The 115343-nt window shown below is 36.4% G+C and carries 102 protein-coding genes and 1 other RNA gene (2 of these 103 only partly in view); 32 read left to right on the forward strand and 71 right to left on the reverse strand.

Annotation, left to right across the window (positions count from 1 at the left end; translation table 11 throughout):
* From lexA to ACVWM0_RS07340, 10 genes are all read left to right on the forward strand, one after another.
* Positions 1-342, forward strand: partial view of a transcriptional repressor LexA gene (lexA, locus tag ACVWM0_RS07295; protein WP_476471984.1) — the 3' portion only. It extends 279 nt beyond the left edge of the window; only the last 342 of its 621 coding nucleotides appear in the window; the start codon falls outside the window, past its left edge; its stop codon occupies positions 340-342.
* Positions 343-459: 117 nt separating this feature from the next.
* The gene (locus tag ACVWM0_RS07300; protein WP_476471985.1) at positions 460-669 is read left to right on the forward strand and encodes a hypothetical protein; all 210 of its coding nucleotides are present in this window, start codon (positions 460-462) and stop codon (positions 667-669) included.
* A 208-nt stretch (positions 670-877) separates the two neighbouring features.
* Positions 878-2068 carry a cation:proton antiporter gene (locus ACVWM0_RS07305; protein ID WP_476471986.1) on the forward strand — a complete coding sequence of 397 codons (1191 nt, stop codon included), beginning with the start codon at positions 878-880 and terminating at the stop codon, positions 2066-2068.
* Between the two features lie 129 nt (positions 2069-2197).
* Entirely contained in the window at positions 2198-3235 is a 1038-nt protein-coding gene (locus tag ACVWM0_RS07310) for a M42 family metallopeptidase (RefSeq protein WP_476471987.1), read from the forward strand.
* A 305-nt stretch (positions 3236-3540) separates the two neighbouring features.
* Entirely contained in the window at positions 3541-4158 is a 618-nt protein-coding gene (locus ACVWM0_RS07315; RefSeq protein WP_476471988.1) for a 50S ribosomal protein L25/general stress protein Ctc, read from the forward strand.
* Between the two features lie 143 nt (positions 4159-4301).
* Positions 4302-5471 carry a hydroxymethylglutaryl-CoA synthase gene (locus ACVWM0_RS07320; protein WP_476471989.1) on the forward strand — a complete coding sequence of 390 codons (1170 nt, stop codon included), beginning with the start codon at positions 4302-4304 and terminating at the stop codon, positions 5469-5471.
* 15 nt (positions 5472-5486) lie between these two features.
* Positions 5487-6773 (forward strand): hydroxymethylglutaryl-CoA reductase, degradative, encoded by a 1287-nt coding sequence (locus tag ACVWM0_RS07325; protein WP_476471990.1) that lies wholly within the window; start codon positions 5487-5489, stop codon positions 6771-6773.
* 100 nt (positions 6774-6873) lie between these two features.
* Positions 6874-8019: an efflux RND transporter periplasmic adaptor subunit gene (locus tag ACVWM0_RS07330; protein ID WP_476471991.1), complete on the forward strand. Its 1146-nt coding sequence runs from the start codon at positions 6874-6876 to the stop codon at positions 8017-8019.
* A gap of 1 nt (position 8020) precedes the next feature.
* Positions 8021-8740, forward strand: a complete 720-nt coding sequence (locus ACVWM0_RS07335) for an ABC transporter ATP-binding protein (protein ID WP_476471992.1) — start codon at positions 8021-8023, stop codon at positions 8738-8740.
* On the forward strand, positions 8733-9956 hold the full coding sequence (locus ACVWM0_RS07340; RefSeq protein ID WP_476471993.1) for an ABC transporter permease: 1224 nt from the start codon (positions 8733-8735) through the stop codon (positions 9954-9956). Before ACVWM0_RS07335 ends, ACVWM0_RS07340 begins: the two co-directional genes overlap by 8 nt.
* A gap of 51 nt (positions 9957-10007) precedes the next feature.
* On the opposite strand, the gene ACVWM0_RS07345 is transcribed toward ACVWM0_RS07340, so the two are convergent.
* The 10 genes from ACVWM0_RS07345 to mgtA all read right to left on the reverse strand — a co-directional run bounded on the left by ACVWM0_RS07345 (position 10008) and on the right by mgtA (position 25825).
* The gene (locus tag ACVWM0_RS07345) at positions 10008-11516 is read right to left on the reverse strand and encodes a DUF1846 domain-containing protein (protein ID WP_476473687.1); all 1509 of its coding nucleotides are present in this window, start codon (positions 11514-11516) and stop codon (positions 10008-10010) included.
* 124 nt (positions 11517-11640) lie between these two features.
* A complete protein-coding gene (locus tag ACVWM0_RS07350; protein ID WP_476473688.1) occupies positions 11641-12594 on the reverse strand; it encodes an L-threonine 3-dehydrogenase in 954 nt (317 codons plus the stop codon).
* 11 nt (positions 12595-12605) lie between these two features.
* Positions 12606-13796, reverse strand: a complete 1191-nt coding sequence (locus tag ACVWM0_RS07355; protein WP_476473689.1) for a glycine C-acetyltransferase — start codon at positions 13794-13796, stop codon at positions 12606-12608.
* 97 nt (positions 13797-13893) lie between these two features.
* A complete protein-coding gene (locus tag ACVWM0_RS07360; RefSeq protein ID WP_476471994.1) occupies positions 13894-15507 on the reverse strand; it encodes a CTP synthase in 1614 nt (537 codons plus the stop codon).
* Positions 15508-15716: 209 nt separating this feature from the next.
* On the reverse strand, positions 15717-17492 hold the full coding sequence (locus tag ACVWM0_RS07365; protein ID WP_476471995.1) for a DNA-binding protein: 1776 nt from the start codon (positions 17490-17492) through the stop codon (positions 15717-15719).
* A gap of 116 nt (positions 17493-17608) precedes the next feature.
* Complete coding sequence (gene lpdA / locus ACVWM0_RS07370; RefSeq protein ID WP_476471996.1) at positions 17609-19015, reverse strand: dihydrolipoyl dehydrogenase; 1407 nt, start codon at positions 19013-19015, stop codon at positions 17609-17611.
* Between the two features lie 12 nt (positions 19016-19027).
* On the reverse strand, positions 19028-20617 hold the full coding sequence (locus ACVWM0_RS07375) for a dihydrolipoyllysine-residue acetyltransferase (RefSeq protein ID WP_476471997.1): 1590 nt from the start codon (positions 20615-20617) through the stop codon (positions 19028-19030).
* A 37-nt stretch (positions 20618-20654) separates the two neighbouring features.
* Positions 20655-21632 carry an alpha-ketoacid dehydrogenase subunit beta gene (locus tag ACVWM0_RS07380; RefSeq protein WP_476471998.1) on the reverse strand — a complete coding sequence of 326 codons (978 nt, stop codon included), beginning with the start codon at positions 21630-21632 and terminating at the stop codon, positions 20655-20657.
* A gap of 3 nt (positions 21633-21635) precedes the next feature.
* Positions 21636-22745: a pyruvate dehydrogenase (acetyl-transferring) E1 component subunit alpha gene (pdhA, locus tag ACVWM0_RS07385; RefSeq protein WP_476471999.1), complete on the reverse strand. Its 1110-nt coding sequence runs from the start codon at positions 22743-22745 to the stop codon at positions 21636-21638.
* Positions 22746-23218: 473 nt separating this feature from the next.
* The gene (gene mgtA / locus ACVWM0_RS07390) at positions 23219-25825 is read right to left on the reverse strand and encodes a magnesium-translocating P-type ATPase (protein WP_476472000.1); all 2607 of its coding nucleotides are present in this window, start codon (positions 25823-25825) and stop codon (positions 23219-23221) included.
* Positions 25826-26146: 321 nt separating this feature from the next.
* On the opposite strand from mgtA, the gene ACVWM0_RS07395 reads away from it, so the two are divergent.
* Positions 26147-26704, forward strand: coding sequence for a bifunctional hydroxymethylpyrimidine kinase/phosphomethylpyrimidine kinase (locus tag ACVWM0_RS07395; protein WP_476472001.1), 558 nt, complete (start codon positions 26147-26149; stop codon positions 26702-26704).
* Between the two features lie 13 nt (positions 26705-26717).
* Here ACVWM0_RS07395 and ACVWM0_RS07400 read toward each other — a convergent pair whose 3' ends face one another.
* The 9 genes from ACVWM0_RS07400 to fadE form a co-directional block, all read right to left on the reverse strand.
* Complete coding sequence (locus tag ACVWM0_RS07400) at positions 26718-27380, reverse strand: MIP/aquaporin family protein (protein WP_476472002.1); 663 nt, start codon at positions 27378-27380, stop codon at positions 26718-26720.
* Positions 27381-27399: 19 nt separating this feature from the next.
* Positions 27400-28263, reverse strand: coding sequence for a YtnP family quorum-quenching lactonase (locus tag ACVWM0_RS07405; protein WP_476472003.1), 864 nt, complete (start codon positions 28261-28263; stop codon positions 27400-27402).
* A 26-nt stretch (positions 28264-28289) separates the two neighbouring features.
* Positions 28290-29576 carry an acetyl-CoA hydrolase/transferase family protein gene (locus ACVWM0_RS07410; RefSeq protein WP_476472004.1) on the reverse strand — a complete coding sequence of 429 codons (1287 nt, stop codon included), beginning with the start codon at positions 29574-29576 and terminating at the stop codon, positions 28290-28292.
* Positions 29577-29614: 38 nt separating this feature from the next.
* Positions 29615-30400: an enoyl-CoA hydratase-related protein gene (locus ACVWM0_RS07415; protein WP_476472005.1), complete on the reverse strand. Its 786-nt coding sequence runs from the start codon at positions 30398-30400 to the stop codon at positions 29615-29617.
* 27 nt (positions 30401-30427) lie between these two features.
* Positions 30428-31285, reverse strand: coding sequence for a 3-hydroxybutyryl-CoA dehydrogenase (locus ACVWM0_RS07420; RefSeq protein WP_476472006.1), 858 nt, complete (start codon positions 31283-31285; stop codon positions 30428-30430).
* Positions 31286-31304: 19 nt separating this feature from the next.
* Positions 31305-32417 (reverse strand): acyl-CoA dehydrogenase family protein, encoded by a 1113-nt coding sequence (locus tag ACVWM0_RS07425; RefSeq protein WP_476472007.1) that lies wholly within the window; start codon positions 32415-32417, stop codon positions 31305-31307.
* A gap of 25 nt (positions 32418-32442) precedes the next feature.
* Positions 32443-33624: an acetyl-CoA C-acetyltransferase gene (locus ACVWM0_RS07430; RefSeq protein WP_476472008.1), complete on the reverse strand. Its 1182-nt coding sequence runs from the start codon at positions 33622-33624 to the stop codon at positions 32443-32445.
* Positions 33625-33850: 226 nt separating this feature from the next.
* Positions 33851-34753: a LysR family transcriptional regulator gene (locus ACVWM0_RS07435; protein WP_476472009.1), complete on the reverse strand. Its 903-nt coding sequence runs from the start codon at positions 34751-34753 to the stop codon at positions 33851-33853.
* Between the two features lie 172 nt (positions 34754-34925).
* The gene (gene fadE, locus ACVWM0_RS07440) at positions 34926-36128 is read right to left on the reverse strand and encodes an acyl-CoA dehydrogenase FadE (RefSeq protein WP_476472010.1); all 1203 of its coding nucleotides are present in this window, start codon (positions 36126-36128) and stop codon (positions 34926-34928) included.
* A gap of 307 nt (positions 36129-36435) precedes the next feature.
* Between fadE and ACVWM0_RS07445 the strand changes: the two genes are divergently transcribed.
* The 4 genes from ACVWM0_RS07445 to ACVWM0_RS07460 all read left to right on the forward strand — a co-directional run bounded on the left by ACVWM0_RS07445 (position 36436) and on the right by ACVWM0_RS07460 (position 38863).
* On the forward strand, positions 36436-36996 hold the full coding sequence (locus tag ACVWM0_RS07445; protein WP_476472011.1) for a TetR/AcrR family transcriptional regulator C-terminal domain-containing protein: 561 nt from the start codon (positions 36436-36438) through the stop codon (positions 36994-36996).
* A gap of 103 nt (positions 36997-37099) precedes the next feature.
* The gene (locus ACVWM0_RS07450; RefSeq protein ID WP_476472012.1) at positions 37100-38014 is read left to right on the forward strand and encodes a DUF5692 family protein; all 915 of its coding nucleotides are present in this window, start codon (positions 37100-37102) and stop codon (positions 38012-38014) included.
* A gap of 140 nt (positions 38015-38154) precedes the next feature.
* Positions 38155-38577 carry a cupin domain-containing protein gene (locus ACVWM0_RS07455; RefSeq protein ID WP_476472013.1) on the forward strand — a complete coding sequence of 141 codons (423 nt, stop codon included), beginning with the start codon at positions 38155-38157 and terminating at the stop codon, positions 38575-38577.
* Positions 38578-38689: 112 nt separating this feature from the next.
* Positions 38690-38863, forward strand: coding sequence for a hypothetical protein (locus ACVWM0_RS07460; RefSeq protein WP_476472014.1), 174 nt, complete (start codon positions 38690-38692; stop codon positions 38861-38863).
* Positions 38864-38975: 112 nt separating this feature from the next.
* Here ACVWM0_RS07460 and ffs read toward each other — a convergent pair.
* Together ffs and tadA are read right to left on the reverse strand one after the other, a co-directional pair.
* Positions 38976-39059: signal recognition particle sRNA small type (gene ffs / locus ACVWM0_RS07465), an RNA gene on the reverse strand.
* A gap of 40 nt (positions 39060-39099) precedes the next feature.
* Positions 39100-39591, reverse strand: a complete 492-nt coding sequence (gene tadA, locus ACVWM0_RS07470) for a tRNA adenosine(34) deaminase TadA (protein WP_476472015.1) — start codon at positions 39589-39591, stop codon at positions 39100-39102.
* Between the two features lie 86 nt (positions 39592-39677).
* Here tadA and ACVWM0_RS07475 point away from each other — a divergent pair, with 86 nt between their 5' ends.
* Positions 39678-40532 carry a PucR family transcriptional regulator gene (locus ACVWM0_RS07475; RefSeq protein ID WP_476472016.1) on the forward strand — a complete coding sequence of 285 codons (855 nt, stop codon included), beginning with the start codon at positions 39678-39680 and terminating at the stop codon, positions 40530-40532.
* On the opposite strand, the gene ACVWM0_RS07480 is transcribed toward ACVWM0_RS07475, so the two are convergent.
* Positions 40529-41227, reverse strand: a complete 699-nt coding sequence (locus tag ACVWM0_RS07480) for a zinc metallopeptidase (RefSeq protein ID WP_476472017.1) — start codon at positions 41225-41227, stop codon at positions 40529-40531. The genes ACVWM0_RS07475 and ACVWM0_RS07480 overlap by 4 nt on opposite strands.
* Before the next feature lie 224 nt (positions 41228-41451).
* Between ACVWM0_RS07480 and ACVWM0_RS07485 the strand changes: the two genes are divergently transcribed.
* Both ACVWM0_RS07485 and ACVWM0_RS07490 read left to right on the forward strand, forming a co-directional pair.
* Positions 41452-42957 carry a helix-turn-helix domain-containing protein gene (locus ACVWM0_RS07485; RefSeq protein ID WP_476472018.1) on the forward strand — a complete coding sequence of 502 codons (1506 nt, stop codon included), beginning with the start codon at positions 41452-41454 and terminating at the stop codon, positions 42955-42957.
* Positions 42958-42971: 14 nt separating this feature from the next.
* On the forward strand, positions 42972-44144 hold the full coding sequence (locus ACVWM0_RS07490; RefSeq protein ID WP_476472019.1) for a GGDEF domain-containing protein: 1173 nt from the start codon (positions 42972-42974) through the stop codon (positions 44142-44144).
* A 27-nt stretch (positions 44145-44171) separates the two neighbouring features.
* On the opposite strand, the gene nifJ is transcribed toward ACVWM0_RS07490, so the two are convergent.
* The 4 genes from nifJ to ACVWM0_RS07510 all read right to left on the reverse strand — a co-directional run bounded on the left by nifJ (position 44172) and on the right by ACVWM0_RS07510 (position 49038).
* Positions 44172-47702 carry a pyruvate:ferredoxin (flavodoxin) oxidoreductase gene (nifJ, locus tag ACVWM0_RS07495; RefSeq protein ID WP_476472020.1) on the reverse strand — a complete coding sequence of 1177 codons (3531 nt, stop codon included), beginning with the start codon at positions 47700-47702 and terminating at the stop codon, positions 44172-44174.
* Positions 47703-47774: 72 nt separating this feature from the next.
* Positions 47775-48221, reverse strand: a complete 447-nt coding sequence (locus tag ACVWM0_RS07500) for a flavodoxin (protein WP_476472021.1) — start codon at positions 48219-48221, stop codon at positions 47775-47777.
* A gap of 157 nt (positions 48222-48378) precedes the next feature.
* A complete protein-coding gene (locus ACVWM0_RS07505; RefSeq protein ID WP_476472022.1) occupies positions 48379-48660 on the reverse strand; it encodes a glycine cleavage system protein H in 282 nt (93 codons plus the stop codon).
* Positions 48661-48681: 21 nt separating this feature from the next.
* Complete coding sequence (locus tag ACVWM0_RS07510) at positions 48682-49038, reverse strand: arsenate reductase family protein (protein ID WP_476472023.1); 357 nt, start codon at positions 49036-49038, stop codon at positions 48682-48684.
* Positions 49039-49190: 152 nt separating this feature from the next.
* Here ACVWM0_RS07510 and ACVWM0_RS07515 point away from each other — a divergent pair, with 152 nt between their 5' ends.
* Complete coding sequence (locus ACVWM0_RS07515) at positions 49191-49847, forward strand: metal-dependent transcriptional regulator (protein ID WP_476472024.1); 657 nt, start codon at positions 49191-49193, stop codon at positions 49845-49847.
* A 33-nt stretch (positions 49848-49880) separates the two neighbouring features.
* Here the strand turns inward: ACVWM0_RS07515 and ACVWM0_RS07520 are convergent, their stop codons facing one another.
* The 7 genes from ACVWM0_RS07520 to ACVWM0_RS07550 form a co-directional block, all read right to left on the reverse strand.
* Positions 49881-51065 (reverse strand): FtsW/RodA/SpoVE family cell cycle protein, encoded by a 1185-nt coding sequence (locus ACVWM0_RS07520; RefSeq protein WP_476473690.1) that lies wholly within the window; start codon positions 51063-51065, stop codon positions 49881-49883.
* 40 nt (positions 51066-51105) lie between these two features.
* Positions 51106-51519: a LapA family protein gene (locus ACVWM0_RS07525; RefSeq protein ID WP_476472025.1), complete on the reverse strand. Its 414-nt coding sequence runs from the start codon at positions 51517-51519 to the stop codon at positions 51106-51108.
* A 10-nt stretch (positions 51520-51529) separates the two neighbouring features.
* Positions 51530-52333 carry an SDR family NAD(P)-dependent oxidoreductase gene (locus ACVWM0_RS07530; protein WP_476472026.1) on the reverse strand — a complete coding sequence of 268 codons (804 nt, stop codon included), beginning with the start codon at positions 52331-52333 and terminating at the stop codon, positions 51530-51532.
* A gap of 15 nt (positions 52334-52348) precedes the next feature.
* Complete coding sequence (gene rnz, locus ACVWM0_RS07535) at positions 52349-53278, reverse strand: ribonuclease Z (RefSeq protein ID WP_476472027.1); 930 nt, start codon at positions 53276-53278, stop codon at positions 52349-52351.
* A gap of 22 nt (positions 53279-53300) precedes the next feature.
* Positions 53301-53822 carry a DUF1269 domain-containing protein gene (locus tag ACVWM0_RS07540; protein WP_476472028.1) on the reverse strand — a complete coding sequence of 174 codons (522 nt, stop codon included), beginning with the start codon at positions 53820-53822 and terminating at the stop codon, positions 53301-53303.
* A 152-nt stretch (positions 53823-53974) separates the two neighbouring features.
* Positions 53975-55291, reverse strand: a complete 1317-nt coding sequence (gene obgE, locus ACVWM0_RS07545; RefSeq protein ID WP_476472029.1) for a GTPase ObgE — start codon at positions 55289-55291, stop codon at positions 53975-53977.
* Between the two features lie 93 nt (positions 55292-55384).
* Positions 55385-56365, reverse strand: coding sequence for a DUF4003 family protein (locus ACVWM0_RS07550; protein WP_476472030.1), 981 nt, complete (start codon positions 56363-56365; stop codon positions 55385-55387).
* A 198-nt stretch (positions 56366-56563) separates the two neighbouring features.
* Between ACVWM0_RS07550 and ACVWM0_RS07555 the strand changes: the two genes are divergently transcribed.
* The 9 genes from ACVWM0_RS07555 (at position 56564) to ACVWM0_RS07595 (ending at position 64989) form a co-directional block, all read left to right on the forward strand.
* On the forward strand, positions 56564-57304 hold the full coding sequence (locus ACVWM0_RS07555) for a peptidylprolyl isomerase (protein ID WP_476472031.1): 741 nt from the start codon (positions 56564-56566) through the stop codon (positions 57302-57304).
* 155 nt (positions 57305-57459) lie between these two features.
* Positions 57460-57699 carry a hypothetical protein gene (locus ACVWM0_RS07560; protein ID WP_476472032.1) on the forward strand — a complete coding sequence of 80 codons (240 nt, stop codon included), beginning with the start codon at positions 57460-57462 and terminating at the stop codon, positions 57697-57699.
* Positions 57692-59044: a tripartite tricarboxylate transporter permease gene (locus tag ACVWM0_RS07565; protein WP_476472033.1), complete on the forward strand. Its 1353-nt coding sequence runs from the start codon at positions 57692-57694 to the stop codon at positions 59042-59044. The genes ACVWM0_RS07560 and ACVWM0_RS07565 overlap by 8 nt, the downstream gene beginning before the upstream one ends.
* A 19-nt stretch (positions 59045-59063) precedes the next feature.
* Complete coding sequence (gene mvk / locus ACVWM0_RS07570; RefSeq protein WP_476472034.1) at positions 59064-60011, forward strand: mevalonate kinase; 948 nt, start codon at positions 59064-59066, stop codon at positions 60009-60011.
* 1 nt (position 60012) lies between these two features.
* Positions 60013-61011 (forward strand): diphosphomevalonate decarboxylase, encoded by a 999-nt coding sequence (gene mvaD / locus ACVWM0_RS07575; RefSeq protein WP_476472035.1) that lies wholly within the window; start codon positions 60013-60015, stop codon positions 61009-61011.
* A gap of 13 nt (positions 61012-61024) precedes the next feature.
* Positions 61025-62131: a phosphomevalonate kinase gene (locus tag ACVWM0_RS07580; RefSeq protein ID WP_476472036.1), complete on the forward strand. Its 1107-nt coding sequence runs from the start codon at positions 61025-61027 to the stop codon at positions 62129-62131.
* Between the two features lies 1 nt (position 62132).
* A complete protein-coding gene (gene fni, locus ACVWM0_RS07585) occupies positions 62133-63173 on the forward strand; it encodes a type 2 isopentenyl-diphosphate Delta-isomerase (protein WP_476472037.1) in 1041 nt (346 codons plus the stop codon).
* Positions 63174-63293: 120 nt separating this feature from the next.
* Entirely contained in the window at positions 63294-63791 is a 498-nt protein-coding gene (locus ACVWM0_RS07590) for an RNA polymerase sigma factor (protein WP_476472038.1), read from the forward strand.
* Complete coding sequence (locus ACVWM0_RS07595) at positions 63781-64989, forward strand: hypothetical protein (RefSeq protein WP_476472039.1); 1209 nt, start codon at positions 63781-63783, stop codon at positions 64987-64989. Before ACVWM0_RS07590 ends, ACVWM0_RS07595 begins: the two co-directional genes overlap by 11 nt.
* 74 nt (positions 64990-65063) lie before the next feature.
* On the opposite strand, the gene ACVWM0_RS07600 is transcribed toward ACVWM0_RS07595, so the two are convergent.
* The 15 genes from ACVWM0_RS07600 to ACVWM0_RS07670 all read right to left on the reverse strand — a co-directional run bounded on the left by ACVWM0_RS07600 (position 65064) and on the right by ACVWM0_RS07670 (position 79651).
* Positions 65064-65396: a DsrE family protein gene (locus ACVWM0_RS07600; protein WP_476472040.1), complete on the reverse strand. Its 333-nt coding sequence runs from the start codon at positions 65394-65396 to the stop codon at positions 65064-65066.
* 17 nt (positions 65397-65413) lie between these two features.
* Entirely contained in the window at positions 65414-66589 is a 1176-nt protein-coding gene (locus tag ACVWM0_RS07605) for a nucleotidyltransferase (protein WP_476472041.1), read from the reverse strand.
* A gap of 47 nt (positions 66590-66636) precedes the next feature.
* The gene (locus ACVWM0_RS07610) at positions 66637-67371 is read right to left on the reverse strand and encodes a class I SAM-dependent DNA methyltransferase (RefSeq protein WP_476472042.1); all 735 of its coding nucleotides are present in this window, start codon (positions 67369-67371) and stop codon (positions 66637-66639) included.
* A 1-nt stretch (position 67372) separates the two neighbouring features.
* On the reverse strand, positions 67373-67732 hold the full coding sequence (gene rsfS / locus ACVWM0_RS07615) for a ribosome silencing factor (RefSeq protein WP_476473691.1): 360 nt from the start codon (positions 67730-67732) through the stop codon (positions 67373-67375).
* Positions 67733-67744: 12 nt separating this feature from the next.
* Entirely contained in the window at positions 67745-68332 is a 588-nt protein-coding gene (gene yqeK, locus ACVWM0_RS07620) for a bis(5'-nucleosyl)-tetraphosphatase (symmetrical) YqeK (protein WP_476472043.1), read from the reverse strand.
* Position 68333: 1 nt separating this feature from the next.
* Positions 68334-68933: a nicotinate-nucleotide adenylyltransferase gene (locus ACVWM0_RS07625; protein ID WP_476472044.1), complete on the reverse strand. Its 600-nt coding sequence runs from the start codon at positions 68931-68933 to the stop codon at positions 68334-68336.
* Between the two features lie 23 nt (positions 68934-68956).
* Entirely contained in the window at positions 68957-69271 is a 315-nt protein-coding gene (gene yhbY, locus ACVWM0_RS07630; RefSeq protein ID WP_476472045.1) for a ribosome assembly RNA-binding protein YhbY, read from the reverse strand.
* A 19-nt stretch (positions 69272-69290) separates the two neighbouring features.
* Positions 69291-70400 carry a ribosome biogenesis GTPase YqeH gene (gene yqeH, locus ACVWM0_RS07635; protein ID WP_476473692.1) on the reverse strand — a complete coding sequence of 370 codons (1110 nt, stop codon included), beginning with the start codon at positions 70398-70400 and terminating at the stop codon, positions 69291-69293.
* Between the two features lie 4 nt (positions 70401-70404).
* On the reverse strand, positions 70405-70935 hold the full coding sequence (locus ACVWM0_RS07640) for a YqeG family HAD IIIA-type phosphatase (RefSeq protein WP_476472046.1): 531 nt from the start codon (positions 70933-70935) through the stop codon (positions 70405-70407).
* 168 nt (positions 70936-71103) lie between these two features.
* The gene (locus ACVWM0_RS07645; protein ID WP_476472047.1) at positions 71104-72495 is read right to left on the reverse strand and encodes a gluconokinase; all 1392 of its coding nucleotides are present in this window, start codon (positions 72493-72495) and stop codon (positions 71104-71106) included.
* A 101-nt stretch (positions 72496-72596) separates the two neighbouring features.
* Positions 72597-72944 (reverse strand): EamA family transporter, encoded by a 348-nt coding sequence (locus ACVWM0_RS07650; RefSeq protein ID WP_476472048.1) that lies wholly within the window; start codon positions 72942-72944, stop codon positions 72597-72599.
* A complete protein-coding gene (locus tag ACVWM0_RS07655; RefSeq protein WP_476472049.1) occupies positions 72937-73302 on the reverse strand; it encodes an EamA family transporter in 366 nt (121 codons plus the stop codon). Before ACVWM0_RS07655 ends, ACVWM0_RS07650 begins: the two co-directional genes overlap by 8 nt.
* Positions 73292-74284 (reverse strand): alpha/beta hydrolase, encoded by a 993-nt coding sequence (locus ACVWM0_RS07660; protein WP_476472050.1) that lies wholly within the window; start codon positions 74282-74284, stop codon positions 73292-73294. The genes ACVWM0_RS07655 and ACVWM0_RS07660 overlap by 11 nt, the downstream gene beginning before the upstream one ends.
* Positions 74285-74384: 100 nt before the next feature.
* A complete protein-coding gene (locus ACVWM0_RS07665) occupies positions 74385-77429 on the reverse strand; it encodes an AAA family ATPase (protein WP_476472051.1) in 3045 nt (1014 codons plus the stop codon).
* A gap of 197 nt (positions 77430-77626) precedes the next feature.
* Positions 77627-79651, reverse strand: a complete 2025-nt coding sequence (locus ACVWM0_RS07670; RefSeq protein ID WP_476472052.1) for a urocanate hydratase — start codon at positions 79649-79651, stop codon at positions 77627-77629.
* Positions 79652-79907: 256 nt separating this feature from the next.
* On the opposite strand from ACVWM0_RS07670, the gene hutI reads away from it, so the two are divergent.
* A complete protein-coding gene (hutI, locus tag ACVWM0_RS07675) occupies positions 79908-81176 on the forward strand; it encodes an imidazolonepropionase (protein WP_476472053.1) in 1269 nt (422 codons plus the stop codon).
* A gap of 29 nt (positions 81177-81205) precedes the next feature.
* Here hutI and ACVWM0_RS07680 read toward each other — a convergent pair whose 3' ends face one another.
* From ACVWM0_RS07680 to ftcD, 11 genes are all read right to left on the reverse strand, one after another.
* Positions 81206-82207 carry a lipid II:glycine glycyltransferase FemX gene (locus ACVWM0_RS07680; protein ID WP_476472054.1) on the reverse strand — a complete coding sequence of 334 codons (1002 nt, stop codon included), beginning with the start codon at positions 82205-82207 and terminating at the stop codon, positions 81206-81208.
* Between the two features lie 2 nt (positions 82208-82209).
* Positions 82210-83427: a carboxylate--amine ligase gene (locus tag ACVWM0_RS07685; RefSeq protein WP_476472055.1), complete on the reverse strand. Its 1218-nt coding sequence runs from the start codon at positions 83425-83427 to the stop codon at positions 82210-82212.
* A gap of 24 nt (positions 83428-83451) precedes the next feature.
* A complete protein-coding gene (gene asnB / locus ACVWM0_RS07690; RefSeq protein ID WP_476472056.1) occupies positions 83452-85335 on the reverse strand; it encodes an asparagine synthase (glutamine-hydrolyzing) in 1884 nt (627 codons plus the stop codon).
* Between the two features lie 172 nt (positions 85336-85507).
* The gene (locus tag ACVWM0_RS07695) at positions 85508-86389 is read right to left on the reverse strand and encodes a YitT family protein (protein ID WP_476472057.1); all 882 of its coding nucleotides are present in this window, start codon (positions 86387-86389) and stop codon (positions 85508-85510) included.
* Between the two features lie 46 nt (positions 86390-86435).
* Positions 86436-87728, reverse strand: a complete 1293-nt coding sequence (hisS, locus tag ACVWM0_RS07700) for a histidine--tRNA ligase (protein WP_476472058.1) — start codon at positions 87726-87728, stop codon at positions 86436-86438.
* 123 nt (positions 87729-87851) lie between these two features.
* A complete protein-coding gene (gene hutH, locus ACVWM0_RS07705) occupies positions 87852-89405 on the reverse strand; it encodes a histidine ammonia-lyase (protein WP_476472059.1) in 1554 nt (517 codons plus the stop codon).
* An 82-nt stretch (positions 89406-89487) separates the two neighbouring features.
* Positions 89488-90807: an APC family permease gene (locus ACVWM0_RS07710; protein WP_476472060.1), complete on the reverse strand. Its 1320-nt coding sequence runs from the start codon at positions 90805-90807 to the stop codon at positions 89488-89490.
* Between the two features lie 204 nt (positions 90808-91011).
* Positions 91012-91602, reverse strand: coding sequence for a HutD/Ves family protein (locus ACVWM0_RS07715; RefSeq protein ID WP_476472061.1), 591 nt, complete (start codon positions 91600-91602; stop codon positions 91012-91014).
* A gap of 25 nt (positions 91603-91627) precedes the next feature.
* Positions 91628-93304 (reverse strand): formate--tetrahydrofolate ligase, encoded by a 1677-nt coding sequence (locus ACVWM0_RS07720; RefSeq protein WP_476472062.1) that lies wholly within the window; start codon positions 93302-93304, stop codon positions 91628-91630.
* Positions 93305-93370: 66 nt separating this feature from the next.
* Entirely contained in the window at positions 93371-93997 is a 627-nt protein-coding gene (locus ACVWM0_RS07725) for a cyclodeaminase/cyclohydrolase family protein (protein WP_476472063.1), read from the reverse strand.
* A 15-nt stretch (positions 93998-94012) separates the two neighbouring features.
* A complete protein-coding gene (gene ftcD, locus ACVWM0_RS07730) occupies positions 94013-94912 on the reverse strand; it encodes a glutamate formimidoyltransferase (protein WP_476472064.1) in 900 nt (299 codons plus the stop codon).
* Between the two features lie 646 nt (positions 94913-95558).
* On the opposite strand from ftcD, the gene glmL reads away from it, so the two are divergent.
* Positions 95559-96956 carry a methylaspartate mutase accessory protein GlmL gene (gene glmL / locus ACVWM0_RS07735; protein ID WP_476472065.1) on the forward strand — a complete coding sequence of 466 codons (1398 nt, stop codon included), beginning with the start codon at positions 95559-95561 and terminating at the stop codon, positions 96954-96956.
* Positions 96957-96976: 20 nt separating this feature from the next.
* On the opposite strand, the gene treR is transcribed toward glmL, so the two are convergent.
* Both treR and ACVWM0_RS07745 read right to left on the reverse strand, forming a co-directional pair.
* Positions 96977-97690: a trehalose operon repressor gene (treR, locus tag ACVWM0_RS07740; RefSeq protein ID WP_476472066.1), complete on the reverse strand. Its 714-nt coding sequence runs from the start codon at positions 97688-97690 to the stop codon at positions 96977-96979.
* 136 nt (positions 97691-97826) lie between these two features.
* Entirely contained in the window at positions 97827-100427 is a 2601-nt protein-coding gene (locus ACVWM0_RS07745) for a glycoside hydrolase family 65 protein (RefSeq protein WP_476472067.1), read from the reverse strand.
* 216 nt (positions 100428-100643) lie between these two features.
* Between ACVWM0_RS07745 and treP the strand changes: the two genes are divergently transcribed.
* Positions 100644-102596, forward strand: a complete 1953-nt coding sequence (treP, locus tag ACVWM0_RS07750; RefSeq protein WP_476472068.1) for a PTS system trehalose-specific EIIBC component — start codon at positions 100644-100646, stop codon at positions 102594-102596.
* A 66-nt stretch (positions 102597-102662) separates the two neighbouring features.
* On the opposite strand, the gene ACVWM0_RS07755 is transcribed toward treP, so the two are convergent.
* On the reverse strand, positions 102663-103472 hold the full coding sequence (locus ACVWM0_RS07755) for an aminoglycoside 6-adenylyltransferase (protein WP_476472069.1): 810 nt from the start codon (positions 103470-103472) through the stop codon (positions 102663-102665).
* 540 nt (positions 103473-104012) lie between these two features.
* Between ACVWM0_RS07755 and apf the strand changes: the two genes are divergently transcribed.
* Positions 104013-104609: an aggregation-promoting factor gene (gene apf / locus ACVWM0_RS07760; RefSeq protein ID WP_476472070.1), complete on the forward strand. Its 597-nt coding sequence runs from the start codon at positions 104013-104015 to the stop codon at positions 104607-104609.
* A 100-nt stretch (positions 104610-104709) separates the two neighbouring features.
* On the opposite strand, the gene ACVWM0_RS07765 is transcribed toward apf, so the two are convergent.
* From ACVWM0_RS07765 to ACVWM0_RS07805, 9 genes are all read right to left on the reverse strand, one after another.
* On the reverse strand, positions 104710-105231 hold the full coding sequence (locus ACVWM0_RS07765; protein WP_476472071.1) for an NADPH-dependent FMN reductase: 522 nt from the start codon (positions 105229-105231) through the stop codon (positions 104710-104712).
* A gap of 131 nt (positions 105232-105362) precedes the next feature.
* Entirely contained in the window at positions 105363-107828 is a 2466-nt protein-coding gene (locus ACVWM0_RS07770) for a heavy metal translocating P-type ATPase (protein ID WP_476472072.1), read from the reverse strand.
* 1 nt (position 107829) lies between these two features.
* The gene (locus tag ACVWM0_RS07775) at positions 107830-108270 is read right to left on the reverse strand and encodes a CopY/TcrY family copper transport repressor (RefSeq protein WP_476472073.1); all 441 of its coding nucleotides are present in this window, start codon (positions 108268-108270) and stop codon (positions 107830-107832) included.
* Positions 108271-108385: 115 nt separating this feature from the next.
* Positions 108386-109183 (reverse strand): formate/nitrite transporter family protein, encoded by a 798-nt coding sequence (locus ACVWM0_RS07780; RefSeq protein ID WP_476472074.1) that lies wholly within the window; start codon positions 109181-109183, stop codon positions 108386-108388.
* Between the two features lie 115 nt (positions 109184-109298).
* The gene (locus ACVWM0_RS07785; protein ID WP_476472075.1) at positions 109299-111104 is read right to left on the reverse strand and encodes a glycerophosphoryl diester phosphodiesterase membrane domain-containing protein; all 1806 of its coding nucleotides are present in this window, start codon (positions 111102-111104) and stop codon (positions 109299-109301) included.
* 25 nt (positions 111105-111129) lie between these two features.
* Positions 111130-111669, reverse strand: a complete 540-nt coding sequence (locus ACVWM0_RS07790) for a DUF924 family protein (protein WP_476472076.1) — start codon at positions 111667-111669, stop codon at positions 111130-111132.
* A gap of 63 nt (positions 111670-111732) precedes the next feature.
* Entirely contained in the window at positions 111733-112620 is an 888-nt protein-coding gene (gene pepI, locus ACVWM0_RS07795) for a proline iminopeptidase (protein ID WP_476472077.1), read from the reverse strand.
* Between the two features lie 30 nt (positions 112621-112650).
* Entirely contained in the window at positions 112651-113562 is a 912-nt protein-coding gene (locus ACVWM0_RS07800; RefSeq protein ID WP_476472078.1) for a hypothetical protein, read from the reverse strand.
* A 96-nt stretch (positions 113563-113658) separates the two neighbouring features.
* Positions 113659-115343 carry the 3' portion of a SpaA isopeptide-forming pilin-related protein gene (locus tag ACVWM0_RS07805; protein ID WP_476472079.1) on the reverse strand. It continues 6943 nt past the right edge of the window, so only the last 1685 of its 8628 coding nucleotides appear in the window; its start codon lies off the right edge, out of view — the gene reads right to left on this strand; its stop codon occupies positions 113659-113661.

Consider the following 115343-nt stretch of genomic DNA (forward strand, 5'->3'; position numbering starts at 1 on the left):
GAACCCATCTTAGCTGTGGAAGACGCAACAGATTACTTCCCTCTTCCACCTGATTTAAAATATGAAGAAAACAGTTTATTCATGTTAACTATCAGAGGAGAAAGTATGATCAATGCAGGAATTTTTGATGGTGACTACGTCATTGTCAGAAGACAATCCTCTGCAATTAATGGCGATATTATTATTGCTATGAACGAAGATGATGAAGCAACTTGCAAACGATTCTTTAAAGAATCAGACCATATACGTTTACAACCTGAAAACGATACAATGGATCCTATTATTTTGTCTGATGTGTCTATTTTAGGTAAAGTTGTCGGTTTATATAGAAATAAAATATAAAGCAATGATATGCTTTATATTTTTTAAGCAAAAAAAGAACAAACGTTCGCATCTCTGTTATTTGTGAGATCCAGAGCTAAATAATCAAATTTATGAAAAATTTAAGGAGTGGGTAAAATGGCATCGATCAGACGCTATGCATTATTATTAATTGTGTTATTAATTGGAATTTTCTTAGGTACTTTTGGTTGGCGTTCTGCTCTTGTGTTTGTTATCCCTCTCCTCATGTTATGGATCATGATGTGGGACGAAAAAGCCTATGAACAGAAGCAATCTGAGCGTCATCCTGAACGACAACAGCACTATACTTATAAAAATACACCTTAACAAGTTTTCTTATTTTGAACACCCCTACAATTCTTATACACTTATCATTTATTTTTTTAAAATAACTTAAGATATATTAATTTTCTTAGTGTTTTCCTTATTTATTTTACAATTAAAGAACGTTTCATTTGATTTTATCCTACATTTAAAATAAAATATATATAAGGTTCATTATTAAGGTTTAAAATTGATAGGAGAAGTGATGTGTATGACGCTAGAATTGTTAAAGATGTTAATATTTATTTTGTTAGGAACGAAAATTGCTGGGCATTTATGTAATAAATTTAACTTGCCTGTTGTTTTCGGAGAATTGATGATGGGGATTTTCCTAGGCCCTGCTATTTTCAATATCGTTCAAGAAACAGATAGTATCGCTTTATTTGCAGAAATCGGGATTGTTCTTTTAATGTTCTTAGTCGGTTTAGAAAGTGATTTAACTTTATTAAAACGCTATTTAAAACCAGCTATATTAGTTGCTTCATTCGGAGTATTCGTCCCTTTCATATTTATTTCTATATTGGGACAATTTTTAGGGATGGGATTAGCAGAAGCAGTTTTCTTAGGCATCATTTTCAGTGCCACATCCTTAAGTATCACTGTTCAAGTTCTTAAAGAGTATGACTACCTAGATAATGAAGCTGGATCGATTACCTTAGGTGCAGCGATACTAGATGATACTCTCGTTGTTTTATTAATTAGTGTCTTTACAGCAGTTGTTACTTTTGATGCCTCTGTTGGTTTTACAGGCCCTATGGCTTGGGATTTGATTGGTAAAAAAGTACTATTCTTTGCCATTATGTATTTAGTCGCTAAATATTTGATTCAACCAACCATGGATGCTTCTGGTAAGTTAGTTGCTGTCAAAGGTGCCACCTCTATGGCCCTTGTCTTATGTTTTGCGTTTACCATTTTTGCTGAAGAAATGGGATTAAGTGATATTATTGGTGCTTTCTTTATCGGACTAATGTTATCAGGTCATGAAAGTAGTCATGAAATTGAAGAAGACGTTGGCACGATTGGCAATAGTTTGTTTATTCCTGTATTCTTCGTATCCATCGGGTTAGGGATTAATCTTCAAGCCTTTGTTTCACAACTTGGATTGATTATTATTTTATCATTAGCTGCAGTAGCTACTAAATTAGCAGGCGGGTACTTCGCCTCTAGATTAATGAAAGTAGAAAGAAAGCCTGCCTTTGTCGTTGGTTCTGGTATGGTCTCTAGAGGAGAGATGGCTTTAATTGTCGCTAAAATTGGACTAGAAGCCGGTTACGTTAATAACGATTTCTATACCGTTATTATCGCTTCAATTATCATTACCACTATCTTGTCTCCTCTACTGTTGAAATTCAGTATTAGATTAGAGCAAGAAGCAGCTGAAGAAGCAACTAGTTCTAATTAACAAAAAAGCATGTATGATAAAACCTTTATTCGGTATTTCAAACCGGTAAAGGTTTTTTTTACTTGAAAATCGGATTTTCTTAGATTATGGTTGAGTAGTATAAAATTTATAAAAAAGGATGACTAACTTATGACACAATCAACCATTGACTTGGTTCAAACCCTAACCAATATCCCCTCTCCTACAGGGGACACTCAAACAATTATCAATTATATTGATACATTATTAACATCAAAAGGCTACACACCAACCATTAATCGTAAAGGCTCTTTAATCGTAACCATACCTGGTACAGACCAAACCAATCAACGTTTTATTACAGCTCACGTTGATACTCTTGGTGCGATGGTTCGTGATATCAAACCAGATGGACGATTAAAACTAGACTTAATCGGTGGGTTTAGATATAACGCTATTGAAGGGGAATACTGTACCATTCATACTCAGAAAAACGGGACCCTTACAGGTACGATTCTCATGCATCAAACCAGTGTTCATGTGTACAAAGATGCTGGCACAGCAGAACGAAATCAAGACAACATGGAAGTCAGAATTGATGCTAAAGTCACAAATAAAGAAGAAACTAAGGCCCTAGGAATTCAAGTAGGTGACTTCATCAGCTTTGATCCAAGAACAGAAGTAACCCCTACTGGTTTTATAAAGTCACGTCATTTAGATGACAAAGTAAGCGCAGCTATTTTAATTAACTTCCTACTATCTCTAAAAGAGAACAATCAAACATTACCACATACCACACACTTCTTCTTTTCAAATAACGAAGAAATCGGCTATGGTGGTAACTCTAATATTCATCCTGATGTAGTCGAATATCTTGCCGTTGATATGGGAGCTATGGGAGATGGTCAACAAACAGATGAATACTCTGTTTCTATTTGTGTCAAAGATAGCAGTGGCCCTTATCATTTAAATTTTAGAAATCATTTAGTCGCTCTTTGTGAAACTAAAAATATCCCTTATCAATTAGATATTTATCCGTTTTATGGAAGTGATGCATCTGCAGCTATGCGTGCAGGCGCTGATGTTAAGCACGCTCTATTTGGAGCTGGTATTGAGTCCAGTCATGCGTATGAAAGAACCCATATCGAGTCTATTAACGCAACGGAACAGTTAGTTTCACAGTATTTATTTAGTGCATTAGTAAAATAAAAAGGTGTTCACTTGACGTTTTTTGAAAATACCTGTATGGTTAGTACATAAGCTTATATTATAGTGTGGTTTTTTGAAACCATGATGAGCAGGCAACAGACAGAGGCTTAAGTTATTGCTGTCGTTTTAACTTGATGTACTTCAGTTAAAGTCGCCGATCATTACTATAAAGTTTATCGTTCGTTCCAACTAACGCTGACATCGTTCAGTTGGAGGCAATTAATCGAATCTCGATTCTCGATTAACACTGCAGAAGTAAATAAACGAACTAAATTAGATTTTATTCTGAAGGAGGAAGATTATTTATGTCAGTAGTATTAAAAGTAGAAGAAAGAGCGACTAGACCTAGATCTATTCGTAACAAATTAAGATTAGCAGGTGAAGTTCCAGGAGCATTCCACGGCAACGGTATTGAAAACACACCGATGTCAGTTAACGCTTGGGAACTAGACAAAGCTATCCGCGAAAACGGCGTTAACGCTGTTTACACATTAGATTTAGATGGTAAAAAAGTAAGTACTTTATTACATGACTACCAATTAGACACATTTTCAAAAAGTTGGGTACACGTTGAATTCTTAGTTGTTGACATGACTGTTGAAACAGAAGTTGAAGCTGAATTAGTTCTAACAGGTACACCTAAAGGGGTTAAAGCCGGTGGTGTTCTTGAGCAAAACTTATACACTGTTATGGTATCTGCAACACCTGACAAATTACCAGAGCGCGTTGAGGTTGATATTACAGACTTAGTGATTGGTGATGCTTTAGTTATTAAAGATATCCCAGCTCATAAAGATTTCACTATTGTAACAGAAGCCGAAGAACAAATCTGTGCTGTAACTGAAATGTCTACAGCTGAAGAAGTTCTAGAACCTGCTGAAGGTGCTGAACCAGAAGTAATCAACGAAAAATCAGCTGAATAATAGATATCTCCCCTATCGGTTTATCCGGTAGGGTTTTTTTATTTGCTTTAAATTATTATTAAATTATAGGATTATCAAAAGCCTATATATTTTTTATGTTAAAATAACAAAGTAGATAACTAATAGAAAGTAGGATTTAATCAATGATAGGAATAGATAAAATAAACTTCTATACACCAAATATATATATGGATTTAGTTGACTTAGCAAACCACCGTAACATCGAACCAACTAAATTTACTATTGGCATAGGACAATCAAAAATGGCGGTACCTCCTATTACACAGGATACGGTCTCTATGGGAGCCAACGCAGCTTACCCTATCATTTCTGACGAAGACAAACAATTAATCGATCTAATTGTTGTAGGAACGGAGTCTGGGATTGATGAATCGAAATCAACAGCAAGTTTCATTCACCAGTTATTAGGGATTCATCCTTTCGCCAAGTCAATCGAAGTCAAACAAGCCTGTTATGGCGCTACAGCAGGATTAATGACAGCTCTTGATTTTGTTACCCTTAATCCTGAAAAAAAAGCCCTTGTCATTGGTTCTGATATCTCACGTTATGGATTAAAAACCTCTGGAGAAGTAACTCAAGGAGCAGGTGCTGTGGCGATGATTATTAGTAGCTCTCCTCGTATCTTAGTAATTAATAGAGACTCTGTCGCTATGACTGAAAATATTTTTGATTTTTGGCGTCCTAATTATTATGACACAGCTATTGTTGATGGAAAATTCTCAAATGAAGCTTATATGTCTTTCTTCAAAAAATTATGGGAGGAATACAGCGATCGTCATCACTCTCATTTTGCTGATTTTGAAGCCTTTTGCTTCCACCTACCTTACTCAAAAATGGGTAAAAAAGCGCTCTTACCTTTACTAGAAAATGAAGAAGACACGACGAAAGAACGATTATTAGCAAATTATGAGTTGAGTACCCATTACACTAAAATGATTGGCAATATTTATACAGGCTCTCTATACCTAAGTCTCATCTCATTATTAGATCAAGGGACACAGTTAACAGCTGGACAAAAAATTGGGTTCTTTAGTTATGGTTCTGGGGCAGTAGGTGAAATGTTCTCTGGAACCCTTGTCGAAGGCTTCCGTCAGCATCTCTTAACTGATGACTTAACAACCCTAGTAAACAACAGAACTGCACTAACGATAAATGAATACGAGACGATTTTCAATGAGCGTCTGCCTAAAACAGATGGGGTACATCCTATCCATTCAGATTACGACCAACAAAGTCGCTTTATCTTATCAGAAATCAACGAGCATCAACGCCGTTACACACAGCAATTTTAATAGGAGGATTTTTCCATGACACATTCATTCTCTAAATTTTATCAAAAATCGCGAGTAGAACGTCTTCAATTACTGCATGAAGCCGGCTACCTAACAGATGAGTCTCACGCTTTATTTGAACGCCAACCCGGTCTAACAAATGACGTAGCAGATTCTCTTATCGAAAATCAGCTCACCCAGTTTAGTTTACCCACTGGTGTTGCTTTAAATTTTGTCATTGATGGCAATGAATTGGTTATCCCAATGGTGGTAGAAGAACCTTCTGTCATAGCCGCTTGCAGTAACGCAGCTAAAATCATGAAGCCTCTAGGATTTACAACCACCATCAAACAACGCCTTATGATAGGACAGATTATCTTAACAGATATTGATGACTTCTCTTCCACCCTATCTAACCTAGCGTCACATAAAGAAGACATCCTAACGATTGCACACCATAGTCATCCTTCCATTGTCACACGCGGTGGTGGTGTTAAAGACATTGATATACGAGTCATATCAAACGAAGAACATAACGAAGAATTTATTACCCTTCATCTTCACGTGGATGTTAGAGATGCTATGGGAGCAAACATTATCAATACTATCTTAGAAGGCGTCACACCTTATATAGAAGATATTACAGGTGCTTCTGTGTTAATGTCTATTCTGAGCAACTACAACACTGAAGCCCTTGTAACAGCGACGTGCCGAGTTCCTATGAACACCTTGGATACGTCTTCCTTATCTGGAGAAGATATTAGTAAAAAAATCGTTGCGGCCACGCGTTATGCTAACTTAGATCCTTATCGTGCTGCTACCCATAATAAAGGTGTCATGAATGGCATTGATTCTGTGGTTATTGCCACAGGAAATGATCCTCGCGCTGTCTCTTCTGGTGCTCATGCTTACGCTAGTCGTTCAGGTCAATATAAGAGTATGACACGTTGGACTATTGACGGGGAAAATCTCGTTGGAGAATTAACCCTACCTATGGCAGTTGGTTCTGTTGGTGGCGCTATTTCTGTTTTACCTATGGCTCAAGCTAATTTAAAAATCATGGGTGTCACTCATTCAGAACAGTTGGCTCGTATCATCGTCAGCGTTGGTCTCGCCCAAAATTTTGCTGCACTAAAAGCCTTAGTAAGTGACGGTATCCAAAAAGGACACATGAAACTACATGCTAGTTCATTAGCCATCCAAGTAGGAGCCGTTGGAGAAGAAATTGAGGCAGTTGCTAATCATTTACGTGAAGCACCTTTGATGAATACACAAGTGGCCTCCGCTTTTTTAACCACTGTTAGATCGAAAGACCTTAGCTAAATGCTAAAGTCTTTTTTTATTCTATCAGACTTATGACTGATTTTTTTTTAGTCAATTTAAGTTACACTGTTATTATTACGATCAAAAAGGAGTTTATACTATGTCTAAAAAGAAAAAAATAATTATTGGGTCTATTATTGGTGTTGTAGTTGTCGGTCTTATCAGCGCCAAACTACTATTAAAGAAAGCCCCTGAACAGGCCAGTTTGCCTGAAGATAACATTGAGTACTTTACCATTGATAATGGGGAACAAGTTTTCATTAATGGTATTGTAACACCCGTTAAATCAAAAGAATTTGTAAAAGATGCTTCTCTAGGTAAACTAGGCGACTTACAAGTTAAGAACGGAGACAATGTGGATGAAGGGACAATCCTTTATCAATACGTCGATGAAACAACAGGAAATCAAATTACTGAACTGAATTTCCAAATTGAGTCAACACAAGCTGAAAAAGAAAAAGCAGCACGTCAAATGCAACTAGAGATTAACGAGTTGGGTTCAGCAAGCAGTGAGGAAGGTGCTCCCTCAACAGATACACAAGAATCCATACAACTAAAATATGATTTAAATAGCTTTGATATTAAAATCAATCAATTACAAACACAAATTAACGAATTATATGAAAAACAAGTGCATCAAGAAGTAGCTCCTTTCAGTGGGCAAGTCATTATCCCACAAGAACAAAACAGAGACAGTGCGATTATGACGCTCACATCTAATGATTTTTACGTTGAAGGAGAAGTAAACGAAAAGGATTTAGATAAAATCAAAGAAAAACAACCCGCTGAAGTGAGAGCCATTGCTAACAACGAGCTCTATAAAGGCGAAATTATTTATGTTTCTAACACACCTACTACTAGTGCAACAACAGAAGGTGCTGGCGGTGGTAATAATGGCGCTTTGTCAACTTACACCGTTAAACTATCTCTAAAAGACGCAAAAAAAATCAAAAAAGGTTTCCATGTACAGGCATCCATTAAATTAGATGATACTAAAGTTCAAATCCCTAAAGAAGCTGTAAAAACGGAAGATAAAAAATCATATGTGTTAGTTGATGATTTTGGGACTGTCTTACGTAAAGATATTGAAATAACAGATAAAGATGCCGATGATGGCCACGTTGTTGTAACAAGCGGCTTAGAAAGCATGGATAAAATTATCGTGAAGTCTGATCGGGAATTGAAAAATGGGGAAATCCTAGGTGAACCTGCTATAGATGATAGTGGAGAAAAGGAGTCGAAGTAATATGTTAGATAAAAATACGACCTCTTCTACCCCACTCATTGAAATAAAAAACATGAATAAGTATTATCCTGTAGGAAAAGAACAATTACACGTTCTTAAGAATCTTGATTTAACCATTGAGCGAGGGGAATTTCTCATGATTATGGGGAAATCAGGTAGCGGGAAAACAACCCTAATGAATATTATAGGTTTCCTTGATCAGTCAACAGATGGTACCTATATTTTCGATGACGAAGATGTTTCCACTTTGACCGAAAACCAAAAATCAGATTTAAGAAATCAATACATTGGTTTCATTTTTCAACAATTTTTCTTAATTCAATCTTTGAATATTCGTCAAAATGTGGAACTTCCGATGATTTATGAAGGAAAGAAAAAAGAACCTGCCAGACGTAAAATCGCTGATCATTACCTTGATTTAGTTGGTTTAAAAGGAAAAGAAGTGTCGAAATCAACCGAATTATCTGGTGGACAACAACAACGTGTTGCTATCGCTAGAGCTTTAGTTAACGAGCCCCTACTTATCATGGCTGATGAGCCAACGGGAGCTTTAGATAGTGAAACCAGTTCAGATATTATGGGCATCCTTTCTGATCTTAATAAAGAAGGCAAGACAATTGTCATGGTTACCCATGATGCGGACATGCGTAAATATGCTTCCCGCGTTGTCTATATGAAAGATGGCGTATTTCTAAATGAGGAGGAGTATTTAAATGGTTAAAAATCTTTTATTAAGTACCTTCTTGAGCTTAAGAGCGCACAAATTAAGAGTGTTCCTAACTATGGTAGGTATTATCATTGGAATTACTGCTGTTGTTACCGTATCTGCGATTGGTGAAGGAATGAAACAAAGTAGTTTAGAAGTATTAGATTCTACAGATTCTAATACCATCCGTCTGGTTTATAGGTTGGATTTAGAAGATGATGAAGCGGCTGCAGGTAGTAGCTTTGACTCTTTTGCCTTTAACAGAACAGATTTAAAAACGTTACGTAAATTAGATAATATTGATAATATCGCCGCTGACTACGGCTATGGATTCGGTTCAACAGAAACTATCGATGCCAGCTTGGCTTATTTTGAAACCAGCAGTTCTGGTCAAATGATGGCTTTTAAGAAAGCAGCAGATAATATCGCCTTTGGTCATGATTTAACAGAACAAGACATGAACGATAATAAAATTGTCTTAACTTATGAATCCATGCAACAATCACTAAACGTAAGAAATCCAAAGGACATTATCGGAAGAGCCATTGATGTGGATGGTTTGAAATTCCAAGTTGTTGGTGTTAAACAGAAATTAGATATGGATCAAATGATCATGGATGATTCTGTTTTCTATAATGTTATCCCCAAAAAAGCTTACAATGAATTGGCTAAAAATAAACCAATTAATGCGATTAAAATGAAACTATCTGAGGGGGCTGACCGTGGGCAAGTTGTTGATGAAGCCAACACACTTCTGAAAGAACGCCATCCTGATTTATTAGGTAACTTTGAAGAAGACCGTTCTAACGAACAAATGCGACAACAAATTGAAAGTATGTTGCAAGCTGTGATTACTGGACTCCTATTTATTACTGCTATCTCATTACTTGTTGGTGGTATCGGTGTTATGAATATTATGTACGTTTCCGTATCCGAACGTAAACGTGAAATTGGTATTCGCCGTGCTATTGGTGCCAAACCTTCTAATATTCTGATTCAGTTTTTATTAGAAGCTGCCTTTATTACTCTAATTGGTGGAATTATTGGTGTCCTACTCGGATCAGGTATTGCGTCACTTATTTCATCTATCAGCCCAGATATTAAAGCAATTGTTAGTCCTAAAATGGCCTTCATGTCTGCTAGTATTTCTGCTGGTATTGGTTTAATATTTGGTGTTATTCCAGCTGTCAACGCGTCTAAAATGGATCCTATTAAAGCGATCTATCAATAATTATCGTGATACAAAATACAAAAAAACTCGCCAGTTCGGCGAGTTTTTTGTTTAGATATAAAATAAATTTTCTGATGAGAAGATAGCATCACTCGTCACATTGATACCTAATTTTTTAAGGATTTGTTCATCGTCCTTATTTAAAATAACTGTTGAATGAGCCTCTACCCCATCTAACTTAGCCAGTTGTTCATAAGCCAGTTGTGCTGTCGGATTCGTTACCGCACTGATTGATAAAGCAATCAATACTTCGTTCGCATTTAAAGCTGTAATTTTATTATGTAATTCTTGATCTTTCATTTTTCTGATTGTTTCTAAGATAACAGGTGATAATAATAAGATATCATCACTAATATTACCTAAGTATTTAACGGAATTCAAAATCGCAGCTGCTGAAGAATCCATTAAACCAGATGAACGACCCGTAATCACTTTACCATCTTCTAATTCAAAGGCCATCACTGATACAGGAGGTAATAGATTTTCTGATTCTTTCAACGTTTGAGCATAGGCTCTCGCAGGTAAAACAGGGCCTCTATCTTCTTTTTTCAGCTCCATCTCTTCCATAATAAGTTGGATGCGATTAACAACTTCGTCATCTACCATGCCACGTTTATGATAACATTCTGTATCAAAACAACGACGAATAATTTCTTCTTTAGAAGCTTGTTGAACTGCCTCATCATCAATAATACCAAAACCTACTCGGTTAACCCCCATGTCTGTTGGAGATTGAAACACTGATTCTTGTTTCGTGATACGCTCAATGATACGTTTAATCACAGGAAACGTCTCAATGTCACGGTTATAATTAACTGCCACTTCACCGTAAGCATCATAATGGAAAGAATCAATCATATTAACATCTTTTAAGTCCACTGTCGCTGCTTCATAGGCAATGTTTAACGGATGTTTCAATGGCACATTCCACACTGGGAAAGTTTCAAATTTAGAATAGCCTGCAATATTTCCTTGACGACTTTCATGATAAATTTGGCTTAAGCTTGTGGCAAGTTTCCCGCTACCTGCCCCTGGTGCTGTCACGACAACAATAGGTTTTGTTGTTGGGATGTAAGGATTTTTTCCAAAACCTTCATCGCTCACAATTTTATCAATGTTTGATGGGTAACCATCAATGGCTTCGTGAGTATACACCTTTATGTTGCGTTTTTTTAGCTTATTAATAAATATTTTTGTAGAAGGCTGACCACTATATCGTGTAATAACAACGCTGTTTACCTTCAAACCATACTCATTAAACTCATCAATGGATTTCAAAATATCCATGTCATACGTAATGCCGTAATCTCCACGAATTTTATTGCGCTCAATATCTCCCGCATAGGCACAAATAATAATTTCAGCTTGATCTTTTAATTTTTGCAAAATTTTGATTTTAGAATCTTCATCAAACCCTGGTAACACACGTTTAGCATGCTTATCTCCTATTAATTTCCCACCGAATTCTAAATACAATTTATCATAGTTATTCACACGTTCTAAAATATATTTTGATTGCTCTTCAATATATTTATCTGAATCAAAACCAATTTTTTTAATCATCAAGCGTTGCCTCCATTTTTTTCCTGATTTCTTATCTTAACTTCTCATTATAAAATAACTCTCGCTTAAAAGCGAAAGAAAACATCTCTTTCATCAAAAAAACCGTATAGTCTATACGGTTTTATTTAGTCATTTTTTCTGATAATTTAGCTAGCATATCCTCTGTCATATTATCTAAATGAAAAGCAGGATCAAATCCCCATTCCTCTTTAGCGCACTGACTATCAATACTATTTGGCCATGAGTTAGCAATTCCTTGTAATTTAGGATTAACATCATAACTCATTGTAAACTCTGGCATTATCTTTTGGATGCTTCTTTTAATTTCTTCTGGATCAAAAGACATAGCTGTGATATTAAAAGCATTACGATGGGTTAGCTTATCTTTAGGTGCCTCCATTAACTTGATAATCGCATCAATGGCATCTGGCATGTACATCATATCCATATAAGTCCCTTGCTCTAGCGGACAAACATAATGCCCCTTCTTAATGGCTTCATAGTAAATCTCAACAGCATAGTCTGTTGTTCCTCCTCCTGGCAATGTATCATAAGAAATTAGCCCTGGGAAGCGAACGCCTCTTGTATCTACACCTAATTTGTCATGGTAATAGTCACACAGTAACTCACCCGCTACTTTTGTCACACCATACATTGTTTTAGGGCGTTGTAACGTATCTTGAGGGGTGTTGTCTTTAGGTGTTTCTGGACCAAATGCGCCAATAGAACTTGGTGTGAAAAAGGATAGATTTAACTTTCTTGCTACTTCTAAAGCATTCGTTAAGCCTGTCATGTTAATAAACCAAGCGTCTTGTGGTCTGTCCTCAGCCACAGAAGATAATAAGGATGCTAGATGAATCATTGTGTCTGCTTTAAATGTTTCTGCTAATTCATACATTTTATCAGCATCTAACACATTTAATTCTTCAAATAATCCTCCATCAACTGTTTTATTGTTATCAGGTCGACGAATGTCTGTTGCTAAGACATTCTCTACCCCTTTTTCACGACGTAATCTTGCTACTAATTCCGATCCAATTTGGCCTAAACAGCCTGTTACAATAATCCGCTCCATCATTCGTTCTCCTATTCAATAATTCCCATTTCTTTTCCAACTTTTTCATAAACACTAATCGCTTGATCCAGCATTTCTTTCGTATGTGCCGCTGTTGGCATGTTACGAACACGACCTGTACCAAGAGGAACTGTTGGGAAAACAATTGGTTTAACATAAACGCCATTTGCAATTAACTGACGTGAAAATTCTTGTGCTAACTTTTCGTCACCTAAGATAACTGGTGTAATTGGTGTTTCTGATGCACCAATATCGTAACCGATCCCTTGTAATTTTTCTTTAAAATAATTAGCATTATTCCATAATTTTTCCACGTGAGTTGGGTCTTTTTCCATTAAATCAATGGCTTTAATGACCGCACCTGCTGCACCTGGTGTTAAGGATGTTGAAAATAAAAACGGACGTGATTGAGATTTTAACCAGTCTATCAATTTTTGAGAACCCGCAACGTAACCACCAACAACACCAATGGCTTTAGATAATGTCCCCATTTGGAAATCCACCTTGTCTGATAAACCAAAATGTTTAACTGTTCCCGCACCACCACCAAGAACACCTGATCCATGGGCGTCATCCACATACACCATTAAATTATATGTTTCAGCAATCGTCATGATTTCCGGTAATTTAGCGACATCTCCATCCATAGAGAAAACGCCATCTGTGATATACATAATTTTATTATATAATCCACTTTCTACCGCTTCTTTCGCTTTAGCTTCTAAATCAACCATATCAGAATGCTCAGCACGAATGATTTTAGCTCCTGATAAACGACAACCATCTATAATCGAGGCATGATTCAACGCATCAGAAATAATGGCATCCCCTTTTTTCATCACGGCAGAAATCGCCCCCATGTTACAGTTAAATCCTGATTGGTAAGCAATGGCTGCTTCTGTTCCTTTAAATGAGGCAATACGCTCTTCTAACTCACGGTGAATATCTAAAGTACCGTTAATTGTTCTAACTGCTCCAGCCCCTACTCCGTAGTTATTTGTTGCTTCATTTGCTGCTTGAAGTAATTCAGGATGAGTAGCAAATCCTAAATAGTTATTAGATGCTAAATTAATTTTTTCTTCTCCATTGATATGTATCGTGGGACCATTTGCACCATCCAATACATCAATTGTCGAATACAATCCTTTTTCTTTTAAATCTGCTAAACCAGCGTCTAAAAATTTCTCTAAATCTGGACTCATTTGGCTCATTATGCATACCTCCAATTTTTACTCGTAGTTTCATTATAGCCTTTTTACAGAGAACTTGCTTCTATTTCACTTAGTTTCTAGTTAAATTTTAACGCGCTTTTTCTTGTTCTTCAATGGCCGTATGAATAAATTCAGTAATCAATCCTTGAGGTCGATTTGGACGTGAGATGAGTTCAGGGTGGAACTGACAACCAACAAAGAAAGGATGTTCTGGTAGTTCTACAATTTCAACTAATCGGTTATCTGGTGAGACGCCTGAAAAAATCATCCCATGTGCTTCGAATAACTCTCGGTACTCGTTATTAAATTCAAATCGGTGACGATGACGCTCTTTCACCTCTTTGACTCCCTTATAGGCTTCAAACGTCCGAGTGTTCTCTTTGATTTTACATGGATACAATCCTAATCTAAGCGTTCCTCCTAGTTCCTCTACTTCCACTTGGTCAGACATCAAATCAATAATCTTATAAGGCGTATCTGGGTGTGTTTCTGCTGAGTGAGCGTCTTTTAAACCAACCACATTACGGCCAAACTCCACACAAGCCATTTGCATTCCTAAGCAAATACCTAAGAAAGGACGTTTTTTCTCTCTAGCATACTGCGTGGCTAATATTTTTCCTTCTAGTCCTCTATCGCCAAATCCACCAGGAACAATAATACCATCTGCTTCATCTAATGCCATTTCAAGTGTTTCTCTCGTTAATGTTTCTGCATTTACCCACTTAATATCCACATGAGTATTGTAGACAAAGCCTGAGTGTTTCAGTGCTTCTACTACTGAAAGATAGGCATCAGGTAACTCAACATATTTACCAACAAGAGCAATCTGTACTTTCCCCTCTAAGTTGAGCACTCGTTGTTCTAAACCTTCCCATTCTGTCATATCCGCTTCTGGTGTGTCTAATTTTAAATGCTCACACACAATGCGGTCTAATCCTTGCTTTTGCAAATTCAATGGAATCGAGTACAATGTGTCCACATCTCTTGATTCAATGACCGCTTCTTCTGCCACATCACAAAATTGAGCCAATTTTTGTTTAATACCAGGCTCCACCTCTTCTTCAGAACGAACAACTAAAATATTAGGTTGGATTCCAAGAGATCTTAACTCTTTCACACTGTGCTGTGTCGGTTTGGTTTTCATTTCACCCGCTGCCTTTAAGTACGGCAATAAGGTGGTATGAATGTACAATACATTATCTGCTCCAACATCTGCTTTCATTTGCCTTAATGCCTCTAAAAATGGTAACGATTCGATATCTCCTACTGTCCCACCGACCTCGGTAATCACCACATCGGAATCACTGATGGTCGCAGCTTTCATCATTTTTTCTTTGATTTCATTCGTGATGTGTGGGATAACTTGAACGGTAGCGCCTAAATAATCACCACGACGTTCTTTTTTTAGTACTTCTGAATAAATCTTCCCTGTTGTTACGTTTGAATACTGATTCAAATTGATATCAATAAAACGTTCATAATGACCTAAATCTAAATCCGTTTCTGCTCCGTCATCCGTTACAAAAACTTCACCATGTTGATAGGGACTCATTGTCCCTGGATCAATATTAATATATGGATCAAATTTTTGGATGGTCACATTGAGTCCTCTGTTTTTTAATAATCGTCCTAATGAAGCGGCAATAATTCCCTTACCAATAGATGACACTACGCCACCTGTTACAAAGATATATTTTGTCATATTCATTCCCCTTATCTCACTTGTTTTAGGAAGACCATTAAAAAATAAAAAGAGCCCCTCATCCTGAATTAACAAGATAAGGAGCTTTGTTTATTTCATCATGCATTCCCTAGATTCCTCTAGGGTGCCCAAAAAATATAATACAGGTTCTGGTACTACCCTGTCAATGACTTTTAAAAAAATCACGTTTTATTCATAATTCCTTCAAATTATTTTTTAGGTGTTACTTGTTGAATCTCAATATCATCAATGGTTGAAATAAGAGAATCTTCATTAATGTTTGCTTTAAAAGACACTTGATCCCCTTCTTTTAAGAACATGCTATACACATTATTTGTTGTACTAATTGTGTAAACACGTGGATCATTCACTAATAAAAAGGAGATAGTTTCTGTTCCATCTATCACGACATGATTCACACGGTTCACACGACCTGTTATCTCCGTTAACTCCGTTGCTTCAGTGTTTTTATTGTTACTTCCCTTAAGACTAAGTTTCATTTTATAGGCTTGAAGTGTTTTCTCTGCGTCCGTTCCATCTACTAATACATCACTGTCAGTAGCTGATATGTACACATAGCCTTTAAAGATACCGTTTGTATCTAGTAAGGAAATAATCCAAGTTGGTACGCCTTCAATATTATAAAGAATAGGCATTTTAGCGTCCCATTTTTTCTCAGGATAGATTTTCTCGGCAATCGCAATAGCGCCGTCGCTGTCCATCATCCCTTTTTTATCTCGGTAAAATTCCATCACACCTGTTCTAGCATTGATTAAACTGTAGCCTAACGCACTGTCTTGCTTAGCATCATCACTTGTAAAATCGGTGAAATACAACAATGAACCTTCTTTAGACATCAAGGGTGTTACTGCACCAGAAGCATAGATACCATTAGTTGTTGGTTGCTTCACATCGTCTTTAGAAAACAAGCTATTTAACCACCCCTTGCCGTATTTACCATAATAACGGTTCATACTGCTGGCAACAGAACTTGTTAAAGGAGCGTCAATTTCTTGTGGGACATCTTTTAGATCATAGATTTTAGATTCTCCGCTAATACTATTAAGAACAGCCACTTTGAATGTGTCGTAGCGTTTTTTACCACTTAAACCATACTCTTTATACAATGTTTGAACATAATAAGGTGTGCCGTCTTCTCCTATTTCTAAGTTAACAGCTCCTGTTCTAGCTAAAGAGAAGGATTTACTATAAATGTTACGTTCGGCATCTTGCCAGAAGTAACCACTAGGCACATATTTCATTGGCTGTTCGACAAATTCAGGCTGAGCATTAATATCTGTGGCACTAATCTTAAAATAACCAGGAACCTCTTTAAATCGGTTCCATTTCCATAAACTTCGGTATTCAAGCGCTGATACATAAACATACTCTCCATCAATTACCTGTGCTGTAGTCGTTCCTAATCTATAGGCACTATAATTTGGGACACTGCTCATCATTTTTTGCATCTTATTTTTGGCACTTTTTGTTGACATCGCTATTGATGTTTCTTTCGTCGACTTTAATTCCTCAGTCTGTTCAACCTTCTCAACTGGAATGGTTTTATAAATATCATCAATGCTAAAAATTCGAATAACAGGCGTTACAATGAAATAACACATCAATAACAAAACACTTAACCCTAATCCTTTTTTCATGATCGGTAATGCTTTGTAATGATCCCCTATTTGTCGCTCATTCTTATCTTTGATTACTCTCTTTTGGTGTTGCATAGTTAATACAAGCATCAATAACATACCAATCAATAGGGACACCAGATTATATTTAATCAAACCACTCGTTGATTGTGTAGGTAAAAAGAAATACGTCATACAAAATGCCACAACAGCGTAGATAATGGCTACTATCAATGAATGAACGCCTAATTTTTTCTTCCCTTTACCAAAATACAAGCCCATCATAAGCGCTGCAATAAAACCAACACTAAATTTTAATGTTACTAACCAAAAATTCAATCCTAACATTTAATCCCCCCAATTCTTTTCTCTCTTATATTATAACAGTTGTCATCTTGTTTTATATCCGTCTTAAGCATGAAAAAACCCCTTATTCTTAGATAAGAATAAGGGGTTTAATAAGATTACATATGAATTGGCATACCTAATGCTAATTCAGCAGCATCCATTGTTACTTCTGCTAATGATGGATGAGAATGAATCGTTAAAGCGATGTCTTCTGCATTCATACCAGCTTCGATAGCTAAGCCTAGTTCAGCGATAATATCACTTGCACTCACACCAGCTACTTGAGCTCCAACTAAAACATTACCTTCTTTAGTTGTTACTAAACGGACAAAACCATCCATTTTATCTAATGAGATTGCACGACCATTACCAGCTAAACTAAATTTAGATGCTTTAACATCTAATCCAGCTTCTTTAGCTTCTTTTTCAGTCATACCAACTGTTGCTAATTCTGGATCTGTGAAGGCTACTGCTGGCATACCAACATAGTCAACTTCTACAGCTTTACCTGAAATAGCTTCAGCAGCGATTTTAGCTTCGTAACTTGCTTTATGAGCTAATGCAGCACCAGGAACGATGTCTCCAATTGCCCAGATAGATGAAACGTTTGTGCGGCCTTGTTTGTCAACTTTAACTAAACCACGGTCAGTCATTTCGATTCCAGCAATTTCTAAACCTAAATCATCAGTGTTTGGACGACGGCCAACTGTTACCATTACGTAATCAGCTTCAACTGTCTCTTCTTTACCATTCACTTCGTATTTAACGGTTACGCTATCACCATTGTCAACGGCTTCTTTAGCCATTGCTTTAGTGACAACTGTAATGCCTTTGTTTTTGAAGTCTTTCTCTACAAGTTTAACCATGTCTTTTTCAAACGTTGGTAAAATTTGAGGAGATCCTTCTAAGATTGTTACTTCAGCGCCTAAGTTAGCGTAAGCTCCACCTAATTCAGCACCAATAACTCCACCACCAACGATGACAAGTTTTTTAGGTACTTCTGTTAAGTTAAGTCCACCAGTTGAGTCAATGACTCTTCCGCCAAATTTAAATCCTTTGATTTCAATTGGACGAGAACCAGTTGCTAAAATAGCATTGTTAAATGAGTAAGTTTGAGCACTTTCATCATTAATAACACGTAAAGTATGTTCGTCAACGAAGAATGCTTCTCCGCGAATGATTTCTACTTTATTTTTTTTCAATAACATTTCAACACCTGAAGTAAGTTTGTTAACTACTCCATTGTTTTTCCACTCTTGTGTTTTAGAGAAGTCTAATGTTACGTTATCCACAGAAACACCAAATTTATCAGCAGTTTTTGCTTCATGGTATCTATGACCTGCGTTAATCAAGGCTTTAGATGGGATACAACCTACGTTAAGACATACCCCACCGATAAATTCACGCTCGATAATCGCAACTTTTTGACCCATTTGAGCAGCTCTAATAGCTGCTACATAACCGCCAGGTCCTGCTCCGATAACTACTGTATCTAATTCTACTGCGAAATCTCCTACTACCATGCGTGATTCACCTTATCCTTCCATTAATAATAATTCTGGATTTGCTAATAAGCGTTTAATGTTGTTCATTGCTTTTTGAGCAGTTGCTCCATCAACAATACGGTGGTCAAAGCTTAATGATAATTTCATTACGCGACCTACAACTAATTCGCCTTCTTCGTTAACTACTGGTTGTTGAGTAATAGTACCCACACCTAAGATAGCAACTTCTGGGTAATTAATGACTGGAGTGAACCAGCCACCACCAACAGAACCAATGTTACTGATTGTTACAGTACCACCACGCATGTCAGCTGCAGTTAATTTACCTTCGATAGCAAGAGCTGCTTTTTCGTTGATTTCATCAGCGATATCAAACATGCTCTTAGTATTAGCATTTTTAACATTTGGTACATATAAGCCGTGATCTGTATCAGTAGCAATACCAATGTTGTAGTAATTTTTGTAAACAACTTCATCCGTTGAATCATCAATTGATGCGTTTAAGATTGGGAATTTTTTCATAGTCGCTGTTAGAGCTTTAACAGTGTATGGTAAGAATGTTAATTTAGTGTTGCGATCTGCAGCCACTGATTTAAATTTCTTACGGTGATCCCACATTGCTGACACTTCAACTTCGTCATGTAAAGTAACATGAGGAGCTGTATGTTTACTGTTAACCATTGCTTTAGCAATTGCTTTACGAGTAGGTGTCATTTTTTCTCTTACTTCTTCAGCTGGCGTGCCAACAAATGCTGCTGGAGCTGCTTTTGCTGCTGCTTTTGGAGCGTCTGCTTTTACTTCCACAGCTACTGCTGTTTCAGTTGCTACAGGTGCTGCTGAGCCATTGAAGTTATCAATATCAGATTTAACCACACGTCCACCTTTACCAGTTGGTGTTACTGCAGTAATATCAACACCTTTTTCACGAGCGTATTGACGTACTGATGGCATAGCTAAAACGCGTTTGCTTGGGTTACCAGTTGCTGCCGCTGCTGTTGCTTGTGCAGGTGCTGCTACTTCTTGTGCTGCCGCTGCTGGAGCTGATGCAGGTGCAGAGTTATGACCAGGAGCGTCGATTTCGATTAATACGTCACCAACGTTTGCTACTGTTCCTTCTGCTACAACTACTTTAACCACTTTACCAGTTACTGGAGATGGAATCTCTTCAACTGATTTGTCGTTTTGTACTTCTAATAATGTATCGTCTTCGTTGATTGTATCGCCTTCAGCTACAAACCATTTTACGATTTCGCCTTCTGCAATACCTTCACCGATATCTGGTAATTTAAATTGGAAAACGCCGCCAGCTGCTGCTACAGGTGCTTCAGCTACAGGAGCTTCAACTGCTGCTTCAACAACAACTTCTTCTTCGTCTTCATGACCAGGAGCGTCGATTTCGATTAATACGTCACCAACGTTTGCTACTGTTCCTTCTGCTACAAGAACTTTAAGAACTTTACCAGTTACTGGAGATGGGATCTCTTCAACTGATTTGTCATTTTGTACTTCTAATAATGTATCATCTTCATTAATTGTATCGCCTTCAGCTACAAACCATTTTACGATTTCGCCTTCTGCAATACCTTCACCAATATCTGGTAATTTAAATTTAAAAGCCATATTTGATTACTCTCCTTTATATCTGTTCAGCATTTAATTAAAATTCGTAAACTTCTTTAACTTTCGCTTCAATATCAGATGCGTTTGGTAACCAAGCAGTTTCGGCTTGACCAAAAGGATAAATTGTATCAGGTGCAGATACACGTCCAACTGGAGCTTCTAATGAAAGAACAGCTCTTTCTGAAATTTCAGATACAACTTGAGCAGCAACACCTGCTTGTCTTTGTGCTTCTTGAACAACAACAACGCGACCTGTTTTTTCAACAGAAGCGATGATTGTTTCAACATCTAATGGTGCTACTGTTCTTAAATCGATGATTTCTACTGAAATGCCTTCTTTTTCTAAGTTTTCAGCAGCTTTGATTGATTCACGAACCATAGCTCCGTAAGTAATGATAGAAACGTCTTTACCTTCACGTGTTACAGCAGCTTTATCTAAAGGAACTGTATAAGATTCTTCTGGAACCTCTTCACGGAATGAACGGTATAATTTCATGTGCTCTAAGAATACAACTGGGTCATTGTCTCTGATTGCAGAGATTAATAAACCTTTAGCGTCGTAAGGGTTACTTGGGATTACCACACGGATACCAGGTGATTGAGCAATCAATCCTTCTAAGTTATCAGCATGTAATTCTGGTGTATGAACACCACCACCAAATGGGGCACGGATAACAACTGGCATAGTACGAGTTCCACTCATACGGTAGCGAGTACGAGCCATTTGAGCAACGATTTCATCCATAACTTCAAATACGAAACCAAAGAATTGGATTTCTGCTACTGGACGGAAATCTTCTAAAGCAAGACCGAATGCTAATCCACCGATAGCTGATTCAGCTAATGGTGTATCAAAAACGCGATCAACGCCAAATTTTTCTTGTAACCCTTCAGTTGCACGGAATACTCCTCCGTTTTTACCAGCATCTTCACCGAATACGAGAACGTCTGGATTTGCTTCTAATTCTAAAGCAAGAGCATCAGTAATTGCTTGGATCATTGTTTTTTGTGCCATGATTTATTTCGACTCCTTTGCTTCGTAAGTTTCAATTTGTTCTTTTACAGATTGTGGTGATACTTCAAACATATTTTTTAAGAAATCTGATACTTTTTGTTTTGGTTCTGCGTCAGCTTCTTTGATTGCTTGTTTGATTTCTTCTTTAGCTGCTTCAATAACAGCTTCTTCTTTTTCTTCAGTCCATAACCCTTTTTCAGTTAAGTAAATACGGAAACGAGTTAATGGGTCTTTACCATGCCATTCATCTTCTGTTTCTTTTGAACGGTATCTTGTTGGATCATCACCAGATAATGTATGTGGTCCGTAACGGAATGTTAATGTTTCAATTAAAACAGGTCCATTTCCATTTGCTGCCCATTCACGAGCTGCTTGTGTTACTTTATATACTGCTAATGCATCCATTCCATCAACTTGGATACTTGGTAATCCAGCTGCAATCCCTTTTTGAGCTAATGTTTTAGCTGCAGATTGTAATTCACGTGGTGTTGAAATAGCATAGCCATTGTTTTGGATGAAGAATACTGCGTTTGCTTTGTAAGCTCCTGCAAAGTTAATTCCTTCATAGAAGTCCCCTTGTGAAGAACCGCCATCACCAGTGTATGTAAATGCTACATTTGGTTTGTTACGTTTTTTAAGTCCTAAAGCAACGCCTGCTGCTTGAACGTATTGTGCACCGATAATAATTTGAGGTGGTAATGCTTTTAATTCTGTTGGGAATTCACTACCTGCTGCATGTCCTCTTGACCATAAGAAAGCTTCTTTTAATGGTAATCCGTGTTGGATTAATTGAGGTACATCACGATAACCTGGTAATAAAACATCTTCTTTAGTCATTGCAAAGTGACTTGCTAATTGACTTGCTTCTTGACCTGCTGTAGGAGCGTAAAATCCTAGACGTCCTTGACGGTTAAGTGCAGTTGAACGTTGATCTAATACACGTGACCATACCATTCTAGACATTAATTCTACCAATTCATCATCAGATAAATCAGGTACCATCTCTTCATTTACTATTTTTCCGCTCTCATCCAGTACTTGAACTGTTGGAAAATCAGCATTGATATCATTTAACAAAGCTTCAAAGTCAAGTGGGTTTACTTTTTTCGCCATATTGTCACACAATCCTCTCTTTAACAATTAATCATATTGTTCTCAAACAGAAAGAAAAACTGTATTACTTTTCTCTCGTTTCGACATCTATAAGTTACCACGCTTAAGGAGCTATTGCAAGTAATTGACTCGCATTTTTTTTAATTTTAAAGCCGTATAACCACTGTCTTATCACATAGTGAAATACATCACTACACAGACTCACTTTTCTCTATATTTTTTTTAATTCACGTTAAAGAGATACAAATCTGTTATAACACATTTAGACCTCTGTTATATATCAATTTTCAGAAATGCGCTAAAAAGCGTTTGACTCAATGATTTTATCCCTTGTTTTAGTTAATTAAACTGTATTATTATAAAAAAGGGGTAAAAAAAACACATAAAAGTCTCCGAAAAAGACAATCATGTGTTTTTGTTTTTTTTCTTTGTCAAAAAAATGAACAAAAGATAGTGAATTAAATCACTTTATTTTAAATCCAATCGTTGAATTTTTTGATGTACATCTTCTTAACAAATTGAATCAGCACCATATATAAGACAATGATACCAACTAACCATCCCCAATAATTTGCAGGGAGCGGTGCAAAGTCAATAGCTGTTCTTAACGGCTCGACGAAGATAATCAGTAATCCCGTTAAGACAGAAAGCAAACTCATAACCATCATAGAATTACTAGCTCGACTTTGAATGAATGGTATTTTTTCTGTTCTAATCATGTGCACAACTAAGGTTTGACTAATTAATCCTACTAAAAACCACCCTGACTGGAACACCGCTTGATCTGCTACTGTGTTAGCCCCAATCACAAACCACATCACGCCAAAGGTCACAATATCAAAAATACTACTAATCGGTCCGATAAACAGAGTAAACTTCAATAGATTCTTTGTAGTAAATTTGACTGGTTTTAAAATTTGTTCCTCATCTACATTGTCCCAAGGCATAGCCAATTGAGAAATATCATAAATCAAATTTTGAACCAAGAGCTGAATAGAAATCATTGGCAAGAAGGGTAAGAACGCACTGGCAACTAATACAGAAAAGACATTACCAAAGTTAGAACTAATGGTAATCATGATATATTTCATCATATTCTTAAAGACTTTACGCCCTTCTATTACCCCATCTTCTAATACTGTTAAACTTTTTTCTAATAAAATAATGGAACTTGCCTCTTTTGTAATATCTGCAGCCGTATCTACCGAAATTCCCACATCAGCGGTTCTTAGTGCGGGAGCGTCATTGATGCCGTCTCCCATAAACCCTACGGAATGTCCTGCTTCTTGTAATGTCTTAATGATACGGGATTTTTGCATTGGGTTTAATTTAGCGAATAGATTGGTTTCATGGACAGCTCGTTTAAATTCTTCTTCCGTCATGGCATCTAATTCTGAACCTATGTATGCTTTATCCACAGCAATACCTACATCTCCACACACTTTACGAGAGACAATTTCATTGTCCCCTGTTAAAACTTTGACTGTCACACCATGTTGTTGTAAAGATGAAATAGCCGTGATAGCTGATTGCTTCGCTGGATCTAAAAAGCCAACAAATCCTGCAAGAATCATATCTTGTTCATCTGAAACAGAATATATAGGAGAATCGTGTACGTCTCTTTTGTAGGCCACCGTAATCACACGCATGCCATTTTCATTCATGCGACGATTGACATCGTTCATTTGAGCTAATAGTTCTTCAGTTAATGGTAGGACCTCTCCATCAATTTCTACATGAGAACACACCTCAGCCATTTCTTCAACGGCCCCTTTGGTAATCATAATTTGATGCCCGTCTCGCTTCAACGCAACGGTTAAACGTCGTCTTGAAAAATCAAACGGTATTTCATCAATTTTTTCTAAGGATTCTAAACTAATCTTATTTTCTGTTGTTTCATAGTGATTAATAATCGCATGATCCATTAGATTTTTCCAACCAGTTTGATAATTAGAATTTAAAAAGGCTAGATCTAGTACATTATCATCGTCATCTCCCATTGGACTCACGTGCTCAACTAAAACAACTCGGTCTTCTGTTATCGTACCTGTTTTATCTGTACACAAAATATCCATTGACCCTAAATTTTGAATAGCATTCAATTCTTTTACAATCACTTTTTTCTTAGCTAATGTTTGGGAGCCCTTAGCTAAATTACTTGTCACAATCATTGGTAACATTTCAGGTGTTAATCCTACTGCTACAGCAATAGCAAAGAAGAACGCCTGTGTCCAATCTCCCTTAGATATGCCATTGATAAGGAAGACCACCGGGAAAAGGATTGATACCATTCTAAGTAACAGTTTACTAATCCGGTTCAAATCTTGGTCAAAGCTAGTTAAGGCCCTTGTTGTACTGGCGTGTTTAGCAATATCACCAAAAAATGTCTGCTGACCAGTTTTCAAGATGATTGCTTCACCTTGACCACTTAATACGTCAGTTCCCATAAATATCAAATTATTTAAATCAATCGCAGATAAGTCATCCGTTAAATCTTGTTTGATTTTGTCCGCCTCTAATTTCTCGACAGGCATGGATTCACCCGTTAATGAAGACTGATTAACAAACAAATCTTTCGTCCATATCAAAATGCTATCTGCTGGTATCATGTCTCCTGCGGATAAATAAACAATATCTCCTGGAACAACGTCTTCCATCGGTCTCTCTTTGGTTACGTTGTCTCGTTTTACTGCACAGGTATGTTTTACCAAGTTTTGTAATGCCAATGACGCTTTTTGTGCTTTGAAATCTTGAACAAATCGGATAGTCGCACTCACAAGAATCATTATTCCCATCACAAACACGGCTTCATAATCTCTCGTTAAAGCCGAAACAACTAATAACGCAATCAAAACATAAATAAATGGATCCATGAACGATTCAATAAATACTCTGTACCAAGCCTTTGGTTTTTGTATATCTACCTTATTCTCTCCAAATTCTTCTAACCGTTTTTCTGCGTCTTCCTGCGTCAAACCATTAGGTGATGTTCTAAATTCCATCATCAATTCTCGATCGGATAATCTAGCAAGTTTTTTCAAGTCTCCGCTCTTGCCACTCGCTTGCTCTTCTTTAGCCATACACAAAACCCCCATTTATTTGATATCTAAATAAAAAACACTCTCACCAAGGAAAGTGCTAAAACATCTATACTGTGTCATAACCTCTCTCTTGATGTGGAAGAATACACATAACTAGTTATAAAATAAAACTTAATTATTAAATGACGGAAATAATTATTATTTTATCCTTTAATTACGCCTTTTATCACACAGAGATTTCTTATTTGTCTCTCTTTTACCTTACCTTTTTTACCTCATAGTGTCAAACTTAGCTCATAACTTCTAGAGGTTATTTCTTTTTATTTGAGCTATAATATAAGTATTAAGGAGGAACACGTTATGACACCAACATCACTTACAATATCAGACTCATCCAACATCGGATGCCAGTTAGACATACAATGCTTCCAAAGGCATACTAGTTTTGGGTTTACCTGTTTTACAGCAGTCCAACAGCACTCTTCTAAAGGGGCTTATTTACTTACTCCGGTTAGTATAGAAGAACAAATTAAAACGGTCTTGATTGGTGGACCTGTAAAAAGTACTAAAATAGGAAGAATCTATACGCCAGATCAACTCAACCTCGTGACTGACTATCTTTTAACTGGGGAGTTAGGCACTATCGTAGTAGATTTGCCTTTATTATCTGAACACATCTCTTCCGCTGAACGTAAGAAATTTTTGAGCAACATTGACTCATTACCCGTTATTCTGTGCGGAGGAGCCCTTAATGAATCCGGTTCTGATTTCCCTAAAATAACAGCCCATTATTTTAAAGAAGTGACCCAGCCAGAAAAGTCTAGCCCTCTCTCTGCAGCTATAACAGCTCTTTCTTCTAAGGGGATTAAAGATACTTTGCTAATTGAGACAATAAAAAAAGCATCGCCATTTAACTAGGCGATGCTTTTTACTAATTTTCTTCTGTGTTAAGTAACGCTTTAGCAACCACTGCTGCTAAAATACCACCAACAAGAGGTGCTGCAATGTATAACCATAATTGAGACATAGCGTCGCCACCAACAAATAATGCTGGAGCAATACTTCTCACTGGGTTAACAGACATACCTGTTAAAGGCACTCCGATAAAGTGTAACATTGTTAATGTTAAACCAATAGCTAAACCATTGTAAGTTGTTCCTTTGTCTTTGCTTGTTACTGTCATAATAACAAACACTAAGATAAATGTTAGAACCATCTCTACAATGAAAGCTCCCATTGTTGAAATATCACCATATGTTGTTTGAGCTAAGTTATCTGTTCCTAAGCTTGTCATGCTTAAAATTAAGCGTAATAAGCTTGTTCCTAGAAGTGCTCCGATTAATTGACCAACAAAGTATACGCCAAACTCTTTAGCTGACATGCGTTTGTTAACCAAGAAACCTAATGTTACAGCAGGGTTTAAATGAGCCCCTGAAATATTTCCAATTGTGTTGGCTGCTACCATGATAGCTAAACCAAATCCTAAACCAATACCAAGTGTTCCAACTACTTCTCCACTTAATACTGCGGTACCTGTCCCGATGAATACTAGGAAAAATGTACCAATTACTTCTGCTAAACCTTTTCTTAACATCTAAATCCTCCTAAAAATTTTAATCAATAAATCTTTCACGACTACGCTCAAGACTATCAATCATGTCTTTACCATTTTGACTCCATTGTATCATACGATAAAATGCGTCATGATAAAAGATAAATCTGTATTTGTTGGTATAAGCCTCTTTTAATAAACGCTCTTTATTGGCAATTGATGTCATTGGATAATCATCATAAGCTAGTACCCATAAAGGATTTTGGTGGGCATGTGTTGGCATTAAATCCGCCATATGAATAATTGTTTCACCCTCTTGTTCTAACGTGATAACAGCCATCCCATTACTATGACCACCCGTATGCGTCATCTTAATACCTGGTGCAACCTCAATAGACGCACCATAGGTTTGGACTTGTTCTGCAATCGGCTCCCAGTTGTATGCCCAGTAAGTCGCTTGAGAACGAATGTTTGGATGCATCATTTCATCCCATTCAATTTCTTGAACGTAAATAGTGGCATTCGGAAAAACAGATACGTACTCACCTTGTTCATTTGGAGTTGTTAAACCTGTTGCATGATCAAAATGCATGTGGGTCATTAATACGCCATCGATATCACCTGTGGTTAAACCTAATTCAGCCAAACTTTCATTGATCTCGGATTCACGGTAAACACCAAAGATTTTCTTTTGTTTCTCAGATAATTTATTGTTTCCCATTCCAGCATCAATAATATAGTTTTTACCTAAATATTGAATTAAAATTGGATCTGTTGGTAATTCAATTTGGTTTCTTTCGTTAAAAGGGTATTTCTTTGTCCACACTGGTTTTGGGACAACGCCAAACATCGCGCCACCATCCAAAGCCGTTGTACCTCCTTCTAACCACGTCAATGTCATATCATGAAAAGATAATGTATCCATTTTTCTGCCTCCTATTAGTTGAGTGTTTACATGTAATGCATTTCTTTCGCTTTCGCTATTAACTCATCTCTAAATTTAGGGTGAGCAATATTAATCAAACGTTCTGTACGTTCAAATACAGTCGAACCTTTCAGTACCGCACTACCATATTCTGTTACTACTGTATCAATATCATTTTTAGACGTTGATACAGGAGATCCTTCAAATAAAGTCGGAACAATCGTTGAAATTTCACCTTTTTTAGCTGTTGAATAAAGACAAATGATACCTGTGCCATTTTCAGTTAAACGGACACCCTTCATAAAATCAGCTTGTCCACCTGTTGAAGAATAATAGAAGCCTTTTACTCGTTCTGAGTTACATTGACCTAAAAAGTCTACTTCAACCGTTGAGTTAATCGCCACTAGGTTCTTTAATTGACTCACTACATCAAAGTTATTAGTGTAATCACATGGTAGCATTAAGATGTCTGGATTGTTATCCATAAAATCATATAAGCGTTTACTTCCAATCGCAAATGTTGCAACTGATTTACCATTATCTACTTCTTTTTGTGAGTTGTCAATCACGCCTTTTTCAGCTAAATCAACTAATTTTTCTGGTAGCATTTCTGTATGTAGGCCTAAGTGTTTTTTATCGACTAAGTACTCCATAACTGCATTAGGCATAGCTCCAAAACCAATTTGTAGTGTGTCGCCATCTTTCACTTTGGCAGCAATTTCTTTACCAATGGCTAAATCATTATCGTTCAATGTTGGGCTACCTAATTCAGGCAAGTCCACATCATTCTCAATCAAAGCAGCAACTTGGCTAATATGAATCGTGTTTTTGTCACCAAACGTTCTTGGCATGTTTTTATTTACTTCAAGAACAATTGTTTTGGCTTCAGCAATCATTGAAGCAACGTAAGACGGGCTGGTTCCTAATGAAAAGTTCCCATCCTCATCCATTGGAGAAACAGTGGCCATAATCACTGCATGATCTCCTTCACGCTGTTTTAAAATTGATGGAATATCTGAGAAGTGATTAGGTAGTAAGTCAACCATTCCAGCATTCATCGCTTTACGATCCATTCCTGATAAGAAAATAGAGATTTGTTGTAATTTTGCTTTCTCTACATCCACAATCGGGAAACTTGGTAACATACGGTATAATCTATTATTTTCAAGAGTATCTAACTCTCTCATTGCGTCCAATAACGCTGGTGGTTCACCAGGCATGATTGGAAAAATGATACCATCTCCTGGTTGGATAACAGATACTGCCTCTTTGGCACTTACTAATTTGTCTTGATACATTGTTTGATAGTTCATGTCAAACTCTCCTTATATAGTCAGAATATTCAAAATTTTCAGTTTTTTGTAAAAGTAGGTTTACGTTTATTAACAAAAGCATCCATGCCTTCTTTTTGATCCTCTGTTGAGAAAAGAGAGCCGAAGACTTCCGCTTCAAGTCTTAATCCATTATCTAGGCTCATTTCTAACCCACGATCAATGACTTCTTTACTTAAAGATACCGCTAATGCTGCATTTTTTTGCATCATGCCTGCCATTTTAGTTGCTGCCGCTTCTAACTCATCAAGAGCAACTACTTGGTTAACAAGTCCAATACGTAATCCTTCTTCAGCATTAATCACTTTACCTGTAAAGATAAGTTCTTTAGCGATACCAGAACCAACTAAACGAGCCAGTCTTTGTGTGCCACCAAAACCAGGAATAATACCTAATCCGACTTCTGGTTGACCAAATTTAGCATTTTCTGCTGCAATACGAATGTCACATGATAAAGCCAATTCACAACCGCCACCTAAAGCGAAGCCGTTCACACAGGCAATGGTTGGGACAGATAGTGTTGCTAATTTGGCAAACACATGATTACCATAATTTGAAAACTCACGGCCTTCAAAAACATTCTTATCTTTCATTTCAGAGATATCAGCTCCAGCTACAAAGGCTTTTTCACCTGAACCTGTTACTAACAATACATCAATAGATGCATCGCTTTTCACATCATCTAAAGCACTATCCAACTCTTTTAATACGTCTGTACTTAATGCATTTAGCATTTTTGGACGTTCGATGGTTAATGTTCCTAAACCATCTTTAACAGTCAAACTTAAATATTGGTATTTTCCCACGATGATCTGCTCCTTTATTCTATTGTCTTATTTTTTGTTGTGTGCGTAAAAACCTTTACCTGTTTTGTTTCCTAACCAACCTGCTTCAACATATTTTTTAAGTAACGGTGCTGGACGGTATTTAGGATCATTGAATCCTTCATATAATACGTTCATAATTGCTAAACATGTATCTAATCCAATGTAATCCGCTAAGGCTAATGGTCCCATTGGGTGATTTGCACCTAACATCATCGCTTCATCGATTTCTTCAGCTGTGGCTACGCCTTCACCTAATACAAAAATAGCTTCGTTAATCATTGGGATTAAAATACGGTTCACCGCAAAACCTGGTGAATCTTTAATATCAATCGATACTTTTCTAATTTTATCTGATACTTCTACAATTGTTTTAGCTGTTTCTTCACTTGTTGCTAAACCATGATTAATTTCAACTAATTTCATCAATGGTACTGGATTAAAGAAATGCATCCCTACTACTTTTTCAGGGCGATTCGTTGCTGCTGCAATTTCAGTAATTGATAATGATGATGTATTACTTGCTAAGATAGTATGTTCTGGTACAATTTCATCTAATTGTTTAAAGATAGATAATTTAATTTGTTTGTTTTCAGTGGCTGCTTCAATCACTAAATCAACGTCTTTAGCATCGTCATATGTTGTTGAAGGAATAATGCGTTCTAAAATAGCTGTTACTTCTTCTTGTGTTTTTGATTGACGTGACACTGATTTGTCTAAGAATCCTTTAATTTTAGCTAAACCATTGTTAACAAATTCTTCTTTAATATCGTTCATGTACACAGTGTAACCAGCTGTTGCTAATACTTGTACAATCCCGCTGCCCATTTGACCTGATCCAATGACCATTACTTTATTAATTTCCATTTTTTATCACCTATTGTTTTTATTTTTTGTCGACCCAAGGTTTGGCAATTAAGCGTCTTAATCTTGCAGACGAACTCCCATAGATAGCGGTAATTTTGGCATCTCTTACGTATCGTTCAATATCATTGCTACGCATATAACCGTAGCCTCCTGTCATATTGATGATACTCTCAGCTGTTTCAATTGCTAAGTTTGAAGAGGTTAGTTTCGTCATCGCTACATATCTTCTGTTTTGGTCGTCTGTTCGAATCACTTGTGTCAATAATGCTTTGGTTGCGAAGATACGTGTTTGAATATCTGCCAATTGAAATTGCGTATTTTGAAGATCGATTAAGCGCTTTCCTAGGTTGCGTTCATAACTAACATACTCAAGACCTCTTGAAAAAGCCCCTTCTGCAATCCCTAATGACTGTGCTGCTACAGATAATCGGTTACGATTAAGAATAGATCTTACCTGGTTCAAGCCGTTAATTTCCTCACCTAATAGCATACTAGCATCAACTAAGACGTCTGAGAGTGTCACTCCTGCAACAGGTAGTGCTTTAATCCCCATTTTCTTCTCAGTTTCACCAACAGTTACTCCCTCTTGATTACGTTCAACAATAAACACTCCGAAGGATTCGTCACCACTTAATCGTTTTGTTTTTGCTGCAATCAAGAAAACACTTGCTATAGGAGAATTTGAAATATACTCTTTTCTTCCAGATAATAACCAACCTTCATCTGTCTCTACTGCAACAGTACTCATTTCATCCATTTCACTGCCTGTTACAGGTTCGTTTAAGGCAAAACTTCCGTACATCGCCCCTGTTAATAAATCTTCTAAATACTTATTCTTTTGTCTCTCTGTACCAAAAGTTATCAAAGGCCAGATGCAGTGGCTTTCCTGTGTTAAAAAGATACTCCCTAACGCAGGAAAATTTTGACTAACCAATCGAATCATCGTTAAATAATCCTCATAACTCACATAACTTTTTGGATCATGTAATTGAGTTAAAATATTAAAACTGAACAACGTCTCCACATGTTTAGTAGGAAAAGATTCCATTTGGTCGTAGTACCTTGCCGCCTGTTTCAATTCATTTTTGGAAAATTCATCAATTGCTTCGATTAAAGTTGTCTTACTTTCCACTTACATCTCTCCTCTAATAATTTAATTAATTACGTTTGATAATTAATGAGATACCTTGTCCGCCACCGATACATAGTGTTGCTAGACCGTTTTTAGCGTCACGTTTTTTCATTTCATGGATAAGTGATACTAAGACACGTGCCCCACTTGCTCCGATTGGATGACCTAAAGCAATAGCTCCTCCATTAACGTTCGTAATGCTTTCATCTAATTCTAAGTCTTTCATAACGCTCATTGCTTGAGCTGCGAAAGCTTCGTTTGCTTCGATTAAGTCTAAATCAGCAACAGTCATGCCTGCTTTTGCTAATGCTTTTTGGGTGGCAGGAATTGGACCTGTCCCCATAATTTTAGGATCCACACCAGCTGTTGCATAAGCTGAAATACTTCCTAGAATGTCTAAATTCATTTCTTCTGCTTTTTCACGACTCATCATTACTAAAATAGCTGCACCATCGTTAACACCAGATGCGTTACCAGCTGTTACTGTTCCGTCTTTTTTGAAAGCAGGTCTTAATTTCCCTAATGAATCACTTGTTGTTCCAAATCTTGGGAACTCATCTGTATCAAAGATAACAGGTTCACCTTTTCTCACTGGAATTTCAATTTCTACGATTTCATCTGCAAAACGGCCACCTTTAACGGCTGCTTCTGCTTTGTTTTGGCTTTTAGCTGAGAAAGCATCTTGTTCTTCACGGGTGAAGTTATATTTTTCAGCAATATTTTCTGCTGTGATTCCCATGTGGATATCGAAGAAAGCATCTGATAAACCATCTTTGATTAAGGTATCAACGATGGTTCCGTTGCCCATTCTTTGTCCATAACGGTGATTAGGTAATACGTAAGCTGCTTGACTCATGCTTTCAGTACCACCAGCCACAACAATCTCATTATCACCTAACATAATTGATTGTGCTGCTAAAATAACTGTTTTAAGACCTGAACCACAGACTTTATTAATAGTAAATGCTGATGATTCTTGAGGAATACCAGCTTTAATAGCGACTTGTCTAGAAACGTTTTGTCCTAAACCGGCTGATAATACGTTACCTAAGATAACTTCATCAACTAACGCTGGATCTAAGTTAATTGATTTTAGTGATTCCTCTACTACTTTAGCTCCTAAATCAACTGCTGATATATTTTTTAAACTTCCGCCGAAGCTTCCTAGTGGACTTCTTCTTGCAGAAACGATGACTACTTCTTTCATTGTTATTGCCTCCTATTTTTTCAAAGCGCTTTATTTCTTTACACCCTTATTCTATCCTCTATAGACAGAAAAATCTAACAAGTAAATATTATTTTACCTATTAGTAAAACTAATAGGTTTCCAGGTTTAATTAATTGCTATTCCATCCTATTAATTTAACTAAGATGGCAAGTTATAGGTACTTTTTATGAAAAATAACGCAAAAAAACAACTGATTAAGGTTGTTTTATATAATAGGTTGATAGAAGTAGCTTAAGATTGACTCGTAAACCAAACTTTCTACATCACTGTAATCCGCCTTCAACGGGCGACATAACAACACATTGAAAGGAATGGGGTCTTTAAATGGAATTTCTCTAAACAAGGACTTGTCTACTGTCCGCTCAATAGGCGATGGTAGAATCGTTACTATTTTAGATTCCTGGGTTGCTTCCACTAAGTAATCCCATGAGGATGATTCAAACTTAATTTCTGCTTTGCTTTTTACTTCTGCTAATTTATTTTTAACTAATTCATTGGTCGTATAACTTTCGTTAAATGTTCCTAGAGGGTAGGGTTCTAATTCTTCCCAGTATAGTTGCTTATTGTTTGCCAATGGATGATCATGGTATACAAAGGCTGTCATTTCATCAATTTGAATCACATGTTCTTCAAAGCTCTTTGGATCTAGGCTTGTTGGCTCAATTAAAATAGCATAATCTAAATCATTTTGGAACAACATTTTACGAAGAAAATTACTTCCACCTTCAACAATTTCAATTTGAATATTTGGATTATCTAACGTAAATTTAGGGAAAAAGGAAGAGAAAAAGATACGTAGAATCAGAGAAGGCAAGCCAATTCGGATGGTCCCCTTCTGTTTAGCCGCTTCTTTTCTTACCATTTCATTCATTTGTTCATGCATCTTTGTAATTTGTTGGGCATAAGCATATAACTTTTCGCCACTAGGGGTTAAGGCATCTAAACGCCCATTTTTTCGATAAAATAAAACCAGCTCTTCATTGGTCTCAAAATTGATAATTAACTGACTTAAAGCTGATTGGGTAATATGTATTTTTTTTGCTGCAAGTGATAGATTACAACCACATTCAACGATGTTCATAAAATAGTATAATTGCTGTATATCCAATTTTATCATCCTTACTGTTTTTAGTATGGTACTGTATCAATCCTTCATAACATATCATAGCAAAAAAATAACCTACTTAACAGTAGGTTATTCCTTGTATTTTTATATTTTAGAACTTCACATTGATTATTATTATTATTTTAGAGAGTTTTTACAATAATTTGGTCGTTGCTTAAACGAATGCTCCAACACCTGTTAAGTGTCTTCCCACGATAAGAGCATTAATTTCATGTGTTCCTTCATAAGAGTAAATTGCTTCGCCATCAGCGAAGAAACGGCCTACATCAGAACCTAAAGTGATACCATTACCACCACAAACCTCACGGCCTAGTGATACTGTTTCACGCATTCTTAAAGCGTTATGCATTTTAGCTAATGCTGAGTTTTCTTCTAAGAAGTAACCTTCTTCTTGTAATTTAGCTAATTGGACAGAGTATGCCATTGATGCGACAACGTTAGCTTCCATACGAGATAATTTTTCTTGAACTAATTGGAATGATGCTACTTTTTTACCAAATTGTTCACGTTCAGTCACATATTTAACCGCTGCTTCTAAAGAACCAATACTCATACCAGTTGCTAAATGAGCAATATCCGCTCTTGTAGAACGTAAAATACGAGAAACATCTTTGAATCCGTTGATGTTAGCTAGACGAGCGCTTTCTTCAACTTCAACATTTGTTAAGTAGATGTGTCCATTTTGAACACCTCTTAATGACATTTTTTCTTTAATGTTTTCAACTTTAAGACCTTCAGATCCACCACGAACGATGAAACATTTAATCTTGTTATCAGCAGTATCACGGGCAAAAATTGGTAATACATCAGCAGTTGATGCGCCACCGATCCAACGTTTTTCTCCGTTTAAGACCCATTTATCGCCAACTTTTTCTGCTGTAGTAGCAAGTCCACCGGCAATATCAGAACCATGATCAGGTTCAGTTAACCCGAAACATCCTTGCCATTCAAATGAGGCAATTTTTGGTGCGTAATATTCGATTTGTTCTTCGCTACCACCTTGTAAAATAGTGTTATAACATAACCCACCATGTACAGTGTAGAATGTTGCGATTGAAGCATCTAATTTCGCTAATTCAAAGTATAAAAACGCATTATATAATTCGCTTGGCTTACGTTCGCCTTCACGACCTTCAAATAACAATGGACTATTCATAATACCAACTTTAGCAACTTCGCCAAATGCTTCAAAAGGAAATTCTCCTTTTTCCCAATACTCATTGACAACAGGCTTTACGCTTTCTTCTAATACTTTACGTAAATTTTTAAGTACTGTGAACTCACCTTCCGTTAAGTCCTTTGCAAAGGCATATAAATCTAATGGGTAAAATTCTCTTACTTCTTCTAAAGTAGCCATTTTTATCTCTCCTTAAGTAATATTGGTGACACCTAAATACTAAGGCGATTTGCCAACTTTTACTACTTAACAAAAATTATGTTTTCTATTAGTAAAATTAATACCTTGAGAAAACCCTTACATACCAAAGGGTTAAACACGAACATTCCCTTATTTTATTTAGGTATTTTTTATTTAAATACCTATTTTTGTTGATACACCAAGACTCTTTAAGCGATTGTCTCTTTTATATTATCCTTCTAAGCATTCATTATTTAATCTAAATAGACTATAATAAAGACACACTAATTTATAGGGATGGTGACAAATGAATCGAACGAAACTGGCCTTATCAGAAAGCTTAAAAATCCTTATGGATACAATGGTACTAGATAAAATAACTATTCAAGACGTAACAAAACACGCCGGTCTTTCACGCAACACATTTTATTATCATTTTGCTGACATTAATGAGTTATTAGAATGGACCTACGATAACGACATCGTTAATCAGCTAGAATCTTTCGAGGACATTAAATCCTGGAAACAAGGGTTATTAAATGTTCTCAATTATACTGAAAACAATCGAAAATTTTGTTTGAATACCTTTCATTCACTAAAACGAGACCAATTGGAAACCTTTCTTTACCAGATAACATATAATATGCTTATCCAAATCATGACTGACTCTTATGATAGTTGCGTCTTAGATGATGACCTAAAACATGAAATTGCTGATTTTTATGGCCGTGGCATTGTTGCTCAAGTAATACATTGGTTATTAACACGCTTAGAAGAACCTAAAGATCAGGTCATACAACGTATTGAAAGAGTCACAACTGGTAGCATTGACCTTATCGTTAAAAATCAATTAAACAAACTGGAGTAAATGCCCAATTTTTGGGCATTTAGCCTGTATTGTCAATAGTCAAACCTTCTATTTCCACGTATGATAATAATGTAACAAACATTATTTTTAGGAGGAATTTATTATGTTCTTTTTCGAATCAATCCCTTGGTATTCGCTTTTAATGTGGGTTGTTGTCGTCGCAGGTCTCATGCTCATGAACGAACTAGCGCGAATGAACAAATGGTTAGCAATTATTTTATTCACTGCATTACCCCTTATTTTAACACTCTTTGTTTGGCCAACGACGGCTGGTCCTGGTAGTAGTACAGGGACTTGGTTTCATTGGGTCAAAGTCTATTCAGCTTTAGCTGGCTGTCTCGGTTTCCTAGCATTACGCTTCATCAAAGGGGCTCAAAATAACAAATTTATGATGGCCTTCCCTGCTTTAATTTTAGCGATTAACATTATTGAAGCTGTTATACGCGACTTCCAAGTTTATTCTATGCATGGAATGGTGGACGGCGTATTCATGAACGGTGGTATTTGGAATATTATGAATGGGGTCGCTGGTATCCTTAATATTCTAACGATTTCCGGTTGGATGGGTATTCAAATTAGTAAGAACAAACAAAAAGATATGGTCTGGGCAGATCAAATGTGGTTCTGGATTATTGCTTATGATTTATGGAACTTTGCTTATGTTTATAATTGTGTCTCAGATCATTCCTTTTATGCTGGTGCGGCTCTTCTTATTTCTTGTACTATTCCTGCCTTCTTTATTAAAAAAGGCGCTTGGTTACAACACAGAGCACAAACACTTGCTTTTTGGATGATGTTTACAATGACCTTCCCTGCTTTTGTTGGGGAATCCCAATTTGCAGTAGCAAGCACTCACAGTAATGCTTCTCTCTTCACAGCAAGTTTCATTGCATTAATTGCTAACGTTGCTGTCTTTGTTTACCACATTTACCGTATTAAAACACAGAAAAAAAATGTTTTAACCGACGAGGTCTATGCTGGTTTACCTGCCTTTGAAGAGGTTAAAAATAATAACTAACTAAAAAGAACCTAATCTTAGATTAGGTTCTTTTATTTATAATAATTATTAAATAAGAATAATTACTATCAAATAGTTATTATTAGTGTTATGATGATATCAGAAGGTTTTAAAAATACTATTATTTGGAGGAATTAATTATGACTTTTGATTTTACAGATCGTGGGCAACAGCCTGTAGTAGAAAACGTAGAAGATTGGACATTAGCAAACGATAACTACCGTACAACAGTGTGGACTGGTACTAAAATGCAAATGACTTTAATGAGTATTCAACCTGGCGATGATATCGGCTTAGAGGTTCATCATGGGATTGATCAATTTCTACGTATTGAAGAAGGAAAAGGTTTATGCAAAATGGGCGATGCTGAAGACAACTTAACTTTCCAAAAAGAAGTCACTGATGACGACGCCATTTTCGTTCCTGCTGATATGTGGCATAATGTGGAAAATATCGGAGATACTCCTTTGAAATTATATACTTTATATGCAGGACCTGATCATTTACCAGGAACTGTACACCCTACGCACCAAGATGCGATAGATGATCCTAATGAAGATTAATGAAAGAGCTAAGACGCCTCGGTGTCTTAGTTTTTTTTTAGGCCTTTTTATTTCCTAAATTAACGTATATGAACTACAATAGATATAGACATAATTTAAGGGAGGCTCTACCATGTTAGTAAAAGAAGAGATTGTAACATTGATAAATGATGCTAAAAAAGAAGTTGATCGCATCGAAGATAACCGCTCTAAAGAACTAGGTAACTCTATCAATTTCATTGAAAATGAACTTAAATTACAGCGATTACTTGCTCAAATTGAAGCCTACGAAAAAGTACTAGGCTAAACGAAACAAACAAGAGATCAGATATCCTATTATGGCTATCTGATCTCTTTTGTTTTAATATTTTAATTATAAGCAAAAAAAATAAGGCTTACGCCTTTATCGTTTCCTCTATTTATTATAGACACATGGCGGCACTCGCTTAGTGCTGCTTCCTTCCAGATCTGACACGCTTCACAAGCCCACCATTGTCCTAGCCTTACGGCAAATACTATTATAACGCACAATGATAAATAAATCTACTTCTTTTTTTTATTTTGTCGTAATTTCCTAAAAAACTGGGTAAGGATGTTTCCACATTCTTCTTCTAATATCCCTGTTTCTACATAACAGGAATGATTAAACCTTGAATCTTGTAACAAGTTAAGAATACTTCCAACTGTTCCACCTTTAGGATCCTTCGCTCCAAAATATACATGATCAATTCTTGATAATAAAATCGCTCCACTACACATAGGACACGGCTCTAACGTCACAAATAGAGAAGCTTGTTCTAATCGCCAACTACCTACGGCACGATTAGCCTCTCTTATGGCAATCATCTCAGCATGCGTTGTAGCATCTTGAGAAAATTCTCTCACGTTATGACCACGGCCAATAATCTCTCCGTCTAATACTACGACAGCTCCTATAGGTACCTCTCCCATTATTTCTGCTTTTTTTGCTTCTAATAAGGCTTCTTTCATGAAACCTTCTTTCTCTTCAGAGGATAACGCTTGTCTTAATAACATTTTTTCACTTCTTTCTATTAATACTTCTATCATAAATTAAAAATATGTTACTATCAATATATAAACTAATTCGGAGGGAACGAGATATGATGAACATAAGAGAATTAACGACCATTTATCCGGAAGGAACCCTGTCTAATCATCCCATAAAAGACACAACGATCTTATCCCTACCCGTTGATACTACTGCCTGGTTTTCCATCAAAAAAGAGAGACTAACACCTACTGAGATACAAGTGTTACAGAACCTTTTTCCAAACACATCAGTAGACGATGACTTAAAAAAACACTCCTGGTATCAGTATCTTTACTGCAACGTTCCTATAATAGATGACCACCGCTCTTATCGTATCATTCATTTCAAATTAAAAAATGAGTCTCCCCACAAACGTGATTGGTTGACTCATTTCTCTCAATTATTTCATGGGATGGAAGATGCTTTTTTCATTAATGAGACGTCTGGCATCCTCATTGAATCTCATTCCTCATTGACTTATGATACTCATTATATCGAAGACATGTTACTCACTTTAGAAGAAGATTTTCAAATACGTGCCCACGTTTATTTAGGTAATTTTAATCCGTTGTCACCAAAATTTATCGCTCAATTCAAAGAAGAACAACGTATCGTCTCGCATTATACGAAACAACAATACCGTGTGTTTTCTTTTTTAGATATTTCTTTGGATTACTTGACTCATCAAGCAATCTCCCAAAGTCCTATCATGCAAGACCTAAAACATCTCTTACAAGGAGATGAAGAATTTGGCGACATTATTAAAACCCTTTGGCAAGAACAAGGTAACTTAACGTCCACATCCAAAAAACTATTCATTCACAGAAATACGCTACAATATAAGTTAGACAAATTTTCAGAGCGTACTGGGTACGCTTTAAAAAACATGAACGATCTCGCTCTTTGCTATCTAGCAACCCTTTAATTTCTCCGTTTTCCAAAAATTAATATTAATCTAACAAGTTGAAGTAACGACGTAATAGCTGCTGCCACATAAGTTAGTGCTGCAGCTATTAACACTTTACGGGCCATACTTAATTCATCCGGATCAAGCATGTTACCTTCGGATAAAACAGCTAAAGCGCGTCTAGAAGCATTGAATTCAACTGGTAATGTCACCACTTGAAAAATAAACGTTAAAGCAAAACACCAAATGCCTAGGTTGATTAATAAACTGCTACTTCCAAAAAATAAGCCTCCTACTAAAATTAACGGAATCGATAACGTCGCTCCGAAATTTACCACGGGTACTAAAGCCCCTCTTAATCTTAACGGCCCATAATTTTCCTTATCTTGAATAGCATGGCCGCACTCATGGGCTGCTACACCAATAGCGGCTACAGAGCGTGACTCAGATACTCGATCGGATAAACTTAATACTTTAGTATGCGAGTTATAATTATCCGTTAAATCTCCAGAAATCCTCGTCACTCCAACGTTATCAATATCCGATTGTTGTAATATCATTCGAGCCACATCCGATGCCTGGTATCCTTTTCTGTTAGAAACCTTTTCATATTTTCGATATGTAGATTTAATATAATTAGATGCCAACATTGAAATTACCATACCGATGATGACAAGTATAAATGTTGGATCATAATAGAATGGCATATACATAATTTACATTCCTCCTTATCTAGTATCTCTAGTCTACCAAATTTCTGGGCTAAACGTTACTGTTTTAACGTTTTTTTAATATATGTTATTTAAAATAATCTGGCATGTTGTTTTATTCAGTAGATTTTTTACAAAAAATGTTGTATCTTTATATATATGTCTAAATTTCGAACATTTAATAACATAAAATAAATCTATTTTTCACAGTAAGGGGGACACAGGGGATGCGTGAATTACTAGATGCCCCAACTCAAAGACGCCTTCATATTTTAGAACAGCTCAATGAAGTTTCTGATTGGATTAGTTCAAATGACCTAGCCAAAGAAAACAATGCGTCTTTACGTACTATTAACAACGATATCAGTTATTTAAAAGACAACTGGCACCCACGTCTATTAATAGAAACATCTAAAAAAAATGGGGTTAGATTACGAACACAGCCAAGCAGTCATATTGAACTTATTTATAGCTATGTACTAAAAAATTCAGATGCCTTCCGCTTACTGGAATCCGTTTTTTTTGATACTACCTTAAGTATTGAAAAATGGGGAGAGCGCCTTTTTATTAGTGAGTCTTCACTCTATAGAATAACTAATTCTATTTCATCATCATTAGAAAAATATGGTTTATACTTAGAAAAAAAACCATGTCGGATTATCGGTGTTAATGAATTTTCTGTACGTTATTTTTATACAAGTTTTTTTAGAGAAGCCTATTCAGTTACTGAATGGCCTTTTAAATCAAACAAAAAAAATGCTATCAAATTGGTGCAAAATATGATTGATCAATTGAAACTCGATCTTAGCTTCGATGAAAACGAGATACTTCATGTCAGTCATATTCTTAATGTAAGTCTTATCAGACAAAGTCAAGGATTTTTTATTACTCATTTATCTACCCAACATATTTCCCAACAATACAAAGATGCGTTTCAATCCAATGAAGAGTTGTTGGCAGATTTAGCACAAGAATATGGTCTAACACTGACTCAAGAGGTTTTAGATGATTTAATTATCACTTTCTTCTATCATCTCGATGCTTGGAATGATCAAAATGAAAAATTACTTATTATCACAGAAATTGATCAGTTTGTCAGAAGCATATTAGATGCGTTCCGGTTAAAACTAACCAACAAAGAACTACTAAAACTAGAAGTATCAATGAGACATCTTTACCTATTCCACAAAGTCTATCCTTTTAGAAATTTTATTATCTTTGATAAATATTACTATAATGGTATTGCTATTAAACAGAACTTTCCTATGCTTAATAATGTTGTTGAAAATTCATTAAAATCAATGGAGAAAAAAACAGGGTTTCCTTGGAATTCTAGTTTTCATTATGTGATTCTTTACTGGATTATGATTAAATGGAAAAACTTACCTCAACTTTTAGAGGATAAAAAAGAAAAAGCAACCATTTTGGTTATGAGTGAACTGGGAAATGACCATGTTGCCTTTTTAACTAAAATGATTGATACTAACTTCGGTAGTAAAGCTATTATAACACCTTATACTGGCTCTATTTTATTCTTAGATGAGGTAAGCCATAAAGATTTTTCTGACTACGATATCATTATTACAAACTTTAATACAGAACTATTGCCACATGATAAACTGATTGTTATAGATGATATCCCCTCTAATCTAGACTGGGGAACATTGCGTCGCGGGATTAACAATATTAATAAAATGAGTCCTAATTTTCTGACGTCATTCAAAAACGAATAGAGGGTTCCTATATTATGCTAACTTTTATTAATGCTTACGTGGTCAATGTGTTTATTATTATCGGATTAACACTCTCCTTATATGCCATATCAGTCAAACGTTTAATCAGTCCAGAGTTTATTAATAAACCATCTTTTGTTCGTGATGGACGACCTCATCTTAGCCTAACCTATAAAATAAGCATTGGTCTGTTCATAGGAATTGTTAGTTTCTTCATTTCATTAAATAGTATACCCGTCATCGGTATCAGGCCTATCGATGTGAGATACCTTCCTATCTATTTCGCTGTATATTATGGCGCTAAAACTTTGGGTTCTATTGCTACTGGCTCATTGATTTTATTGAAAACTATTCAGTATTTAATTCTAGGTGCCTCTCCTATTGATTTTATTAATAACTTGTTACTGACTGTGGCTATTTTACTATTTAGCATTTATTTAAACAATACAGAAAAAAGACCTAAGGCTGCAGCCTTCAAATTTTTGATTTTTGTTATTATTATCAGAAGTTTTCTATTTTCAATTTTGTATTATCCAATTAATTCTCCTGAAAAATTATTGAATATTATAGTCCATTTCACTATTTTTTCTAGCGTCTTTCTTATTACATCTTGGGTAGTTAATTTGGCTGTTTCTAACAATCGTTCCATTAATGATTATAGAACTGCGGCTATTTATGATAATTTAACAGGTCTCTATAATAAAGAATCCTTTGAATTTTATCTTAATCATGCCTATAACGATGCCTTTCTTAATCATCATTCTTTCTCATTAGCTATCATTGATATTGATAACTTTAAACGCATTAATGATGAGTATGGTCATCTTGTGGGGGATCAAACGCTACAAGCTATCTCACAGCTTCTAAAAAATAATCAAGTGAATGATATCATGCCCCGGATATGTCGCATTGGTGGTGATGAATTAGCTATTGTCTTTAAACATCAATATGATTCTCCTGACACTTTCTTGGAAACTATTATCAGCTTCCTTCAAACCCCAGTTATCATATCTGAAGACATCGAATTACCAGTTACCCTCTCTATTGGTCTTGCAACATTTATCCATGAGACAGATGAACCAATCATTATGACAACAAAACAATTGTTTATGTTGGCTGATACCGCGCTCTATACAGCCAAACAGCATGGTAAAAATCAATTGGTGCATGTTACTCACTCTATATAAAAAAAAGCCAACATAAGTTGGCTTTTTTTATTTTCCTGATAGTTCTTTGTAAGCTTGTGCTTTTTCAATGATTCTATCCGCTGATTTTTCTAGTAAAGAATCCATCTCTTCTTCATCTAACACTTGATCCAGTGCAGAAAAACGTGTCTGTTCATTGAAGAAATCTGGCAATTTATCAAAATCAGATTTTTTATAATCGATTTTTAACGGTTCTTTTCCTTTTAACGCAAGCTCTGGATTAAAGCGATACAATGGCCAGTATCCTGATTCTACCGCTGCTTTTGTTGAATCAATGGCTTTACTCATCCCACCTTTAATCCCGTGATTAATACATGGCACATAACCAATAATAAGTGACGGACCTGGGTATTTTTCAGCCTCTTCGATGGCTTTAATCGTTTGAGTTGGGTTAGCATTGAGAGCAATTTGAGCAACATAAACATTGCCATACGTCATGGCAATCATTCCTAAATCCTTTTTAGCTGTTCGTTTACCCGCAGATGAGAATTTCGCAATCGCAGCCGTTGGCGTGGCTTTAGAGGTTTGTCCTCCTGTATTAGAGTACACCTCATTATCCATAACAAAAATATTTACATCTTCCCCACTTGCCAAGACATGATCGATTCCACCAAAACCAATATCATAAGCCCAACCATCTCCACCAATGATCCACTGACTCGGTTTAACAAACAAATCTTTCTGTTCATAGAGTCGTTCTAATTCTGCTTGTCCTTCTTTTTCTTCTAACAAAGCAGCTTCTAATTTTGTCGAACGTTGCCTTGATCCTTCCCCATCATTAATATGAGTCATCCAATCAGACATCAACTCTCTTAAACTCTCTGAACCTATGCCTTGTTCTATCGTGGTCTTCATGTGTTCTTTTATTGCTTCTCTTTTGGTTTTATTGGCTAAATACATCCCGTAGCCAAATTCCGCATTGTCCTCAAACAACGAGTTGCTCCAAGCAGGCCCATGACCTTCACTATTCGCTGTATAAGGGGTCGCTGGTGATGATCCTCCCCAAATAGATGCACAACCTGTAGCGTTCGCAATTAACATGCGGTCACCATATAGTTGGGTTAATAACTTAACATAAGGCGTCTCACCACATCCCGCACAGGCACCGGAAAACTCAATTAAAGGCGTTTCAAATTGTGAGCCTTTAATGCTTGCCTTTTTCTTCACTGGGTTAACTTTTTGTTTCAAGGTCATGGCAAATGCCCAATTGACCGCTTCTTGTCGCTGCTCTTCGTAAGGTTTCATAATGAGAGCTTTATCTTTAGCTGGGCAAGCTGCCACACATAAGCCGCATCCTGTACAATCTTCAAGAGACACTTGGATTCGGTATTTCAACCCGTCTGCCCCTTTCATCTCACGTACTAAGAAACCTTCTGGAGCGTCTTCTACTTCTTGATCGTCGGCTAGGAAGGGACGAATCGCCGCATGAGGACAAACAAAAGCACACTCATTACACATGGTACAGGCATCCATTTGCCACTCTGGAACTTCTAGTGCAATGCCCCTCTTTTCAAAGGCTGCTGTACCTATTGGCATAGAACCATCTGTCATCTGGTTGTCTATTAGCGTCTTCACACTTAAAGAATTACCTTCTTGTCTGTTGATAGGTTCTAGTACTTCTTTAATATATCTAGGTCGTTTAGTGTCCTTCTCTTGACGAGATAAATCAAGGGCACTCCATTCATCTAACACAGGGACTTCTTCAAGCATGCTTAATGACAAATCAATGGCTTCGTGATTACGACGCACAATTTCTTGTGATTTTTTTCCGTAACTCTTCACCACTTCCTCTTTTAAATAAGGAACAAAGTCCGCTTCTGGTAAGATATTGGTTAATTTGAAAAAGGCTGTCGACATCGCTGTATTGATTCTTCTTCCTAGACCCGTTTGCTGTCCAATCGCTAAACCGTTAAGGATATAAAAATGACACTTATTATCAGCTAAGTATTTTTTTAAATGCTTCGGTAGTAGGCGTTGAACCCTCTCGACATCCCATGTTGTGTTTAATAAGAAGGTACCACCAGGCTTCAAGCCTTTTAATAAATCATACTGGTGAATGTAAGCTGAATTATGGCACCCTATAAAATCAGCTTGTTCAATTAAGTAAGGCGCATTAATAGACTCTTTACCAAACCTTAAATGAGACGTGGTTAATCCCCCAGATTTTTTAGAGTCATAAGAAAAATAGCCTTGCGTATATAAATCCGTATGGTCCCCAATAATCTTAATGGCTTGTTTATTCGCACCAACTGTTCCATCAGAACCAAATCCCCAGAATTTACCTTGGAAGGTTGATTTTGGCATCAAATCTAAACTCTCACCTACGGGTAGTGATAGGTGTGTGACATCATCTTCTATTCCAACAGTAAAACGATACATCAGCGTATCTACGGGTAACAACAAATGGTCAAACACAGCCTTTATTTGGTTGGGTTGAACGTCTTTAGATCCTAAGCCGTATCGACCTCCGATAACAACGGGACGATTAGGATGGCGATACAAAGCGCTTTGAACATCTAATAATAATGGCTCTCCATCAGAACCAGGCTCTTTTGTTTTATCTAACACAGCTACTCGCTCAACTGTCTCTGGTAATTTGTCTAACAGATTGTCTACAGGAAACGGACGGTAAAGATGAACATTGATATGGCCAACTTTCCGACCTTGCTGATTAAGATACGTCACGGTTTCTTGAATGGTTGGAGAGACTGATCCCATTGATATAATAACCTCAGTCGCATCTGGAGCACCATAATAATTCGTTAAATCATAGTTAGTGCCACGCTCTTTGTTGATTTCTTCCATGTAATGTTGGACAATTCCTGGTACTTTGTCATAGTACTGATTAATAGTCTCCCGTTGTTGAAAATGAATGTCCGGATTTTGTGCTGTTCCTGATACACTCGGATGATTTGGGTTCATTCCTCTTTTTCTGAATGAATCTAAAGCCTCTTTATTTACAAGCCCTCCTAATACATCATAAGGAATCACATCGATTTTTTGAATTTCATGGCTTGTTCTAAAGCCATCAAAGAAATTTAAGAAAGGAAGACTCGACTCAATGCTAGCAAGATGTGCTATTGCAGATAAATCCATGACTTCTTGTACCGAACTTTCTGCTAGCATACAAAAACCTGTTTGTCTTGTAGCCATCACATCACCATGGTCTCCAAAAATACTTAAGGCATTTGTCGTCACTGCTCGGCTCGCCACATGAAAGACAGTCGGCAATAACTCACCTGCTATTTTATACATCGTAGGTATCATTAATAATAACCCCTGAGATGCCGTATAGGTCGTAGTCAAAACCCCTGCTTTCAACGAACCATGAACTGCCCCAGCAGCGCCTGCTTCTGATTGCATGTTAACAATCTTCATCGGTTGCCCAAAACTATTTTTACGATTCTTTACTGACCACTCTTCCACTACTTCAGCCATAGTAGAACTTGGTGTTATTGGAAACACAGCGGCTAACTCACTGAATGCATAAGATATGTATGCTGCTGCTGTATTACCATCCATTGTCACACGATATGCCATAAGTCTCTCTTCCTTTTCCTATTAGTCTCACAATCAAAAGAAAACTAGGAAACCTCCCTAGTTTTCCCTTCTTTATTCAGCCTTTTCTATTAAGTCTTCTACAAATTTTTGTAATAATTCAATGTCATCGCTGTCTGCATCATTTTCAATACAAACCAGTTCAGCCCCTTGTTTTGCCCCTGTTTTTCCAAACTGTTCAACAAAATCTTTCGCTGATTTACAATAAAAATCACCGTAATCAGTATCACCAGAACCCACGACACCAAATATTTTATCTGTTAACTCTTCAGAAGCAAGATCTGAAAAGAAATCTTCAAATTCAAAAGGTAAATCCCCATCACCATAAGTATAAGTGGCAACGATACAAATATCTGCGTCTTCAAAGAAATCTGAATCCACATCTGAACACTCTTCACGTTCAACTTCTATTCCTGCCTCTTCTAATTTTTCTTCAATAATTTCAGAAATTTCCTCTGTGTTTCCTGTCATACTTGCGTATACTATCTTAGCTAATGTCATGGTTACATCCTTTCAAGCTTTTATTGCTATTTTTATTATTTATTATTTTTTTCACAAAGCTTTTCAACCAAATTTTAACATATTTAACCTCAAATAGGTATCCTTTATTAAAAAAATGTGAAATAACTCATTAAAAAAAAAGCCCTCAAAAGGACTTTTATTTAACAATATATAACCAAGCATCTGGTTGATCTAAAATACTCGGTGTTTTTGCCGCTTCTTCATTGATAGCCACAATTGTTCCTGCAACAGGAGATTCGTATTCCACGACTGCTTTTTCAGCTTCTATTTCTACAACTTCTTCTCCTTTTTCAATCACACGACCAACTTTAGGTAATAAAACAAAACTAACGCCACCTAAATCATCTTGTGCAAAAGGCGTTAACCCTACTTTTGTTCCTTCTTCTACTTCTTTAACCCATAATGTTTCTTCTGCCATATTAAGCACCTACCTTACAATTTATGAAAGAAATAATTCTTCGTATGCTGCCTCTTTAAATCCTAATAATACCTTACCATCAACCACCATAATTGGTCGCTTAATAAGCATACCATCAGCACTTAATCTCTCGGCTGCTTCTTCAAAAGAAAAATCATTAACGATTTCTTTTAGATTTTGTTCTCTATAACGAATCCCACTTGTATTAAAAAAGCGGCGGACTGGATAGTCATTGTCTTGCATCCACACCACAAGTTGTTCTTTCGTTGGTGGGGTTTCAATCATGTCAATAACGTCATATTTTACGTCGTGTTCCTCTAACCATACTGTCGCTTTTTTACAAGTGGAGCATTTTGGGTACCAGTAAAATGTTGCCAAAATATTCATCCTTTCCTTTTTAATAAGCTTAGTATAGCATAACAAAATTTAAAAAAATATGAGAGTCCTTATTTTATTTTTTATTAAAAGTCAAAAATGTGATAAGATAGATAGGTTAAAGAAATAAAACGTTGTGTGGGAGGAAAACTTTAATGAAAAAATCATCTAGCAACAAAGAGGATTATTTAAAAGCAATATATGAAAACAATGGTGTTGATATCTTTGTTTCCAACAAGACTCTGTCAAATCACTTATCTGTTTCTCCTGCATCTGTCACTGAAATGGTTGAAAAACTACAAAAGGATGGCTTAATCGAATACAAACCTTATACAGGGGTTAAGCTAACTAAAGCTGGGATTGATCAAACGGTACTCATTATTCGAAATCATCGAATCATTGAAACCTTCCTATATAAGAAATTAGGCTATTCACTTCATGAACTACATCATTTATCAGAAGAACTAGAACACATCAAAGATGCTATGTTCTTTTCACGGCTTTATACCTTTTTAGATGAGCCGACAAACTGTCCCCATGGTGGGATTATCCCAACAACGGATAACTACCGAGAACCAGCCTCAAAACCCTTGTCAGAATTTTCTATTGGTGATACTGCTGAAATCTGTCGTGTCATGGATGATACCTCTGTTTTAAATTATCTTCACTCAATTAATTTAAATCTTGGAGATACCATTCATATTACTGATATTGATGAATTTAACGAACTTCTATTGTTCACTATTAATGATAACGCTAAAACAGAGCACATTAATTTAAAACAAGCAGAAATGATTTTTTCATATGAATAAAAAAGAAGCAGATGCCTGAGCATCTGCTTCTTTTTATATCATCATTTCTTGATACGTTTCTTTATACTGATACCTCATTGCCATCACAAGTCCTACGCCAATCATATTACTAATTAAGGAAGAACCTCCCTGACTAATGAATGGTAACGGGATACCTGTTAGTGGTAATAACCCAACGTTTGCTCCAATGTTTTCAAACACATGGAACAAAATCATCATAATAACACCAGTTGCGACATATGTAAAAAACTCATTGTTAGTATCCACGCACACTCTTATCATTTGATAGATAAGTACAAAGTAGACTAAGATAACAAAACTACTACCAACAAAGCCGAAATTTTCTGCTATAATCGAAAAAATCATATCGGATTCTCTAACAGGAACATAAATATCTGTGACATTAAATCCTTTTCCTGTCAGTCCTCCTGTAGCTATAGCTTTTAGGGCCTGCGCCTGCTGAAAGGATTGTCCCGTGGCATCATGAAACGGGTTCAGCCACGAATCGATTCTTGCAAATTGATAACTTTTAAAACCGATTTTGTACAATAACTCTCGGCCAACATCATTGGATACGAGAAACAACGTTGTCAAACTAACAACCATCACTGCTAAAACACCTGGTAAAATAATTTTCCAGGAAATACCAGACATCAAAAAGATACCACCTAATATGGCCATAAATACAAGTAATGTCCCAAAATCATTTTGAAATTTCAACAACACTCCAATAGGTAACGTGACCAGACACAATTTAACAATTAACTGACTGTCTGTCTGTAAATTTCTTTTTTTAACATTTAGATTATGTCGCGTTACTACATAAGCTAACATTAAAATATAAGCAATTTTCATTAGCTCCGCTGGCTGGACTGTAATAGAACCAAATCTAAACCAGTTTTTAGACCCTGTTCTTGATGCTAATACTGGATCATAAAAAAATAATAGCAATACCATTGCTATTAACCCTATCACATAGCTAACAGGCGTCAACCGCCACATTGTCCTTGGGCTAAAGTGAATCACAATAAAAATACATACGCCTCCTAGTACATACCAAATGCCTTGTTGTACCATTTGTGACACAATATTAACTTTCCCTATATCATTTGATAACGCCACATATAAAGAGACCATTCCTATAATGGATAGCACAAAAACAGGTAACAGTATCCCGTAATCAATTTGTTTTTCTATGTCTTGTTTTCTTCTAACTATATTCCCCACTTCTCCACTCCTACAACTTTCCTATCTTACTCTAATAAACGTTATCAATAACGTCTGTTTCTTCTGTATTCTCTGTCATCATTTGATTCACCATTTGATGTTTTAAATCAGATAACTCCAGCTCTTTTTCTTTTAATCGTTCTTCTAAATCACCGATTTGTTCACTGACTTCACGCTCTACTCGCTCTGCCATGTTTTGTTCATAACCTGATACTTTTTGTTGCAATTCTTTAATTTTACGATTTTTCTGCCACATACCACTGGTCATCACAAGCGCCACAATCAATGCACCCACAAATACAGCACCGATAATAACAATCACAAGTGGTAAGTTAAGTTGTGTTACTAAAAAATCAACTTCGATTTGTTGCGAATTGATAATAGAAAATAAAACCACAACAAATAATAAAATTAATACTGCAAATAATCGACTTGTTTTTCTCATTATTTTCCCCCTATTTTTTATTAAATAATGTTCCTGCTAAGTAATCACCAATCACGGGAAACATAGTATAGGCTTTACTTCCCATTTCCATAATAAAAGGAGCATTCACTTCACGCTTTTTAGTGGTCATGATGCCTACAATTTTTTTTGCTAAAGCATTAGGTTCTAATGCAATGCGTTCTACAGAGGATAAATAAGTCCCAGTCGGATCCGCTTTGTCAAAAAAAGAGGTTTTAATCGGACCTGGATTAACCGTTGTAACACCTATATTAAACGGCTTCATCTCTAATCTCAAACTATTAGAAAAACCAATAACAGCAAACTTAGTAGCTGAATAGATGGATGATTTAGGTGTCGCCATTTTGCCTCCTTGAGAAGCGATATTAATCACGTGACCTTTTTGTGCGTCCATCATAGGTAGTAATAGGACTTGTGTGACATGCATCAGCCCTAATACGTTGACCTCAAACATTCTTCTAGCCTCTGATAAAGACGCATCAGCAAAAGCATCAAAGGAACCAAAACCAGCACAATTCACTAAAACATCAACCACCGGGTGTTCCTTTTTTATTTTAGATAACGCGTCATCTACTGACTCATAATGCATTAAGTCCATCTCATAATACGCCACTGACACATCATAGTCAGTCTCGCACTCTTTTTTTACCTGTTCTAATTGTGCTATATTTCTACCACAAAGAATAAGATATGCTCCTTGTTTCGCTGCTTCAAAAGCAATCTCTTTGCCAAGTCCGCTAGAAGCCCCAGTAATCAGAACAACCTCATTCTTCAAGGTCTGCTTCTTCCTACTCATTCCATTCTCCCTCATTTACTTTTTCATCGGTATATCAATAATATCAAAATCTCGAACAACTTTACTGTTTCTAAAAATTGCTTGTGCTTCTACTTGTAAATCATGCGCTGCTTTACCTAGGTACCGAGCGCTAATGTGCGTCAATAACAGTTGCTTAACTCCTGCCTTTTTAGCAATGGTTGCTGCTTGAGCCGTTGTCGAATGATAGTAACTTCTAGCCATACGTCCTTCTTCAGCGTTAAACGTACTTTCATGGACCAAAACGTCTGCCTGTTCTGCTAATTTTTCGCTATTAGGATGCACTCTGGTATCCCCTAAAATAGTAATGATTCGACCTGGTTTGGCTTCTCCAATAAAATCACGGCCATCAATGACTCTACCATCATCAAGTGTGACGATTTCACCATCTTTAATCTTCTTATAAATAGGACCTGAAGGGATGTTCATCTCTTTTAATTTATCCACTTGTAACTCACCTTGAAACTCTTTTTCTACCACTCGGTAACCATAACACTTAATTCTGTGATCCAGCTCCTCACAGTAAACAGTAAATTTAGGTTCTTCAAATAATACCCCTGTTTCAGTAATTTCCACAAATTTCAGCGGGTATTTCAAGTGTGATTCAGATAGTCTCAGGCTTGTTTTAACATATTCCTCAATCCCTTTAGGACCGTAAATAGTTAAGGTGCTTTCCCCACCTTGGAATGACCGACTACTTAATAAGCCTGGTAGTCCAAAAATATGATCCCCATGTAAATGAGTAATAAATATTTTTTCTATTTTTCGAGGACGAACGGTTGTTTCTAAAATTTGTTGTTGGGTTCCTTCCCCGCAATCAAACAACCAAACCGCATTAATTTCATCTAACATTTTTAAGGCAATGCTCGTCACGTTTCTTTGCTTGGACGGAACCCCTGCCCCTGTTCCTAAAAATTCTAATTCCATTGTCTTCCTACTTTTCTATGATTTATTCTAACGCCTTTTTTTCTGATAAGGCTTGGGCTTCTTTCACTTCTTCCACAACTGTTGATAATTCAAGACGTGTGATGTTTCCTTTTAATTGATAAAAAACCAAATCATTCAACAAACGGTTGTCTTCTTCGGTCACGCTTAATATAACACCTGTTGCACCCTCACCTATTTTTTCAACCAAATGATCAAAAATAGTCGTTGCTTGTTTTATTTCTTTAACATCTCTGGCGCTACCTACCATGCTTCCAGTAAACCAACCAAGCATCACACCTAATGGTCCGCCTAGAATACCTACCATCATGCCAATCAGACCATCTTTATTGATATGATTTCGACCTGTAAAATCAATAAAATCCTTTATTTCAAATTGATGTTCTCCATCATCAGAATGTTTCACTACAGCCATTTGTTCTACGTTAAGTTGTCCCTTTGCATGCATAGCTTTAATTTCAGAGAAAGCTTGGTACGAAACGCTCTCAATATCAAAATTTAATATGATGACTCTTTCTTTTTCCATTATCTCTCATCCCCATTCTTTTCTTCATTGTATCAAGTTTTGGGCAAGATAAAAATCAAATAAACAAAAAAGTTGAGAATATTAGTTTAATTCTCAACTTTTCCCTTATTAAATGGTTCCTATGACTTATTCAAACATGTATTAATTAGTCGTTAATCTACAAATTCAAACACAAATTCTTGAATACGTACTAAATCACCATCTTTTGCTCCCATGGCACGTAGGGTCTCATCCACACCCATACCTCGTAATTGACGAGCAAATTTCATTGTACTCTCTTCGCGGTCGAAGTTCGTCATAACAAATAGTCGTTCTAGTGTTTCACCAGATAATACCCATGTAGCATCATCATCACGGTGTACTGTGAATTCTGGTTCATCAGCATTGAAACCATAATGAATCACTTCATCTTCATCTGTTTCTTCAATATGTAACAAGAATTCTGGTGTCACTTCTAACAAGTCAGCAGTCGCACTTAATAATGGTTCCACTCCTTGATGACTGATACCTGAAATAGCAAATACTGGGATATCATCGTCGTATTCGTCTTCTTTAAGTTCAGCCAGTTTCGCTTTGAATTCTTTTAAGTTTTCTTCAGCATCTGGCATATCCATTTTATTAGCAACAATAATTTGTGGTCTTTCTAATAAGCGTAAATCGTAAGATTCTAACTCATTATTAATTAGTTGATAGTCCTCATAAGGGTCTCTACCTTCCATACCACTCATATCAATCACGTGTAAGATAACTCTCGTACGCTCAATATGACGTAAGAATTGTGTTCCTAAACCAACTCCTTGTGATGCACCTTCGATTAATCCTGGTAAATCAGCCATAACAAAACTACGACCTTCTTGTGTTGATACCATTCCTAAGTTAGGTACTAAGGTTGTAAAATGATACGCACCAATTTTTGGTTTTGCTTTAGAGACAATTGATAATAACGTTGATTTACCCACTGATGGGAAACCAACTAGACCAACATCAGCTAATACCTTTAATTCTAATTCCAATTTAACATCTTGACCTGGCTCACCGTTCTCAGAAATCTCTGGCGCTGGGTTTCTAGGTGTAGCAAAACGAATGTTACCACGACCACCGCGGCCACCTTTAGCAACGACTAACTCTTGACCATGTGTTAATAAGTCACCTAAGACTTTCCCTGTTTCTTTGTTTGTTACTGTTGTTCCGGCTGGCACTTTAACATAAGTATCTTCAGCACCACGGCCATGCATGCCTTTACTCATACCATTCTCGCCTGGTTCTGATTTAAAATAACGATTATATCTAAAATCCATTAACGTACGTAAACCTTCGTCAACAACTAAAATTACACTACCACCACGGCCGCCATCTCCACCAGCTGGTCCTCCGTCTGGCACGTATTTCTCTCTTCTAAATGCGACCATTCCGTCGCCGCCCTTACCGGCTTTAATATCTATTGTTACCTGATCTAAAAACATGGACATATTATGTGTCCTCCTCATTCTCTCAAAATTCTTTATTATTGTATCTTTTGTCTGAGCCTTTGTCCAACCTATTCAACAAAATATTAATAACTCTTAATGATTCGAAAGAGTATCAATCGTTGATGCAGCAAGTAATGTTTGCTCTTGAACGACCATTTGGCTAAAGGTCACAGGTAAGACGGTTGCTTGTTTTTGACTGTACTCTAACCCTTTCATTTCCGCATACAAACTCAAGGCTAACGCATGTTTGTACTCTTTTTCAAAGAGAAGATTGATGTGATTACTTGTATCTTCTATAAAAAAGAGTAACTCTTCTAAATCTAATATAACCTGATCTGGGGAAAAATATAGAAGGGATAACAATGAGCCAAAAGAGATCCCTTTAATTTTTAATCCTTCTTCTTGTAAAACCGTTTGATAATAATCTATTTTTTGAAGAAGAGTTTGATTTTTTTTCCCACATAAACTTGTCGCAAGTGCTGCTACTTGCAAACATCGGTCTCTATTTTTCACGCCCATCTCATTTAATTCAACGAAATAATCATCCACAATGCAAACAATTTCTTCTACAGTCATCTCACTTAGATTATTACTTTGTGCGAGTGATACCACCATACTATAAGCTGTAGAATTAATTAATACTGGGTGTCCTTGCTTCATTTCTCTATATAGATGTCTTGCTTTTTGACAAACTTCCTCACGACTCGATACTTCTGTGAAAAATAGTTGATAGGCTGAGAAATATAACGCACTAGATGATTTAAACCCTTGTTCCTGTAACAGTTGTTTATTAAAAAACAATTCTTCTATTCCATCTATTGGATCAATATCATTAGATAGCATCAATCCAGCCAGTGTTAATCGAGATGTTTTAGTCAAACTAGTGAACATTCCTGCTTTATGTGCTAAAGCCTTCTCTAACCAATTAAATGTTTTTATATCTAATGTTTTCCCTTTTCCTGTAAAAATTCGGGCAAGTAAATACTTGACCTGCTTATCTAACCATTTGGCACGAGAATTCTCTAACAAGCGATAGTTCTCTTCCAATAAATCTACTAAAGATATGGCATTCATTCATACCAACCTTCCTTCATATCACATTCCTTTTCATTCTATCACAAAGACCTAAAGAAAGAAAAAATCAAGAACATATTTTTATGATTTCTAACTTATTTAATTTTTTTAAATATCATTTTTTCTCGTTGGCATTCTTTTTCTTATTTGTTACTATTGAATAGACGATAGCATTTCGTTCAGAAAGGAAGAACTTAAATGAAAATGAACAAATGGTTTTTAGGAGCAAGCACTCTGGTTTTATCTACTATGTTATTCGCCGCTTGTGGGAATGATAATAAGGAAGAGGCTGTTCCTTTCAACTCAGATTCTGCACAATCATCAGAAAAAGAAAAAGTGGACTTAAACAGTTTGGACTTGCCTCAATTAAATAAAGAAGTCGCGGACAATGAGGATGTAATTGAAATGGTTACAACTGAAGGTAGCATTAAAATCAAATTGTTCCCTGAAGAAGCACCAAAAACAGTGGAAAACTTTATGACCCATGCAAAAGATGGCTACTATGATGGGCTTATTTTTCACCGTGTGATTGATAATTTTATGATCCAAGGTGGCGATCCTGACGGCATGGGAACAGGCGGCGAAAGTATCTGGGGTGAGTCATTTGAAGACGAATTCTCTAATAAATTATACAATCTGCGTGGGGCTTTATCTATGGCAAATAGTGGGCCAAACACAAACGGAAGTCAGTTCTTCATTGTCCAAAACAGCAATGATATGGCGGATGGTTTATTAACAGAAGATTATCCTGAAAAAATAATTGATGCCTATAAAGATGGCGGAACGCCTCACCTTGATGGTATGCATACTGTCTTTGGTCAAGTCATTGAGGGCATGGATGTTGTGGATAGTATTGCAGGAGCTAAAACCGCTGAAGGCGATAAACCTGCAAAAGACATCAAAATTGAAAAAATCAACATTATCCAAGAAGCAAAATAAGATAACAACAACCCTTCTATTTTAGAGTGGGTTGTTTTTTTTAGTTCGTTTATGAAAACTCTCTAAAGAATTGTTAAAAATATAGGTATCCTCTACCTATTTCTAGGTATTTAGCTTATGATTTAAGAGTGTCTTTTTAATAAGGAGGAGTTATTATGAAAAAACAACATTTGTTGGATATTTGGGGAGATACGGTGAGTCTATCTGATTTGACAAGATCCATTGGTTTATCTCTTATTTTTACTTTTATTGGTTATTTTTTAGCTAATTCAACTAACCCAACACAACAACTATTTTTAGGGCTTTTAGGAGCAGTTATTGGGTTCACTCTCAACTCTCTCTTATTCCAACCTAAACGTATTATTATCATTAAAGAGGAGGACCATAATGGATAGTGCTTTATTGTTCCAAATGATTATAGCAAGTCTTTTAAGTGTTTCTCTTTACTCTCTCATTGGGTTTATTCCAGGAACCGATGAAACAAGCGTCTTAATGCCTATTTCCCTTGCTCTTATACTAGGAGGTATCCACCCTGTGGTAGTCCTCACCTTTTTCGTTGCAGGTTTTGTAACATTAGGCCTAATGAACGCCATGCCTTCCATGATCGCCGGTTTACCTGGAGGGGTACTCAGTACTCCTATGGTGGAGCATGCCAAGGTAATTAAGGAAAAAGGGGATACTCCCTTAGCGATTAAAAAAGTCGCAACTGGAAGTTTTATTGGTGTTATTATTGCCCTATTAACAAGTATTATGATTGCTAAATTAATAGGACCCTTTAGTTCGACTATTAGTAGCTATGCTAGCTGGTTTTTTATCGGTGGGGCTATTTTTCTTTCTTTAATCAGCCAAGCTAAGCTTCTGTCTATGATTAGTATCGTCCCTCTCGCCCTTTTATTCCAAGGCTTGAGATATAGTTACTGGGAGCTAGGCGTTGTTCCCTTAGATAAAAATATCACGACTTCTTTTTTTCTAGGTATTACAGTCGCTCCTTTACTGCTATCTTTAATGAGTCTTTTAAACAAAAAAGAAAAAGATGCTTTAAGCGTGACTAATATGAAGACAATGACAGTCAATCCATTAACGCGAAAGAAAAAAACATCAGAAAAACGATTTTCTTTAACAAAAAAAGAAACGAAAAGTGCCGTTATCTCTACCTTTTTAGCAAATTTTTTATTTGTATTAAGTCCTGTGGGATTAATTATTTTATTCGGAGAACTAGTTGGTAAGCAAGAAAAAGACCCTTTAAAAAAGGCAGAACTGACTGTTACCACGATGAGCGCCTTGGCTCAAGGGACCTATTTGTCCGGATTAATGATTTCCATTGTGGCTTTAGGAATTCCCTTAGCCCCTTCTGCCATTGGACCTGGTGCAGCTTTCTTTGAATCTCCTCCCATCTTTACTATTGGTAATACCATTACTGATCAGTATAGCCAAGGACTTCTTTTTAGTGCTTTTGCTATTGGGAGTTTAATCGCCATAACTATCGTCTACTTTATTGCCACTCGCTTTGGAGAAAAAATAACTTATTTTGTTTTAACTAAAATTCCTCATGAAGCCATGATTGGTTTATTTATTGCTTTAGTCTTCTTATTAGCTTACATTGATGCTGGTTTTATCAACATTTTTGGCGTGTTATTAATTAGTATCATTTGTGGTACACTTAATCGGTTAGGAGTGAGTTACGGGGTGCAATTTATGTCCCTTTACGCTGCTCCATTTATCTTAAATCTACTATCTTAATTATTAAAGGAGTTACCTTATGACAACGACATCTTTTGGACATGGTAAAGCTCATGGAAAAATCATCCTTCTTGGAGAACATTCTGTGGTATACCATGAACCTTCTATTGCAATTCCCTTTAAAGCAGCGACCATTGAAGCTTTTGTCACACAAAATGATCAACCGTCTACACACATTGATTGTGATTTTTATCATGGCTTATTAGAAGATATGCCTGAATTGTTAGAAAGTTTAAAAGAAACCATTAAAGTTTGTTTAAAGCAATTGAATCAAGAAGACCAACACCTTAAAATCAGTATTAACAGCCATATTCCAGCTGAACGTGGCATGGGATCAAGTGCTGCGGTTTCCGTTGCAACAACGAGAGCTCTTTTTGATTACTTTCATGAAGAGCTAACACAAGAAACCTTGCTAGCAATTGTTGATATAGCGGAACACATCGCCCATGGTAATCCTAGTGGTCTTGATGCTTTGATGACAAGTAGCGATACGCCCTATTTTTATACAAAGGGACAACCTCTTAAGGCATTGTCTTTAAACCTAAATGCCGTCTTAATTGTTGGAGACACTGGTATCACTGGACAAACAAAAGAAGCAGTAAACCATATCGCACAACAATTAACTTCTGATAACACAAAGACCATTCAGCAACACATAACACAACTAGGCCTTCTAGCTAAAGATGGGCAATACGACTTAGAAAATAATCAACCTGTGGAACTTGGAAGCAAAATGAACCAAGTTCATCATCATTTACAGGCCTTAGGCGTTTCAAGTCCAGAGCTAGATTCTTTAGTCCATGCGGCTCGCCAAAAAGGGGCTCTTGGTGCCAAATTAACTGGTGGCGGGATGGGTGGATGTATGATAGCATTAGCTAGTGATAAAAATTCAGCCCATGTTATTTCCAAAGCTCTGCTAGACTCAGGCGCAGCAAATACATGGTTATACGAAATGAGTGAAACATAATATGACACAACTTGGCTTATGCCGTGCCCATACAAACATTGCCTTAATTAAATATTGGGGCAAACGAGACGATGTTCTTTTCTTACCTATGAATAGTAGCTTATCATTAACTTTAGATGCTTTTTATACGGACACAAAAGTAACGATTAGTTCTCATTTTAAGCAAGATAACTTTTACCTAAATGGAGTAAAACAATCAGAAGAAGAAACAATAAAAATCCGTCGATTTCTTGATTTATTCAGAGATCGAGCCAACCTCTCAAATTTTATGACAATCGAGAGCTACAACCATGTTCCTACTGCTGCAGGCCTTGCATCATCAGCTTCAGCTTATGCCGCTTTAGCTGGAGCTCTTAATCAAGCAACAGGTCTAAATCTTGATACTCAAACCCTATCAACTCTTGCCAGACAAGGAAGTGGTAGTGCTACCCGTAGCCTTTACGGCGGATTTGTCGAATGGAACAAAGGTATCGCTTCAGATTCTAATTCCAGTCATGCCATTCCTATTGATGCCGCAGATTGGGACATTGCTATGATTGTCATTGCGATTAATAAAGAAAAGAAAAAATTATCCAGTCGTGTTGGAATGAAACAGACCGTTGAGACGTCTCCTTTCTACCCTGCTTGGGTTGAAAGTGCTGAGAAAGATATCCATGACATAAAAGATGCCATTCAAAGAAAAGATTTTATCTCTTTAGGTGAAATTACGGAAGCTAACGGGATGAAAATGCATGGAACCATGTTAGGTGCAACACCTCCCATTTCTTACTGGGAACCAGACAGCGTCAAAGCAATCCAACTGGTCCAAACCATAAGAGAAGAAGGGCTCCCTTGTTATGTGACAATGGATGCTGGACCGAACGTTAAAGTTCTTTGTAAAGAATCACAAATGAACCACATCCTAGCTAAATTACGACCCCACTTTAGAGAAGATCAATTAATTTCTTCCACAGTGGGCAAAGGCATCACTTTATTACAAGAATCAGAATGGCATTATTAAAGGAGAGATTTAATTGATAGAAGCAAGTGCTCCAGGAAAGCTCTATATTGCAGGTGAATATGCAGTACTAGAACCAGGACATCCTGCCCTGATAGTTGCGTTGGATCAGTTTATCACTGTCAAATTAAAACAAGCAACAGAACAAGGAACCATCAGTTCACGCTATTCCAACGGTATCTCTATTCCATGGACGAGAAAAAATGGTCAACTATATATAGATGAGCGAGACAATCCTTTTTCTTATATAACCAAGGCTGTTAATATTGTTGAACAATATGTGTTAGAACGTGATTACGAATTAAAATACTTTGATTTAACGATTGAAAGCGAATTAGATAATAAAGACGGACGTAAATACGGTCTAGGCTCTAGTGGGGCAGTAACGATTGCAACCATTAAAGCGTTACTGCAGTTTTATCACATTGATTACAACGCTGAGCTACTTTATAAACTAGCAGCGATTGCTCATTTGAAGTTAAATAGCAACGGATCATTTGGTGATTTAGCCGCCAGTTCTTACGAAGGATGGGTTGCCTATTCTTGTTTTGAACGGGAATGGGTATTACAACAATTAGATGAGGGCGTACAATTAAATAACTTAGTCTTACAGCAATGGCCTAAGTTAATGATTCAATCTTTAGAAGCTCCTGACAATTTGCGTTTATTGATTGGTTGGACCGGCTCACCTGCCTCCACCACTTTACTCGTCGATCAAATCAAAGATGAAACAAACGATATGAATAGCTTCTACAACGCTTTTTTATCGGACAGTAAAAGATGTGTCTCAGAGCTAATTGAAGCCTTTAAACAGCAGAATATCCCTCTTATACAACAAGGGATTCGTTATAACCGTGCTTTATTACAATCTCTTAGTAAAAAAAGCGGTGTAGACATTGAAACCCATGCACTGAACCAACTGTGTACCATTGCTGAATCTGCCAACGGAGCAGCAAAATCATCTGGTGCTGGAGGTGGGGATTGTGGGATTGTCATTTCTGATAAAAAAGAACCGATTTTACCGATGATTAGTCAATGGGAAGCAGAAGGGATTATCAACCTTCCCCTACAAGTCTATAAAGATATATTAACAACAAAACCAGCCATCATATGGGAGGACTAATATGGACACCTCTTGGAACCGAAAAAATCAACACATTCATTATGCTGAAATGCAGTATCAATCTCGTGCCAGTAATGGCTTAGACGAGGTTCGTTTTGTTCATCATTCCTTATCACCTATGACAACTCAAGACGTAACCTTAGCCACTGAATTAGGTAGCCTTTCACTCGATTATCCTTTCTTCATTAATGCCATGACTGGCGGGAGTGATAAAGCTTATCATATCAATAAGAATCTAGCCGAGGTGGCAAATACCACAGGCCTTGCTATGGCTGTTGGTTCTGTCAGCGCTGCTATGAAAGATTCTTCTGTTGAAGATAGTTTTAAAATTGTTAGAGAAATGAATCCAAAAGGGTTAATTTTCTCTAACCTCGGGGCCCATCATTCACTAGAAAATGCTAAGCGAAGCGTTGATTTATTAGAAGCTAATGCTTTACAGCTTCACTTAAATACGCCTCAAGAGTTAGTTATGCCTGAAGGGGACCGTGATTTCACCAGCTGGCTACATAATATCGAGACAATTGTGAGTCAACTATCTGTTCCTGTTATCGTTAAAGAAGTTGGTTTTGGTATGTCTAAAGAAACCATCCAGCAACTAATTAACGTTGGAGTGACAATCATTGATATCAGTGGTCGAGGAGGAACTAACTTCATTCATATCGAGAATGAACGCAGGGACTATAAAGAATATGACTACCTTCTAGATTGGGGACAAACCACAGCTGAATCTTTATTAGAAGCCTATTCTTTTTCAAAAGAGGTTTCTATTATCTCTTCTGGTGGGATTCGTCATCCCCTAGATATGTTAAAATCTTATGGTTTAGGTGCCTCTGCAGTCGGCATATCTGGTGAATTTTTACATATGATATTGACTAAAGGCAATGAGGAAACCATTCGAATGATTAACTCTTGGAAACAAGAATTACAACACCTCTTAACCATGGTACAAGCGACATCCATAAAAGAGGTCTCAAGAGCAGATATGGTACTAAGCTCTGAATTATCTAATTGGTGTACACAACGACAACTTATTTTCAAGTAAAACCGCAGACTAACCTGTCTGTGGTTTTTTTATGCTATATTAACAATATCAAAACTTTTTTATTTATTTTGTTACCTTTTGGCTTTTCCTTCGTTTTAATAGTAAAGGAGGTGCAAACCATTGAAGGAGGATGTGTTAGATACACTCTTCAATGAGCATTATCAATCACTGCTATGGTACGGTATATCATTGTCTGGTTCTAAAGAAACTGCGGAAGATCTTATTCAAACAGCCTTTTACCGGCTACTTCTAGCCTTTGACACTCTAACAAATGACAACTATAAAGCCTGGTTAATGTCTGTGATGAAACATTACTACATTGATACTTATCGGCGGAAAAACAAAGAAAAACAACTCATTCAGCATCATTCGTTTCCTATAAACAATGAGCAAACGCCCCTATCAGATTTATTAGTGGATGAGAATAAACACCATCTACTTCAGAGTATCCAACAATTAAAACCCGTGTATCAACATGTACTCATCCTTTATTATTTTGCAGAACTATCCTTGGCCTCCATTAGTGATGTATTAGAGCTTAACTATGGTCAAACAAAAATGATTCTATCACGAGGAAGACAATTATTAAAAAAGGAGATGAGCCATCATGACAGATAGACTAGAAAAACTAAAAAATAATACCCTCTCTCAAGAAGAAAAGAAACAATTAGAACAAGAGCTATTAGAATTCAAAGCCATGTATGATTATATAACGGAAGAAGAACTCAGCGCATTTGAATCTCTAGAACAAGAGAATGAAACCAGCTCTACTCACACAACTCATAACACTGTAAAAAAAGCCATTAACAAACGACTAACGAAATTAATCATTCTCATGTCATTCGTAACCCTTTTTCTCTTTACCTTAGTTTATGTTGCTGTTCCAAAAATGATCGATAGCTTTTACTTCAATCCTTTGGTTGGCAAAACAGATAAAGGTTACAGTGACTTTGAAACCTATGCCTATATCGAAAACAGCTTATTCCCTGATGGGCCACAATTAATTGGCATTGATACTGAACGAACAGGGATAGCAACCTATCATATCAAAACCTACTATTTTGATGAGTTTTCAAGACAATTGAAAGACAGACAGATGACCCTTTCTAAAAACAAACTAACTTCTTTAGACTCTAGTACCAGTCATATTATGTTATCTTCAAGTTTAGGAATAGAACAGTCCAGTGGTTATACCACCGATACTGATTATCCTCAAACTCAAAATATCATGAAACGAGTAGAGCAGTTACCCGATTCCACCATGCTAAAAGTTAAATTTTATTTTGATGAGCCTAAGTCCTTGGAGCAGTTAAAAAAAATAGCCTCAACGACTAAAGACGCCAGACTTTTAGCAACGAGCATCAATCCAGATATAAATGATGATTTTTCACCAAATGGCGGCTTGGGGATTAAAAGCACTAACCCTTATATGACACAGAGTCAACTATATCAGATGGTGTTTATCAATGACGACATTGACAAAGACTACCCCAATATCAATAGGGCCATTGATTTAACTACTATAACGGAAGAAGAGTTAAAAGACGTCTTTATTGCTAAATTGTCTTATTTAAAAGACCACCCCAAAGGAGACCTTCACTCTCACTTAAAAGTAGAAGACCCACAAGCTGAAGGTATTTTAAAAGTCGACCGTGAGAAGCAAATTAAGTTACTTCAAGAAGAAGCATTGGTCTTTGACACCATGACGATGAGTATCCCTAAGAAAGATTTCAACGCATTTATTGAACACCCTGAAACGCATTTTTTCACGATTCAAGATGTCAATTATTTTTCTTTGGTTGACGTCAGCCAATAATAAAAATAGCGACCCCCAAAAGTTAGATTTTTGGTCTAACTTTTGGGGGTCGCTACAATATTATCTGTGTTTTTTTATGGTTTAATATAAGAAAAACCTAAAGCCTGTTGGTTGATAATTTCAATGACTCCTGCTGGGACTACTTGAATTCTGTCGACCAAATCTTCCTTAGCTATTCCTTGACCATTCAACGCATTTTGACATGCTTTAAACGTAACAACATCCTTTGGTAAGTCCTCTATCCCAGAGAGAACCTCTTCAGAAACATAACCTTGTACACCACGACCATTCGCCACGATAATCACTTCAAGCTCTGTTGCCTCAGAGATGCCTGTTAACAAATTACGAACATTGCCTAGTAATTCTGGCCATTTTTCTGGCTCATTAATATGAAACAATCCCTTCACCTCTAACACGCCCTTTCTTATTCTTTTAAATAAATAGGAGAACGGTAATAATCCTGCTCCTCAATAGCTCTATCGCTCAATCGATAAATACGACCAGCTCTTATATCCAATTGTAGCATGTTTTCATTTTTCTTATTAACATTCGTTATGATTGGGCTTGAGATGTTTTTTTTATGGTGACCGAGATACTGACGACCTTGATCGTTAAAACCTAGCACCCTAATATAAGCGTTCTTAGTAGCATCTTCCATTTCTTCTTTACTAACTTGAAGCAACACATAGCACAGTAAGCGTTGGATACGTGTCCAAGTGTATCGTTTGGTTTTGATTGCTTGTACTAAAGCCTCAAAACTATCCCCTTGTCGCATCATTTCAAGGATACGATATTCTAGTCCTTCTACCATTTGATAAGTCTCAGCTAATCGTTCAGGGGTTTGACTCGTCAATTGATAGTTAAGATAAGGCCACAGCTTTTCCCAATAAACAAGAGCCTCCTCTTGAAGCCCTTTATGTGTTAGCTCAGGAACTTTTGATGCAATGCTGTCACTATCTCCATCTAACATAGCCTTTCTAATCGATGTAGCACTTGCAAATTGTGCTTTGTTTATATCCGATTCGTGATACCCACTACCCTCTCGTTGAATACCATAAATCCTCATAGGCGTATTGTATTGAGCATTCTCTTTAGCATAACTCATTCCCAATATGTGATTAGGAGAAGAAAAATCCAAAGGCCATTCTGGAAACACCTCTCGGTATACATGAGTCATTTGTTGTGGATAACTCATTCCTTTGTTCTTAGTTTGTTGAAATAAGGCATCTATTTTGGCTTTTTTTAGTTGATGTTGCTCACCAAAGGCTTCATAATCTAATGCTTCAGATCCGTCTGTTCCAAAGCAAATGCTCTCACAGTGAAGGCTTTGAAGCAATGACACGCCCCCTTTTGCAAAATAATCAGCGGATTGAACGGCTGAAGAAAAGGGAAGTTCAATAACTAAATCAACGCCATTTCTTAGCGCAATCTCGGTTCGGGTCCATTTATCAAGAATCGCAGGTTCCCCGCGCTGCAAAAAATTACCACTCATTACCGCAATCAGTGTATCAGCGCCTGATAGTTTTTTTGCTTGTTGAATATGATACAAATGACCATTATGCATTGGGTTATATTCAACGATAATACCACATGCTTTCATGCAATCCCTCCTAATAAAAAAAGGGCTGTTTCATAAGAAACAATCCCTTATTTTTCACATACAAAGAACCAACGTTTGGATTCCTCTGTTGGTTGTTCATCTTCAAAGTCAGCGTATACTTTTATCTGACTAAAGCCTGTTGACTCTAATAGAGACAAATAGGTTTCTAATGGGTACGTCCGTTCCTCATGAAGTTCATCGTATCGTTTGAAGACCTCTTCTCCTTCTTTAATAAAGAAAGTTAAAAAGTGTTCTATACTATACTCTTCATCCCCAGGATAACTTTCCCAAAGAAAAGCAAAGTCGTCGCTTTGATAATGGTAGCTGTACTCTTTGAATCCTTCCTCTATTTGGAAGATGGAATGAACATCAAAGATAAAGACACCCTTCTCTTTTAAACTTTGAAACACCCCTTTGAATACTTGTTGTACATCAGATTCGTCTTTCATATAACAAATAGAATCTGAATAACATGTCACGGCATCAAATTGTTCCTGATACGTCAAATCAAGCATGTCTCCTGTAACAAAGGATAATGAGTCATCTTCAGGCGTTGTACGCTCAGAAGCCAACGCTACCATTTCTTTTGACAAATCAAGACCAACCACATTGTAATTAGCATTGGCTAATTCAACGGATAAAATACCTGTGCCACAAGCTAATTCCAAAACGTCTGCTTTCTTGATAGGCAAGTGACGTTCTGTAAACGCCAACCAATCAAGATATAGCTCCTCATCCATGACTTCATCATAAATTTTAGCAAAAGTTTCGTAGGTTGCCATCTTATTCCTCTTCAATCATTGATGATAGGTTAACCATAGGTGCGTCTACCCATAATTTTTCAAGGTTATAAAACTCACGTTCTTCATTATAAAAGACATGAATAATAACATCGCCTAAATCAATTAAAATCCATTTTGCTGATTCACGACCTTCTACTCGTTTCACTTCGATGCCATTTTTGTGTGCTTCGTCAATAATTTCAGTTGCAATAGCTAATACTTGTTTATCACTGTTACCGTGACAAATCACAAAATAATCTGCTAATAAAGACACGTTTGCTACATCTAACGCAACGATATCTTGCCCTCTTTTTGAATCTGCTGCTTTCACTACTAATTCTAATACTTGTTCGCTATTAATAGAAATCCCCTCCTAGTGGGTTACTACCCATTCATTATACGTTTCTAACGTTTTTGGGTAGATTTTAGTTTTATTTTTTATTAAATATTCTAATGTATGTAAGGTTTCAAATGCGACTGCTTCGTCTAAATCTTTTTCCGCAATCCGCCTTGCTTCAGCAACTAGTGGAAACACACGACCATCTTCTATGTAATCTGCAACATAAATAATTTTATCGAGCAGCGACATTTCTTTAGCACCCGTTGTATGAAGTCTGATAGCTGTCAGGATCTCTTCGTCTGTAATGCCCAACTCCTGCTTCACAAGATAAGATCCAATAACACCATGCCATATAGGATTACCATATATTAATAATTCCTCTTTGAAAAGGCCTTGATGAATGAGTGCAATCATCTCACTATCTGGTCGTTCTTTGGCATAATCATGAGTCAGTGCCGCAATGCTTGCTTTTTCCTGATTGCCTCCGTAGCGTTTGGCCAGTTCAATGGCTTTTGCTTCAACCCTTAATACATGAGCAAAACGTTTCTCTGACATGCTGTTGGACACACACGTTACAAGTTGCTCTCTTGTCATTGGTACCAGTTTTTCTGTATATATCATTTTACTCACCTTTATACAATTCATACTCTTTTATATAGTTTATCACATTATCTGGTAAAAGGTATTTGACTGAGTCATTCCGTTGAATCTTTTCTCTAATAAAGGTAGAGCTCACGTCAATTAAGGGAGAATCTACCCATGTTACCGGATAATCACTCACCTCAGGATAGCCTGATCTCTTAATACCAACAAAGGTTACCATCTTAACTAATTCATCAATCCGGTGCCATTTAGGTAAATACTCTACCATATCTCCACCAATAATAAAATAATAATCCGTGGTTGGATTACTTTCAATTAAGGCCTTCATGGTATCGTACGTAAGACTTGTCCCTTGCCGCTTTATTTCTGCTAATTCAATAGCTAAACTCTTTGAGCCCTCAATAGCAAGAGACAACATCTCGACACGATGATCTGATTCGATGACTGTCTTATGATCCACATGAGGTGGCTCATACGTTGGCATTAAATAGCATTCATCTAAATGTAATTGGTCTTTTACTTGATCAGCCATGACTAAGTGACCGATATGAACAGGATTAAATCCTCCGCCAAGTATCCCAACTGATTTTCGTTTTGATTGTTCCTCTTTTGCTATCATCTAAAGGGTCTCCTTTGTCGTAACTAGATACTTCTTACTTCTTTCGAAATATGTTGATATTTCTCTTTATCTGATGGGCGATAAACAATTAAAATACGACCAATTTTTTGTACCACATGGCACTGTAATTCTTTCTCTAATAATTCTGCCACATCTTCTGCTACTTCGTCTGTATTTTGTAATAATGTAATTTTAATTAATTCACGACGTTCTAATAGCTCATCAATTTGGCCTAAAACAGTTTCTGTGATGCCATTTTTACCAATTTGTACCAATGGGTCTAAATGGTGTGCTTTGCTACGTAAATAACGTTTTTGTTTTCCTCTTAATACTGTCATAATATCCTCTTTTCAATTCTTAAATTAATGCTTTGCGTCGAATAACATCTACGCCTTTTGGTGCCCAACCTGCGACAACACAGGGTTCTGATATAGTTACCCATCCTAAACCAGCAAAAACTAAATCTGTTTTTTCTTTAATTGAAAATTCAAACCTTGCTAATTCTGGGAATTCTCCTAATTCATCTGGACGAGGTGGTTGCAATAAGCCACCCGCATGTTTCTCATAAAATTCATCGGCTTTTTCTAATTTTGTGCGGTGAATGTCTAAATCATTTGATACATAGGTAATAAATGATTGACGCTCTCCTTGAATGAAGTCAAAGCGAGCTAATCCGCCTAAAAATAGTGTTTGTCCTGCGTTTAATTGATACACTTTTGGCTTCACTTCTTTAGTAGGTGACACTAATCTCAAGTCTTTTTTACCTAAGTAATGGGCCATCTGATGACGATGAATAATTCCTGGTGTGTCCACTAGGAAGTGTCCGTCATCTAAAGGAATCTCGATTTTATCTAGCGTTGTTCCTGGGAATTGAGACGTTGTAATTAAATCCTCTACTCCTGCAGTGGCACTGATGATACCATTAATCAGCGTTGATTTACCTACGTTAGTCACACCCACAACATAGACATCTCTGCCTTTACGATGTGTTTCGATTAGCTCAAGCAAGCTTTCCATTTCGCTTTTCTTCTTAGCACTCGTCAATGTCACATCAATTGGTCTTAACCCAACTTCATGAGCTCTTTCTCTCATCCACTGAATCATTTTGCCTTTTTTTAATGATTTTGGTAAGATATCCACTTTATTACCTACAAGTAATACTGGGTTGTTACCAATAAAGCGGTGCAATCCAGGGATTAAACTACCATTGAAATCAAATATATCAACCACATTAACAATCAATGCATCTGATTGTCCAATACTATTTAATAAAGTTAAAAACTCTTTATCCGTCATAGCCACGTCTTGAATGTCATTGTAATGTCTCAGTCTAAAACAACGTTGACAATAAACATCCCCAGACTCTAAACCTTTTTCTAGAGCTGAATTAGGTGTATAGCCCATGCCTTCTTTGTCTTCTGTTTGAATGATTGACCCACAACCAATACAACGAATTTCTTCAGTCATTTCTTCAGTCATTTAGTGATTTCCTCCATTTCATATCTGAGTGATGTTTCTTCAAATATGTCATTATTCTTTTTTCCATCATACGATTAAATTTAGTATTCCAGGCATCTGTTTCAACAATTGGCTTCACTAACACTGTTCTAATACCTGCACGATTAGCACCTTTGATGTCTGTCATTAGCTGATCGCCAACCATAATCATCTTATCCTTTGGAATACGATAGGTAGTTTGGACCTCTTTGAACCCTTTTGCCAAAGGTTTCATAGCTCTAGCAACAAAATCTAATTCTAAATGATGAATCGCTCGACTCACTCGTTCTGCCTTATTATTAGATACTACAATAACAGGAATTCCTGCTTGTTTCATCGTTTCTATCCAGTGTAACAATTCAGGTGTTCCATCTGGGTTATTCCAAGCAATTAACGTATTATCTAAATCCGTTAAAACAGCTTCTATCCCTTGTTGCTTCAACTGTTCGGGCGTAATGTCGTAAATGGCCTCAATCATCCATGTTGGTTTGTATTGTAAAAACATAGTGGCTCCCTTTCATAAAAAAATAGGAGTCCTGTCGTCCTCCATAATCCTTTCACCATTATACGCTAAATAAAAGAAAAATTCACCTAAAACACAAAATAAAGCCTCTCTTATCCTTGTATCTTAATAAAAAGAGAGAGTCTTTCTCCTCTCTCTTTCCTTATCTGATTATCTATTAATTTTTTTGCAAAAATCTTGAAAGGCTATGTTATAGAAATGATGATTGTCCTCATTGAAAAAAAGACGTTCTACATCTGATACACCTAAACTAGGTTGCCCCTGGTTAATGAGACACAAAGCACCAAATCCTGGTTCTAAACAAAGTGACTGCAAACAATGTCGACCAAATACATCCGCTGCCATGGTTGCCAGTAATGGGTCTTTAAAGAAGCCTCCACTAATAGACAAATCTTTGGTATCCATGTCTATTTTTTTTGCAATGATTAACAAGTTAAACAGAATGCCCTCTAAGGCTGCTCTCACAAGATCTTCTTTTCCTTGACTCATCATTAATCCTTCGAAGCTACCTTTACAATGAGAATCCCAAATAGGAGCACGTTCCCCTGTTAAATAAGGATAAAATCTCACGCCTCGGCTACCTATCGGGCTTTTTTGTAATACCCCATCCAAAGCTTGATAGATCTGTTGTTCACCATAAAAAATGGTATCCAACCATTCTAGCACCTGACCGCCATTGTTTGAAGCTGCTCCAATTACCCACATGTCTTTTTGTAAGTAATAACAAAACGTCTCACCTTCTGAATCTAGTTGGATGGTTTTGCTAATTTTTCTAACGGATCCACTGGTACCTACGGTTAAGGTATTAGTTGTCCCGTTAGTCATATAACCTGCCAAACTCGCTAAACACCCATCACTTGCTCCAACATACACCTGTACTTCTTCAGTCAAGCCTAACGCCAAAGCCTGTTCTGGTAGTAACGTTGTATGATAATCCGTATCCACTAGACGTCCCAATTGGTGTGCTTCTATGCCTAAATAATCCAAAATATCTTCATCCCATGATAGAGTCGTCAGATTAAAGAGACCTGTAGCAGAAGCCATAGAATAATCGAGCACACATTCTCCTGTTAAACGTTCCATAATATATTCTTTCATACCAATCCAACGTGTGACATCTTTAAACCACGCTCTCTTCTTGTAGGCACCTATTTTTGCAAAAGGTGACATTTCATGAATAGGTGTGCCTGTTTTTTGATAGAAGGTATGCGCTTCTTCCCTTTCTTTAAAACCTGTAATAAACTCTTGTCCTTGAGTATCTAACCAGATAAACATCTCTTCATCCCGTTTTTCTTTAAATACAGGCATAATACTGTGCATAGCCGTGCTAAAGACAATCGCGTTAATCGAAGGGTAAAGCGTCGTTATTCTCTGAATACTGCGTTTTATTTGTAACATCATCTCTTCAGGGTTTTGATAGACTTTTCCAAACTCCCCTCGGTATGTCGTCACTCTATCCATCCTAGACGTGACAATGGTTAATTCCTCGTACAATTGGTATTTAATATGCGTTGTTCCCACATCAATGATTAATCTTAGCATCAGCAGTTCATCCTTTTTCTCTCTTTAATAAGCCTATTCTATCATGTTATTAAGTTCAGGTTAATAAAAAAACCGCAAAGCCTTAGACTTTACGGTTCTCTTTATTGTGCCATAATAATGACTCCAATAATAATTAGGGCAATGGCAAGGACTTTTTTTATGGTTATTTTTTCTTTAAAAATAAAATAAGAAATAATGACTGTCCAAGCATAAGTTAATGATGTCATAGGAAATGCTATAGAGTAATCAAGATACTTAAATAGGACAATATTCATCACGGCTGACACAATATAAAGGACGGTTCCTAAAACGACCCAAATATTCTTAGCCACAGCCTTCGCCGATAAGGTATCGATTTTGTTCATGCCATGCTTCAAAGATAGGGCCCCTAAACTCCCTGATACAGTGGTCACTAAGAGGATGCTTATAATAATAGGCCAATCATTCATTGTCTTTACTCCCCTCTACGCCAAGTATACTGGAACCCAACACAATAAATAAGGTGCCAATGATTTTATTAGCCGTAATCGGTTCATTCAAAAAAAGAGCCCCTAAAAAGATGGACAGAGCAAACCCTAAACTCATCATAGGTTGCAGAATAGATACCTCGCCATATCTAAAAGCAAGCATCATCACAACCATGCCAATCCCAGCAGATAAGAATCCTAAAAAATATAAAAAATAAGCAAACTTCAAAGAAGTAGCATCAGCCCCTATCTTCCAAGCTAATTGGCCAAAACTACTTAAGGTGGCGGCTCCAATAATTAATAAGATAGCAACTGTCATGTTATTATTTTTAGTTTCCACGGCTGTTCTCCTTTTCAAATGTGTGCTTTAGAAAGTCATCGAGTGTCTTTAAATATAAGGTTTCATCATAGATCCAAGAAGATAAATGAGGCGCATTGGGAATTGTCAATGTTTCAACATATCCTTGTGTGGCATTCGCATTTTCAGCCATCATGGCATAAGGGACGAATTTATCCGCCGTCCCATGAATAAACAGAGCTGGCAATGAGTTCTTTCCTAACTGTTTGACAGAAGATGCTTCATTAAGGCTATATCCCACCTTGACCTTAGCAAAAAGATTTGCAAAATTCATCACAGGAAATGCTGGTAACTTCATCGCTCCTGTTAGCATCTCTTTGAACTGTGTCCCAACAGACGTGTACCCACAGTCTGATACAATCCCTTTAACGTTTGAAGGTAGGTTATCCCCACTTGCCATCATGACGGTTGCCCCTCCCATAGATCCGCCAAATAACACAATGGCACAATCTGGGCGCTTCTCAATTAATCTTTCCATCCATAAGGCCAAATCTAAACGGTCCAACCAACCCATTCCAATAATATTCCCCTCACTTTTACCATGGGAGCGCAAGTCAGGAATAAGGAGGTTATAACCTAATTCATTGAGCTTTTTGACCATATAAGACATGTCTCTTTCCCCATTCGAGCGGTACCCATGAACAGCGATAATCCACTGATTTGACTCAGGATTAGTTTCAAAAACCCTGGCTACTAACGTTTCTCCTTTAGACGTGAGGGTTATTTCTTCTGTCATTTTAGTTTGCCAGTATTGTTTTCCCTCATTGATTTGGCGTTCTTCAATCCTATCGTATTCCGTTTTTGTTTGAGTAAAGTTATCTGGGTTCATCATTTGATGGCCCTTCTTTTTAAACCACGTTGAATCTCTAAATAAAGCAGCATTAATAAAGAAATTGCTTACATATATACCTGCTGCGAGCACAACAACACCGACTAATATTACTAGCCCAATAAATAGTTTCATTTCCTTTCCTCTCCTTTTTTGTTCAGTTATCTTAGTTTATCATTAAATAGAAAAAAAAGGAGAACATCTTTCGATATTCTCCTCTTTATACCTTATCTATTTAATGACCAAATGTCTCCATTAATAAACGTCGCTCTAAACTGTCTTGATACCTATTCAGTTTATCCATGGCTTCTTCATAATAATCATGACTCGGTTTTTCCAGAGCTCGATTTAAAGCATCATGCTTAATCTCCTCTGTTTCGAGTTTTCTCTTAATAATTGCTTTAGCAAAAAAGACAACTCCTGCGTCCCTGTTGTTACCCATTCGATCCGCATAACGTTTCGCATTCATCAAGGCTTGATACGCTTCATCTAAATGATGACGTTCCACATGAATCAACGCATAATAAGCATCCAATCTTGTTTTTTTCCAGTAAGTAAATAATTCTTCATACAATACTTGCGCCTTTAAAAATTGGACTTCTGCTTCTTCATAATGATTCAACGCAAAATGAGCAATCCCAGCATTCATATAAAAAACAGATAAACTCGCTAGAACTTCTTTATCTTCACATAACTTAATCGCCTTATTAAACATCTCTAAAGACCCTTCAATTTCTCCTTGATTCAGTTTAATTTCACCTAAATAGTTATATGAAGCCGCAATATTGATGGCATACTTTTTAGCGATTTTTTCAGTAATCATAAACGTGTTGATGGATTCATTCAATAACTGCTCAGCTACCATATAATTACCACACATGATGTTATATAACCCTTTGAGTCTCAGTAAAATACCAATGGACTGATGATTATTCCCCTTGATAGATAAATCTAGGGCTAATTCAATAAATCGGACCATCTTATCAGGTTCATCAATTTGAATATAGTAATAAATCATTTGTTTATATCCAGCTAATAAGTATTTTTCATCTTCCAACTCTTTCGCTTGAGTAATCATTTCTTGGATATTGGCTACGCCTTGATTGTACTCCCCGTACTTAATTAAATAACGACCTTCTAAATACCAAAAATTCAATTGCAGTTGTTTGAATAAATCATCTTCCTCAAACTTATCTTCTCCACTTTCTAATTGATGCCTGATTTTATCAAATTCATCAAATATCCACGACTTACTTAATACGGAACTATCATCCACAATATTGTTACGATAAGCATCCACTGGAAATAATTCATGGAAATAACCTAAAGAACTTTCTAAGTATTTCAATTTATATTCCAAACTTTTCAGTAGGTTATTACCCTTTTTATAATGATAAGAAACATTATCAAACAGCAAACTATCATTTGAATTTTCTGGAACAGCTGCTTCCAGATACTTCGCAATGGCTTCGTGCATCATTCTTTTTTTAGCGGATCCTTGATTCATATAAACAAACTCACGTAATTTAATGTGTGTAAAAGCCACAGCTAATTCATCTTTTATCATGACTTCTTTTAAAATATTCTTTTTCACTAAGCTTTCAACTAAATCAACAATGACCAAAGGTTCTTTACCTAACAAATCATTGATTAAACTTAAAGGGGCATAGTCATAAAAATAAGAAGCAATACTCACTAAGTCTTGTTCTTCCTGTGTTAAATATAAAAAACGGTTCCTCAAAGCATCTTTCATTTTGATGGTCATTGTATTGAGGTTACTGTTACTTTTAAGTAGGGAAATATACTCGATTAAAAAGAATAAATTTCCTTGTGTATGGTCGTAAACATTGTTCACCATATTTTCTGTTACAGTTGCTTCCGTTAGTTTTTTATGAATAAATTCTTTCGACTCAGAGTATGTAAACGGAAACAATTCGACACACATTAATTTTTGATATTTATGCATGCTACATAAAAATCGGTCCATGTTTTCTTTCTCTACAGAGCGAGCCGTATAAACAAAAATGATACTGTCTTCTACATGTAACATAACACTGGTTAATAAAGACAGACTCGTAGCATCCATCCACTGAATGTCCTCAAATACTAAGACCATCTTTTGTTTATCACTTAATTTATTCAAGACTTCCGTTAACAATTCAGACAGCAATGTTAACTTCACAGGCGTTTGACTAACTAATTCTCTTGCGTCTGGTAAGTATTCATCAAAGTTTGGAAAGACTTGTGTAATAATCTCATTCCATAATTCTGGTTCAACGTCATCTTGTTCATTGATCATGAGCGATAGTTGATCCACGATTTGTTTCCAAGGTCGTAAGGTGTGCTTCTCTTCTGCTTGATAACACTGTGTCTCTAAAACTTTCAAATCCTCATCCACATTATCTAACACTCTGTTTTTCAGAGCACTTTTCCCAACCCCTGCTTCGCCTCTAATAGCAATGGATTTAAAAGGCATTCCACTTTTGAACTTTTGAAAATTCATTTCTAATTGTTGGAGTTCTAGGTAACGGCCGTAAAACAAATCATTAAACCGGTTAGACTCTTTTAAATTTTGTTGATTTAATGTTTCTAACGACGTTTCATATAACTCTTTGGATTTTGAATTTGGCTTAATATTTAGTTCACTTTTCAATAAATTGGATAAGTCATAGTAAGTCTCAATGACTTTGCCATCTTTTCCAGTTAATTGATAGAACCACATCAACAGCTGATAATTTGATTCGTCGTATTCATCAATGTAAATTAAACGGTGAATGTTTTTTTCAACAGACTCAAATCGCTCATTCTCTATGTCCTCTTTGATCTTATGGCTACACTCTTGTAAGAAACGTTTCTCAAAGAAGCTCCGCATCTTAACGGTCCAAAAATCAAAACTATCACAATCTTTTAGAAAAAAACCTTTCAAAAATTCATGTGTGTATAAGTGTAAATGTGTTTGTGCATCTTCTAAAAATAAGTCTGTATCAATTTCAATATCCAATGCTTCATTCAATGTTAAGATTGATTTGTTTGGTGAACTGATGACTTCTACATCAAAGGCTTTGTTCGCTTGGTAAATAGCATTTCTCAAGTTCTTCTTAGCATTCTGCTCGTTTTTATCTGGCCACAACAACCCTGCTAATTCATCTCTACTTACGTTTTTATTAATGAATAAATAATACAATAAGGCATTTATCTTAGAAAAAGAAAAAAAGATAACTTCTCCATTCATGGTTATCTCCGGACTCCCAAAAAGTGTACATCGTAGTTTATTCGTCAATGCTCTTCCCCCTCTAGTAAGCGTTACTTCCCCTTGTAGTGTTCTTTTTACACTATAGTTTGTTAATTCTATAACACAATCATTATACGGTATTAATTAAATAATTGGAATAGAACACTTGTTATAATATTAAGTAAAAAAAGACTCCAAAAGACAAAGCTTTTGGAGTCAACTCTCTGGATAGGAAATATCACTTTTTAGTTAAATAATTGGCTTACTGCACTTGATACTTTTTCATCATCTGCTAGGTAAGGAATTGTAATATGATCTAATCCTTCACGCATTTCGTTATACTCCATTGATGTTTCAATCGCATTGTTATTTCTAGCCCAACTACGTCTTGCTACACCACCCATAGTATCCCAAGATATAGCTGATTTGATAATAGAATCTGTTAATTCGCTACCATCTAATACTAATCCAAAGCCACCGTTGATTGATTTACCAATACCAACACCACCACCGTTATGTAAAGCAACTAAACTCATACCACGAGCAGCGTTACCAGCGTAACATTGTGTTGCCATATCAGCTGTAATATTTGAACCATCTTTGATATTTGATGTTTCACGGAATGGAGAATCTGTTCCTGATACGTCATGGTGGTCACGACCGATCATAACTGGTCCAATTTTTCCTTCACGTACCATTTCATTAAATTTAAGTGCCACATTCACACGACCTAATGCATCTTGGTAAAGAATACGTGCTTCAGTACCCACAACTAATTTATTGTTTTCAGCATCTTTGATCCAGTTGTAGTTATCACGGTCTTGATAGCGACGTGTTGGATCAATGACTTCCATTGCTGCTTTATCTGTAGCAACTAAGTCTTCGTGTTTACGACTTAGACATACCCAACGGAATGGTCCATAACCATAATCGAATAACATAGGTCCCATGATGTCTTCAACGTATGATGGCCAAATGAAACCATCTTTATCGTCAGTACCATTTTTAGAGATTTCTTTAATACCTGAGTCATAAATAGCTTTCATAAATGAGTTACCATAGTCAAAGAAATAAGTGCCTTTGCTTGTTAATGATTTGATCACATTGAAGTGACGTTCTAATGTTTCGTCAATTAACTTTCTAAAGGTTGCTTGGTCTTCACCTAATAAACGTGTTCTTTCTTCAAATGAAATTCCTACTGGACAATAGCCACCCTCATGCACGTTATGACATGATGTTTGATCTGATAATAAATCAACATGGATATCATTTTGATCAATGTATTCTAACAGATCAACGATATTACCATGGAAGGCAATAGATGTTGATGCTTTTCTATCTAAGTAATCTTTAGCCAAAGCCATTGTTTCTTCTGGTGTTTCAGCCACATGACTAATCCAACCTTGTTCTAAACGAGTATCAATACGAGAACGGTCAACTTCTGCCACGATCGTTACTGACTTAGCAATTTCTCCAGCTTTACCTTGAGCCCCACTCATACCACCTAAACCAGACGTGATGAATAGTTTACCTGTTAAATCGCCATCATCTGGAACACCTAATTTTAAACGGCCTGCGTTTAATAATGTATTGAATGTACCATGTACAATTCCTTGAGGTCCAATATACATCCAACCACCTGCAGTCATTTGACCGTAGTTAGTCACACCCATTTGTTCCCCGATTTCCCAGTCTTCAATGTTATCGTATTCACCAATAAGTAACCCATTAGTGATAATAACGCGAGGTGCATCTTTTTTAGAAGCAAACAATCCTAAAGGATGTCCTGATTCTAAAACTAATGTTTGTTCATCTGTCATTTCTTCTAAGTAGCGCATAATTAATTGGTATTGCATCCAGTTAGAACATACTTGACCTGTTTCACCATAAGTCACTAACTCATATGGGTATAAGGCAATGTCAAAGTCTAAGTTGTTATCAATCATTACTTGCATCGCTTTAGCTGCTGTACATTTTCCTTTATACTCATCTATTGGTTTACCGTATACACGGCCCTTTGGATACCAGCGATACCCATAAATACGGCCACGTGTTTTTAGTTCTTCTAAAAATTCTGGAATGACTTGATCATGGAACTCTTCTGGTACATATCTTAAAGCATTTTTAAGTGCTAATTTTGTTTGAGCTTCTGTTAGACGGAAACCACGGTCTGGAGCACGTCTAATTCCTTCTTGAAATTCTGGCATGTCTGGTAAAACGTTTGGCAATTTAATTGTCATCGCTTTACTAATATCTGTATTACTAATCATTGTTGTTTCCTCCTCAATATCATTGAAAATCTTGATTTAGTTTTTTATAGGTAGTTCATATATTAGGTTATGTCTACATCTTAAAGTATGATGGTCTATTTAAAGTCTATTGTGGGCTTTTTTTAAAAAAATTTGTTATTTTTTTACGTCAAAAAAACGGTTTCATCTTTTTGACTATAATTAGATGGACCAGGCATACATTTAGATGGAATAACTTGTTATAATAGAAGTGTACTATAAGGAGGAAGAAAATAATATGATAGCTGATAAAATACTTAACAACTTCAGTCAAATTTTTTGTCCAGTGGATAAGGGACGTGCTTTAAGAGGCGCTGAAATGAGTGAAGCGAACATCATCGAAAATGGCTATATTGCTATTAAAGATGGAAAAATCTTAAAAGTAGCAAGTGGGCAACCTGATGCTTCTTTAATAGGTGACTCAACAGAAATGATTGATTACTCAGGTAAATTAGCTTCTCCTGGTTTGATTGATTGTCATACTCACTTAGTGTACGGTGGCAGTCGAGAGAACGAATTTGCTAAAAAATTAAATGGTGTGAGTTACTTAGATATCTTAAAAGAAGGCGGCGGTATTTTAAGTACGGTTCGTTCAACAAAAGCAGCTTCTTTTGACACCTTATATAATAAGTCAGAACATCTACTTGATCAAATGCTAGTACATGGTGTGACAACCGTTGAAGCAAAAAGCGGTTACGGTCTAGACTGGGAAACAGAAAAGCGTCAATTAGACGTGGTTCATGCTTTAGATGACAAACACCCTATTAGCTTAGTTTCTACCTTTATGGCAGCTCATGCTATTCCAGAAGAATTCAATGGGGATGGAGATGCCTTTATTGAATTGATTATTGAAGAGATGTTACCTAAAGTAAAAGAAGATAATTTAGCTGAATTCTGCGATATTTTCTGCGAAACAGGTGTCTTCACGGCAGAACAATCTCGTCGATTATTGACAGCAGCTAAGGATTTAGGCTTCAAACTACGTATTCATGCTGATGAAATTGATTCTATTGGTGGTGTTGATTTAGCCGCTGAACTTCACACGACAAGTGCTGAACATTTAATGGCTATAACAGATGACGGCATCAAAAAAATGAGCGAAAGTGGCGTTATTGGTAATGTTTTACCAGGAACAACGTTCAGTTTAATGGCCGACACCTATGCCCCTGTTAAAAAAATGTTAGAGGCTGATATGGCGATTACTCTCTCAACTGATAGTAATCCTGGTAGCTGTCCAACAGCCAACATTCAATTTATCATGCAACTCGGCTGTTTCAAAATGCATTTAACTCCGATTCAAGTCTTTAATGCTGTAACAATCAATGCCGCTTACTCAGTGGTTCGTGGGAATACGATTGGCAGTTTAGATGAAGGAAAATTAGCTGATATTGCTATCTTTGATGCACCTAATATTGATTATCCACTATATTTCTTTGGTACTAACTTAGTATTAGACGTTTACAAAGAAGGAGAACTCGTTTCTAAAGAGCGTCAAGTCATCAGATAAAAAAAAAGAAGCCCGAGGGGCTTCTTTTTTTATTTACTTAAGAAAGTTTGATAAGCCTCTTCATCATAGACTCTATCAATTTCTCCAATAAATTCTGTCACATTGTCGTTACCAACAAAGCCACGTTTAAAGCGGTACAATCCGTCGGTTTCTTCAATTTCAAAGATACCTCCGAAATCATAATATCTTTTCCCTTGGCTAACACCCCAACGAATCATTTCCCACTGCATTAAATAATTAGGCATTTTGTTTCGGTGTAAGTTATTAGAACCACCGTACATATACCAGGTTGTATTACCATAGCTCAGACATAAGGCTCCTGCTAATACTTCCCCTTCAAAACTCGCAATAAATACTCGTGCATGCTCGCCATAAGCTTCTAATACTCGTTCGAAATACTCATAAGGACGGTAAGTAATACCTTGTCTCTCACTCATAATAACATGAGTTTCATAGAAAGCTTTTAAGTCATCTAACTCTCTAGAAGAATGAACCTCAATCCCTTTTCTAGCTGCTAAACGAATGTTATAACGTGTTTTAGAATGGAATTCTGCAAGTAACTCTTCTTCCGTTTTCCCCTCCATGTTCAAACGCATGTTCAAACGAGGTTGAATCGTACTATGTGGGTCAATCTCTGTATTTCTTACTTTAAAACCTGCTGCTTCATACGACGCACTTAATTCGGCATCATAATAAACTTCAGGATCTGTTCTTAATAAGAAGATATTTTCTGATGCTAATTGTTTCTCGGCTTCATCGTACAATGCTTTGACCAACTCAATATCATAAATATCGCATACTGGTCCTCTTGTAGAATAAGCTAATTTTTTACCTTCCACAGCTGATACCGTCAAAATAGACATAGCTGCGATGATCTTACCCTCTTCTTCTAAATAAACATAAAAAGGTGACCAATTATCTTTTACTTTACTCCAAGCCATATCCTGTGTTGTTGATGTGAATGGGCTATTATAAACAAAGGCTTCGTACTTCTCTACTTCTTCAACATTCGTTAAATCTACTAACGGCATGTTTAAGATCCCTTCCTCTCAAACCATTTTTCATAACGTTCTGTGTATGATTGGTAGTATTTCTTCATGTTACGATTTCTAATAAATGACTGGTCTTTGTCATAGAATAACGTGTAACCATAGTCATCTTTAGCTATCATGTCTCTTGCTACTTGTTTCAATGCATCGTCTTCTGTATATGTCGTAACGACTTCTCTTGGTACACCTAGCCAAAGTTTTTCTTCTTTATTTAGTATTACTTCGTCTGGTTGTTCATCAAAAATTAAATCTTTGATTGCTTGACTTATCAAGTTACAGCCTGCCAAGGTTGTATAAAAACTGCTACGTCCTGGTCTTAAGTTAATTTCAAAAATCTTGAACTCATTGTCTCTTGGATCAAACTTCATATCGAAGTTAGCGAATCCAGTGTAATCAATTTCTTCTAAAAACTTAGCATAAGTATCGTAAATAGCTTTATTATATGTGCTCTTAATTGCCACATAATTACCTACTAAAGTAGGTGTAACATCTTCCAAGAACGGATGCCCTAAACACATAGAGTGAACCTTTTTGTCACGGCCAACGTAGGCATTCAAGACACGCATATTACTATCTGCTCCAGGGATAAAATCTTGCATCAACATTGTATCTGAATAACCTGAATCAAAAATATTGTGTAGCGCAATTCTTACCTCTTCTTCGTTCTGTAAAATATAAGCTTTTTTCTTATCTTTGATATCAGCAACAGTGTAAGTCACACTATTACTTGGTTTTACTACAACAGGGTAATCAAAAGGTATCTCAATGCCTTTGTAATTATCTGGTGTTATTTTTAAGGTTTTTGGATAAGGTAGGCCTACCTTATCACATAGTTCATAAAAATCTTCTTTTAAAATGAGTTTGTTTTTAAGGTCTTGCTTAACAAAAGGTAATTCACAAAACGCCGATAGCTCTTCTTGATGATCTATCACAAGTTCTGCGTAACCATCACTTGCAGCAAATAAAATCAGTTTATCGTGTTGTTGTAACTTTTCTTTGAACACTCCCTGTAATGCGTTAACAAAGATATCTGGATTCATCAAATCATTGACCACTTCAATGTCAATAATTTTAGAATGATTGGTCATTGGTAGTTTCCCTTGACCTACACACAAACTTTTAATCCCATACTCCATATGAATAGAACGAGCAATACCATACGCATTAACATCTGTTCCTAAAATAATAGGTAAAAAATTCATCTATCTTCCTCCTACTTGACTGTTTTAAGCTGTTAAATCTACTAATTCAGGTTTTGTTCCATCGTTAATAAAGTAAACATTATACCAAGTTAAAAACGTGAAGATTGTCCAAATTTTTCGACGTTCATCGACTTTCTCTTCAAAGTTATCATCTAATAATTGGATAATTTTATCTTGATCAAAAAATTCTGATACCCATTCTTCTGAAAAAATGGTCCTAACATACTTGTAGTAACGTTCTTCTCTTAACCAATCTTTAATTGGTACTGGGAACCCTAATTTTTCACGATTTGACCATTCTTCAGGTAAATGTCTACCTGCAGCTTGACGGAAGGCAAACTTCGTATTTTCATTGTTAATCATGAATTTTTCTGGTACTTGTTCTGCCACTCTCATCATTTCAATATCTAATAAAGGCGTACGAACTTCTAGGGAATGGGCCATAGATAGTTTGTCTGCTTTAAGTAAGATATCTTTTGGCATCCATTGATGGACATCTAAATATTTTTTCTTTTTAAGGTCAGAAAAATGTCTGACTTTTTTGTATTGTTTACCAACAATCTCTTTAACTGATGGAGACGTTTGATAGTCTTTAGCTAAGTAAGACAATGCTTCTTTCTCTTCAAATACTTTGGCATTCCCAATAAAACACTCTTCAGCAGGTGCTAAATTTGAGTACATATGTAAGCTACCTGGAAATTGTTTGTCTTTAATAAAATTAGCTAAACCATGTCTTGGTTTTTCTGGTAATTTCTTCAACACATTGGTCATGTTTCTGATGAATTTAGAACGTGTATAGAACCCGTAAGTTTGGTAGCCTCCAAATAACTCATCTGCTCCCTCACCACTCATCACAACACGCAAATCACGACTTGCTAATTCTGATAAGAAGAACAATGGCACACATGATGGATTTGAATCTGGTTCATCTAAATGATATTGAATCAATGGGAAATTGGCAAATGACTCTTCCCCTTCAATTATACGAGATTCATTTTCCAAACCAATGATATCTGTTAACGCTTTAGCTTCTACAGATTCATTGAATGTTTTGTCACCAAAACCAATAGAATAAGTTTTGTTAGGGCGTAAGACCGTTGCAACGTAGCTAGAATCTACACCTGAAGATAAGAATGATCCGACTTCAACATCGGCTTCTTTATGAAGGGCGATAGATTCTTTTACACTCTTATCAATTAATTCAACTGTTTCTTCTAACGACATATTTTTTTCATTGTCTTTAACATCCCAGTATTGTCGCATCTCTAATAGACCATCTTTATATGTAAAGAAATGTCCCTCTTTGATCCGATAAACGTTCTTGAAGAATGTTTCGTCCAAAGCAGAATATTGGAAGGTCATAAATGGGCGTAAAGCCTCTTTATTCAATTCCTTTTTAAAATCTGGGTGTCTTAAAAAGCTTTTAATTTCAGAACCATACATGAATGTTCCGTTCATTTCTGTATAGTATAAAGGTTTAATTCCAAAATGGTCACGTGCACCAAATAATTCATTGGTTTCTGTGTTCCAAATAACAAAAGCGAACATACCTCTTACTTTTTGCAACAATTCCACACCGTATTCTTCATAACCGTGAAGTAATACTTCTGTGTCTGCATGAGTTGAGAAAATATGACCTTTCGCCACTAAATCTTCACGTAATTCATGGTGATTATAAATCTCACCATTGAACGTAATCACCATTGTGCCATCTTCATTATAGATAGGTTGTGAGCCGCCTTCTAAATCCACAATACTTAATCGGCGAAACCCTAGCGCAGCTTTATCATCAATATGATGTCCTGAACTATTTGGCCCTCTATGAGCGATAGCATCCATCATGTTTTCTATATTTTTTTCTTTTGAGTCTATGTTGTCGTTATTAATAAAACCAACAATTCCACACACATTAATTCCCTCTTTCGTCAATCAAGTTATCTATTTAATGTAATAGACCATTATCTCATATTTTAACACGTTCATACATCATAATATACGATGTTAATGATTTGTTAACTATTTATACAAAGGAGAACCCCAAAAGTCACCTCACTTTTGGGGTTACCAAAACTATTTAAAATTATAGACCATTATCGTCAAAGCGTCCAATGGTATGGACATTTTCTGAAATACTCACAAAAGCATTATCATCAGCTTCATTAATGGCTTCTTCTAATTGGTGCATCTCATACCTTGTGATAACTGTCAGGAGAACAGCACGTCTTCTGTGATCATAAGCACCTTCTGCTTCATCGTTCAATACAGTAATACCACGCATTAATCTTACTTTCAAAGCAGCAATCACCTCTTCAGGTTGATTCGTCACAATAATGACTTGCATTTTTTGTTGTTTAGTATAAACGAAATCCATGACTTTCCCACTTACAACAATAGATAAGATACTATAAAAGGCATAAGGAAAGCCAAACAGATAGCCTGCAGCTAAGACAATAATCCCATTAATAATCATCGAAATATTACCAATGCTTCTACCTGTCTTTTTACGTATAGCGATGATTCCTATATCAAGGCCTCCCGTTGCAATGCCATTTTTCAAAGCAAAACCTAAGGAAAACCCCCCAATCGCACCACCAAACAAGGCGCCAATAATCGGATCATCTGTCAAAGTGACTGTTGGGACTAACTCAATAGCTAGAGAAGCAAACGTCACGCTAACTAAAGCATAAATAACTATTTTTTTATTCATTTTCGTCCAACCATAAATTAAAAAAGGAAGGTTTAGCACATAATAAATCAAAGACACTGAGGGTTGATACCCTGTTATCTTTTCAAATACTGTTGTGGATATCTGGGTAAAACCAGTGATTCCTCCCGTATAAATGTTAGCTGGTCGCCAGAAAAAATTTAAAGCCACGGCATATAATAAAGCATATAAAAACATTACCGTTACTTTTCGGGTCATTATCGTTAGCGGACTTTGTTCATCCTCTATTGAGTACATGTTATAAAACTCCTTTAATATCACTACGCTGTTAACGTTTCTTTATTTAGATAAAGTCACTAATTGCTACTTTAAAGTTGTCATAAATAGCTTCTAATGACACTTCTTCTTGTACACCAGAGGCCATATTCTTAACACGAACAACGCCCTGTTCCATCTCTTCCACACCTAGAGTCAATACAATCTTAGCATTCAACTTATCTGCTGATTTAAATTGAGCTTTGGCTTTACGGTTTAAAAAGTCTCTTTCTGCTACAAACCCTGCACCACGAGCCGCTTGTACTAATTTCAAGCTCTCCATATTCGTTTCTGCACCAAGTCCTACAACATACACATCGACACCATCTTGTTTTGGAATCTCAATGCCTTCTGCTTCCATTGTAATGATGGCACGTTCTAATCCTAAACCAAAACCAAATCCTGTATCATGTGAATCTGGACCATTAAATTCTTTGACTAAGCCATCATAACGACCACCAGCACAAATAGTAGTAATTGACCCATTAAACCCTGGGGCATTACTCATGATTTCAAAGACAGTGTGGTTATAGTAATCCAACCCACGAACCATACGGTGATCAATCACGTACTCAACACCTAAAGCGTCTAATAATGCTTTGACTTCCTCAAAGAAAGCACCTGATTCTTCATCTAAGAAATCTAAAATAGACGGAGCATTTTCAACAATGACTTTGTCTTTTTCGTCTTTACTGTCTAGCACACGTAATGGGTTAACGTGTAGACGACGTTGTGAATCTGCACTTAACTCGTCAAATTTTGGTTCTAAATAATCGATTAACGCTTGACGGTAAGCAATTCTGTTTTCTCTCGTTCCTAGCGAGTTAATTACAAGTTGTGTGTGCTCCACACCTAATTTTTTATAAAAATCTAATGCTAAAAGGATACCCTCCACATCTGTGGCCGGATTGCTACTACCAATAATTTCCATCCCAATTTGGTGGAATTGGCGTAAACGGCCTGCTTGAGGACGTTCGTAGCGGAACATTGGTCCAATATAAAAGGCTTTAAATGGGTTTTGGTGTTCTGGCCCAAATAACTTGTTCTCTACATAAGATCTAACAAGTGGTGCTGTTCCTTCTGGACGAAGAGTGATGTGACGATCCCCTTTATCTCTAAAATCATACATCTCTTTTGTTACAATATCTGTTGACTCTCCCACACCACGCATAATGACTTCAATGTGCTCAAACATAGGTGTTCTCACTTCATGAAAATCGTAAGCTTTAAACACTTCTTTGGCTGTATTCTCAACAAATTGCCACTTAGCTGATTCTCCAGGTAAAATATCATTGGTTCCTTTTGGTTTTTGATACTTCATATATAACACTTCCTCTAATTTAATCTTAACCTTATAGTATATAAAAAACACTGATTTATCAAGGCTTTCGACTGTATTTACAAAGAAAGCTCTGAATATTTTCATATCCAGAGCTTTTTTAAACTATTTACTGAAATCAAATTGGATGTCTAAGTCGACAACTTTTTCAACTTCTCTTAAGAAGTCACCTTTGATTAATACATCTGTTGCTTTTTCTAACTCATCGTAGATTTCGATGTCTTTATCTAACTCGATAAAGTTAACATGTTGTCTGAAGAAGTCATAAGCAACTTGTGTTCCTTTACCTAATACACCACGATCAGAAACAAAGTCTAAAGCTTGACATGCAGCCATTAATTCAGTTGCTACGATACGACGAGAGTTACCTACGATATCTCTAGCAGTACGTGCCGCTGTTGTTCCCATACTTACAAAGTCTTCTTGGTTTTCACAAGATGTGATTGAATCCACACTTGCTGGATGAGCCAAGATTTTATTTTCTGATGCTAATGATGCAGCAGCATATTGTGTAATCATGAAGCCTGAGTTAACACCAGGATGTTTCACTAAGAATGAAGGTAAGCCACTTAAGTTAGTATTAACTAAGCGTTCCACACGACGTTCTGACACGTTACCAATTTCAGCAGCACCAATTCCTAAGTAGTCAAATGGTTGTGCTAAAGGTTCACCATGGAAGTTACCACCAGAAATAACGTCGCCACTACGAGTAACAATTGGGTTATCTGTTACTGAGTTAAGTTCGATTTCAACTTTTGATTTAACAAAAGCCACTGTGTCTTTACTTGCTCCATGAATTTGAGGCATACAACGTAATGTATACGCATCTTGCACACGTTCAGCATTAGCTTGAGTTGTTAATGTGCTACCTTCAAGTAAGTGACGAATATTTTTAGCTGTTGCTAATTGGCCACTTTGAGGGCGAATAATATGTAATTCTTCGTCAAACGCGTTAACAATACCGTTATGTACTTCCAATGATAATGCACCAACAATATCTGATACTTTTAATAATTCAATGGCATCATATGTTGCTAAAGCACCGATACCTGTTAATACAGTTGTACCGTTAATTAAAGCTAATCCTTCTTTTGCTTCTAAGTGAATCACTGGAACACCAGCTTTTTCCATTGCTTCTTTACCAGTCATTAATTCACCGTTAAAGTACGCACGGCCTAAACCTAACATTGGTAATACCATGTGAGATAATGGTGCTAAATCTCCTGAAGCTCCTAATGATCCTTTTTCAGGAATATGAGGAACCACGCCATTATTAAGCATAGCCATTAATGTTTCGATTGTTGATAAACGAATACCTGAGTAACCTTTTAGTAAAGAGTTAATACGAATTAACATAATAGAACGTACTTCGTCTTCTTTTAATGGATCACCGTAACCACTTGAGTGAGTACGAATTAAGTTTTCTTGTAATTGACGTGTTTCTTCTTGAGGAATACTTACTTTAACTAATGAACCAAATCCTGTGTTCACTCCGTAAGTTACTTTTTTGCTTTCTACAATATCGTCAATGATTTTACGAGAAGCGTTAACAGCTTTCACTGCACCTTCTGACAATTCAACAGTTGCTCCTTGTCTTGAAACTTCAATCACTTGCTCTAATGTTAAATCATTACCTGTTAATACAATATTTTTTGACATGTCCATTTCCTCCAATACATTTTTGACTATCCTTAATTTTATTACAAAACTCCTTCATTATAACATTAGTTACTCAGAGTCATTAAGCTTTTTTAGATTTCCCATTAATCGCAAAGTAAACGATGGCTGCAATAACAATACCTACACCACCTGAAATTAAACTTCTAGCATCCGCACCCATTGCTAACATCCATATACTGACAAGGATAGCTAGAATAGGAATAAGTGATCCGAATGGTAATCTGAACGCTGTTGTAGTGTCCGGATTTTTTCTTCTTAAGAAAATAACGGCTAATGCTGTTGGGATATATTGAATAAATCTAAAGACTACACTAAGTTCAGCTAATTGCTCGAAGCTTCCGCTTAGTAATAATAAACAAGTTAAGATACAAGAAATAATAATAGCCACGTATGGCGCTTCTTTACTATTTTTCTTAGAAACAACTTTTGGTAGTAAACCTTCATCTGCAATGGATGCTCCGTATCTTGGAATCATCATAGAGTCCCCGACATTAAGTCCTAAGATAGAGATTAAAGCCCCTACAGAAATAATCCATTTACCCCAAGGTCCAACCATTTGACCGAATGCATCTTGTACAGGTGCACCACTTTCTAAAATACCAGCACCTAACATAGCAATCGTTCCAGCAATAATCATAAAGTATAAAATCGATACAATACTAATAGATCCAATAATAGCTTTTGGTACGTTTTTCTTAGCGTCTCTCATTTCACCAGCAACAACTGGTAATGCTTCGAATCCAATGAATGCGTAGAAAATAGTCATGGACGTTGAAGCTAAGGCTTTAGATAACGAAACACCTGGTTTTAATTGTAAGAAAGGTGTGAAGTTACCATTAGAGAAACCACCTTTTATAAAGAAGATACTCATAAATACAAAGGCAATGATTGGGATTAATTTAGCAATCGTAATAGTGATTGTAAACATCTTAGATGTCTTCAAACCAGTACTATTAATAATAGATAATGTGATAACTAAAGCCACACTGATCATTGTGTTCATACCTTCTAAATTAGGAAATGCCATAATTAGTAATTTAGCAAACCCTGCGGCCATCGCTGACCAAGCAATAATTGTTACAAACCAACCCAATAAACCAACAATAAATCCAACAAAGTCACCAAAGGCTGATTTCGAATATTGGAACGCGCCACCATTTTTATCAAAGTAACAGGCAACCTCCGCAAAACAAACAGCTAATAATAAAACTAATACTGCATCAAATACCATCGCAAGTAACGATGCAGGGCCTAAATCTGTATAAATCGTACGTGGTAATAAGAATATTCCCGAGCCAACCACCGCATTAATACCATATAACGTGGCACCACCCAGGCTAAATTTCGACTTTTCTGCTTCTGTGCTTATTTCTGTACTCATAAGAGTCCCCTTTCTGATCGACAGATCATTCAAACTTTGGTCATTTTATAATCAAGGCATTTCTTTTGGTGCAAAGATTAAAACAAAAAATGATTTCCTATCCAAATTGAGTTTCTGACGAAACGGTCGGTTCTCTCACGATTTATTTCAAGTTTAGTCATGATTTTATTATTTAGTTGTTCGGCTTACGTTTCACACATCTAATTATTGAATACTAACAGCAATGATAACTGGAGTTAACGTGTGATTATCTCCTACTATCTGTAATTCAAGATCTAAATTGGGGTCTTCAACAATTAAACATTCTCTTTGTGTCAAAGATACTGTCTCATAAGATTCATTACTCATTAACTTCAGAGAAACGTCTGCTAAGGCATAAAAAAAGCAACTCATTTTAGATTGAATCTTGTGCGTTTGTTTTTCAAATAACGCTTGCATATTACCTGCTAATTCTGGCCGATAGATTAAATTAAAATCTTGGCATGTACCAACACTCGTTGTTTCATCCTCTCCTTTAAAAAAGTTTGTCTCAAAGGCTTTTAAATGAACCTGTCTCTTTTCTTCTCCAATATGAGTAAGTGTCAGGTCATTATCTAGGGACATGATGATTCTATTATATCCCGGTAAAGCACTAAAAGTTGACTCATCAAGTTGGACGTCTGCTGTAGAAATACGGAAATCAAATTCCCCTATTCTATAAGCCCCATCAGAAGGTGAGAGGAAGACTTCTGTTGTCTTCCCTCCACTCCATTCTGATACCTTATAATCAGTTGGTGAGATAATGTGATACGTCATGTTGTTCACTCTCACTTCTTAGATTTTAGAATAATCCTGAAATATTTCCATCTGCATCAATATCAATACGTTCTGATGCTGGTGATTTTGGTAAACCAGGCATTGTCATTACAGCACCTGTAAGAGCGACAATAAATCCTGCCCCTGCTGACACTTTTAAGTTACGAATTGTAATAGTAAATCCTTCTGGTGCACCAACTAATGTTGCATCTTCAGAGAATGAATATTGCGTTTTAGCCATACAAATTGGTAATTTATCATAACCTAGTTCTTCTAATTTTTTCAATTGTTTACGAGCAGCTGGTGTAATTTCTACGCCTTTACCACCATAAACTTTTTGAACGATTTTAGTTAATTTTTCTTCAATGGTATCTTCTAATTCGTAAACAAATTGGAAGTTATTTGGTTTGTCAGCAAGCTCGATCACTTTCTCAGCAAGCTCAACACCACCGTCTCCACCTTTAGCCCATACATCTGAAAGAACCACATCAACACCACGTTCTTTACATGCTTTTTCAACTGCTTCTAATTCAGCATCTGTGTCTAATGGGAATTTATTAATTGCCACGACTACTGGCATACCATAAACATCTTGAATGTTAGCGATGTGTTTATCTAAGTTAGTTAACCCTTTAACTACTGCGTCAACGTTTTCAGGTTCTAATTCTTTTTTAGGAACGCCACCATGCATTTTTAGTGCTCTAATAGTTGCTACTAACACAACAGCATCGGGTTTCAAGTTACCCAATCGACATTTAATGTCGATAAATTTCTCAGCACCTAAATCTGCACCAAATCCTGCTTCTGTGATAGCATAATCAGCATATTTCAATGCCATTTTAGTAGCGATGATACTGTTACAACCGTGAGCAATATTTGCAAATGGTCCACCATGGATAATGGCTGGTGTGTTTTCTAATGTTTGAACTAGGTTAGGATGGATAGCTTCCTTAAGTAAGGCTGCCATCGCACCTTCTGCTTTTAAATCTCCTGCAGTAACAGCTTTTCCATCAAAGGTATAAGCCACTACCATGTTTTTAAGTTTTTCTTTTAAGTCTTCAATATTATTTGCTAAACAAAGGACTGCCATAATTTCTGAAGCCACTGTAATATCATAACCATCTTCACGAGGCACACCATTTACTCGGCCTTGTAATCCGTTAACAATATGACGCAATTGACGATCGTTCATATCTACAACACGTTTCCATGTAATGTTACGGCTATCGATTCCTAAAGCATTACCATGATGAATGTGGTTATCTATTAAAGCTGCAAGTAAATTGTTCGCAGCACCAATCGCATGGAAATCTCCTGTAAAGTGTAAGTTAATGTCTTCCATTGGTACAACTTGTGCATGTCCTCCACCAGCTGCTCCACCTTTAACACCAAATACTGGTCCTAATGATGGTTCTCTTAATGCGATCATTGCTTTTTTACCCATTTTGGTAAAAGCATCAGCTAGACCAACAGAGGTTGTTGTTTTACCTTCACCTGCTGGTGTTGGTGTAATGGCTGTTACTAAGATTAGCTTGCCATCTTTTTCATCTTTCAAACGATCTAATTCACGTGCATCTAACTTAGCTTTATAATTACCATATAATGTTAAATCTTCATCTTTAAGACCTATTGTTGCAGCTACTTCAGTGATAGGTTTCATCTCTACTGAGTTAGCAATTTCGATATCTGATAAATGTGACATAATTTAATTTCCGCCTTTCTTAACACTCAACTTCTGGTTTAACTTTACTACTATTATATTTAATGTTTAAACGACTTTTAGAATCTCTTGGTAAATACTATCTGCTAGGGCACAACCTTCTGTAAGCATTGCTTCCCCTTCAGAACGATGTTTTTCAACAAATGCTTCGTCTTTAATACTTGATAGGTTAATCAATACATTCAACCAAGCTCCTTGAATCCCTGCTTTAAGATTTAGAGCGGCAACACCTAAATCACTTGCTGCATTGGTATTTGATTTTCCAATAGCACGTTGCGTTACTTTTAACGCCTCTAACATAATAGACATCATGTTAAATGGTGACTCAGCTGCTCCTTCTAAGGCTTTTTGCATAGCAGCACGTCTTGCTGCTTTTTCATCTTCTGTTTCTTTTGGCATTGAAAAGACAGCTGATACAGCATTGAATGCTTCAGTATCTTCATCAATGGCTCTTAATAAACTTGTTTGAAGTGTTTTTGTTTCTTCGAAGACTTCTTTCATCTCCTCTTCAAATTCAGCATACTTTTTTTTACCTATGGTTAATTCACAAACCATTTTCGTTAATGAAATACCCATAGTAGCTGCTAATGCTGCTGCAGATCCCCCACCTGGTGCAGGAGCATCTGAACCTAATGTTTCAACAAATTCACTGACAGTTAAATCGACTAATTTCATTTTTTATAACTCCCTTTAGTTTAGTAAATGATTTTCTAATACTTGTTTACCATAATCAAAGTCTTCTACTTGTAAGTAGTATTCCGCACAATCAATCAAAGCTTTAGCAGGTGTTAATCCAATGATCTCACTACCAATGATGTTAACGCCATAACGTTTCGCTTCCATACGGATTGTTTCGAACGTACGGTATAATGGTGTTCCTTCAAAATTAACCATGTTCATTGATACTTGAGCGATGTTACGATCTTCTAACATAACCCCAATACCTTTAGCATATTTGAATCCACCACCTGAAGCGCGGATGATTTTAGCAATTTTATTAGCAATGGTAATGTCATCAGTATCTAAGTTCACGTTAAATGCTACAAGAGGCATTCTTGCTCCCACGGCTGTGATTCCTGCTGTTGGATGGATTTCACGTTTACCAAAATCTGGTGCCCATTCTTCTTCTTTTAATTTTTCTGGCATACCTTCAAATTGTCCTTTACGAACTTTTGCTAAGTTTTTACGAGAAGGTGTTGCCGCTGAATCTTCATATAAGAAGATTGGAATATCTAATTCATCATTGATTCGTTTTGCTAATTTTTTAGAAATTTCAACACATTCTTCTAAACTTGTGTCTTTAATAGGAATAAATGGTACAACGTCTGTTGCTCCCATACGAGGATGTTCCCCTGTATGTTTTGTCATATCTATATTTTCACTTGCATATTTTACTAATTGGAAAGCTGCTTCTTGGATACCTTCTTCATCCCCAACAAGAGTGAACACGCTACGGTTATGACTTGCATCTGAAGAGTGATCTAATAACGTCACGCCTCCAACACTTTTAGCCACTGAAACTAATCCATTGATTACTGCTTCATTTTGACCTTCACTAAAGTTAGGTACACATTCGATAATTTTTGCCATTTTGACAACATCCTTTCCTTTTGCTTACTTTTTCATGTATTAATAGTACATACACTATACAAACTACTATAACCTATTTTCATTTAAACTAAACCTAATATCGTTATAAAATAAAAGTGTTTCGTTATTAAGAACGCTTTCATTTACACCGTGAATATAACACCTATATTTTCATGTGTCAACACACACAAACTCTTTAATTACAGACTTTGACGTTGTATTTCCCCTTATATCAAAATGGTTTTGGCACTTCTGATAAACCGCTTTCTTATCTCTCTTTTTTTTCAGTAAAAACTAACTTTCCTTTTTTGACTCTATTTTGACTCTAGTGTATTTTAATGAAGTATGGCCCTTATGTTTTACATTAATTGGTTAATTATAAGACAAGAGGCTACACAATAAGAGATGAAAAGAATCAGACACAGGATAAAAAAAGAAGGTGTCATTCCTCTTTTCCTCCATTTATATTTCTTTATACTTATTACTTTTATATTACGTAATAGATACTATATTGTCTTTTGACGAATAATAGATTCTAATTTTTTAAGTTAAAATAACAAAAAAAATTTTTTATATTTTTAAAAATTTTCTCTTATTTTTAAGTTCGTCTGTTATTTATCTAAACATAGAAAGAGGATGGATTACTATGAATTACTCTCTACTCATTGATTTTGGTAGCACCTATACTAAATTAACTGCCGTTGATTTAGATAGAGCATCGATTATTGGTACTAGTAAATCTTATACTACTATCAACAGCACAATTAAAGATGGTTTTGAGCATGCAAAAAAAGATCTCCTTCTATCAATAGGAGAGCCTTCTATTACTTTTAATCACTATGCATCTTGTTCCTCCGCTAAAGGTGGATTTAAAATGATAGCTATCGGTTTGTCTCCCACTTTAACAGCAGAAGCTGCAAAGCGTGCGGCCTTAGGTGCTGGTACTCGTATTTTGAAGATTTATAGCTATGGCCTGTCTCATGCAGACTTAAATGAAATAAACGACCTGGAACCTGACGTGATTTTATTAAGTGGGGGAACAAACGGGGGGAATGTCCAAGGGATTATTTCTGATGCAGAGACATTAACTGGCTTAACAGACGATATTCCGATTGTGGTGGCTGGTAATCAAGACGCTTATCCAGAAATAGCTACTCTATTCGAACAATCTGGCCATACTTTTTATTTAACAGAGAATGTCATGCCACAGGTGAACATACTAAACCCACTGCCAGTACGAGAAATATTAAGAGACATTTTTATGACCCATATAATAGAAGCAAAAGGAATGAATGATCTAGAATCAGAGATTGGAAATATCTCCATGCCTACCCCCAGTGCTGTATTATCTGCTGCTGCTCTCTTAGCAAATGGGACAGAGAATCAGAGCGGATTAGGAGATTTACTGGTTATTGATATCGGTGGAGCAACAACGGACATCCACTCCATCGGTACCGGACGGCCTACCCATCCGGATATTCGACTAGAAGGGCTTCAAGAGCCTAATGAAAAACGGACGGTGGAAGGTGATCTAGGTATGAGGTATTCAGCTGAAAGTTTGTTACATTCAGTTGGAAACCAAGCATTTCAAGAGTATTTAACACTCCCTATTGATGAGATTACTGAAAAATGCCAATTTAGAGCGCAACATCCCAGTTATATTTCTAATACAAAAGAAGACATAGCTTTTGATAACACCTTAGCTAAAATCGCCATCGAAACTGCCTTAAACAGGCACGCTGGAACTTACCGACGAGAACCTACGCCAAATCGCGTCTTACTCTTTCAAACAGGTAAAGACTTACAACCATTTAAAACAGTCATCGGTACAGGTGGGATTTTAGTACATAACAATGCCCCTCTAGATGTACTAAGTGCTTGTCTCAAAAAAGAACAGGATCCCTATTTAAAACCAGTAGATCCTTGTTTATACTTAGATGCCTCTTATCTTTTATCCTCTATGGGACTATTAGCCCAAACGTATCCAGATATCGCTCTTACCATTTTGAAACGTAACCTAAAAAAAATCAACGCCACTTCATAAAACAAGTGGCGTTGCTTTTTTTAATTGGGCCGTCTTCTAGCAAAGTCAACAAATCTAAATTTATCTAACCTATGAATCGATTGAGTGTATTCAAAACATCGGGTATCTTCTAAATGAACCAGACTTCTGACAACAACCACGTGTTTGTCCTCATTCAAATCCATTAAGCATCGTGTTTCTCTTGTCACAGGTTCCACTGTAATTTCTTTGTTTGCATATGCTATTTCAAGGCCTAATTCCTTCTCGAAATAATCATAAATAGAATCCTCTGCTCGCTCTCTGGGTAGCGTCGGAACAACGTCTGACAGAAGATAATCTTTATCTAAAATAACCACTTCTCCATCCACTTTTCTTTGTCTGACGAGTCGCCAAACCTCAGCTGCCACAGGCCAATCAGTGATTTTATTTAAAGCAGGTGAAACAGCTATTTTTTTTAGTTCAACAACAGTCGTTTCCCCTGTCATTTGCTGTGTTTTTTGTAATTCTTTATAACTTGTTAATCCAGAAATTGGAAAATCAAAACGTCGATTATCTAAGACAATGGAGCCCTTACCTTGTTGTTTATGAATATATCCAGCGTTTGTTAATAGATTTAGAGCTTTCCTAATGGTTTCTCTCGACACATTGTACTGTTTCATTAATTGACTTTCACTAGGCAAGTAACTATTAGGAGCATACTCACTATTAATGATCTTTTCTTCTAAATCTAAAAATATTTCTTTGAACTTATTCATACCTCCACTCCTTTCCTATCAACTTCTATTATAAAGATTATTAATCACTTCTGCAATCTAAATAAAAATCATTTTTTTATTTTATGTCACATATATCGCAAAAATATACAAGATTCATTTATTTTATCTTATTATTTTAATAATCAATCCTAACAACTTCATTTGACGGGATATTAATCATTTTTCCATCTACTTTCACTTGTATATCCTTGTTTGATTTAATACTAATAGTAGTTTTGTCTATTACAATATGACAATTGGCCCCTTTAAACGCTAAGTGAAAATTAATTTTACTCCATTGCTCTGGAAGGTTAGGTCTGAGTTCAAGATATTCTTCTCGTGTGTCTATGCCTGCAAAAGCACTCAGTGTGACTTGTAGAGTACTTGCCATAACCCCCGTATGAATCCCCTCAGCTGTAGTTCCACCTTGTATGTCATGGTAATCAGAAAACAACGCTTCTTGGTATAATCGCCACCCTAACGCTTTATCTCCTAACTTTACGGCCAGATATCCGTGAACAATACGAGACAAGGTTGAACCATGGCTTGTCCTATCCAAATAATAAGCTAAATTCCGATGTACATAATGTGTATCTACTTGATAGCCCAATTGTTGCAATAGGCCCGTCACCTCACTAGGTACTAGATTATAAAAAAGCATCAATACATCAGCTTGCTTAGCCACCTGATAGTCATCAGCGGACTTCCCCTCTGCATGTAATATTCTATCCATTCTTTGGATGCTTTCATATTTATTTTGATAATACGTCCAATCAAGTTCCTTTAATTCAAAATACCCTTCAAATTGTTGAATAATTCCCTCTTTGTTTATATTAATCGTTAGATTCTGTCGCATTTGATCCATTTTTTCCCATTCTTCTTTTTCCAGTATTGACTGAATGATACCTCCGAATGCATCGTCTAAACGCCATTCCGTCATTTTATTAAATAGCCAAACAACCATTAAATTAGTGTAAGCATTGTTCTTTAGACCTGCTTTATCCCTATTAGAATACCCTTCGTGAAACTCATCGGGTCCCATTACTCCACTAATATTAAACCTCTCACTCTGATTGTCGTATTCTCCTTTATCAATCCAAAACCTAGCAATCTCCAGTATCATAGACATTCCGTAAGCTTCCATAAACGCCTTGTCTTCTGTCATATGATAGTAAAACCAAATATTGTAAGCTATGGCTAGGGAGACATGACGCTGTAATCGACTGCTATCTTTTTTCCATTCCCCACTTAACGGATTCAAATGGAGACTTTGAGACTGTTCACTGCCATCTCTTCCAGATTGCCATGGATACATAGCTCCTTTAAAGCCCTCATCTTCAGCCATTTTTTTAGCCATATCTAACCTATTATATCGATACAACAATAATTCTTTCGCTGTCTCTGGAAAATGATAGATATAAAAAGGGAGTATAAATAACTCGTCCCAAAAAATATGGCCACGGTATGCCTCACCATGTAACCCTCTAGCAGTAATCGACACATCTTGATTTTTTAGACCTTCTGGAGAACCGGAAACCAACAGATGATAGGTGTGTAAATGGAGCATTTTTTGCGACATGATGTCTCCATCAATCCAAATGCCAGCTGTTTCCCAAAGCTCTTTCCAAGCAATGATCGACTGAGTTTTCATAAATTCATAACGTGGAAGTGTGGCAGGACTGTTTTCCCCCTCATCCTTTGACACATATACCATTTTTTCAAACCAATAACATTTATGAGCCTCACCTTTAAACGTTAGACTCTGTTTAATAACATTCTCTGATACCTCTGTGACAAGTTGCTCTTTTGATAGTAACGGAGAATGAAGGATGCTTTTAAAGTAAACAACTTGCGTTCGATCCTTGGTTCTAACCAACATTTCAGCTATCCTATCATGCCCATCCATGCTTACAACATCAAAATGATGTGAGTTTAAATTACGGTATCTTTCCACATTATAATTATAAACGCTACCATCCCCCTCACTTACAAAAGTAATCTTATCGCAAGGTTTTGATAGATGTATGCCATATTGAATCCCGTACACATTCCGTTGCGCCATACTCACTATTTTTTTGGTTTTAACGGTTGCTATCGTGTCATATGCTAACATGACTGTCATTTCTGCTGTAAATTCTCCCGTTCGCATGTCTACCTGTCGACTATAAGAGAGTAACTGCTTATGATTAACATTAATCCGTTCACCGTCTACAATAAAATACATTTTTTGAAAATTAGGTAAATTAACAAAATCTTCATTAGTTACTACTCTGTCACCTACAACAGATGTTGCTTCATTGTAAATACCAGACACATAGGTTCCAGGATAATCAGCGTCACTAATAGACATTTCAGGAGTGGTTCCTCGCAATGAGACAAACCCATTTCCAGTAGTTAACAAGGATTCTATAGCGTATTCTTCTTTACCTTTCGGATGATCATAATACTCTAGATTCCAACACATTTGATTTTCAAATTTTTGGATGCCTTCTGAAAAATCATCTTCCGCAAAATAAACAGGTAGATTAAGCCTTTCGGCTAGCTCCTTTCTAAGATTATTTTGTCCAAAAGCTCCTACCAAACATAGACCATCTAAGTACAATCCCTGGTGAATCAACCAGTCATCCAAGTGTTTTATTCTGTCTTTTAAAAGTGTTTCAGATATCACCTCTGTTTGTCCACCTAATATTAATGTCCATTGAGAATCTGTCACTTGCAACCTTCCAATTTTAGTCATATCGTCACCCTTCCTACTTGTACATACATCAATTTACTTCATCATAACAAAATAGACCAAATACATCAATAATATTAATTATTTTATTTAAAAGCTTTTTTATGAACAATTATCATTAAATGTTATAATTAAAACGCTTGCATTATTATTATTTTCTGAGTATGATTAACTTATAAAAGATAACTTGTGTAGACAAGTTTTAAAGGAGTGTTTCGAATGGGAAACTATCAACATGATGCCGAACAGCTGCTAAAATCCATTGGAGGCGTCAGTAATATTGCTGCCGTTAGTCACTGTGCCACACGTATGCGCTTTGTTTTAAATGATGATAAGCTTGCTAATAAAGAGGAGATCGAAGCCATCCCCGTTGTTAAAGGAATGTTTACCAATGCTGGGCAATTTCAAGTCATCATCGGTAACGATGTTGCTAGTTTTTTTAATGATTTTTCTGCTGTTTCTGGCCTATCTGGCGTATCAAAAACAGAAGGAAAAGAGGTGGCAAAACAAAATCTTTCTTGGGTCCAAAGAGCCGTCAGTATTTTAGCGGAAGTCTTTGCTCCCCTAATACCTGCCATTGTTGTGGGTGGACTGATCCTCGGGTTTAGAAATATATTAGAAGGCGTTCCTTTCTCTGGCTTGAATGGTATGACCATTACAGAATACAGTGTTTTCTGGCATGGGGTGAACCATTTTCTATGGCTTATTGGAGAAGCTGTGTTTCACTTCTTACCTGTTGGTATCACATGGAGTATTGCTAAACGCATGGGCACCACAGAAATTCTTGGTATTGTGCTAGGAATTACCTTGGTTTCTCCTCAACTTCTCAATGCTTACGGCGTTGCTTCAACAGCTACCTCTGATATTCCTGTGTGGGATTTTGGGTTCACTCAAGTTCAAATGATTGGTTACCAAGCTCAAGTCATTCCTGCTATGTTAGCCGGCTTTATGTTAGCCTACTTAGAAATATTTTTTAGGAAAATCATTCCTCAAGCTGTATCCATGATTCTCGTGCCTTTTTTCGCCTTAGTACCTACCGTTCTTGCTGCTCATGTGATATTAGGCCCCATCGGCTGGGCAATAGGTAGTAAAATCTCCTTAGTTGTGTCTACAGCTATCGCCTCAAGTTTCGCTTGGTTATTTGGTTTAATATTCGGCACATTTTATGCCCCTCTTGTTATTACTGGATTACACCATTTAATGCTCACCATTGATTTACAAATGATTGCTGATTTAGAATTCACAACTCTTTGGCCAATGATTGCTTTATCCAATATCGCTCAAGGTTCAGCTGTACTAGCAATCATTTACTTGCATAGAGGAAATGAAAAGGAAGAACAAGTCTCCATTCCTTCAACCATTTCTGCTTATCTTGGTGTCACAGAACCTGCTATGTTTGGGATTAACCTAAAATATTTATACCCCTTCGTTGCAGCGATGATTGGTTCTGGTATTGCAGGTTGTTATGTAACCATTATGAATGTTAAAGCCACAGCTGTTGGTATCGGGGGATTACCTGGTATTATTTCCATTGCAAACGGGGATAAAATCAATTTTCTAATCGGGATGGTTATTGTCATTGTTGTGCCTTTCTTCTTAACTGTTGTGTTTAGAAGAGTCCCCCTTCTTAATAAATTAGATCCTATTTCACCTAACAATACCAATCCTTATCAATTAGAAGAAAAAATGACGACAACGAACCGATCCTCAGTAACGAAAGAAGTATTCTTCGCTCCTAGTAAAGGGCGTATGGTTCCTATTACTAGTATTTCAGATCCTGTTTTTTCTCAAAAAATGATGGGAGATGGCTATGCTATCCTCCCAACGGATAACCACGTTTATGCGCCTGTTTGTGGCACAATTAGTCATATTTTTGAAACGAAACATGCTATTGGTATCCTATCTAATAATGGAGTAGAAGTGCTGGTACACATGGGAATCGATACAGTTGCCCTTAAAGGGAAACCATTTCAAGTTGCTGTAACGGAAGGACAACATGTGACGCAAGACACCCTTATAGCCACTATGGATTTAGATTATATCCGTCATTCTGAAAAACAAACAGATATCATTGTCGCTTTAACTAACATTGACATGGCTCCAAATATTGATTTAGACATGGTTGGAGAAGTTAAACCAGGACAAAAAATTGGTTCTGCTATCTTACTTTAAACAACTTCCTTCTATATAATAGGCAAATAAAATAAGCAGAGAGCCTTGAGCTCCCTGCTTATTTTTTTATTCCTCTTCTAACGAAATACGCTGATGTACTTTTTTGAAGGTCTCTCTAGAAAAAGATAAATTATGATAAGTCGCAACTTTTTCAGAAGCTTCCAATAATAATAATTCAATTTTTTTCATAAAGACAATTAAATCTTCCACAGCACACGGGGTATACGTAGATAAAAATTCCGTTTCTAAATGAGACAAAGCAGAACGCTCTCCCTCATATTTACTCCACTCTAAGTAACCATTAGGTGGGTATCCTTTTTCCATGTACCACATTGATACAAGGGCTTGTTTTAGAGCCAATGTTAAAAATTCTAAATGGTTTGGCTCATCTCGTCTCACTGTCCGGTAAATTTCGAAGTAATTACCATAATATTTATTTAAGACACGATCAAATTCTTCTTGACTGGCTAGATAGAACATCGGTTGAGACTCTTCCATTAATAATTGCACATACCCATTGTCTTTGACAATTTCGATTTCTTTTAACCAGATACTTGGAGACAACATGTCTTCTGTATAAATAAACAAATCTAATTTAATAAACGTAGCGTAGTGGCTAACAGAGTGCGTCAGTTCAAAGGTGTCGATAAACAGACACTCACCAACCGCTTTAATAATATCTTGTTGCTTTCTTTTAAAATCGACGCCTTCAGTTACAACCACTCGAGCATCAATATCTGAATACAAATCTTCCGTTCGACTTCCTATTGAACCACCGAAAAAACAACTGGTTATTTCTTCGTCCTCCTGAACCAAACGAATCAGTCTATTTTTCAAACGATCTCGGTCCACAGGTAAATTTGAATCTACTACCATTCTATTATCCCCTCCTATATTCTTTCTTTCATTATACATCAGGATGCTTCTCTCTGCTCTTTTTTTCTAATTCTTTCCCTAATTCTTTTAGATTCTCCTTTTCTTTACCTTTCCTTAATCAAAAACAAGCATTATTTTACTTATTTTTTATTTATTCCATGATAATTAACACTACAATAAGATGTCAGAAGCGACATAGTAGTAATACCTGTAACAATCCAACTATTCACAAAGGTTCAATTATAGATAGGAAATGAAAAAAATGCCATTTTATAGGCGAAAATACTCTCTATTAGCTCGTTACTATATCATTTTTTAAGACAGAGTATCTATTTAAAGGGATTTATCTATGAATCGTGCCTTCACGAACACTATTGAAAATGAAAAAATGAGATTATTTCTAATTTTCATGAATGTTACAAAACTCTGTTTTCTGTAATACAATTCATCCTTTTTCTTTACCTACGAAATATTTATCAATGGTAAAGTTAGTCTTGTCCTTGAGACACACAAAATTTTTTAAACAAGAAAGGGATTTTTATGAAATCACTAAAAACATTTTTATTAGGAACAACATTGACAGCAGCCTTCGGTATTCTATTTGGAACTAGCGCATTAGCGGACACTTTATATACAGTACAACCAGGAGATACACTTTCTAAAATCTCAGTTGACTTAGTTGGTAACCAATCATTAGTTAACTCAATCGTAAAAGATAACAAAATTAAAAATGCTAATTTAATCCACGTTGGTCAACAACTTACAATCAACTCGGATAAAGTAGAAAATACCTCTACTGAAGTAACTTATACAGAACCAGTTTATACTGAATCAACTTACACTGAACCAACTTATCAAGAAGAAACAGTCGTTTATGAAGCGCCAGCAGCTCAAGAAACAGCAACTTACTCAGGTAACGGTTCAAGTGCTAAAGAATGGATTGCTCAAAAAGAATCTAGTGGTAGCTATAATGCAACAAATGGTCAATACATTGGTCGTTACCAATTAAGCTCAAGCTATTTAAATGGTGACTACTCACCAGAAAACCAAGAACGTGTAGCAGATCAATATGTAGCGGATCGTTACGGTTCATGGGAAAATGCTCAATCATTTTGGATGAGTAACGGTTGGTACTAAGCCAACACCACCAAATAAATTTCCCCTGTCATTTTTTAGTGACGGGGAAATTTTATATATAAAATAAGCGAACAAGACTAATCTTGTTCGCTTATTTTTATTATCTAATTGTTTTAAAAGCTGTTGACCACTCTATTAACTCATCCAACATATCATTAACACCTGCACTCATGTGCTCTCCTGGTTTAAATGTTGTAAAGTTTTCAAAATCTGTGAATAGGTTAAAAGCAGGATTCGTTCTAACACTCGCCACTTTTTGTTCAGCTAAAATATTTCTAACTTGTTCAGCGGCTCTAATCCCACCACCAGAACCATAACTTACAATTCCTGCGGCTTTATTGAACCACTCATCTCTTGCGCTATCAATCGCATTTTTTAGAGCGCCAGATAAGCCGTGATTATATTCTTGAACAATAAATACATACCCATCTAATTCATTTATTTTTTCATTCCAAGCAGGATTACCTTCTCCTGTACCTAAGAATGGTAAGTGATAGTCAGCAATATCTACAATTTCAAAGTCTTGTCCTTCTCTTGATGCTGCTATTTCTTTAACATATTCTCCAACCTGTGGACTCACTCGTCCATCTCTTGTACTTCCTAAAATAATACCAAATGTCATTATTGTTTCCTCCTAATAGTTGTTTTCTCTTGTTTGTATCTTTACTATATCAACTTACTTTTTATAAGTCAAAACAAATGCTTACTTTTTGTAATTAAAAAAAGCAAAGGATGATTATCCTTTGCCTCTCTTTAATGACTCGGTTTAAATCTTTTTAATCTAAGCGCATTTAGGACAACAGATACTGAGCTAAAACTCATAGCAGCACCTGCTATCATCGGATTAAGCAGTGGTCCTCCAAACAAATGTAAGACGCCCATAGCAACAGGAATACCAAGCGTATTATAAGCAAATGCCCAAAAAAGGTTCTCTTTAATGTTTTTAATTGTGGCGTGACTTAACTCGATAGCTGTTGGTACATCCATTAAATGACTTCTCATCAACACAATGTCTGCTGATTCTATGGCCACATCCGTTCCAGAACCAATGGCCATTCCGATATCAGCCTGAGCAAGAGCCGGGGCATCATTAATACCATCACCCACCATGCCTACTTTTTTACCCATGTCTTGTAACTCTTTGACTTTTTTAGCCTTGTCTTCAGGTAAGACCTCACTTAATACATGAGTAATACCAACTTCTTTAGCAATGGCTTGAGCAGTGCGTTCATTATCACCTGTCATCATAACTACCTCTAATCCCATATCTTGAAGCTTCTTGATAGCTAACTGACTAGTAGGTTTAATGGTATCTGCTACAGCAATAATACCAAGTAAGCCTTCTTCTTTATCAGCCACATACATGGGTGTTTTCCCTTCACTAGATAATGCAGTGATTACTTTATCACTATCCATCAAAGAAATACCGCTATCGACCATCAATTTTTTATTACCTAATAAAAGAGACTGATTGTTGACTGATACTGTAATACCATGACCTGGTAAGGCTTTAAAATCAGTGATTGGTTTTAATGTTATCTCTCTATTTTCAGATTCCTCCACAATAGATTGTCCTAAAGGATGCTCAGATCCTTTTTCGGCAGAAGCTGCTAATAAAAGTAAATCTGTTTCAGATAGCTCTCCAAAGGTGATTATATCTGTTACTTTGGGTTTTCCTTCAGTTAAGGTTCCCGTTTTATCAAAAACAAGGGTCTCTAGTTGATGGGTGATTTCTAAAGCATCCCCACTTTTAATCAAGACGCCATGCTCAGCGCCCTTACCCGTTCCAACCATAATGGCCGTTGGCGTTGCGAGACCCAAAGCACAAGGACAAGCAATAACTAAAACAGAAATAGTGATCGTTAAAGCAAAAACCCAAGATTCCTGTCCAAATATCAACCAACCTAAACCAGATAAAAGAGCTAGAACCATAACCACTGGTACAAACACACCTGATACTTTATCTGCTAGTTGAGCGATAGGTGCTTTAGAACCTTGTGCATCCTCAACTAAGGTGATAATTTGTGATAACGTCGTCTCTTTCCCTACCTTTGTTGCTCTAAATTGAAAGCTTCCCGTTTTATTCAGGCTTGCTCCCACAACGTTATCTCCCAATCCTTTTTCTACAGGTAAACTTTCACCTGTTAGCATGGATTCATCCACAGCTGTACTACCTGAAATAATGATGCCGTCCACAGGAATTCGCTCGCCTGGTCGAACAAAAATCACATCTTCCACTAAAACCTCTTCCACCGGCACCTCTACTTCTTGACCTTCTCTTAATACCATCGCTGTTTTGGGTGCTAAATTCATTAGTTTTTTGATTGCTTCAGATGTTTTTCCTTTGGAGACTGCTTCAAAGTACTTTCCTAAAGTAATTAGTGTCAAAATAACCGCAGCTGACTCAAAATACAACGCCATAGCATACGTATCATCTCCCCTAGCAATTAACCATGTGGCATATAAACTATAGGCAAACGCAGCACTCGTTCCTAAGGCCACAAGCGAGTCCATATTAGGACGACCTTTAACAAGAGACTTGAAGCCAACGATGAAAAAAGGTCTTCCTAGCCATAAAACAGGTAGGGTTAATACTAACTGTAATAAAGCAAAATTTAAAGCGTGACTTTCTGGATTAACTATTTCTGGTATAGGTAGCCCTACCATGTGTCCCATAGATACATAAAGTAAAGGAACTGCAAAAAGAGCGGATTGCCAAAATCTCTGCCAGATTTTTTTCATTTTCATGACTTTTTTCTGTTCTTTTTCTTCTAACTCTCCCTTCTCCCCCTTTTTTTCCATTGCTTTAAATCCTGCATCACTCACCGTTTTTTTTATCGTTGTATCTGAGACTAACTGTTCATTATAAGATACCATCATTTCTTCCGTTGCTAAGTTAACAGCAACAGAAGAAATCCCCTCTAATTTCCCAACACTTTTTTCAACTGCTTGGACACAAGAGGCACATGTCATACCTTCGATACGGTAACTTTCTTGTCTATTTTGACGGGATGTTGCTTTGAATCCTATGTTAGAGATACTCTCAGTAATGTCTTTTGAGGTCGTTGCCTCATCGTAAGTTACTCGTAACGTTTCTGTCGCTAAATTGACACTACTCTCGCTTACGCCAGGTAGACCTTTTACGGTTTTTTCCACACTTTGCGCACAGGACGCACAGCTCATCCCCTCAATATCAAATAATTCTTCTTTTTTACTCATCTTAGCATCCCCCTTCTTGTTTACAGCGACATTGCCCTTTCATACATTGACAAGGGACACTTTCAGGAGCTGTTTTTTTCTTTTCTTGAAGCATGTCTTCCAACCATGTAATATCTGACTGACTTAACGCATAATCTTGTATCACGTCCCCTATGAATCCTCCCACTTTTCGGTGACATAATTTCCCTAGAAAGTGATTTCCTTCTCTTTTCATGGCCTCTTTTTCAGATACTGCTGCTGTATATATAAATTGTTTCCCTTCTTTTTCTGTTTTAAGATAACTTTTATCCACTAAACGGGTCAGTAATGTTTTGACTGTTGACGGTTTCCAATCATTTTTTTCCGACATAATAGGAATAATTTCACCACTTGTCGTGTGATGTTGCGTCCATACAACACGCATAATTTCCCATTCTGAATCTGTAATAACATCTATAGACATCGAGCATCTTCTCCTTTCTTTTCCTTTACAATGCCACTATACTCCTTTTCGTTTACAATCGTCAACGATAAAGTTTAAAAATAAAAAGAGTAAGGAATTTCCTTACTCTTCGTAACTAATCCAGATATTTAACATTAACTTTATTTAACCACGCATAGGTTAAACCAATAATTAATCCTCCGCCAATATAGTTCCCTATAAAAGCAAAGAAAATATTATGCAAAACAGACCCTGTTGTCATACCAACAATCGTTCCACCTGAGGCAAAGTAAGCTAAAGAGAACGCCGGGAAGTTAGCAATCACATGCTCAAATCCTAAGAATGCAAAGATAAAAATAACAAAAATAACAGTTGGTACACGTCCGCCATCGTCTTTCATACGTAATGTAATCAAGACCGCCGTATTAACAACGATATTAGCAAAAGCACCCTCTACAATAATTTGAATCGTTGATTTATCAAGTTTGCGAGCTATTCCCTCAAACAAGTAATTTCCTGCTTCTAATCCTTGATAAGGCCCTGTTAACGATATAAAATAAGCAACAACAATACCACTAATCATATTAAACAAAATACACGTAAATAAAATTTTAAGTGCTTTTGAGACATTGACTTTATTACGATACACTCCCACCGTCATATAAAGCATGTTAGACGTTCCAAGTTCTGCATTCATGTAAAGAATCATAATTAATGACCAACTAAACATAAAAGCAAATAAGAATCGACCTAATCCTTCTACCATTTTATCCCCTTGCATAGCAACTGCAAAAGCAATAGCGGTTCCTAAAGTTAAAAATAAACAAGCGAGCATTGCTCGTACAGCATAACGCATAAAATAATTATCAATCAGTTCTACTTTTTTCTCAATCGAACGATCAATTTTTTCGAACATTGGTGAGTAATTTTCCATTACATACTTCCTTTTCTATTTTTAGTGAAACCTTATTGTAATCGTATTCAAGGCATTTGTAAAGCTATTTTAGCTTGTGAAAAAAATAAAAAAGAACCCTCTAAAAAGAGGATTCTTAACCAATACCAATAACGAAATTGAGTAACTTATCTGAGTAAGTAATCGTATCATCGTCTTTGATTGTGTCATTTAATAACTCCATTTGATCCGTAATGATGCCATCAATACCATAAAACATCATTCTCTTCATGGTTTCTTCATCATTCGGTGTCCATGCGTACACTTTTTTACCTTCTGAGTTAGCAGAATTGATAAAACCACTACGCAATGTCGTATACTCTAATGTGAAGAAATCCACATTAGCTTTTGGTGGACCAACCACACTAAAAGGCATAATATAACCCACATAGTAACGTTCATCTATTTCCTTCAAATCCACCACAGTATCAAAGGTTAAAGACTGAATAATATGCCCTTTATCAAAGATACGTTCCCCGTATTTTTCATGGAACCTATCTAACATTTCTGGACTGTCTTGCTTCGTTGTTTTAATTTCAATCAGTAATTTTTGATTTAAAGCATCAGCGGCATCCATGTAATCATCAAAAGAAGCCACTTTTTCTGTCCGTCCATTTTCTTTTACTTCCATTTTCGTTAACTCTTCTAACGTTAACTCATTCGGTTTCTTAGAAACACCTGTTAAATTTTTCATATTAAAATCATGAAATACAACAAATTCATGATCTTTTGTTTCTTGAATATCCATTTCAACATAATCTGGATGTGTTGACTCACTGGTCAATCTTAAGGCCTCGATAGAATTTTGAACGGCATTGTTGTTATCTACACCACGATGAGATAGTGTGAGTGGTTTCACATCAGCGGGATGATTCAAAAATTCTGCATTAAAACTCCCCACAAACACAATAACCCCTATCCCAATAATTCCTGTAGCGATCCCTTTTAAACCTTTAGCTAAACTAGATTGCTGTTTTATTTTGGCCGGCTTAAACCATGGCAAGCTATCTGGTAGATAGTCCTTACTCCCCATATAATCAATCGTCACAAAGAAAATACCCACAGTTGAGAACACCACGTTTAATAACCAAACGGCTTGAAGTAGCGTCATTAAGGTAATAGCCGATGCTAAGGCGTAACTTGGTAACCACAGTTCAATGACATATTGTATCAAGATAATAAGAGTATAAGATACCCCTGACAGCACGGTCAAGGTTGCTGTTACGATGAAAAATTGTAAGAAGATGGCAAAGAAATTACCTTTTGTCTCTTCCCAACTTAATTTAATGGCTTCTTTGAATCCCTTGTTCTTTAAAATCATTTCAGGTAACGCAAAAATCAACCGAATCGCCACATAAATCAGTAAAAGATATAATAAAATAAACCCTGTAACAACAATAATTCTATTAGCAAAAATAACATCTAATATGAAAGCTGGAATTTTTAACTTTGAAAACAACTCAGAGTTAAATTTAATCCCACTAAAAGGTAACACCAAAAAGAAATAAAACAAGAAGAATAACAACGTACTTCCTTTAATCTTTCTGAGCTGTAAAAAAGTACCTTTAAGTAGCTGCTTCAAGGAAATAGGTTCTTGTTTTTTAATGAAATAAATACTCAATAACAGAAAAGCAAATTCAAAAAAAACAGACACAACCATTAATAACAACATGCCAATTAAACCAACAAATATAATCGGATGCTGAGATAATATAGCTCCTATATTATCATAAGAAATATAAGCAATATCACCTTGTTTTAACAAAAAACGAGTGCTGCTTGCTAATAAAGGGTTCCAAAAAAACATTAATAACCCATGCATTAATAATACATCTCTAAAGTAGGATTTTGCTCCACTTAAAAAGAGAAAAGACTTTTTCAAATTCATTTTTAAATAAGACATAATGTAACTCCTTTTTATTTACTTGCTAAAATGATGACCCTGGTTGTGTCAGAAATAGCGCTTCTTCTGGAGTCGTTTGTCGTCCTAATAAGTCATTACGGTGTGGGTATCTTCCGTACTTTTTAATGATGTCAAAGTGCTGTTTTTCAAAATCAAAAAAAGTTTCCATTCCCGGTTTTGAAAATAGCGTCATTGCGACTTCATGAATCACAACTGATTCTGAATGCATCAACGGCATATAAAGAAAGGCTTGTTCTAAGATACTAAGTTGTTCCACTTGCCCTGTGTTAATGGCTTCTTGGGATAACACTAGAGCTTGACCGTCATAACTGAAGGTTTCTGGTGTCCCTCTGAACATGTTTCTAGAAAATTGGTCTAAAACAATAATTTCTGCTAGACGCCCTTGAATCGTTTCACGCCATTGATAGGTTTCTCCACGAGCCACCTGTCCATGTGTTTCTAAAAAACGAGCCCTTATCGTCTCATCTAACTGCTCATCTTTCTTAAATCGGTCCCCGTCCTCTAATTCTTTAAACCAAAAATCTAAAACCTCTTGTGCGTTCATAAGCATTCTCCTCTTTTCTTTCATTATATAATAAAGTCTCATAAGCCACTAATAAAATGAGGGTTACTTGGATGTTACCAACCAATTATGCAGGACACGACAATATGTGTCATGTTCATCTACAAAAGGCATGTGACGACTTTTTTCAAACAACTCCCATGTTGCATTGGGTATCTCATCAACCATTTTTTTAGCAATGATTGGTGTACATAAATCATTAATACCACTTATAACTAAAGTTGGATAAGGAATTTCTTTTAACTGTTCCTGGCAATCAAAGTCTTTTAATGTTCCTAATGGGGTAAATTCATTAGGACCCCATGCGGTTTCATAAGCTTGACGCCCTACTTTTTTGTCACGTCTTAAAGGTTCTGGGCTGTCAGATGTTGGAACATCCCCTGCATGACGTAGCATAAACCTATCATTAGCTTGCTGATACTCCGGTGTCGTGTAATCTCCTGTTTGCTCCGCTAGCTTGATTGCGTGTTGATCTTCTTCCGACATAAAACGAATTAGGCGGTGTTGCTCTTGTCCCCACAACGCAGATGACGGTAATGTACTAGACAGCACCATGCTTTTAAGAGCTTTTGGCTTATCGTCACACACATACTGTAACAACAGCATCCCTCCCCATGACTGACCAAGTAAGTGATATTCTTCTAAATCAAAGTACGCAATAACGCTTCTCAGTTCCTCTAACCAAGTCTCCATGTTCCATAGCTCTGGTTTATCAGGCATGCTAGATTTGCCACAACCTAATTGATCGTACATAATAATCGGATGACCTGAACGCCTAACAACATCATCTAACACTTCAAAATAATTATGCGTAGATCCTGGGCCCCCGTGAAGCACAATAAGCGGCGCTTTGATACTATTTTCTAATCCGACCGTACGGTAATACGTTTCATACTCGCCAAATGGTATGTATCCTTCTTTTACCTCTAACATTTTCATCCTCCTTGTTTCATTTATCCTTTATTATAACAAGTCTTTCGCTTTTTGTGTGTATGATTTGGATTCTATACCTGTTGACATGAGAAGTGTATCAAAATAAGAATCAAACATAGGTAATAATACCTCTTCCCTTCTATACCACAATTTTTCATCTTGTATGATTTCTTTTTCCCAACCAACTCCAACAAAATCAATCACATAAAAATCATCTAGTTGATATTTAGTTATAGATTCCTTCAACCTATCTCGCGCGTCATATATCTGTTTCTGATTCTCCTCAAGGATAAAAAGAATGCCCACACGTCGGTTCTCATGTCTCGTAACAATATGTGGACATGAGAGAGAGGTAATAGTCTCTAGGCAATTATTTCCCTTCAAGACTTCTTTCATTACCAAAAGTCGATTATCTAACGTTAATGTAGCCATAGTTTCTAGGTGCTTTTCACTTAAATACCTCAAATAATCTGGGTAATGATTAGTAGCTAATAGCCCTTTTTTTAATCGTTTTTGAAACTGTTTTTGTACTTTTATCCGACTAATGAGATGTTCCAATTGTTCCTGTTGCACCTTGTATTGTAATACTTGGTCATCAAAGTTTTGCTGATACGTCCCAATGCTATTGATGAGTGAGGCTCTATCATCTTTCAATCCAACGATATCAACTTCTAATCGTTTTTTTTCATACTGTAGCTGAGACATTTCTTCATCCACTTCGTCCAATCGGCTGTGATATTTCTCAAGTATCACGTCGCCATATTCCTTTTTAATCACTTCTTTAGAAACTAGGGTCAATTGATTTTGATAACTTAAATAAATAAAGATTATGGACACAACAAACACACCAATCAACACTTTATCTCGCTTAAGAACGTACAGTGTTACTGTTATAACTAAGAGTAACAAGAGATAACTACACCAACGTTTTTTTTGATTCATCTATTAAGCCCTCCTCTCTTTTCCTACCTTTAGTTTATCACCTTTTCAATCAAAATAAAAAAGTAAGAATGGTTTCCCATCCTTACTTTAAAATAATTAACTCATTTTACTTTTTTTGAACCATACCATACTGATAATCAACACACTAATCAGAGCAAACCCAAGCAGTGTTAATGCTCGTTGACTTGAGCTTTCACCGGTTTTAGGTAACCCTTTATTGTTTGTTTTCTTCCCATTCTTCACGTTTTCTTTACCATGAGTCTCTGGACTTACTTTATCTGTTGGTTTCGTTGGTTTTTTCGGTTTTTCTTTCGTATTGTCTAACACTTTTTCTGATTCTTTTTTATTAACAAAGTCGCCTGCTTTAACCGTCGCTGGCTCCCCTTTATTTGTCTTAACAATCACGATGTGACGTTTCTCTTTACTTAATTCATACCCTTTTGGTGCTTTGGTTTCTTTGAAGTAATACGTGCCTGGTGATAAGTCTTCCACAGATACTTTTCCGTCTTTATCTGACACTAAGCCTGTTTGAACTTCTTTCCCGTCTTTTGTAAAGACTGAGAATTCAGCTCCTTCTAATCCTTCACCTTTGGCAGATACTTTTTGTAATTCAGCTGTTCCTTGGTAGTTGATCAACTTACCTGAGTCAACGACTGTTGGTTCACCTGTTGTTGTGTCTTCTATGATGAAGTCTACGACTTCTTCATTTAAGATAAATCCTGCTGGTGCTTTGGTTTCTTTAAAGTAATACGTGCCTGGTGATAAGTCTTCCACAGATACTTTTCCGTCTTTATCTGACACTAAGCCTGTTTGAACTTCTTTCCCGTCTTTTGTAAAGACTGAGAATTCAGCTCCTTCTAATCCTTCACCTTTGGCAGATACTTTTTGTAATTCAGCTGTTCCTTGGTAGTTGATCAACTTACCTGAGTCAACGACTGTTGGTTCACCTGTTGTTGTGTCTTCTATGATGAAGTCTACGACTTCTTCATTTAAGATAAATCCTGCTGGTGCTTTGGTTTCTTTAAAGTAATACGCACCTGGTGATAAGTCTTCCACAGATACTTTTCCGTCTTTATCTGACACTAAGCCTGTTTGAACTTCTTTCCCGTCTTTTGTAAAGACTGAGAATTCAGCTCCTTCTAATCCTTCACCTTTGGCAGATACTTTTTGTAATTCAGCTGTTCCTTGGTAGTTGATCAACTTACCTGAGTCAACGACTGTTGGTTCACCTGTTGTTGTGTCTTCTATGATGAAGTCTACGACTTCTTCATTTAAGATAAATCCTGTTGGTGCTTTGGTTTCTTTAAAGTAATACGCGCCTGGTGATAAGTCTTCCACAGATACTTTTCCGTCTTTATCTGACACTAAGCCTGTTTGAACTTCTTTCCCGTCTTTTGTAAAGACTGAGAATTCAGCTCCTTCTAATCCTTCACCTTTGGCAGATACTTTTTGTATTTTAGCTGTTCCTTGGTAGTTGATCAACTCACCTGAGTCAACGACTGTTGGTACGTCATTTTCAGAAACAACAATAGCAAAATTGATAGGTTCATTATTTAAAATGTATCCCTCAGGTGCTTTGGTTTCTTCAAAGTAATACTCACCTGGTGCTAAGTCTTCTACAGATAACTTCCCATCTTTATCTGACACTAAGCCTGTTTGAACTTCTTTCCCATCTTTTGTAAAGACTGAGAATTCAGCTCCTTCTAACCCTTCACCGGACTCGGATAATTTACTTAATTCGGCTGTTCCTTTGTAATTCACAAGCATGCCAGCTTCTACGA

The sequence above is a fragment of the Vagococcus sp. 211 genome (genome assembly GCF_056322705.1).

Bases quoted from the DNA above. Each gene is read 5' to 3' on its own strand.
- ACVWM0_RS07300 (WP_476471985.1), top strand. From the start codon at position 460: ATGGCATCGATCAGACGCTATGCATTATTATTAATTGTGTTATTAATT.
- ACVWM0_RS07305 (WP_476471986.1), top strand. From the start codon at position 878: ATGACGCTAGAATTGTTAAAGATGTTAATATTTATTTTGTTAGGAACG.
- ACVWM0_RS07310 (WP_476471987.1), top strand. From the start codon at position 2,198: ATGACACAATCAACCATTGACTTGGTTCAAACCCTAACCAATATCCCC.
- ACVWM0_RS07315 (WP_476471988.1), top strand. From the start codon at position 3,541: ATGTCAGTAGTATTAAAAGTAGAAGAAAGAGCGACTAGACCTAGATCT.
- ACVWM0_RS07320 (WP_476471989.1), top strand. From the start codon at position 4,302: ATGATAGGAATAGATAAAATAAACTTCTATACACCAAATATATATATG.
- ACVWM0_RS07325 (WP_476471990.1), top strand. From the start codon at position 5,487: ATGACACATTCATTCTCTAAATTTTATCAAAAATCGCGAGTAGAACGT.
- ACVWM0_RS07330 (WP_476471991.1), top strand. From the start codon at position 6,874: ATGTCTAAAAAGAAAAAAATAATTATTGGGTCTATTATTGGTGTTGTA.
- ACVWM0_RS07335 (WP_476471992.1), top strand. From the start codon at position 8,021: ATGTTAGATAAAAATACGACCTCTTCTACCCCACTCATTGAAATAAAA.
- ACVWM0_RS07340 (WP_476471993.1), top strand. From the start codon at position 8,733: ATGGTTAAAAATCTTTTATTAAGTACCTTCTTGAGCTTAAGAGCGCAC.
- ACVWM0_RS07350 (WP_476473688.1), bottom strand. From the start codon at position 12,594: ATGGAGCGGATTATTGTAACAGGCTGTTTAGGCCAAATTGGATCGGAA.
- ACVWM0_RS07355 (WP_476473689.1), bottom strand. From the start codon at position 13,796: ATGAGTCCAGATTTAGAGAAATTTTTAGACGCTGGTTTAGCAGATTTA.
- ACVWM0_RS07360 (WP_476471994.1), bottom strand. From the start codon at position 15,507: ATGACAAAATATATCTTTGTAACAGGTGGCGTAGTGTCATCTATTGGT.
- ACVWM0_RS07365 (WP_476471995.1), bottom strand. From the start codon at position 17,492: ATGTTAGGATTGAATTTTTGGTTAGTAACATTAAAATTTAGTGTTGGT.
- lpdA (WP_476471996.1), bottom strand. From the start codon at position 19,015: ATGGTAGTAGGAGATTTCGCAGTAGAATTAGATACAGTAGTTATCGGA.
- ACVWM0_RS07375 (WP_476471997.1), bottom strand. From the start codon at position 20,617: ATGGCTTTTAAATTTAAATTACCAGATATTGGTGAAGGTATTGCAGAA.
- ACVWM0_RS07380 (WP_476471998.1), bottom strand. From the start codon at position 21,632: ATGGCACAAAAAACAATGATCCAAGCAATTACTGATGCTCTTGCTTTA.
- pdhA (WP_476471999.1), bottom strand. From the start codon at position 22,745: ATGGCGAAAAAAGTAAACCCACTTGACTTTGAAGCTTTGTTAAATGAT.
- mgtA (WP_476472000.1), bottom strand. From the start codon at position 25,825: ATGGCTAAAGAAGAGCAAGCGAGTGGCAAGAGCGGAGACTTGAAAAAA.
- ACVWM0_RS07395 (WP_476472001.1), top strand. From the start codon at position 26,147: ATGACACCAACATCACTTACAATATCAGACTCATCCAACATCGGATGC.
- ACVWM0_RS07400 (WP_476472002.1), bottom strand. From the start codon at position 27,380: ATGTTAAGAAAAGGTTTAGCAGAAGTAATTGGTACATTTTTCCTAGTA.
- ACVWM0_RS07405 (WP_476472003.1), bottom strand. From the start codon at position 28,263: ATGGATACATTATCTTTTCATGATATGACATTGACGTGGTTAGAAGGA.
- ACVWM0_RS07410 (WP_476472004.1), bottom strand. From the start codon at position 29,576: ATGAACTATCAAACAATGTATCAAGACAAATTAGTAAGTGCCAAAGAG.
- ACVWM0_RS07420 (WP_476472006.1), bottom strand. From the start codon at position 31,285: ATGGAAATTAATAAAGTAATGGTCATTGGATCAGGTCAAATGGGCAGC.
- ACVWM0_RS07430 (WP_476472008.1), bottom strand. From the start codon at position 33,624: ATGAAAGAAGTAGTCATCGTTTCTGCAAGAAGAAGTCCACTAGGAAGC.
- fadE (WP_476472010.1), bottom strand. From the start codon at position 36,128: ATGGCTACTTTAGAAGAAGTAAGAGAATTTTACCCATTAGATTTATAT.
- ACVWM0_RS07445 (WP_476472011.1), top strand. From the start codon at position 36,436: ATGAATCGAACGAAACTGGCCTTATCAGAAAGCTTAAAAATCCTTATG.
- ACVWM0_RS07450 (WP_476472012.1), top strand. From the start codon at position 37,100: ATGTTCTTTTTCGAATCAATCCCTTGGTATTCGCTTTTAATGTGGGTT.
- ACVWM0_RS07455 (WP_476472013.1), top strand. From the start codon at position 38,155: ATGACTTTTGATTTTACAGATCGTGGGCAACAGCCTGTAGTAGAAAAC.
- ACVWM0_RS07460 (WP_476472014.1), top strand. From the start codon at position 38,690: ATGTTAGTAAAAGAAGAGATTGTAACATTGATAAATGATGCTAAAAAA.
- tadA (WP_476472015.1), bottom strand. From the start codon at position 39,591: ATGTTATTAAGACAAGCGTTATCCTCTGAAGAGAAAGAAGGTTTCATG.
- ACVWM0_RS07475 (WP_476472016.1), top strand. From the start codon at position 39,678: ATGATGAACATAAGAGAATTAACGACCATTTATCCGGAAGGAACCCTG.
- ACVWM0_RS07480 (WP_476472017.1), bottom strand. From the start codon at position 41,227: ATGTATATGCCATTCTATTATGATCCAACATTTATACTTGTCATCATC.
- ACVWM0_RS07485 (WP_476472018.1), top strand. From the start codon at position 41,452: ATGCGTGAATTACTAGATGCCCCAACTCAAAGACGCCTTCATATTTTA.
- ACVWM0_RS07490 (WP_476472019.1), top strand. From the start codon at position 42,972: ATGCTAACTTTTATTAATGCTTACGTGGTCAATGTGTTTATTATTATC.
- nifJ (WP_476472020.1), bottom strand. From the start codon at position 47,702: ATGGCATATCGTGTGACAATGGATGGTAATACAGCAGCAGCATACATA.
- ACVWM0_RS07500 (WP_476472021.1), bottom strand. From the start codon at position 48,221: ATGACATTAGCTAAGATAGTATACGCAAGTATGACAGGAAACACAGAG.
- ACVWM0_RS07505 (WP_476472022.1), bottom strand. From the start codon at position 48,660: ATGGCAGAAGAAACATTATGGGTTAAAGAAGTAGAAGAAGGAACAAAA.
- ACVWM0_RS07515 (WP_476472024.1), top strand. From the start codon at position 49,191: ATGAAAAAATCATCTAGCAACAAAGAGGATTATTTAAAAGCAATATAT.
- ACVWM0_RS07525 (WP_476472025.1), bottom strand. From the start codon at position 51,519: ATGAGAAAAACAAGTCGATTATTTGCAGTATTAATTTTATTATTTGTT.
- ACVWM0_RS07530 (WP_476472026.1), bottom strand. From the start codon at position 52,333: ATGAGTAGGAAGAAGCAGACCTTGAAGAATGAGGTTGTTCTGATTACT.
- rnz (WP_476472027.1), bottom strand. From the start codon at position 53,278: ATGGAATTAGAATTTTTAGGAACAGGGGCAGGGGTTCCGTCCAAGCAA.
- ACVWM0_RS07540 (WP_476472028.1), bottom strand. From the start codon at position 53,822: ATGGAAAAAGAAAGAGTCATCATATTAAATTTTGATATTGAGAGCGTT.
- obgE (WP_476472029.1), bottom strand. From the start codon at position 55,291: ATGTCCATGTTTTTAGATCAGGTAACAATAGATATTAAAGCCGGTAAG.
- ACVWM0_RS07550 (WP_476472030.1), bottom strand. From the start codon at position 56,365: ATGAATGCCATATCTTTAGTAGATTTATTGGAAGAGAACTATCGCTTG.
- ACVWM0_RS07555 (WP_476472031.1), top strand. From the start codon at position 56,564: ATGAAAATGAACAAATGGTTTTTAGGAGCAAGCACTCTGGTTTTATCT.
- ACVWM0_RS07560 (WP_476472032.1), top strand. From the start codon at position 57,460: ATGAAAAAACAACATTTGTTGGATATTTGGGGAGATACGGTGAGTCTA.
- ACVWM0_RS07565 (WP_476472033.1), top strand. From the start codon at position 57,692: ATGGATAGTGCTTTATTGTTCCAAATGATTATAGCAAGTCTTTTAAGT.
- mvk (WP_476472034.1), top strand. From the start codon at position 59,064: ATGACAACGACATCTTTTGGACATGGTAAAGCTCATGGAAAAATCATC.
- mvaD (WP_476472035.1), top strand. From the start codon at position 60,013: ATGACACAACTTGGCTTATGCCGTGCCCATACAAACATTGCCTTAATT.
- fni (WP_476472037.1), top strand. From the start codon at position 62,133: ATGGACACCTCTTGGAACCGAAAAAATCAACACATTCATTATGCTGAA.
- ACVWM0_RS07595 (WP_476472039.1), top strand. From the start codon at position 63,781: ATGACAGATAGACTAGAAAAACTAAAAAATAATACCCTCTCTCAAGAA.
- ACVWM0_RS07605 (WP_476472041.1), bottom strand. From the start codon at position 66,589: ATGAAAGCATGTGGTATTATCGTTGAATATAACCCAATGCATAATGGT.
- ACVWM0_RS07610 (WP_476472042.1), bottom strand. From the start codon at position 67,371: ATGGCAACCTACGAAACTTTTGCTAAAATTTATGATGAAGTCATGGAT.
- yqeK (WP_476472043.1), bottom strand. From the start codon at position 68,332: ATGATATATACAGAAAAACTGGTACCAATGACAAGAGAGCAACTTGTA.
- ACVWM0_RS07625 (WP_476472044.1), bottom strand. From the start codon at position 68,933: ATGATAGCAAAAGAGGAACAATCAAAACGAAAATCAGTTGGGATACTT.
- yhbY (WP_476472045.1), bottom strand. From the start codon at position 69,271: ATGACAGTATTAAGAGGAAAACAAAAACGTTATTTACGTAGCAAAGCA.
- yqeH (WP_476473692.1), bottom strand. From the start codon at position 70,400: ATGACTGAAGAAATTCGTTGTATTGGTTGTGGGTCAATCATTCAAACA.
- ACVWM0_RS07640 (WP_476472046.1), bottom strand. From the start codon at position 70,935: ATGTTTTTACAATACAAACCAACATGGATGATTGAGGCCATTTACGAC.
- ACVWM0_RS07645 (WP_476472047.1), bottom strand. From the start codon at position 72,495: ATGCTAAGATTAATCATTGATGTGGGAACAACGCATATTAAATACCAA.
- ACVWM0_RS07650 (WP_476472048.1), bottom strand. From the start codon at position 72,944: ATGAATGATTGGCCTATTATTATAAGCATCCTCTTAGTGACCACTGTA.
- ACVWM0_RS07660 (WP_476472050.1), bottom strand. From the start codon at position 74,284: ATGAAACTATTTATTGGGCTAGTAATATTAGTCGGTGTTGTTGTGCTC.
- ACVWM0_RS07670 (WP_476472052.1), bottom strand. From the start codon at position 79,651: ATGATTAGTAATACAGATATTAGTAAAGCGATGACAATTAAATTGCCA.
- hutI (WP_476472053.1), top strand. From the start codon at position 79,908: ATGATAGCTGATAAAATACTTAACAACTTCAGTCAAATTTTTTGTCCA.
- ACVWM0_RS07680 (WP_476472054.1), bottom strand. From the start codon at position 82,207: ATGCCGTTAGTAGATTTAACGAATGTTGAAGAAGTAGAGAAGTACGAA.
- ACVWM0_RS07685 (WP_476472055.1), bottom strand. From the start codon at position 83,427: ATGAATTTTTTACCTATTATTTTAGGAACAGATGTTAATGCGTATGGT.
- ACVWM0_RS07695 (WP_476472057.1), bottom strand. From the start codon at position 86,389: ATGTACTCAATAGAGGATGAACAAAGTCCGCTAACGATAATGACCCGA.
- hisS (WP_476472058.1), bottom strand. From the start codon at position 87,728: ATGAAGTATCAAAAACCAAAAGGAACCAATGATATTTTACCTGGAGAA.
- hutH (WP_476472059.1), bottom strand. From the start codon at position 89,405: ATGTCAAAAAATATTGTATTAACAGGTAATGATTTAACATTAGAGCAA.
- ACVWM0_RS07710 (WP_476472060.1), bottom strand. From the start codon at position 90,807: ATGAGTACAGAAATAAGCACAGAAGCAGAAAAGTCGAAATTTAGCCTG.
- ACVWM0_RS07715 (WP_476472061.1), bottom strand. From the start codon at position 91,602: ATGACGTATCACATTATCTCACCAACTGATTATAAGGTATCAGAATGG.
- ACVWM0_RS07720 (WP_476472062.1), bottom strand. From the start codon at position 93,304: ATGTCACATTTATCAGATATCGAAATTGCTAACTCAGTAGAGATGAAA.
- ACVWM0_RS07725 (WP_476472063.1), bottom strand. From the start codon at position 93,997: ATGAAATTAGTCGATTTAACTGTCAGTGAATTTGTTGAAACATTAGGT.
- ftcD (WP_476472064.1), bottom strand. From the start codon at position 94,912: ATGGCAAAAATTATCGAATGTGTACCTAACTTTAGTGAAGGTCAAAAT.
- glmL (WP_476472065.1), top strand. From the start codon at position 95,559: ATGAATTACTCTCTACTCATTGATTTTGGTAGCACCTATACTAAATTA.
- treR (WP_476472066.1), bottom strand. From the start codon at position 97,690: ATGAATAAGTTCAAAGAAATATTTTTAGATTTAGAAGAAAAGATCATT.
- ACVWM0_RS07745 (WP_476472067.1), bottom strand. From the start codon at position 100,427: ATGACTAAAATTGGAAGGTTGCAAGTGACAGATTCTCAATGGACATTA.
- treP (WP_476472068.1), top strand. From the start codon at position 100,644: ATGGGAAACTATCAACATGATGCCGAACAGCTGCTAAAATCCATTGGA.
- ACVWM0_RS07755 (WP_476472069.1), bottom strand. From the start codon at position 103,472: ATGGTAGTAGATTCAAATTTACCTGTGGACCGAGATCGTTTGAAAAAT.
- apf (WP_476472070.1), top strand. From the start codon at position 104,013: ATGAAATCACTAAAAACATTTTTATTAGGAACAACATTGACAGCAGCC.
- ACVWM0_RS07765 (WP_476472071.1), bottom strand. From the start codon at position 105,231: ATGACATTTGGTATTATTTTAGGAAGTACAAGAGATGGACGAGTGAGT.
- ACVWM0_RS07770 (WP_476472072.1), bottom strand. From the start codon at position 107,828: ATGAGTAAAAAAGAAGAATTATTTGATATTGAGGGGATGAGCTGTGCG.
- ACVWM0_RS07775 (WP_476472073.1), bottom strand. From the start codon at position 108,270: ATGTCTATAGATGTTATTACAGATTCAGAATGGGAAATTATGCGTGTT.
- ACVWM0_RS07780 (WP_476472074.1), bottom strand. From the start codon at position 109,183: ATGGAAAATTACTCACCAATGTTCGAAAAAATTGATCGTTCGATTGAG.
- ACVWM0_RS07785 (WP_476472075.1), bottom strand. From the start codon at position 111,104: ATGTCTTATTTAAAAATGAATTTGAAAAAGTCTTTTCTCTTTTTAAGT.
- ACVWM0_RS07790 (WP_476472076.1), bottom strand. From the start codon at position 111,669: ATGAACGCACAAGAGGTTTTAGATTTTTGGTTTAAAGAATTAGAGGAC.
- pepI (WP_476472077.1), bottom strand. From the start codon at position 112,620: ATGTTAGAGGTAAAAGAAGGATACATACCATTTGGCGAGTATGAAACG.
- ACVWM0_RS07800 (WP_476472078.1), bottom strand. From the start codon at position 113,562: ATGAATCAAAAAAAACGTTGGTGTAGTTATCTCTTGTTACTCTTAGTT.